Raw genomic sequence first — 83845 nt, forward strand, 5'->3', positions numbered from 1 at the left:
CATCTTTGCCATAATAAATCTCCTTTTCTTACCCACTAATCAAAGATAGGGCCAAATCTAATACTTTTTTCCCATCTAACATACCATAGTCCATCATCGGAATAACAGCTATCGGAACATCACACTTATCACAAATTTCTTTTGATTTATCTAATGTATAAGCAACTTGAGGCCCCAACAGTGCAACATCTAGATTTGGGGCATAATCCGCTAATTTAGACTGAGAAAACGCCTCTATTTCTGCCTCAACTCCACTAGCTTGCGCTGCAATTTTCATATTATTTACAAGCATACCAGTAGAAAATCCTGCTGCACAAAACAAACCAATCTTCACCATTATATTTTCCTCCTCTATGTTAATAACAACGATAATACTCTAGTATTATTTTTTATGAAGTTCTTTTCTCAAACTAATAATTTCTTTGATTAAATTAATCTCCGTCATACTAGTCATGAGATGATCTTGCGAATGGACAAAAAGTGCTGTAATCTCCGTTTTTGTACCAGACGCTTCTTGTGCCAAGAATTTTGTTTGTAGATTATGGGCTTCTAATAAGGCGGCATCAGCTAACTGTATTTCTTCTTCACACCGTTCACATGTACCGTTTTTTATGTAATCTAACGCTTTATAAATATGTTGTTTCGCATCACCAGCGTATAAAATTAAACCCATGATAATTTGATCTGGAACAATAATTTCCATAAATTCCTCCTCATTTCACTATGTAAAAAGCTTTTTTCATTTGAAATTTTAAAATTTTCTTTTGTAACTATAGAATACAACTACATAATAAAGTTGTCAATCCAAAAATCAACAAATAAACAATTTTTATTTATATAAGCACAAATGTGCAAATGATTAAAAATAAAAAACGATAAACTGAATCAGTCTATCATTTTCACTCACATAAAATATTTCGAAAAGAAAAATCACCATCTTCTTCCAAAACTTTTAAAATTGTATTTTTATCTGTAATCAAATGATTTACTAAATTAGCACGCAAGACAGAAAGAATCGAAGATACTTTCGTATCACCGTAAGCAACAGCTAAACTTTGAGGAATATTTTTTAAATCTTCCAAAGAGATGGCTATCGTTCTTTCCTGTAAGTTTTCATAGACTTCTTTACCTTTTGAATCAAAAAATCGACAACAAATTTCTCCTACAGTTTTAACTTTGGTCAATTCTTTAAAGTCATCCTCTGTAAGCATGTCTAACCATTGATGTTTTCCTTTATTGCTAAAATCACCAATTCCGACTACAGCTATATCTAAATCTTTCCAACTATTTTTCAAATCTTCAAAATATCTTGATTGCAAAATACCATCTGCTAACAATTTATTTTCTTGCACAATCGTTGCATTCATAAATGTACACTCTCCATGAAATTTTCTAGACATTTCATAAATCAGTGTATTCACATGGTATTTAGCGTGTATGTGACTAGGGCCACCTGCTAAAGGATAGAAGTGAACATTTCGGACACTTTTACTGTGAATTAAATCTACTAAATTACTTAAACTTTTCCCCCAAGAAAAGCCAATTTTCATATTATCATCAATTAGATTCCTAAGGACGCCTGCTGCAACTTGAGAAATTCTTTCAGATAAAATTGTTGGAGTATCATCAAATTCATTTGGAATAATTTCTAAACTTTCCAAACTGTATTTTTCTTTTACATAATTTTCCAACTTAAACATATTGCTATCAAAATTCTCTATTTCAATTTTAACAATTCCTGCATTCCTTGCTTCTGTTAACATTCTACTAATAGAGGTTCTATAAATTCCTAATTTTGCTGCTATTTGTGACTGATTTAAGTTTTCAATATAATACAGATAAGCAATTTTAGAGAGCAGTTTATTCCTATCTTGATTCATACACTTAACCTCTTACGAAACTACCTTAACCATTATCCCAGCATTTTCTAATGTAGCTATATTTTGTTTAGAAAGTTTTTCGTCTGTTATTACTTCATAGACTTGACTTAAAGCAAATCTTCTTACTGTACCCCTTTTATCAAATTTACTTGAGTCAGTTAGCACAATGACTTTATCCGACACTGCTGAAATATATTGAACTACCTCACTGCGCATTAAATCTTTTCCTGTAAAGCCCATCTCTTTATCGTAGCCATCTGTCCCAACAAAAGCTTGACGCACATGAAAAGTCTGTATCATTTCTTTTAATAAAGGTCCTACGGTAACCTGTGAATCTTTCTGAAACTCTCCACCAAGAACAATAACACGACATGAATCATAACCTCTTACAAAATTTGCTATAAAAAATGAATTTGTTACAATAGTGACATTTCTTTTTTGCTTGCAAATTTCCTCAGCAAGTAAAGCACAGGTTGAACCAGATTCTATCATTATTGTTTCATTATCTGATACCAATTTTACTGCTTCTTGAACAATTTTTCTCTTAATTTCATAATTAATTGACAAGCGTACATTTAAGTCATCTCCACTATTTAACACAGCATATCCATGCTCTCTGTGTAATAAGCCTTTTGACTCTAATTTATCTAAATCTTTTCTAATCGTTACTTTCGATACATTTAATTTTTCCGATAATGTATTAACATCAATCTTTTCAAATTCTGATACTAATTTAATAATTTGTTCCAATCTTTTCATTTTACACCTCCGTTTTATTCTACCAAAATAAAAAGCAAAAAACAACAAATTAAACTTTCGTTCGTAATTGTTTTTCTTTCGTTTTTGTGATAGGATAGACTTATGAAGAGGAGGAACTCTTATGGAAATATCTAAAGGAATTATTTTTAATATTCAACACTTTTCAATTCATGACGGTCCGGGTATTCGTACAACTGTTTTTTTAAAAGGATGTCCTCTGCGCTGTCCATGGTGTTCTAATCCTGAATCTCAAAGAATGAAACCTGAAAAAATGAAAGATGCTCAACGAGAAAAATTCACCTTAGTCGGTGAAGAAAAGACTGTTGAAGAAATTATTACAGAGGTATTAAAAGACAAAGAATTTTACGAAGAATCCGGTGGAGGTTTAACTTTATCAGGGGGTGAAATATTTGCTCAGTTTGAATTTGCTAAAGCCATCTTAAAGTCAGCTAAAGAACATCACATACACACTGCCATTGAAACTACTGCCTTTGTTGATCATGAAAAATTTGTTGATTTAATCCAATATGTGGATTTTATCTACACAGACCTAAAACATTATAATTCTATAAAACATAAAAAAGTGACTGGGGTTTTTAATCAAATGATTATTAAAAACATTCATTATGCTTTTTCTCAAAAGAAAACTATCGTTTTAAGAATCCCGGTTATTCCTGATTTTAACAATAGTTTAGAGGATGCAGAAGAATTCGCTACTCTATTTAACTCATTAAATATCGACCAAGTTCAACTACTCCCTTTTCATCAATTTGGTGAAAACAAATATCGTTTATTAAATCGGAAATATGAAATGGATGGAGTCAACGCACTTCATCCTGAAGATCTCATTGATTATCAAAAGGTATTTCTGAACCATCATATTAATTGCTATTTCTAGTTTATCTCCTTGAACTGCTCTAGCTATTTGCAGATAACAAGTATCTATAATATATACTTAACTTTTCAAAAGGTTTAGCTAAAAAATTTTGGTTAGACCTTTTCTATTTTACCTTGCTCTAGAATTTTTAAACTGCTATACTTATAACAGAAAACCCTTCCAAGGAGGTAGCAGATGTCTCATTCCTTTAAAAAATCTCTCCAAAAAGAAATTCTCCATAGAAGCTCTATCGCAGCCTTTGTGACCTCTCTTTTACTACTCATTTTACTTTTTGGTTTTTCCTATTTTTTACAAAAGCAACAACTCTCCAAAGACACGAGACAGATTGTCAAACAAGTTCAAGAGATGAAAGAAGCAAATAATGATCTCCTGACCACTATGAACCATAAAATGATTCCTGGATTTTTGGAGGGCAAACACACAGAACGAGAAGTCTTTAGCTTATTTTACGAGACAAAAGCTAAATTAAAACTTAGTTCTGACCTCATTATTCTAAACGATACAGGTGAATTACTATTTAGTACCAATCGAAATCATCAAGAAAGTATTTTATCACCCTACTATCTAAAACTACTCACTCAAAATCCTTCTCAAGATAAAGTGACAGAAAAAATTGCACTCTCTTCAGATAAGAGACATTATACACTCTTTATAAAGCCACTAGTCCAAAACCAACGAGTTAAGGCCTATACTATTGCTTTCGTAAATGAGAATGATTTCATCTCAAGTTTCCCAATGATCAATTCCAAATACATCATTACCGATAGCTTTGGAAATATGTTTTCCAACAACACAAATCAGTTTACTCGTTCCACTCTTGAAAAATTGGATGAAAAACTCCTACACTCTCGCACCCACTGGTATGCGAATGAACCGCTTATTGTTCAAAAAGAAAAAGTCGGTGCTATTTTTTCAATCTATACTTTTCAATCCTTTTTTCCCATTCCTAGCTTACTAGGTCTAGCCTCCATTCTCACCTTATGTATATTCTTCCTCTACTTCTGGCAAGCAAGACGAATTGCTCATAAGATTGCTACACACAATGCTGTTCCCATTGAAAGTTTAGTTTACCAACTTCAAGAAATTCCCAAACAAGCAGATAAAAGGCTTTCTCTACAAACAGGTGATGAGTTTGAGTTTATGGCAGAAAAAATCAACAATATGTTGTACGAATTAGATCAACTTCATCAAAAAATGTTGACCATCGAAAAAGAAAAGTGGATTTTTGAAAGAAAAATGCTGGAAGCTCAGTTCAATCCTCATTTTCTCTACAATACACTTGAAACGATTAAAATTACTTCTTTAATGGATGCAAATCTCACACAAGACCTGATTCAAAATCTCACGCGCATTCTTCGCTACAGTATCACCGATTTAGAAAAAGAAACAACCATTTGTCAGGATTTAAAGATTATAGAGGATTACCTGATGATTCATAAGATTCGTTTCGAGCACTTTTCCTATGATATTGTCTGCCCAGAAACTGTTGATAATCAGCCTATCCCTAAACTTTTCTTGCTTCCTCTCGTAGAAAATGCTATAAAATATGGGATGCAATACCGTATTGATCTTCATATTGATATCCAAATTACCTTGGAAGCAGATTCTCTGACTTTTTTAGTCAAGGATAATGCTGGAGGACTCACAAAACAAGAGCGAATCGCTATTTTAAACTCTTTAGATAGCCCTCATACCCAGCATGGCATCGTGAACAGCTACAAACGATTGAGCAATTTCTTTTCTGATGTCCAGCTAGATCTAGGAGTCAATCGCCAAGGAGAAACTTGGGTCAAATTTGTAACGAAAGGACTAACTCATGTTTAAGCTCATTATCGTAGAAGACGAACACCTCATCCGAAAATGGCTAGAGATTGCCGTAGACTACTCTGCCTTGGGTATCCAAGTCGTAGGAACTGCCAGTCACGGTCAAGAGGGAATGAAACTCATCCAAGAAAAAGAACCTCATATTGTCTTAACAGACATCACAATGCCAATTATGGATGCTTTTATGATGTTTGAAGCCACTCGTACCCTCTCCTATGAAAAAGTTATCTTATCAGGTTATAACGATTTTCAAAATGCCAAAAAAGCCATGCAATATGGAGCAGTTGATTTCTTATCCAAGCCAATTGATACCAAGGAATTGACAGAATGTCTTCAAAACATTGTTTTGCGATTACAAGGTAGCACCTATCAAGAAACTCCTTTTTTAGAAGAATATCAAACTTTACTCACCTCTATCCAACAGGTTGATACACAAAACCAAATCATTCAACAAATTATTTCCTTTGTCCACAAGCATTATGCAGAGCATTTTACGATTGCGACTATTGCTGAAGCTTTAAGCTATAGCGAAAGCTATCTATATAAAGTTATCAAAGAAGACTTCCCCATGACTCTAAATGAATATATCTTACAATATCGTCTGAAACAAGCTATAGATAAGATGGCTGAATCTCCCAACTCCCCTCTAAGCGACATTTCTGACCAAGTTGGATTTTCAGACTATAAATATTTTGCCAAAGTATTTAAAAAGTATCTCCATATTTCTCCAAAGGAATTGAAATCACTCGGAAGAATAGTAAAATAAGCTATTCTTCTTTTTGTAGAGAATTTTACTCTAATAGAATAGAATTGTCGGTTTTAAAAACGCTTACATTGTTTTAAAATAAACTTAAATAACACAACGGAGGTATCCATCATGAAAAAGAAATGGATGTATTATGCTGCTTGCGGACTAGCTCTTTTTGGTCTTGCTGCTTGTTCTTCTAATGAATCTGCCGATGGCGGTTCATCTGATAAAGGAGACGGCGGTTCGCTAGTCGTTTATTCACCAAACTCAGAGGGCTTAATTGGAGCAACTATTCCTGCCTTTGAAGAAAAATATGGTATCAAAGTAGAACTGATTCAAGCTGGTACTGGAGAACTTTTCAAAAAACTAGAGTCAGAAAAAGAAGCTCCTGTAGCTGATGTCATCTTTGGTGGTTCTTATACACAATATACTACCCACGGAGAACTCTTTGAAAACTATACATCAAAAGAAAATGATAATGTTATCAAAGAATATCAAAACACAACTGGCTACTCAACACCTTATACACTAGATGGTAGTGTTTTAATCGTCAATCCTGATTTAACAAAAGGCATGAACATCGAAGGATATAGCGACCTTCTCAAACCTGAACTAAAAGGAAAAATCGCAACTGCTGACCCAGCAAACTCTTCTAGCGCCTTTGCTCAATTAACAAATATGCTACAAGCTCAAGGTGGTTACAAAGACGATAAAGCCTGGTCTTATGTAAAAGATCTCTTCACACTTATTGATGGTAAAATCGGTTCAAGTTCATCTGGTGTCTATAAAGCAGTCGCTGACGGAGAAATGGCTGTTGGTCTCTCTTATGAAGATCCAGCAGTTAAACTCTTAAATGACGGTGCTAACATCAAGGTAGTCTATCCAAAAGAAGGAACCGTCTTCCTACCTGCTAGTGCTGCTATCGTTAAAAAGGCTAAAAACATGGAAAATGCCAAGAAATTTATCGATTTTATTATCTCTCAAGAAGTACAAGATACACTTGGTACAACCACTACTAACCGTCCTGTTCGTAAAAATGCTAAAACAAGCGAAAATATGAAACCAATTGACAAAATCAAAACACTCACTGAAGATTATGATTATGTCATCAAGAATAAATCAGATATCGTTAAAAAATACAACGAAGTCTTTACAGATATCCAATCTAAACAGTAAAAGAGGTTCACTATGAGTGAGATCAAAATTATTAACGCAAAAAAAATCTATCACGATGTCCCTGTTATTGAGAATTTGAACATTACAATTCCAAAAGGAAGTCTCTTTACCCTTCTTGGGCCTTCAGGGTGTGGGAAAACGACTCTTCTTCGTATGATTGCAGGTTTCAACAGTATCGAAGGCGGAGAATTTTACTTCGATGATACAAAAATCAATAATATGGAACCCAGCAAACGCAATATCGGCATGGTTTTTCAAAACTACGCTATTTTCCCACATTTGACTGTCCGAGACAATGTTGCTTTTGGTCTCAAGCAAAAGAAGGTTCCAAAAGAAGAATTAATTCAACAAACCAATAAATATCTTGAACTCATGCAAATTGCTCAATATGCGGATCGAAAACCTGATAAACTCAGTGGTGGACAACAACAACGTGTCGCCTTGGCACGTGCCTTAGCTGTTAATCCAAGTGTTCTCCTCATGGACGAGCCACTTAGTAACCTAGATGCCAAACTTCGCTTGGATATGCGTCAAGCCATTCGAGAAATCCAACACGAAGTGGGAATTACAACTGTTTATGTGACCCACGACCAAGAAGAAGCCATGGCTATTTCAGACCAAATTGCTGTTATGAAAGACGGAGTCATCCAACAAATCGGCCGACCAAAAGAACTCTATCATAAACCAGCTAATGAGTTTGTAGCAACCTTTATCGGACGCACAAATATTATCCCTGCCACTCTTGAAAAACGGAGCGACGGCGCTTATATCGTCTTTTCAGATGGCTATGCTCTTCGAATGCCAGCTCTTGATCAGGCTGAGGCACAAGCTATTCATGTAAGCATTCGTCCTGAAGAGTTTATCAAAGATGAATCTGGAGATATTGAAGGAACTATTAGCGATAGCGTCTATCTTGGACTAAATACTGAATATTTCATCGAGACAGGCTTTGCCTCAAAAATTCAAGTTAGCGAAGAATCAACTTTTGAAGAAGATCTACAAAAAGGCGATCGTATTCGCCTACGAATCAATACTCAAAAATTAAACGTCTTTTCTGCAGATGGTTCGCAAAACCTGATAAAAGGAGTCAACCATGGAACGTAAAAAACTAAATATTTGGACAGCCTCCTCTTTCTTCATCTTTCTTACCTATCTTGTCTTTCTGGTTTATCCTATCGTTACCGTGCTCAAGCAAGCACTCATACATGAGGGACAATTTTCACTAGCTAATTTTGTCACTTTCTTTAGCAAAGCCTACTACTCTGAGACACTCGTCAACAGTTTCAAGGTTTCCATTACCGCTACTGTCACTTCCTTAGTCGTAGGAACCTTATTAGCTTATCTCTTCTCTATGTATGATTTCAAAGGAAAGAAATTTCTACAAATATTGATTATCATTGCTTCCATGTCAGCTCCTTTCGTGGGAGCCTACTCCTGGATTCTCTTACTGGGACGAAACGGGGTCATTACTAAATTCCTGACAAATGCCCTTCATCTTCCAGCTATCGATATTTATGGATTCAAAGGAATTGTACTTGTCTTTACACTGCAACTATTCCCACTGGTATTTCTATACGTTGCTGGGACAATGAAAAGTATTGACAATTCTCTACTTGAAGCTGCTGAAAGCATGGGGTCCTTCGGATTTAAGCGTATCGTAACGGTTGTTTTACCTCTCCTCGTTCCAACCTTACTAGCTGCTGCCTTGCTTGTATTTATGAGAGCATTCTCAGACTTTGGAACGCCTATGTTAATTGGTGAAGGATATCGGACTTTCCCCGTCTTGATTTATACCCAATTCATTAGCGAGGTTGGAGGAAATTCTGCTTTTGCATCTGCTTTAGCCATTATGGCGATTATCATTGCCTTGGCAATTTTCCTTATCCAAAAATACATTGCAAATCGCTACAGTTTCAGCATGAATTCGCTCCATCCAATTGAGCCTAAAAAAACTACAAAAGGAAAAATGGCTGCCATTTATGCAACAGTCTACGGAATTATCTTTATCTCTGTTTTACCTCAAATTTACTTGATTTATACTTCTTTTCTAAAAACATCAGGTATGGTATTTGTCAAAGGTTATTCTCTAAACAGTTACAAGGTAGCTCTCAATCGTATGGGCTCTGCTATTTTCAATACCATTCGTATCCCTTTGATTGCCTTAGTTCTAGTTGTTCTATTTGCAACATTTATCTCCTACCTAGCCGTTAGAAAACGGAATTTGTTTACAAACTTAATTGACAGCCTCAGTATGGTTCCTTATATTGTACCAGGAACCGTTCTAGGGATTGCCTTCATTTCTTCCTTCAATACCGGTCTATTTGGAAGTGGATTTCTTATGATTACTGGGACAGCTTTCATCCTGATTATGTCCCTATCTGTCAGAAGATTGCCTTATACTATTCGCTCATCTGTTGCTAGCTTGCAACAAATAGCACCAAGTATTGAAGAAGCCGCTGAAAGCTTAGGAAGTAGCCGTCTCAATACCTTTGCCAAGATTACAACTCCAATGATGCTATCTGGTATTATTTCTGGAGCCATCTTATCTTGGGTCACAATGATTTCAGAACTCTCTACTTCTATCCTCCTCTACAATGTCAAAACAAGAACAATGACTGTAGCCATTTATACAGAAGTTCTCAGAGGAAATTACGGTGTAGCCGCAGCCTTGTCAACTATCCTCACTGTTCTAACAGTAGGTTCCTTGCTCTTGTTCATGAAAATCTCTAAAAGCAACAGCATTACACTTTAGTTTCCCCCATCAAAAACAGCCGAAAGGATTACCCTCGGCTGTTTTTTCTTATCTTGATATTCTTATCAAATCCCTAGTTCAGAGCAAGCAAGTCTAGACTGATTATACTCAATGAAAATCAAAGAGCAAACTAGGATACTAGCCGCAGGTTGCTCAAAGCACTGTTTTGGGGTTGTAGATAAGACTGACGNNTTTTGAGGTTGTGGATAGAATTGACGAAGTCAGTAACCATATCTACGGCAAGACGACGTTGACACAGTTTGAAGAGATTTTCGAAGAGTATTAAATAGAGGCTTCCTCCATCTTTTCACGTCCTAGTTCTCGGTAACTACGGTCACCAACAACCTCAACGCTAAACTGGCCATCCTCATATTCAAGTATCGTCACGCTACCATTATCGAGACCATGCGGATGCATACCATTAATTAGATAAACAATGGTTCCGATGGTCATTCCATGGCTGACGACAAGGGCGTTGCCCCCGCCTTGTTCTTCCATTTCTTTGGCAATCGCTTCAAAACCTTCTTTGATGCGGCCACTGAGTTTTTCCCATCCTTCAGCCCAACCAGCTGTATCAACCTCTACCAAGCCCTCAGCCAGTTCAGCATAAGACAATTGGTGAACGTGGTCCACATTAAAGATACGAGGAATAATGCCCATGAAAAGATCACCATCATAAGCTCCGTCAAAGCTACCAAAACACCATTCTCTGATCCGCTTGTCCATTCGATAAGGGATTTTTTCCTGCAAACCAAGTTCTTCAAGAATAATTCCCATAGTCTGAATGGTGCGACCAGAATCACTGGAATAAGCGCGCTCAAACTGTAGACCAGATTCTCGCAAACCGATTCCTAACTCTTGAATCCCTCTCTCACCTTCAGCCGTTAAGGGAGTATCGCTCCAACCTTGCGCTCGACCAATCGTGTTAAACATAGTCTTGCCATGACGTACCAAATACAATCGTACTTTTACCATTTTCCGTCCTCCATTTGTTTCTATTATATCATGGATGATAAAACAAAAGCCACCCAGACAGGTGACTTTTGCAGGAGATTATTATGAAAAAGTTTAGGAGTTCTATTAAATAAAGATATTAGATGAAAATCAAATTCAAACTAAATCAGTGTTATCTGTTTCAAATAATATTAGGAGGTCTTTATTTAATGATTATAGTATACACAGATAACCTTAAATAGAACTTAAAAAATTATACCCACTCACCTTTTTCATTTACTTTATAGCCATTAATGGTCATATTTTTTGCCAATTTCCCATCAGCTAACAAGTAATACCACTTATCTCCATCCTTAATCCATTGGTTACGAGCGTACTTACCATCTTGGTTCAGATAATACCAACTATCATACTGAGAATCAAATACCCACTCACTCTTAGCCATGTAACCGCCACGTTTTAGGTAGTATTCGCCCTGCCAAGCTTTCTCCACATAACTACCAGTTGAATCTACATAAAACCAGCTCTTATAATCTTCATCATAAATCCATTCACTAGCAGCCATTGAAGCATCTGCTTTTAGATAATAACGGCCTACCCAGCGGTTTCTTACAAGGTTACCCGAAAGGTCATTATAATACCATTTGCCAGACTCTTTAAACCACTTACTTGCTTGATGATTTTTCTTAGCCTCTCCATTAGAGGTAACGATAGACTGAGATGAAGATGAAACTGTGGCTGATGTAACAGTGGAAACTGCTTGAATAGCCTCTTCTTTTGTCACCTTAGGCTTAGCTTTTCCTTGGTAAACATCTTCGATACGCTTAGTAAATACAGATAACTCCTCAGGAGATAGCATGTGTACGAACTCAGGTTTCTCCTCATGTAAAAGACCAGCTTCTTTCCTTATTTTATGTATCCCTTCTTCAACTATATCATCAATCTTACTAAACATAGAAACCTTTTCTGCTTTAGAAAGTGTATCATCATTACTAATAGCTGTCTTCTCCATAAAGGCAACAGCATTAATTTCCCGTATATTTTTTTCCTTAGGTACTGTAGAAATCGGATAATGATTGTTAGATAAAAATAGAGAAACTTTCTTAAGATAAGTATTTAAATTATCTTGATTATTAAATAAAGTTAAATACTTATCACTATCAACATATAAACCAGATTGATGAAAACCAGGTGCGTAGTAGCTTGAAACTCTAGCTAACATTTCTTTTTTCTCTAATTCTGTATAGTGAGAATCATTATTTATTTGAGAAATTACCAGATTCATTTTCTTTAGTATAGCAAGTTCAGCAACAATATACTTCATTCTATGACCAAAAAAATTATCTTTTTCTCTATAACGATCAATGTAGTTTTTTTTAGATTTGTTCTTAAACTCTGATAAAATATTTGGTAACTCTTCCAAAGGAATTTTTCCTTCTAAACTATACTTCCTTATATATTCTAACTCTCCCATGAAATCTTGTAACCTATAATTAAGTTCTTCTCTTAATTTATCTCTAATAGAGCTTACATCACTCTTGGAAAAAGAAACTGTATCCCAGTCTCCTTGATCAACCTGTTCAAAGATATTTTGTTTAATCAAATCAATTAAAAATTGCTTCGTTTCCTCAATTTTTTTATTAACCTCTTCTGGACTCACACTAGTGGTAGTTTCATGGCTTTCTTCCTGCGCAGAAACTACTTGACTGGCAAAAGTTGGGACTAGTAAAGTTGACAGTCCTAAAGCTACTAAAGCATGTTTCATTTCTTTTTTCATCATTTTCTCCTATTTTCTTAATTTTTAAAACTATGAATTGGTGCCGGGATTTGTCCTCCGCGAGAGATGAAATCGAAAGACGAAGCCCCATTGACCTTCATAACAGGTGCAGTTCCTAATAGACCACCAAACTCAATCATATCACCTTCTTTTCCTTTTGGAATGATACGAACAGCTGTTGTTTTCATGTTAATGACACCAATTGCAGCTTCATCCGCAATCATAGCCGCAATGGTTTCAGCTGGTGTATCCTCTGGGATAGCAATCATATCCAAACCAACGGAACAGATAGCCGTCATAGCTTCTAGTTTTTCCAGATTAAGAGAGCCATTTTGCACTGCAGCAATCATTCCTTCATCCTCTGAAACAGGGATAAAGGCACCAGACAAACCACCGACTTGGTTGCAGGCCATAACTCCGCCCTTCTTAACTTGGTCATTCAAGAGAGCCAAGGCAGCCGTCGTTCCATGCGTACCAACTGTCTCTAGCCCCATTTCCTCAAGGACACGCGCCACAGAATCTCCAACCGCAGGAGTTGGCGCCAAACTCAAGTCCACAATACCAAACTCGACACCCAATCTCTCACTGGCCATTTGACCAACCAATTGACCGATACGAGTGATTTTAAAGGCAGTCTTCTTAACTGTTTCGGCTACTACGTCAAAGCTCTCTCCTCGAACTTTTTCCAAGGCACGTTTCACCACACCAGGACCAGAGACACCGACATTGATGATAACATCTGCTTCCCCAACACCATGGAAGGCACCTGCCATAAATGGATTGTCCTCAACAGCATTAGCAAATACAACCAGCTTAGCTGCCCCCATATCAGAAAGATTTGCCGTTTCCTTGATAATACGTCCCATATCTGCCACAGCCGTCATATTAATACCAGACTTGGTTGAGCCAATATTAACTGACGAACAGACCTTATCCGTTTCAGCCAAAGCGCGAGGAATAGAATTGATGAGAATCTCATCTCCCTTTTGATAACCTTTTTGTACCAAGGCAGAGAAACCACCAATAAAGTCCACTCCAATCTCTTTCGCAGCCTTATCAAGCGCTTTTGCCAGAACCACGTAGTCTGTTGCATCTGTCGCTGCCCCAATCAGAGAAATAGGAGTCACCGATACACGCTTATTAACGATAGGAATTCCCAACTCAGCTGCAATTTCGTCGCCAACAGCCACTAGATTAGCCGCCTTGGTCGTAATCTTTTGATAAATTTTCTCCGCAGCACGATTGATATCTGGATCAATACAGTCTAATAGGGAAATCCCCATGGTAATAGTTCTGATATCGAAGTTTTGCTCCTCAATCATAGCAATGGTTTCAGTAACTTGTCTAATATCCATGTGCACCTCCTAGATATTATACATAGCTTCGAAAATCGCTGCACTCTGAATATTGATTTTTACATTCAAAGTTTGCCCAAAAGCTTCAAATTCATTACGAAGATAGGTAAAATCTTGCTTTTCATCGCTAGAGACGACAGCCATCATCGTGAAATATTCATCCAAGACAGTTTGGGAGATATCGTCAATATTCAAACCCAATTCTGCAATTTTACCAGAAACACCTGCAACAATTCCAGATTTATCTTTACCAACAACAGTTATAATCGCTTTCATAAGCAAACTCCAATTCTTCTTTTAATAGGAAACCTGAACATTAAACAGGATTCTTTTCAAATAGTATAGCATAATTCCAACTAAAATACTCAAAAACGCCTGCTTACGAAGTTGTTCTTAAGAAAAAAACAATTTCGTAAACAAGCGTCTACTATCCCAACTTATGATGAGTGTTCCCGCTAGGACCGAAATCCTAGCGGTAGACCAGAGCTAGACTAAGAGCACAAGACTCCATCATCATAACACTCAACAAAATTGATGATTTTATACTAATTCGATGATCGCCATTGGCGCTGCATCACCACGACGTGGTTCAGTTTTAAGGATACGAGTGTATCCACCGTTACGTTCAGCATAACGAGGTGCGATTTCTGAGAACAATTTTTGAAGTGCTGTAGTAGAAGTGTACTTGTCAGTTGCTTCATCATAGTTTTCAGATGCGATTTCATTACGTACGAAAGCAGCTGCTTGACGACGTGCATGCAAATCACCACGTTTACCTAGAGTAATCATTTTTTCAACAGTTTTACGGATTTCTTTAGCACGAGCTTCAGTTGTCACGATTGATTCGTTGATCAAAAGGTCAGTTGTCAAATCGCGAAGCATTGCTTTACGTTGTGAGCTAGTGCGTCCTAGTTTACGGTAAGCCATGTATTCCTCCTTTATTTATCTTTTAATCCAAGACCCAAATCAATGAGTTTGAGTTTCACTTCTTCCAAACTCTTGCGTCCAAGATTTCGTACTTTCATCATCTCTGCTTCAGATTTTTCTGTCAAATCATGCACAGTATTGATACCGGCACGTTTCAAACAGTTGTATGAACGCACAGACAAGTCCAGTTCCTCAATCGTACGATCCAAAATACGATCGTCAGATTCAGTATCAGCTTCTTTCATCACTTCAGTTGACTTAGCAATCTCAGTAAGATTTGTAAACAAATCAAGATGTTCTGTCAAAATACGTGCTGAAAGCCCTAAAGCATCTTCTGGAATAATTGTTCCATTTGTCAAGATTTCAAGGGTTAATTTGTCAAATCCATCATTGCTACCTACACGAGCAGGCTCCACTTGATAGTTGACTTTTGTAACTGGTGTATAAATAGAATCTACAGCAAGTGTTCCAACTGGTGCATTATCCTTTTTATTTTCATCAGCAGGCACATATCCACGACCACTGTTAACAGTCATAGTCGCTTTTAGCGAAGAACCTTCACCGATTGTAAAGAGATAATGATCTGGATTTACAATTTCAATATCGCTATCTGTCAAAATGTCACCAGCTGTTACTTCAGCAGGACCTTCAACATCTAGTTCGATGATTTTTTCGTCTTCAACGTACGATTTCACTGCAATTCCTTTAATGTTCAGAATGATTTGCATCACGTCTTCACGAACACCTGGAACTGTGTCAAACTCATGTAACACACCATCAATGTTGATAGATGTCACAGCTACTCCTGGTAGAGAAGCTAGAAGTACACGACGAAGAGAGTTACCAAGAGTTGTACCGTAGCCACGTTCAAGTGGTTCGATTACAAACTTGCCATAATCTTTATTTTCATCAATTTTTGTTATATTTGGTTTTTCAAACTCGATCATTTAGTTACTCCCTCTTAAACGAAAAGCAGTGTAATGCGATGATTATACACGGCGACGTTTTGGAGGACGAGCACCATTGTGTGGCACTGGAGTCACATCACGAATTGCTGTTACTTCAAGACCAGCGGCAGCAAGCGCACGAATAGCTGACTCACGACCAGAACCTGGACCTTTTACAGTAACTTCAACTGATTTAAGACCGTGTTCTTGTGCAGATTTAGCAGCAGCTTCAGAAGCCATTTGAGCAGCGAATGGTGTAGATTTACGAGAACCTTTGAAACCAAGAGCACCAGCTGATGACCAAGCAATTGCATTACCATGCACATCAGTAATCATAACAATAGTGTTATTAAATGTAGCGTGAATATGAGCAATACCAGATTCGATATTCTTTTTCACACGACGTTTACGTGTTGGTTTAGCCAAGACTTTTACCTCCTATATTATTTTTTCTTACCAGCAATCGCAACAGCTTTACCTTTACGAGTGCGAGCGTTGTTTTTAGTGTTTTGTCCACGGACAGGAAGTCCACGACGGTGACGGATACCACGGTATGAACCGATTTCCATCAAACGTTTGATGTTCAAGTTTACTTCACGACGAAGGTCACCTTCAACTTTGATTGCATCCACTTCACGACGGATAGCATCTTCTTGATCTGATGTAAGATCACGTACACGAACATCTTCTGAGATTCCAGCAGCAGCCAAAATTTTCTTAGATGTTGCAAGTCCGATACCATAAACATAAGTCAATGAGATTACTACGCGTTTGTCATTTGGAATGTCAACTCCAGCAATACGAGCCATGTTTTCTCCTTTCTATCTTATCCTTGACGTTGTTTGTGTTTTGGATTTGCTGGGCAAATTACCATAACACGACCATTACGACGAATAACTTTACAGTATTCGCAAATTGGTTTGACCGATGGTCTTACTTTCATTTCTTATCCCTCCAAGTTTTTCGATTATTTAAAGCGGTAAGTGATACGTCCACGTGTCAAGTCATATGGACTCATTTCGACAGTAACACGATCTCCCGCTAAAATACGAATATAGTTTTTACGAATTTTACCAGAAACTGTTGCTAAAATCTGATGTCCATTTTCAAGTTCAACCGTAAACATTGCATTCGGCATTGTATCAACTACTTTGCCTTCAACTTCAATCACATCGTCTTTTGCCACGCAAAAGCACCTCCATAAATTTCGATTCGATGCCTCTAGACACAGAGACAACAATTATAAGTCAGACTATCTCAGTATAACATTTGTAGCGGATTTTTGCAAGTGTGAAAAACGCTTTATTTCAAATTTGTCAATACTTTTTCGATATCTAAGAAGACATCATTGATATCTTGATTACCTTTGATGTCATGAACCAAACCTTTGGCACGGTAGTGAGCAATGATTGGTTCCCCTTGAGCAATATTCACATCCAAACGACGTTTGACTGTCTCGGGTTTATCATCTTCACGTTGGTAGTAATCTTCTTCTTTATAGTCAACTGGTGGGTTAAAGACCTTGTGGAAAGTTTCTCCAGTTACGCGGTGGATGATACGGCCACTCAAACGTTCCAAGAGGCTGTCTGGATTCACTTCGATGTTGATAACACCTTCTAGTTCGATGCCAAGTTCAGCCAATGTTTTGTCCAAGGCATGAGCTTGTTCGATTGTTCGTGGGTAACCATCCAACAAGAATCCTGTTTCTTTAATATCATCTTGTGAAAGACGTTCTTTTACGATTCCATTTGTAACTTCATCAGGAACCAATTCACCCTTGTCAATATATGACTTAGCAAGAACACCCATTTCAGTTTGATTTGCCATTGCAGCGCGGAACATATCACCTGTTGAGATATGTGCAACATGGAATTGTTCTACGATTTTTGCTGCTTGAGTTCCCTTACCTGCACCAGGTAAGCCCATAATCAAAAGATTCATGATTTGATCTCCTTATTTTATTTTTAAATAGAAGCAAAAAGTCTTTTCACCCCTATTTAAAAACAAAATAGAAGAGGGGAGACCAAACTCTCACAAATGTCAGAGTTTAAACCTCCACTCCCTCAGCATTTACTGCTTCATACTCAATGAAAATCAAAGAGCAAACTAGGAAGCTAGCCGCAGGTTGCTCAAAGCACTGCTTTGAGGTTGCAGATAAAGCTGACGTGGTTTGAATTTGATTTTCGAAGAGTATCAGTAAATACTTTTATTCTGTTCTATCCATGAAACCAACATACTTACGTTTCAATAGGTAACCTTCCAATTGCTTGATTCCTTCAATACCTGTAGAGATAATGATCAAAAGACTTGTTCCCCCAAAGGCAACAACATCAGAAAGACCAAATACATCTTTAGCTGCAATCGGCAAAATGGAAATCACACCAAGGAAGAGGGAACCAACCGTTGCAAGACGACGAAGAAGTTTAGACATATATTCCTCTGTACCTTTACCAGGACGAACTCCATGGATATAGGCACCGCTCTTTTGTAGGTTCTCTGCCGCTTTTTCAGGATTAATCTGTACAAACGTATAGAAGAATGTAAAGAGAATAATCAATAAAGCATACATGGCAATACCAGTTGGTGAAGTGGTTGCCAACATCTCTTGTGCTACCCTTACCCAAGCCCAATCATGACCTGTAGCGCTCAAAAATTGAAGAATCGCCGCAGGCGCTGCAGTAATCGAACTGGCAAAGATAACAGGGATAACTCCAGCAGGGTTTACCTTCAAAGGAAGATAAGAGCTAGATGGAGCACCTTGTGCAACCTTAGTATATTGGATTGGAATTTTGTATTCTGCTTGTTGAACATAAGTTGTAAAGTAAATAATCAACAATACAGTAATAATCAAAATGATTACGAAAATGATAGATGAAGTGATACGGCTACTTGGCACGTTCACAAAGTAGTCCACATAGATGCCCTGAATCATCTCTGGAATTGAGGCAACAATCCCGGCAAAGATAATCATGGAAACACCGTTTCCGTATCCCTTATCTGTAATTTGCTCACCCAACCAAGTGACAATCATACTACCAGCTGTTAAGATGATACCAATCGTCAGAAAAACTTGTGGAGTTAAAGCAGTTTTAATCAATTGAGCTCCAGCCAAGGTATTAAAACCAGCTGTAATCCCGATAGATTGCACAAAAGCGAGAACTAGAGCAATATAACGAGTAGCTTGATTCAATTTTCTTCGGCCTACTTCCCCTTGTTTTCCCCACTCTACAAACTTGGGTAAAATATCCATTTGCAAGAGTTGGACAACGATAGAAGCAGTGATATAGGGACTCACTCCTAGGGCAAAAATCGAAAAGTTTTTTAGGGCATTCCCCGACACCAAGCTCAACATGTTTAAGAAGGATAATCCACTTAAAGCATTCAAGCTATTGGCATTCACACCAGGAACTGTAATGCTAGTCCCGATACGAAAGACCAAAACGATAAAAATTGTAAATAAAATTTTTGATCGAACTTGCTTGACTTTAAGAGCTTCTCTTAATAATTTAAAAAACATAGGTCACCTCTCTTAGATGACTTCTACTGAACCACCTTTAGCAGTGATAGCTTCTTCAGCTGATTTAGAGAATTTAGCTGCTTTCACAGTCAATTTCTTAGTCAACTCACCGTTACCAAGAATTTTAATACCTGATTTTTCAGCTTTAACAATTCCTGATTCGATAAGAACAACTGGAGTAACCTCAGCACCATCTTCAAAGACGTTCAATTGGTCAAGGTTCACAATTGCGTATTCTTTAGCGTTGATGTTAGTGAATCCACGTTTTGGAAGACGACGGAACAATGGAGTTTGTCCACCTTCAAAACCAAGGCGAACTCCGCCACCGCTACGAGCTTTTTGACCTTTTTGACCACGACCAGATGTTTTACCGTTACCTGATGAAGTACCACGACCAACGCGGTTACGTACTTTACGAGAACCTTCTGCAGGTTTCAATTCATGAAGTTTCATTTTTATTTTCTCCTCTTTTGTAAAATGCTAGCGCCGATAAGGGAGAAAAGGTTGTCTCCCCCATCAACTCGCCTATACGACGTCATCATAGATGACTATATCTAGTTTTAGGGGATGGTATAGTGCACATCCCCTAAAAATTCATTAGTTTACTTCTTCAACTGTTACCAAGTGAGATACTGCTGTGATCATACCACGGATAGCAGCGTTGTCTTCTTTAATAACAGAGCTGTTCAATTTGCCAAGTCCAAGTGCTACAACAGTTTTACGTTGTGATGGAATGCGTCCGATTGGAGACTTAGTCAAAGTAATTTTAATTTGAGCCATTTTATCCCCTTTCTTATGCCAAATCAGAAACTGAAATACCACGAAGGGCAGCAACTTCTTCAGCGCGTTTCAATTGTTTCAAACCTTCAACAGTTGCACGAACAATGTTGATTGGAGTGTTAGAACCAAGTGATTTAGATGTAATATCTGCCACACCTGCCAATTCCACAACGGCACGAACTGCACCACCAGCGGCAACTCCAGAACCTTCTACAGCAGGTTTCAACAATACTTTAGCTCCACCGAATTCTGAAAGAACTTCGTGTGGGATTGTTGTTCCAACCATAGGAACTTCGATCAAGTTTTTCTTAGCATCATCTACTGCTTTACGGATTGCTTCTGGAACTTCTTGAGCTTTACCAGTACCAAATCCTACGCGACCGTTGTGGTCACCAACAACAACAAGAGCTGCGAAACGAAGACGACGTCCACCTTTAACAACTTTTGTAACACGGTTGACAGCAACTACGCGTTCTTCTAATTCAACTGCATTGTCTTTAAATGCCATTTTCTAGTGTCCTCCTATTAGAATTTCAATCCGTTTTCACGAGCTGCATCAGCCAAAGCTTTCACACGTCCGTGATATAGATATCCACCGCGGTCGAACACCACTTCTGAAATACCTTTAGCGTTTGCACGTTCTGCAACGAGTTTACCGACAGCAACGGCTTGTTCAGTTTTAGTTCCTTTTGAAACTTCTTTGTCAAGAGTTGAAGCACTTGCGAGCGTTACACCCGCTACGTCATCAATCACTTGAGCGTAGATGCCTGTATTAGAACGGAATACGTTCAAACGTGGGCGATCAGCAGTTCCAGAGAGTTTTCCGCGAACGCGACGGTGGCGTTTTTGGCGGAGTTTGTTTTTATCTGGTTTTGAAATCACAGTTTTCACCTCTTTAGTTTTAAATCGTGTGCTATGCACAAAGTTGGAAAATAGGTTGGTGGTTGAAAATCAACCACTCAACATTATTTACCTGTTTTACCTTCTTTACGGCGAACGAATTCACCAACGTAACGGATACCTTTACCTTTATATGGTTCTGGTGAACGAAGGCTACGTACGTAAGCAGCTGTTTGACCAACTACTTCTTTTGAAATTCCGCTAACAACGATTGTTGTTGGGTTTGGAAGTTCAAAAGTAATTCCTTCTGGAGCTTCAACTTCGTCTGGATGAGATTTACCAACAGCCAAAACAAGTTTAGATCCTTGAAGTTGTGCACGGTAACCAACCCCGCGCATTTCAAGTTCTTTCTTGAATCCTTCTGATACACCAACAACCATGTTGTTCAAAAGGGCACGAGTAGTTCCGTGGATAGTTTTCATTTCTTTTGAATCGTTTGGACGGTGAAGAGTTACTTCAGTACCTTCCACACGGATTTCAATATCTTTTGAGAACTCACGAGTAAGTTCTCCTTTAGGTCCTTTTACAGTTACAACGTTGTCATTGTTAGTGATTTCAACACCAGCAGGCAACACGATAACTTTATTACCAATACGTGACATGTTTATTTTCTCCTGTTAGATTGTCAGGCCAGAACGGCCAGTTTTCACGGGGTTAAATCGATTTCTCGATTTAAAGGAACATTTAGGTTTCAATTTCAAAGTGAATCTAGGCATCGTCTCGCAGGCATAACTTTGGGTTAGACAAGAGACGATAACGAAGAGTCACAAAGAAATTGGGAGCTAAATATTACCAAACGTAAGCGATAACCTCACCACCAACATTCTTTTGGCGTGCTTCTTTATCAGTAAGCAAACCTTCAGAAGTTGAAAGGATAGCAATTCCAAGTCCATTAAGAACTTTTGGAAGGTCTTCACGTTTTTTGTAGACACGAAGTCCTGGTTTAGAAACACGTTTCAAGTTAGTGATAACTTTCTCACCGTTTGGTCCGTATTTAAGGAATACACGGATGATGCCTTGTTTGTCATCTTCGATGATTTCAACGTTTTTTACAAAACCTTCGCGTTTAAGGATTTCAGCAATCCCTTTTTTGATGTTTGATGCAGGTACTTCAAGTACTTCGTGTTTAGCTTGGTTAGCGTTACGAATACGAGTTAGGAAGTCTGCGATTGGGTCAGTCATAACCATTTTGTTTTTCTCCTCTTACTAGTAGTTTGCAAGTTGCACTTGCTAGTTAATGATTGAGCTAGGCTCAGAATATGTTTCTAGGTTTCAATTCCTAAGTGAGTCTAGGCATCTGCTTGCAGGCATAACTTGAGTTAGGCAAAAGCAGATAACGACGAATCACGACGGGATTGAAAGTTAGAATTACCAAGATGCTTTTGTTACACCAGGGATTTGTCCTTTGTAAGCTAATTCACGGAAGCAAACACGGCAAAGTTTAAATTTGCGGTAAACTGAATGTGGACGACCACATTTTTCACAACGAGTATAAGCTTGAGTAGAGAACTTCGCTGGACGTTTGTTCTTAGCAATCATTGATTTTTTAGCCATTAGATTTACCTCCTATATTATTTTGCAAAAGGCATTCCAAGGCCTGTAAGCAATGCACGTGACTCTTCGTCAGTGTTAGCAGTTGTTACGATAACGATGTCAAGACCACGAGTTTTGTCAACGTCATCGAAGTTGATTTCTGGGAAGATCAATTGTTCTTTCACACCAAGTGTGTAGTTTCCGCGTCCGTCAAATGATTTTGTTGGAACACCGTGGAAGTCACGTACACGTGGAAGTGAAACTGAAACCAATTTATCCAAGAATTCGTACATACGTTCACCACGTAGGGTAACTTTTGCACCGATCGCAACACCTTCACGAAGACGGAAGCCGGCGATTGATTTTTTAGCTTTAGTGATAAGTGGTTTTTGACCTGAGATAAGTGCCAATTCTTCAGCAGCTTTTTCAAGGCTTTTAGCGTTTGATACAGCTTCACCAACACCCATGTTCAAAACGATCTTATCTACTTTAGGCACAGCCATCACTGATGAGTAGTTGAATTGTTCTGTCAAAGCAGGAACTACTTCATTAAGATATTTTTCTTTTAAACGATTTGCCATTATACTTCTCCTTTCCTTCGTGATTAATCAAGCACTTCGCCTGATTTTTTGTTGTAGCGAACTTTTTTACCGTCTACAAATTTGTAACCAACACGACCAGCTACACCATTTTTGTCCAATACTTGAACGTTTGATACGTGGATAGCTGCTTCTTTCTCGATGATACCACCTTGAGGAAGTTCGTTAGTTGGACGTTGGTGTTTCTTAACGATGTTAACACCTTCAACGATAACTTTGTTTACTTTTGGAAGGGCAGTAAGGACAACAGCTTCTGTTCCCTTATCTTTACCAGCGATTACGCGAACTTTGTCGCCTTTTTTTACAAACATTAGGTTTCTCCTTGATTTTTCTTACGCCCATAAGGGCACCCTGGAGGTAAATCCAGGGGACTAGTTTGTTTCTAAAAATTAAAGTACTTCTGGAGCAAGTGACACGATCTTCATGAAGCCACCTTCACGCAATTCACGTGCAACTGGGCCAAAGATACGTGTTCCGCGAGGAGTTTTGTCTTCACGGATGATAACTGCTGCGTTTTCGTCAAATTTGATGTATGAACCATCAGCACGACGAGCACCTGATTTAGTACGAACGATAACTGCTTTAACAACGTCACCTTTTTTAACCGCACCACCAGGAGTAGCTTGTTTTACAGATGCCACGATAACATCACCGATGTTTGCAAATTTACGTCCTGAACCACCAAGAACTTTGATAGTCAAGATTTCGCGAGCACCGCTGTTGTCTGCGACTTTCAAACGAGTTTCTGTTTGAATCATTTCAGTTTTCTCCTTTCAGGTTTGATTAGATGATGACCGCTTCTTCAACAACTTCTACAAGACGGAAACGTTTTGTAGCTGAAAGCGGACGAGTTTCCATGATACGTACGATATCGCCTTCTTTGGCAACATTGTTTTCATCATGAGCTTTGTATTTTTTAGAGTAGTTAATACGTTTACCATAGACTGGGTGGTTACGTTTTGTTTCAACTACAACTGTGATTGTCTTGTCCATTTTGTCAGATACAACACGTCCAACAAGAACTTTACGATTATTGCGTTCCATTGAAATTTCTCCTTCCCTAGTCTATTATTTCGCTTCAGATTGAACTGTTTTGATACGAGCGATTTGTTTTTTAACTTCTTTCAAGCGAGCTGTTTGTTCCAATTGACCAGTAGCAGCTTGGAAACGAAGTTCAAACAATTCTTTTTTCAATTCGTTTTCGCGCTTCGCGAGTTCTTCTTGAGAAAGACCACGAAGTTCTTTAACAAATTCTTTTACTTCATTAAGTTTCATGCCTTCTCCTTATTCTGCTTCACGTTTTACGAATTTACATTTAACTGGCAATTTGTGGCTAGCAAGACGAAGCGCTTCGCGAGCGATCTCTTCAGATACACCAGCGATTTCGAACATCACTTTACCACGTTTAACTGGTGCTACCCAACCTTCAGGTGCCCCTTTACCAGATCCCATACGCACACCGATAGCTTTAGCAGTGTATGATTTGTGTGGGAAGATTTTAATCCAAACTTTACCACCACGTTTCATGTAACGAGTCATGGCGATACGAGCAGCTTCGATTTGGCGGTTAGTGATCCAGTGGCTAGTTGTAGCTTGAAGACCGTATTCACCGAATGCTACTTCTTTTCCACCTTTTGCTTCACCGCGCATTTTTCCACGGAATTCACGACGGTGTTTAACACGTTTAGGTACTAACATTGGTTATTTACCTCCTTTAGTGTTTTTGCGAGCTGGAAGAACTTCACCACGGTAGATCCATACTTTAACACCAAGTTTACCGTATGTAGTATCTGCTTCTTCCCAAGCGTAATCGATATCTGCACGAAGTGTGTGAAGCGGAACAGTTCCTTCAGAGTATCCTTCAGCACGGGCGATATCTGCACCGTTCAAACGACCTGATACTTGAGTTTTGATTCCTTTAGCTCCAGCACGCATTGCACGTTGGATTGCTTGTTTTTGTGCACGACGGAAAGCAACACGTTGCTCCAATTGACGAGCAATACCTTCACCTACAAGGTGAGCATCCAAATCAGGTTGTTTGATTTCGATGATATTGATGTGTACTTGTTTTCCAGTCAATTTGTTAAGTTTTGCACGGAGTGCATCAACGTTTGCACCACCTTTACCGATAACCATACCTGGTTTAGCAGTGTGAAGTGAAACGTTAACTTTGTTTACTGCGCGTTCGATTTCGATAGTTGAAACTGCTGCGTCAGCAAGTTCTTTTTGAACGAATTTACGGATTGCAAGATCTTCATGAAGGTAATCCGCGTATTCTTTTTCAGCATACCATTTGGCATCCCAATCACGGATGATGCCGACACGCATACCAATTGGATGTACTTTTTGACCCACGATTTTACCTCCTTATTTTTCTGCAACAGCTACAGTGATGTGAGCTGTACGTTTGTTGATTGGTGAAGCTGAACCTTTCGCACGTGGACGGAAACGTTTCATAGTTGGTCCTTCGTTTGCGAATGCTTCAGATACTACCAAGTTAGCTTTATCCAAACCAAAGTTGTTTTCAGCGTTAGCTACAGCTGAGTTCAAAACTTTCAAGATGATTTCAGCAGCTTTGTTTGGAGTGAATGTCAAGATTGCGATTGCATCGGCTACGCTTTTACCACGGATGTTATCAAGAACAAGACGTGATTTACGAGGTGAAACACGTACTGTACGAGCCATTGCTTTAGCTGAAGTAATTTCTGCCATTTATGTTCTCCTTATTTTCTACGTGTTTTCTTGTCGTCTGCAGCGTGACCTTTGTAAGTACGAGTTGGTGCAAATTCACCAAGTTTGTGACCTACCATGTCTTCTTGGATGTAAACAGGTACGTGTTTACGTCCGTCATAAACTGCAATAGTGTAACCAATGAAACTTGGGAAGATCGTTGAACGACGTGACCAAGTTTTAATAACTTTTTTCTTTTCGTCGTTAGCTTGAGCTTCAACTTTTTTCATCAAATGCTCATCGACGAAAGGTCCTTTTTTAAGACTGCGTCCCATTTTTATATTTTCTCCTTTAAATGTTGTACCACAGCGGCTTGCGCTCCTATGGAGCGCTACCGAGCTGGCGGATTTACTAGTTGCTTAAGCGACTAGTTTAATATTATTTCTCGTTGCGACGACGAACGATAAGTTTGTCAGATTTCGCTTTCTTGTTACGAGTTTTAAGACCAAGAGCAGGTTTGCCCCATGGAGTAGATGGTGCTTTACGACCAACTGGTGCTTTACCTTCACCACCACCGTGTGGGTGATCGTTAGGGTTCATTACAGAACCACGAACTGTTGGGCGGATACCTTTCCAACGGCTACGTCCTGCTTTACCAAGGTTTACAAGTCCATGTTGTTCGTTTCCGACAACACCAACTGTAGCACGGCAAGTTCCAAGAATCATACGAACTTCACCTGATTGAAGACGAACAAGAACGTATTTACCTTCTTGACCCAATACTTGAGCAGATGCTCCAGCAGCACGTACCAATTCACCACCACGACCTGGTTTCAATTCGATGTTGTGGATCAAAGTACCAACTGGGATGTTAGCAAGTGGAAGAGCGTTTCCGACTTTGATATCTGCTTCTGGACCTGAAACGATACGTTGACCTACTTCAAGACCTTTTGGAGCGATGATGTATGCTTTCACACCGTCAGTGTAGTGTACAAGAGCGATGTTTGCAGAACGGTTTGGATCGTACTCGATTGTTTTAACAACCGCTTCAACGTTGTCTTTGTTACGTTTGAAGTCAACCAAACGGTAGAAGCGTTTGTGTCCACCACCTTGGTGACGAACAGTGATACGACCGTTGTTGTTACGACCAGCCTTGCTCTTCAATGCAACAAGCAATGATTTTTCAGGAGTGCTTGTTGTGATTTCAGCGAAATCCAAAGAAGTCATATTACGGCGACCGTTTGTTGTTGGTTTATAAACACGAATTCCCACGATATTTCCTCCTTAGATTATTCAGCTTCAGCAGCAAACAACTCGATTGCTTTAGAATCAGCTGTAAGTGTGATGATAGCTTTTTTAGTTTTGTTAGTAAAACCAGTGTAACGTCCAACACGTTTAGCTTTTGGTTTTACGTTGATTGTGTTAACGTTGGCAACTTTAACACCTTCGAAAGCAGCTTCAACAGCTTGCTTGATCAAAAGTTTGTGTGCACGAGTGTCAACTTCAAATACATATTTTCCTGCTTCAAGTTGAGCCATTGAGCTTTCAGTGATGACAGGTTTTTTGATAACATCATACAAATTCATTATGCAAGAACCTCCTCGATTTTAGAGATAGCTGCTTGTGTGACAAGAAGTTTGTCGCTATTTGCGATGTCAAGAACACTTGCAGTTGTAGCAGTTGCAACTTTCACGTTTGGAAGGTTACGAGCTGAAAGAGCTGCGAATTCATTTCCTTCTTCAAGGATAACAAGAACTTTAGAATCGATGCTCAATGCTGCAAGAACTTTTGCAAATTCAGCAGTTTTTGGAGCTGTAAATTCAAGAGAATCAACGGCTACAAATTTGTTTTCAGCAACTTTTTCAGAGTAAACTGATTTAAGAGCTAGGCGACGCACTTTTTGTGGAAGTTTGTAGCCGTATGAACGTGGAGTTGGTCCGAAGACAACACCACCACCACGCCATTGTGGTGAGCGGATAGAACCTTGACGAGCACGTCCAGTTCCTTTTTGACGCCATGGTTTGCGTCCACCACCTGATACTGCAGAGCGGTTTTTAACAGCGTGTGTTCCTTGGCGAAGGCTTGCGCGTTGGCTGATGATCACATCAAACACAACTGATTCATTTGGTTCGATACCAAATACTGCATCGTTAAGAACAACTTGGCCAGCTTCTTTACCAGTTTGGTCAAATAATGTTACGTTTGCCATTGTGACTGATTTCCCCTTTCTTTATTATTTACCAGCTTTAACTGCTGATTTGATAGTGATAAGAGATTTCTTAGCACCTGGTACGTTACCTTTGATAAGGATAACGTTCTTTTCTGGAACAACTTGTACAACTTCAAGGTTTTGAATTGTTACGCGGTCGCCACCCATACGTCCTGCAAGGTTTTTACCTTTGAATACGCGGTTAGGTGCAACAGGTCCCATAGAACCTGGACGACGGTGGTAACGAGAACCGTGAGCCATTGGTCCACGTGATTGTCCGTGGCGTTTGATAACACCTTGGAAACCTTTACCTTTAGAAGTACCAGTTACGTCAACAACGTCTCCAGCTGCGAATGTTTCAACTGTGATTTCAGCACCAACTTCCAAGCCTTCAACGTTTTTGAATTCACGAATGAAGCGCTTAGGAGCCGTGTTAGCTTTCGCTACATGTCCTTTAGCAGGTTTGTTGCTCAATACTTCGCGTTTGTCATCGAAACCAACTTGGATAGCGTTGTATCCGTCTGTTTCAACAGTTTTAACTTGAAGAACAACGTTTGGAGTTGCTTCAATAACTGTTACAGGGATCAATTCGCCAGCTTCAGTGAAGATTTGAGTCATTCCCACTTTTTTCCCTAAGATTCCTTTTGTCATGAGAAAATAGTTCCTTTTCTATATTTTTTATTCAAAAAGTTTTTAACGAGCGTTTTTTATGCTCAAGGTATCAAGCTTTAGATTAAAGTTTGATTTCTACGTTTACACCACTTGGAAGATCCAATTTCATCAAAGCATCAACTGTTTTTTGAGTTGGATTAACGATATCGATCAAACGTTTGTGTGTACGCATTTCAAATTGTTCGCGAGAGTCTTTATATTTGTGAGTCGCACGAATGATTGTGTAGAGGCTACGTTCAGTTGGAAGTGGGATTGGACCCGCAACTTGTGCACCTGTACGAGTAGCTGATTCTACGATTTTTGCAGCCGCTGTGTCAAGCGTACGGTGTTCGTAAGCTTTCAAACGGATACGGATTTTTTTGTTTGCCATCTTTTTCTCCTTTTCGTCTATTTAAGATAATAGGCTAGCTCCACAAGAAAACCGACGCGGTGTTGCGTGGCAATGCAACCGAGCGTGTCGCAACCTCTTGCATCAAAGCTAAGGCTGTAATTTACAGCACCATAATAGAATAACACAAAGCCCCTGCGATTGCAAGGGATTTGTTGCTGTTTTTTCGTTTTTTTGCGATGAAACTGTTTTCCTATTTTTTCTTTTTAAAATTAGGGATTTTCTTCTATATAAACTGACTCCTCTTGACCTCAAATTTACCTTCTGATTGGTCCACTAGAATGTCCGCCCTTGACTCAGTTTCTTTATAGTATAGCAGATACTGCTCCCGTCTCATCTGATGGCTAGCCAATATAAAGGATGCATCGCGATTTCTCACAGTCGTATCTCTAGCAAGGCGCCGCTTTAATTCGGTCTCCTCATCCGTGTAGAAACAGATGGTTTTGTCAAAGAGTTCTTTGGGTAAAAAGCCAACAGACATCCCTTCGACAATCAAAATCGGTTTTGCTCCAGACAAGACCTCACTAGCCTTCCAAGGTTCTTCAATTGTTAAGACATCCATGTCAGCCTTTAAAGCGAGAATGTCTCTTTCTAAACTTGCCAATTCATGTGCCACAGGTAAACAAGCGGTCACTTTTTGGTCTGGAGTCTCCTTTGGCACCACTAAATGACGATTTGAAGCAATGTAAGGATCGGTTTCCAATAAGTTTACCTTTGCAGAATCTAGGGTTTGGTACAATTCCTGTGCAAAGGTTGATTTACCTGAAGCTCCATGACCGTATATTCCCAGTGTTTTGACTTTTCCAGCTTCTATCTCTGAAACCAGTTGTTTTATCAGGTCTTTTTTCTTCATTCTCTCTTCACCTGTTCATAGCTTTCTTTTCCATCATTAAGCTTGTCCCAAATCACTACTTGCCCACTTTGGAGCGATTTTTGCACATCTATGATGCGTTGATTGGACGAACCTCGAAACTGGAGCATAAGATTCCTCTTAGTTCGATCATATCGTCCATCGACAAGAATGTCAATCAGTGATAAGAGTTCCAATTTATCTGGAGTTTCCAACATCATTTCTTCCCAAGTATAGCCCGTCCAGGACCAGATGTCTTTATCTGGCAATTCCTTCCGGATACGTTTCACGAGTGGCAAGAGAATTCCCGTATTGAGAAAGGGTTCCCCTCCCAGTAAGGTTAACCCCTGAACATAAGGCTGGGCAAGATCTGCCATGATTTGCTCTTCTAATTCTGCTGTGTAGGGAATTCCTGCATTGAAAGACCAAGTCGCAACATTATAACACCCCTCGCAGTGAAACATGCAGCCTGATACATAGAGAGAGTTACGCACACCCTCTCCATCCACAAAGTTGAAGGCCTTGTAATCAATAATACGCCCTTGACTGAGTTCCTCACTTTTCCATTCTTGTGGTTTTGGATTATTCATTCGCTACCTCTATCCAATAACGCTCCACACCATTGCGAACATCCTCAATGAGACCTCCATTTGCTAGAATAACTACTCTGCTAGCAGGATTCTTCACGCTACAGGTCACTAGAGCTTTCTTGATGTTCTTTTCCTTAGCAACTTGCAAGCCCTGACGGAGAGTCTCTTTTGCATAACCCTTGCCTCTTTCAGATGGACGAATGGAGTAGCCAATGTGGCCAGCATAATTCAGTAAACCCTCATTCAGTCTCAATCGCAGATTCAAAAATCCTAGAGCATGACCTGCATCATCAAATAATACAAATTGAATAGAAGGAACACGATTTTCAGGCAAGTTTATTCCCATTTCTTTTTGCATATTTGTTTCCAACCACTCTTCATACACAAAGTTCTCTGTATCCCAAAATCCGCCATCATGGGCTGATTGGCTCTTTTCAAACTCTGCCATCATCTCTAAAACTGTTTCTTCATCTGCTAATCTTGGTCTGCGTAATTCCATCCTTACCTCCCACTATGAGAAAAGCGAGAGCTGACTCTCACTTTTATTTTTTCTTGTTCTTGTTTAAAAATTGTTCTCTGAGGCTGAGCAAGCGTTCTTTCTTATCAGCTCCACCTTTAGAGTGTTTCTCGTGATAACGAGTCACTTGTGCGCGACCCTTATCGTCTAATTGATATTTCCCCATTTTATTTCTTTCTAATTTGTTACTTGGTGGCCAGCTATTTTAATCGTTGAGCCATTCATATGTTTGACACGCGCAGCGATTTCCTTGTGACGGCCGTTGACCATAGGTCTTGCTTGAGGATTGCCTAAATAGCCACAAGTCCGTTTAACAACGTCTACTGTTTTAGGGTCGCTATTGCCACAGTTAGGACAAGCAAAGCCCCTCTCAGTTGGTTCAAAATCTCCTTCAAAATCACACTTATAGCAACGATCAATCGGAGTATTGGTTCCCAAATATCCCACACGATCATAAGCGTAATCCCAGACAGCTTCCAAGGCCTTTGGATTTTGCTGGAGGACTGGATACTCACAATAATGAATGAAACCACCTGACGCACCCGCTTCTGGATAGACTTTCTCAAAGTCTAATTTTTCAAACGGTGTTGGATTTTTACGAACATCGTAGTGGAAAGAGTTAGTGTAGTATTCCTTATCTGTAATATCAGGAATAGAACCAAACTTCTCTGTATCTAGTCGGCAGAAACGGTCTGTCAAACTTTCAGACGGTGTTGAGTAGATAGAAAAATGATATCCATATTGGTCAGACCACTCTTCTACACGGCGTTTCATATCTCGAATAATGTCTAGCGTGAATTCCTTAGCATCTGGATTGCTTTCCCAGCTGTTACCAAAGAAAACTGTCGCTACTTCATACAAGCCGATATAGCCCAGTGAAACTGTCGCACGACGATTCTTAAAGAGCTGGTCAACGCTTTCTTCTTTACCTAGACGATGACCAAAAGCACCGTATTGATACAGGATAGGAGCATTTGCTGGTGTTGCTTCCTTAGTTCGTTCGACACGGTAAACCAGAGCATCTTCAGCGATATTCATACGCTCGTTAAAGATTTCCCAGAACTTATTCATGTCACCCTCAGACTCGAGGGCAATACGAGGAAGGTTGACCGTCACAACACCTAAATTCATCCGACCTGAATTGACTTCTACGCCATTCTCGTCTTTCCATCCTTGAAGGAAAGAACGGCAACCCATAGGTACCTTAAAAGAACCTGTCAAGTCAACAATCTTATCATAGGACAAAACATCTGGGTACATCCGTTTGGTTGCGCACTCTAGAGCCAACTGCTTGATGTCGTAGTTGGGTGTCCCTTCCTCCAAGTTGAGTCCTCTTTTAAGCGTGAAGATAAGTTTAGGGAAGATAGCTGTGCGGTGTTCTGAACCGAGCCCCTTGATCCGAATGGTCAAGATAGCTTTTTGAATTTCCCTCTCAAAGCGACTAGTTCCTAGACCAAAGCCTAGAGAAGTAAAAGGCGTTTGTCCGTTTGAAGTGAAGAGAGTATTGATTTCATACTCGAGAGATTGCATAGCATCATAGATGTCTTTTTGAGTTTTCTCCCAAGCATAATCTTCCCGTTTTTCAGGCAAGACCCATTCTTCTGCATCTTTGAGATGTTTTTGATAATTCTTCTCTGCATAAGGCGCCAAAACTTCATCGATACGGTCAGCTGAACAGCCGCCATACTGGCTAGAAGCAACGTTTGCGATGATTTGCGAAATCTGAGCTGTCGCAGTCTGGATAGACTTGGGACTTTCTACCTCTGCATTTCCAATCTTAAAACCATTTTCCAACATCCCCTTGAAATCAATCAAACAGCAGTTGGTCATAGGTGTATAGGGGCTGTAGTCCAGATCGTGATAATGGATATCCCCTTTTTGGTGGGCATTGGCTACATGCTTAGGAAGCATTTGCAGTCCGATTGATTTCCCAACAATACCCGCTGTCAAATCACGCTGGGTATTAAAGACATCGCTGTCTTTATTGGCATTTTCATTGACAACTGCCTGGTCTTTGTTGAGTAGTTTATGGATACTAAAGTTGATATCCGTCGCTTTTGAACGCTCAAAATCCCTCTGCGTCCGATAAGTAATATACTCCTCAGCTAGCGCATATTCTTTGGCTTCAAGCAGTTCATGTTCTACAATATTTTGAATTTCGTAAATCTTAACCCCCTTTGGAAAGCGACTATGAATTTCTGTGACAATTCGCTCGGTCAGAGCATTTAGGCGTTTTTCGACCAAGGGTGTCACATCCATAACCTTGTCAGCCGCCTTGTGGAGAGCCTTGTCAATCTTATCCACATCAAATACAACACGTCTCCCATCTCGTTTCTCGACGAAGAGAGTTGGCAAAATTGTAATTTTTTCTTCTAGTGCAATCATATGCATGCTCTTTTCTAAAATGTTCTTTCTAAAAAGTATTATACCACTCTAAAAAGAAAAATCAATATCTTGTGTTAAAAATCCTAAAATTTTTAAAAATACACAAGATATTGATTTGGTTATTTAATTTTATAGACTTTAAACTCTGAGTAATCCGTCTTTACTGGTTGGTAATTTTCTTTTAAGAGTGTTTCCACTTCAGACCAGACTGGCACCTTGTCATTCACCACAATCACCTTAGGTTGTTTTTCTTTCAAGTCATTGAGTAGCTTATTCCGGTTTTCCTCAGTTGCTGTATAGTGCACGGGAGACAAAATCGCCGATGGCGACAAGCGCTCACTCTTACGATAAAGAGTCGCAGTATCATCCCATGCATAGATAGCATCTTCCGTATTTGTCTCCTCTTTTACCAAATCAGCAAGACGATTACGTTCTTGATAAGGTACCGGATAAAGGACAAACTTCATCAAAAAAGGAACAGTCAAAAGATAGACAAGCCCTAAAACTGGCAGATATAGATTTCCTTTAAAAAAACGACTCCATAGGCTAACTGGCGTTTCTCTTCGTCTTCTTCTAACACTACGCCCCCTCTGTTGACTCTTAATATTGGTTACCAATAAAAGTAGGAAAACAGGGAAGACGACCATCAAATAAGAAGCGTGCAGAGGCTCTTGTGAAAAGAAAAGCAAAATCAAACCTAAAATTGTCACAAGACTTGCAGGAACCGAAATGACGTATAGTTTAGAGGGCTTGGATTGAAAGAGACCTAAAAAGATACAAACCACAAATCCCAAACCAAGGGACAACAAGCCATAAAAAGCCATATTCTCTAAAATTTTAGAAGTGAAATCAAAGCTAATACTGTCAATAGGATAACGAATACCACTAATGGCATCCCCAAAACTTCCTGTTGCAACACTATAGTAGGCAGTTGGATAAAAGATAAGTGAAAAACCTAAAGCCACTGCAAGAAACTGATAAAACCCATGCGCAAAGCGTCTATGCCCAAGGTTAAAGACCAACAAGCCTAAACTCACTACAGCAATAAACAGGAGCGATGATAAGGGAGCAAAGAAAAATCCTCCTGCCAAAGCCAGCCCAATCCGTACAAATCCCTTATCATGGCTTGGATTGCTTAGATAAGTCGCAACTAAACTAAAGGCTGCTAATAAGAAAGGAAGCGCTAAAAGAGTCGCATAACCTCCACCAAAAGCAAGACCTGTAACTAGCATGTAAAAAATAGTCACCACTTGTCCAGCTTGGTCTCCTTGCTCTGTCAAGGTGTCTGCCGATCGAAAGAGGAAAAATCCTCCTGCTACCAAGGCTAACCACTCAAAGATGGCAAAGAAAAATCCGCCCTGAGTCACGTAAGTCAGCAAATAATAAAGCAAACCTTGACTTCCATAATAATCGCTGTAAATCTTCCCTGCCTGATGAAGGGCCCAACCTGTATAAAAATCCTGCACTTCCTGTGCACTCATTAAATCGAGTAATAGCGGTACTCCTAGAGTTATCCCCGTTACAAGCGTACTCCATAGTAAAATTTTCACCAAAGGAAGACGACTTGATTCACGATGATGCGATTCTTGTTTGATTTGGTATTCTAGAGGTTCACGATTCTCCTGATGAACTTCTTCTACTCTACCATACACACTCATATCGTTTCTCCTATTCAATTTATCTGTCTTAGTATATCAAAAAGTCCTAGGATTGTCAGCTTGCGATGGCTGTTTGAGTGATTTTTTGCATAGTTTCACAAAGGTTTCAATTTCCCGAAAACGGTGTAAATGTGTCTGTTTAAATGTTATGATATAATCCAATTCTTTCTGAGTCAGCATCGTTCCTCCTATATCTTTCTATTCGTAAAAGGCAAGAAAAATAGGACTGGTTTGTGTCCTCAGTCCTAGATTTCTTATAAGATTGGAGCGAATAACTGGGCGATTTCTTTTACAAGTTTTTGATACCAGCTTGTTTTGATAGAATGAGGATAGACTTCCTGAGAATCTGCAAATATATTTTGAAAATCTCGGGCTATTTCCATTATAGAAGGAGTTTTATAGAGTAAGACTGCATTTTCATAATGGTGTACCAAGCTTCGGTAGTCGAGATTGATTGTCCCCACCACCGCAAAATCTTCGTCTACCAACATCTGCTTACTATGAATAAAACCTGGACTATACTCATAAATCCGAACTCCAGCAGAAAGAAGGTCTGGATAAGCCCCTCTTGTGACTAACTGAATGAACTTCTTATCTGGTATGTAAGGGGTGATAATCCGAACATCGACCCCTCTCATAGCAGCATTTTTGATTGTCTCTGTTAAATCATAGTCTATGATCAAATAAGGTGTCGTAATATAGACCGATTCCGTTGCTTGATTGATCAAACTCTGATAAACTTTTTTTCCTACCTGCGTTCGAAAAATTGGCTTGGGTCCACTCCCGTATGGAATGGTTAAACCGTCACTTGGGATAGAATGATTTTCTAAATGATATTGATCAAAATCACTAATCTCTCCTCGATTGATGTACCAAGTGGTTAAAAACAAGCGTGTCAGGGCTTTTACTGCTAGTCCGTCCAAGCGAATTCCACTATCCTTCCAATAACCAAATCTCTCGACGTGGTTAATGTACTCATCGGCTAAGTTAATGCCTCCTGTATAAGCTATCTGACCATCAATAATCAATATTTTTCTATGATCTCTGTTATTATAGGCCACTGTCAAACGAGGAATAACTTTATTGAATTTATGGGCCTCGATGCCCAGCTGACGAAGTCGATGTGCATAATCTCCTGTTAAAGTAGCCATACAGCCAATATCATCATAGAGCAGTTTAACCTCAATGCCTTGAGCGACCTTTTGCTCCAAGATTTCTAGAATACGATTCCACATCAAACCTTCTTCTATAATGTAATATTCCAAGAAAATAAATTTCTCAGCCTTTTTAAGATCTTCTACCATCTTTTTCCACATGGCTTCTCCGCTAGGAAAATATGTAGAGGCAGTTTGATCATAGACATCGGCATTGGTATCCATACTCAATAAGGACTTGATGACGCCATATGCCGCCTTGTCACTTTCTTTTAATTCCTCTTTTAGTAGCTGGCTATTTGCTTCTTGGAAATGCATGGAGCCTAGCTTCTTCAGTTGTTTGATTTCTTTTTTGGACAATCTCCTCTCACCAAACATCAGATAGAGCAAGGGGCCAAATACTGGCACAAAGGCTACTAATAACCAGGTTACCTTATTCTCAGGAGTCGTATTACGGTTGACTATCGAAATGATTGTGATGATACTCAGTAGAATGAGGACAGTAATCCATAAAATGGGAGCCATGCGTCCTAAATAAAGAAAGAGACCAAAAACAAGACACAGTTCAAGTAGCATAATCGAAAGACTAAAGCCATACTTGGACATCAATAATTGAAATTTTCTATATTTCATATCCCCTCCTTGATATTTTGATACTCAATGAAAATCAAAGAGCAAACTAGGAAACTAGCCGCAGGCTGTACTTGAGTACGGCAAGGCGACGTTAACGCGGTTTGAATTTGATTTTCGAAGAGTATGAATGCTAAAAACAGGTAATTGATACTAGTATAACTCAGGTATTCGACAGAAGGCAAGTATTTATGATTATTTTCTAGGTAAAAGTAAAAAGGATGAAAAATCCAGCACTTTCTACTTGCATAGTCTTATTTAGCTAAAACGATTTGGTCCGATGGGTCTCTATCCATATCATCTACGACGATTTGATTACCGTTTACAGTGTAAATTTTGACATCATCGCCAATAATCATGCGTTGATTTGCTGCATCAAATGTGAGCTGTTTGACTTTCTGATTCCCGTCAGATTCGAACTCAGTCCATGTACCAGTTGTACCAGTCACTACCAAAGTGATACGGCCTCCTTCATCCTGACCAGTATAAGTTCCATCAATATCGGTCGGTTGAGCCTCGGGCGCATTTTGTGAAGAACTTGTTGCTACCTAGTTTGTATTTTCTGTAGACGATGAAGCAGCAGGTTGTGATTGCTGAGTTTGTTGTGTTTGCGCTTGAGCTGCTGGTTGTTGAATCTGTTGAGCTCTTTGTGAACAAGCTACTAAGAGACTAAGACTTGCTAGAGAAGCAAGAGAAAGTGTGAATCTTTTTAATTTCATGATGGATTTCCTTTCTGCTACCAATTTAGAGAAATTTTCTCTAACCAGCAATTCCCCTAGTATAACAAGTTCAAAAAAGGAGTTCAATTCATCTGCTCATGCCCCAGTAGGTAGCCCCGTACTTCTGAGATAAAATAGAGAGACCCTGTAATGAATAACAAGTCCTGCGTATCTGCTCTTTCTTCAAAACTGCTGATAAATTCTCGGTAAGAAGAAACTATATCGTAACCTGTCACATCCCTTTCGTCCAAAGCTCCCTGATAGTCAAAACCAGTCACCTTGAGTTCCACCTGAGGCAAATTCTCAGTCAGATAAGCCAACATCCCTTGATAATCCTTACGTTTCAAGGCTCCAAATAGGATTTGAGGACGATAGCCTTCCTGCTCTTTTTCTTTGATAAACTCCACCAGGCGAGTCAAGGCAGGAAGGTTATGAGCACCGTCCAAGTAAATCTGAGGACAAATACGCTCCAAACGGCCAGCCCAATGGGTCTTCTCCAAAGCCTTTCTTACAACCTGCTCATCAACAGATTCCTTTCTTTCTCCCATAAAAAGAAGAAAAGTTTGCAACGCCAAGGCTGCATTTTCCTGCTGATAAGCTCCTTCTAAGCCTATTTTCAACTGCGAAATATTTAGTAAAGAACTTGAAAAATCCCCATTCAGCATTGAAAAATCTTGGCTTGCCTGATAAAGGTCAACAGCTAAAGATTCGGCTTTTTTCTGACAGACAAGCCTAGCTTCTGGAGGCAATTTCGCAATCACTGCCTTTTTACCAGCCTTAAAAATACCTGCTTTCTGCTCTGCAATTGCTGCTACACTGTCACCCAGAGTCTCCTGATGGTCAAGTCCAATGGAAGTAATGACAGCAAGCTCTCCAGTTACCACATTAGTCGTGTCTAGTAAACCACCAATTCCCACTTCTAGTAAAACCAAATCCACCGCTTGCTCCCTAAAGTAGAGAAAAGCAATCAAGGTCAGCAATTCAAAAAAGGACAACTGATCATGGGTTTGCAGAAGCGTTTTTTCCATCTCCTTGACCTGCTCAGCTAAACGGATAAAGTCTGCGTCTGCTATAGGTTGTCCATTAATGCAGATTCGATCATTAATAGAGACGATATGAGGGGAGGTAAAGGTCGCAACTTTTTTGCCATGCCCCATAAATAACTCCCTCATAAAAGCAATGGTAGAACCTTTCCCATTAGTCCCAGTGACGTGGATAATAGGATAAGACTTCTCGGGATTCCCCAACAAATCCACCGCTTGTTGCATTCGGCCCAAACCTGATCGAAAATTCAAACCAATCCGACTATGGAGCCATTCTTCTACTTCAAACATATACATCTCCTTGACAAAAGTCTAATCAATTATCTAGCAAAATTCCGTAGATAACAAAAAATGAGGTCAGGATTTTCATCCCGACCTCTTACCTGGTTAGCTAATCACTAGCAACTATGGATATTAACGTGGGCTAAAAACGCCACCCAGATTCACCAGCTCTCTTATTTCAAGGAGCTAGGCTGATACAGTCTCCCAGACTTACTTACGGTCTTTATTTTTAGCGTCAGGCTAAAAACGTCCCCCGGACTTACCAGTTCTCTCTTATTTTAAGGAACTGGGGTAAAAATGTTCACTGGATATGCCTGCGTTTCTATTTTCTAGCGCAGGGCTAAACACGTCCACTGGATGTTTTTACTCCTCCATAAAGCTGTTGAAGACTTCTTCAATCATGTTCCATTCGTCTTCTGAGTCTTCTGGGATTGGTTGCAATTCGCCTTCTGTTCCATCTTCGTTTTCGATGAATGAGTAAGCTTGGATTTCAACTTGTCCGTCTTCGTCTTCTTCTGCGTTAACTGGTACTAGAAGAACATAGTTTTTACCAAATTCTTCTTTTCCATCAATCGTCAAAAGGATTTCAAACAAGGTTTCATTTCCTTGCTCATCTACTAGTGTAATTAGTTCACGTTCTTCGTGGTCGTGGTTATGATCGTGTGACATAGCCTCTCCTTTATATTATATTAAAATTTTCTATCTAAATAATTTTGTAAAATCAGCTGAGCTGCTAACTTATCAATGACTTTCTTGCGCTTATTGCGACTGATATCTGCTTGTTCAATCAACATACGCTCAGCGGCCACTGTTGTCAAGCGTTCATCTTGATAGTCTACTGGTAAACCAAAAAGCTCTTCTAGCTTTGCTCCGTATGCTTGACTAGCTTCTACGCGCGGTCCGCTTGTATTGTTCATGTTTTTAGGCAAGCCCACTACAAATCGTTCCACCTTATAAGTATCAACCAACTCCTTAACGCGGTCAAAACCAAATTGGCCTTGCTCCTCATTGATTTGGATGATTTCAAGTCCTTGAGCCGTAAAACCGAGCGGATCGCTAATCGCCACCCCTACCGTTTTTGAACCGACGTCCAATCCCATAATTCTCATAGGTTACAGATCGACTCCTTGTCCTTTAAGGTAGTAGCGGACCAATTCCTCAACGATTTCATCACGCTCATACTTACGGATTTGATTTCGTGCATTATTATAACGAGGAACGTAGGCAGGGTCTCCACTCAATACGTAACCTACGATTTGGTTGATTGGGTTGTAGCCCTTATCGTTCAACGAAGCATAGACATCAGTCAAAGTTTCGCTAATTTCTTTTTTATTGGAATCGTCCAATTTAAAACGTACTGTTTCTTCAGTAAATCCCATTCTAACACCCTCTTTCCTTAGAATAGTACCATTATAGCATAATTCCTTACGTTCTACAATTCAGGCAGTCTATTTATTTGGATTTTCTATTGTTCTGTCGCGCCATTTGCCAATCTGTCTGAAATATATTTGCTTGGTTCATTCTTCAAGAGATTTTCTAAGCCAATATTCTTCAAATATTCTAACTGAGAAGCCTTCTTGACATCCAGAACTTGAAAATCAAAACTAGTTGTTGTTTGAAGTTCTGTTGCACTCAATAATTTGGTTTCAAGCTTAAATCCTGCCAATTTACGAGCTTCTATGATGGACTCATCCTTCTCCTCCGCCTCAAGAAGAGCTTTTTGAGTTTCTTCCACTCCATGTTGGTCAATATAGGTCTTCAACTCATCTGAGACTGGACGTTTTTGTTGAATCGTTAAGCTCAAAAAAGTCTTGTCTTTGTAAGTAATGGTTTGTGTCTGCTGGCTACCATCATCTGACTTGGGCAAGACCAAAGTCTTGGTCACAACTGTATTCTTCTCAGCATTCTCAATAACTGGCAATGCCGACTGAAGCGTATCCTTTTCTGTTTTTGTAGCTGGTCCAGTTTCCTTTTTCTGTCCGCAACCAACCAGGACAAAAAGGAAAGCTAGACTAACAAGAACTATTTTTTTCATTTCTTTCTTCTTTCTTTTTGAAATTAAAATAGAATAAGACTGGGAATTGCTCCCAGCCTTGATGTTTATAGAGCTGCACGCAAACGTGCTTCTGCATTTTCTACATTACGGACAGAGCGTGGTAGGAAGGCACGAATATCGTCTTCCTTATAGCCAACTTGCAGGCGTTTTTCATCCACAAGGATTGGGCTCTTTAAAATTCTCGGTGTTTCCATAATCAGATTAAGGACTTCATTGACACTCAAATCTTCAATATCCACTCCAAGGGCTTTGGCATAGCGATTTTTAGACGAAACGATGCTGGCTATTCCGTTATCTGTTTTGGTTAGAATATCCAGTAATTCTTCTCTCGTAATTCCTTCTTTACCAAGGTTTTGTTCTTTATAACTTAACTGGTGGGCATTGAGCCAGGTTTTTGCTTTTTTACAGCTAGTACAACTTGAGACTGTATAAATTTTAATCATGTACCTACCCCTTTCGCTACATGTTACTATCAGTTTAGTCTATTATACCATAAAAAACATCCGACTTGCGACCTATTTTTAAATTTTTTTGACTTTTTTCGTCATTTTCGTACTTTTTTCTTGACAAAATAAAATTTACAGCCATTCTTGATATTTCTTGATATAAATTTTTTTCACAATTGTCACGCTAATCATATACAAAATAATGATGAAAAGTAAAAAGATGAAATAAATCGGTTTTAAAGGAGTTAGATGAAGTAGGATTGCGAGTGGACTGTAGGGAAGGAAGGTCACAAAGGCTGCAGCCAATAAGGTTGTCACAAGGACTAGCCAAGCCGGACGACTTTGTAAAAAGGGAATTTTAGCTGAACGCAGCATATGAATAACCATGGTCTGTGACCACATGGACTCGATAAACCAACCTGTCTGAAACAAGACAATAAATCCTACGGCAGACTCTGCCCCATGAACATAAGCTTGACCTGTCGTCATGGGTACAATGATAAAATAGAGCAAAATAAAGGTCAAAATATCAAAGGCAGAAGATATAGGCCCCATCCAAATCATGAAACGTGTGATGGACTTAGCTTCCCAGGTATGCGGATTTCTCAAAAAATCTTTATCCACCTTGTCAAAAGGCAAGGCAATACAAGACAAATCATAGACTAGATTTAGGATAATCAAATGGACTGGTGCCATTGGTAAAAATGGCAAAAAGATTCCAGAGACCAATAGGGATAAGATATTTCCAAAATTAGAACTCACTGTCATTTTGATATATTTGGTCATATTGGCATAGACCTTACGCCCTTCAACAAGTCCTTTTTCAAGCACCATGAGATCCTTATCAAGTAGGATAACATCAGCTGTTTCTTTGGCAATATCTACTGCTGTATCAACAGAAATTCCCACATCTGCAACTTTCATAGAAGGAGCATCATTGATCCCATCTCCCATATAGCCTACAGCATGACCATTAGCCTTAAATTGCAAAATAATCCTTGCTTTTTGGTCAGGTGAAAGCTTGGCAAAGACGGTTACCTCCTCCACGGCTTGAGCCAATTCTTGATCACTCATCTGATCGATTTCAGATCCTAACAGCATCTGATTGATATCCAAACCAACCTTTTCACAGACTGCTTGGGTAACTTTTTCGTTGTCTCCCGTCAAAATTTTTGTTTGAACTCCATGTTCTAATAGAGCCTTAATTGCTGGTGCTGCAGATGGTTTAGGAGGATCTAGGAAGGCTAAATAACCAGTTAGAATCATCTCCCCTTCATCATCAACTGTATAGGCATGGCCTTCCCTCAAACCTGACTTATAGGCCACTCCCAAGACACGCAAACCTTGTTGATTTAGTTGTCTGACTTCTGCTAAAATTTCTTCTCTAATAACATCTGTCAAGGGAGTAATCACTCCTTGGTATTCCGCATAACTGGAAATCGTCAACATTTCCTCTAGGGCACCCTTGGTTACCAAACTAACAACTTCGTGTTCATCCTTAACGATAACACTCATCCGTCTACGTTCAAAATCAAAGGGAAGCTCATCTATTTTTTGAAAAGTTTGATCCAGATTTTGTAAGAGGGTGTGTTCTTTGGCTTCCTTTTCAGTCCGTTTGATGATGGCTCTGTCCATCAAATTTTTCAAGCCCGTTTGAAAATAAGAATTGAGATAAGCTCGTCTCAAGACGGTCAAATCCAAGCGTCCGTGGATGTCCAAGGGATATTCAAGGACAATTTCGTCTTGGGTTAGAGTTCCTGTCTTATCTGTACACAAAATATCAATCGCCCCTAAGTCCTGTATGGCATTGAGTTTCTTGATAACCACTTTTTCCTTGGCCATAATGATGGAGCCCTTTGCTAGACTGGCCGTGATAATCATAGGAAGCATCTCAGGTGTCAATCCAACACCAACACTCAAAGCAAATACGCCAGCTTCTAACCAATCTCCATCTGTTAAACCATTGGACAAGAAAACGATAGGCACCATGACCAGCATCAAACGAATCAAGAGCCACGAAATACTATTCATCTCCCGTTCAAACGAAGTAGGCTCATCATAGGTGTTCAAAGTCTGCTCAATGGCCCCCATCATGGTATCATCACCAACTGCTAAAACCACGGCCTTGGCACTACCAGACAAGACATTGGTTCCCATAAAGGAGAGCGCTTCTGCTTCTAGCAGACTATCAGATTGTTGAACTGTTGCCTTGGTCAAGGCCAATTTTTCAACCGATTCACTTTCACCTGTCAAGCCCGACTGTTGTACAAAGAAATCGCGCGACTCAAATAAAAGAAGATCTGCTGGAATCATGTCTCCAGCGCTTAATTTAACCACGTCACCCACTACCAAATCATCGATAGGTACTTCTTGAATTTCTCCTTGACGAATGACAGTCGCTGTGTTGACAATCATTTTTGATAGATTGGTCGCAGCCTTATCACTACGGAGTTCTTGGACAAAGCGTATGCCACCAGAAATGAGGACTAGGACAACGATGATAATAGAAGTCGTCGGATCCTCTTGACCTGGTTTTGCCAACCAGACATTGGTCACCAAGGAAATCACGGCGATGACCAGTAAGATAATCGTAAAAGGATTGATAATGGATTCGTAAATCTTTTTGAGGATACTGTCTTCTTGACCCTTTGTGATGGTATTTTCGCCATATAGGTCACGATTTTTCTCCACCTGCTCCTCAGTCAAGCCTGTTAGACTTGTCTTATAAAAAGATAGAGTTTCGTTTAAAGATGTATGAATAGCTGTTGCTAATCTTTCTTTTGTAGTTTTCATTGGTTTCTCCTATCTGTATGAATGATGTGTTTCATACACAGAGACCAATCACTTTATAAGGACAGAACGACACAAATCAGCGATTGGCTGTGTATGTGCGGTTCCGGATGATCGTCAATTTGCATCGTTTATCTCCTTTCTTTGATTTAAACAGTAGAAAATCCCACCATAAAATGGCAGGATTAAAAAACTAATTATCTGTTTTTCGTTCAAGCTTTAACTCCATAGGGCAATGTAATGAGCTTAGTCTTGGCCTTCGCGACCAGGACTGTTGACCAACGAGTAGTGTCTCCACTGCTTTGCGGTAGTCATCCGTATCCCTATGGTAGCCTCACCTACCGTTTTCGTCTTTCAGTATAAACCTTTAAAATTTAAAAGTCAATCATTTGAGTTGTTTAACTCTTAAATAACTATCAACTCTTTTGGAGCAAGGGTCAATAATTCACAACCTGTCTCTGTAATCAGAATATCATCCTCGATACGAACGCCATATTTGCCTTCGATATAGATACCTGGCTCATCTGTCAATGCCATACCTGCCTTAATAGTTTCTGTAGAAGTTTGGCTAAAGTAAGGCTCTTCATGGATATCCAGTCCAATACCGTGTCCAATACCGTGGGTAAAGTAGTCGCCATAGCCTGCCTCGATGATAATATCACGAGGAATTTTGTCAAAGTCACGGAAACCTAAGCCAGCCTTAGCCTGGTCAATCAAGGCTTGGTTGGCTTTCAAAACCGTATTGTAAATCTCTGCCTGCTCGTCGCTAACATGCCCCAAGTAGATAGTTCGTGTCATATCACTGACATAGTGGTCATATAGGCAGCCGAAATCCATGGTAATGGCTTCTCCCAATTCCACTGGTTTGTGCATGGGATGGGCATGGGGTTTAGAAGAGTTGATACCGCTGGCTAGGATAGTGTCAAAAGACAAGCCAGATGCTCCCAACTCACGCATGCGGAAGTCAAGGAAGTTGGCAATCTCAATTTCAGTCTTTCCTGGCTTAATAAAGTCAAGCGCATCGCGGAAAGCTTGGTCTGAGATAGAACAAGCCTTGCGAATAGCTGCAATCTCCGCTTCATCCTTAATCATTCGAAGACCTTCAACAAACTGAGTCTGTGGAAGCAAGTCCAAACCTGCAAAAGCTGCCTGCATACGGTGATAATAAGAGACTGAAATCTCGTCCTCAAAACCGATTCGAGACAAGCCCATGTCCTTAACAATACCCGCAATGACAGCCAATTCATCACGGTCAGCCACAATCTCAAAACCACTGGTTTCTTGCTTGGCCGCAATGATATAGCGAGAGTCTGTCACCAAGACCTGACGATCACGGCTGATAAAGACTGTTCCGTTTGACCCCCAAAAACCAGTCAAGTAGTAGACGTTTTTAAGATTGTTGATGATGATACCATCTAGTTCTTTTTCTTGCATTTTAGCTAGAAATGCTTGTACGCGTTTATTCATGATGTAACTTTCCTTTCAAATAGTGTCCTGTGTAGCTTGCTTCGTTGGCCGCTACTTCTTCTGGAGTTCCTGTTGCGATGATGGTTCCACCACCGACACCGCCCTCAGGTCCCAAGTCAATAATATGGTCTGCCGTCTTGATAACATCCAGATTGTGCTCAATGACGAGGACTGTATTGCCATCGTCAACAAAGCGAGCCAAGACTTTAAGCAAGCGAGCGATATCCTCTGTATGGAGTCCTGTCGTCGGCTCATCCAGAATGTAGAAAGATTTTCCTGTCGATCGTTTGTGAAGTTCGCTAGCCAACTTCATACGCTGAGCTTCTCCCCCAGAAAGGGTGGTAGCTGGTTGACCTAGCGTCACATAGCCCAGTCCCACATCCTTGATGGTCTGAAGTTTACGTTGAATCTTTGGAATGTGTTGGAAGAACTCCACCGCATCGTTGACGGTCATATCCAAGACTTGCGAGATATTCTTTTCCTTATAGTGAACTTCTAGGGTTTCACTGTTGTAACGGGTCCCGTGGCAAACTTCACAAGCCACATAAACATCTGGCAAGAAGTGCATCTCAATCTTGATAATCCCGTCACCTGAGCAGGCTTCACAGCGACCACCCTTGACATTGAAACTGAAACGCCCCTTCTTGTAGCCTCGAATCTTGGCTTCATTTGTCTGGGCAAAAAGGTCACGTATATCGTCAAAAACTCCTGTATAGGTAGCAGGGTTAGACCTCGGCGTTCGTCCGATAGGACTTTGGTCAATATCAATCAAGCGGTCTACATGCTCAATCCCTGTAATCGTTTTAAACTTACCAGGTTTGTCTGAATTGCGGTTGAGTTTTTGAGCAATGGCTTTTTTGAGGATGCTGTTAATTAAGGTCGATTTCCCTGAACCTGACACACCTGTCACCGCGATGAATTTTCCTAGTGGAAAGCGAGCTGTGACATTTTGCAGGTTGTTCTCACGCGCACCTGTCACTTCGATAAAACGACCATTTCCGGTACGGCGCTCGTCTGGCACTGGAATGGCACGTTTGCCTGACAAGTACTGACCTGTGATAGACTTGCTGTTGCGAGCCACTTGCTTAGGGGTTCCTGCCGCAACAATCTCCCCACCAAAAACACCGGCACCGGGACCAACGTCAATCAGATAATCCGCCTCACGCATGGTATCTTCGTCATGTTCCACCACGATGAGGGTATTACCTAAATCGCGCATCTTTTTCAGACTGGCAATCAGGCGGTCATTGTCCCTCTGGTGGAGACCGATTGACGGCTCATCCAGGATATAAAGGACACCTGATAAGTTGGAACCAATCTGGGTCGCCAAGCGAATGCGCTGACTTTCCCCACCTGAAAGGGTTCCTGCTGAACGAGATAGGGTCAGATAGTTGAGACCCACGTTATTCAGGAAGGTCAAGCGGTCCTTGATTTCCTTGAGAATGGGACGGGCGATGATGGCTTCATTTTCAGACAAGGTTAACTGACTCACCAACTCCAAGTGGTCTGCGATAGACAGGTCTGAAATTTCTCCGATATGTGGCCCTTGCTCGCCGCCCACACGGACAGACAAGGCCTGGTCATTGAGACGATAACCGTGACAGGTTCCGCAGGTCAGCTCATTCATGTAGAGGCGCATCTGGGTGCGAGTGTAATCGCTGTTTGTCTCGTGATAACGACGCTTGATATTATTGACAACTCCTTCAAACGGAATGTCAATATCGCGCACGCCACCAAATTCATTTTCATAGTGGAAATGGAATTCCTTGCCATCTGAACCATAGAAAATCAAGTTCTTATCTTCTTCTGACAAGTCCTCAAAAGGCTTATCCATATCCACTCCAAAGGCTGTCATAGCCTGCTCTAGCATGTTTGGATAGTAGTTGGATGAGATAGGATTCCAAGGAGCCAAGGCTCCCTCGCGTAGCGTTTTGCTGGCATCTGGCACCACCAAATCAGTATCCACCTCCAGCTTGATGCCCAAGCCGTCACACTCACTACAAGAACCAAAAGGAGCATTGAAGGAGAAGAGACGTGGCTCTAACTCTGGGACAGTAAAACCGCAAACTGGACAGGCATAGTGCTCAGAGAACAATAACTCAGAGTCGTCCATAGTGTCGATAATGACATAACCTTCTGCGATACGAAGGGCAGCCTCAATGGAATCAAAGAGACGGCTACGAATGCCCTCCTTGATGACAATACGGTCAACTACGACATCAATATTGTGTTGCTTGCTCTTAGACAACTCTGGCACTTCGGTCACATCATAGACTTCCCCATCCACACGGACACGGACATAACCGTCTTTCTGAACCTTCTCAATAACACTCTTATGTTGACCTTTTTTCTTGCGGATGACAGGAGCTAAAATTTGCAGGCGCTGGCGTTCAGGTAACTCCAAAACCTTATCCACAATTTGCTCCACAGAAGAGGCCTTGATAGCTCCATGCCCGTTGATACAGTAAGGCGTCCCCACACGCGCGTAGAGGAGACGCAGATAGTCGTTGATTTCAGTCGTTGTTCCCACCGTCGAGCGAGGGTTTTTGCTAGTCGTTTTCTGGTCGATGGAAATAGCTGGGCTCAGACCATCAATGGCATCTACATCAGGCTTCTCCATATTTCCCAAGAATTGACGAGCATAGGCTGACAAACTCTCTACATAGCGCCGTTGTCCCTCGGCATAGAGGGTATCAAAGGCCAGACTGGATTTCCCTGAACCTGACAAGCCGGTCACGACAACCAACTTGTCTCGTGGAATCTCCACATCAATATTTTTTAAATTATGGGCACGCGCCCCATGAATGACAATTTTATCTTGCATCTTTGTTCTTTCTAGTCCATTATTGCTTACCATTATACCAAAAAAAGTGAGATTCTATTACCCAAAAGGATGAATTTATAGTATAATAAAAAACTTCTTATTTTATGTTTCCTTAGGGCTTCCTAACCCTTATATCACGCGCTTTTGAACAAAAAATACTAACATTACTTTTTACTACTTGCTCCCCCAAAGTACGCAAAAAGGGGAGCAAAAAAGCCCCACAAAAGGGCAATCAATCGATGAGTTCAGCAGGCAAGAAACTAGCACGGTCAAACGTGCTTTTTTATTGCTGATAAGTTCATTATACCACGTAGTATATAAAAGGCAAAAATAACTCATATCAAAAAGCACTTAGATTTCTCTAGGTGCTTAATTAAATTGATTCTAGTTTTAGACTCCTGACAAATTCATCCCATTCGTCATCTAACTCCTCAACAGTTTTGTTTTTATTTCGTTCATAGGCTTTTTTTAACAATTCATCCAGATTGTCGTCTTCGGCTTCTGGCCAATCATAAATATCTTTTTTAACCATATCATTCAATCCTTCCAAATTCAAATTTAAACACTTCACATAAAATTTTAAGTATTTTCTCTTACGCTATGACTTCATTATAAACTTTCCTATCCTAATATTCAATCAACAATACACCGTCTCGATAGCTTTTAGCAAAGTCTAGCAGTATCTCAGCTTTGAGACTTTCATACTCAGCCTTATCAATGCCCAATGCCTCGTATAACTGCCATATCTTTAACCTCTCTCCAGTTCGCCTTGTAAAGAGATTGGAGAATATATCACGCCTTACATCGTCCAGATTGTCCCTGAAGGCTTCAATCACGCGCACCAATTCCAGCGCTTTGGCTTCAAATGCTCCATCTTGACCGTATAGGCTCAATTTAACCAGTGAGTGATAGCTTTTCAGAAATCTGTAGGCCTGCTTTGTTGTCTCTTCTTTATCGATTGGCATTTTTAACCTTGGCCAAGTTCTCAATGGCTTTTTTCTTAATTCTGTAAATTTGTACTTTGCTAAAATTTAACTCCTTACAAACCTCAGCCATAGGTAGGTTATTCACATATATCATTGTCAATACCAAACATTCTTCAATTTCATCTAGCTGATCTATTAATTTCATTGTTGCTATCCGCTCGTCTATAAGGGCGCTCATTTGCTCCACTATCTCATCTTTTTGTTCCAAGATTTCAAGTATCTTATCCTCAGTAGTATTGGTTTTGCTAGTTTTTACCCTTGTAGTGAATTGATTGGATCCAGATAATAGTCCATTGTCTAAACTTTGGTACTTTAGTTGCAGTCTCTGGATAAGGTCGTTCCCTTTCTTTACTCTTTTTAGTTGTTCCTCTATTTCTTTAATGGTCAAGTTGACTCTCCTTTTTGGTGTAATATTTGCGTTTTCTCTATGTTCGCTCTAGCTTCAAATGCTTTCCCGTGAGAAAAAATGTACAGTGACGGTGTGAAGCTCATAGAAGCGCGTGGGGAGGGAGATAGCCCCCCATATCTCCTTGTGGTTTGATAAGCAATTAAGGGATGTTTTTATCTCTCTTATTTCCTTGTCATTCTGCAAGCAATTAAGGCAAGTTATTTCTTTGCTTATCTGCTTGTCATTTCTCAGGGAGTTAAGGAGGGTTTTTATTGCTCTTATCTGCTTGATAACTGATAAGCTCTATTCATTACAAAAACCTATATTGTCCCAGAATATCCGCAATCCTTTTGTATTTTTAATTTCTGAAATAGCTTTTTCTGCTTCTTCTTTTGTCGGATAGACTTCTATAATATCTTTGGGATTTTTTCCACCTATCCTATATCTTACCTCAAAATGTCCAGTATCAATCTGCGTCAAAAACACGGTATCAACTTCATCAACCACCGCTAACTTATTCAACTTATTTAAACGGTTTTTAATCGCCTTCATCTAGTATCTTCGCCTCTAATATTTCTAATTGCTCTACTACTTCAACCATTTCAACCGCCTTATAAGCCATGTTTAGAATGCTCTGGGCGCTTTGTTGTCTAGCGTAAGGGCTTACTGTCTCATCTAGCATAATTTCCCTCAATACGGTTACAGCCTCAACACTCGCATTCTGTAACAGCGTAGTAGACTCCTTGAGTTGTTCGCTACGTCTTTCACGGTAAACCCTCTTAAAAGTTACATCGTTCAAGTAATTGTAAGCCGTCCTTCTGGTTATTCCACTTAATTCACTAGCTTTTTTACATTCCCAGTCATGAGATAATTGGCCATAAATATTTCTTTTTTTCTGCTTAATTCTGTCAAATACTAGTCACCTCACTTTATTGGTCTAATTCTGGAAACTCACTTATCCCAGTCATTTCCCTAAGTTCATCCATACGTTTTTTTGATTTCTTATAGTCTGCTAGCTTAATATCTTTAAATGGTGTTTTAATAAAATCATCCATATCTATCTTTATTTCATCTTGCTGAAAAGCAAATCTTAAACAATCCACATATAAAGATATACATTCATCAGTTGTTGCATATTCCGTCTTTCCAGCATACTCTTCTAACTTTTCTAGTCTTGCTTTTAAACTTCTAACCATTCCCCTACCTCGTGTGTAATTCTGTCTGATTTATGTAAAAAAAGGGGATTGCTCCCCTCCACATCACAAACCTAATAAACCACGTCTTTCTTTGCCCAGTAGCTTATCATACAAGGCTTTATCTTTCTCATATAGTTCATGTCTACGCTTGTAGCCCATAGCCTTAAACTCTTCAAGGGTTACAGCTTCCTCTTCGTAAGATTTTGAAATACTTTCTACGTTCTTGGCAAGCCCCTGCAGTAAGTCAGCTTGTCTCTTCTCTTCTTCGATTTCTTGAAACAGTTGTTTATGTTCATCTTTCATTATTGTTCTCCCTCAAAATAGTTAATACGATTCACAAAATACGCCAAATCATCACTCGGATCTAAATAGCGGTGCTGGTTTCCCATATAACCAGCTACACCACTGTAAATGTAAGGCTTACTTACTCCACTATATTCTGGAGATGTATTCAGGCGGTCAAATAACTCTTCGATACCTGTTTCTCTTACCTCATCAGCCAATCTCTTAGCAGTGTTTTTGTAGTTTTCGTTATAATTTGCAATCAACTCTAAAAGCTCAATAGATTTCTGTTTGATTTCTTGACGCTGGCGTTTCACTGTTTCATCTTGTTCTAATGCTGTCTCTAAATAACCTTTCGCATTAATTTTTCTAGCGTCTGCCACTATTGAGTCAATTCGTTCTTTTTCGAGTTTTGTTCTTTGTGCTTTCATATCAGCAATATATTTCTCTTTAGAATTGACTGCCTTAAAATCTTCAAAAGTTTGTAACTCAGCTTTCTTAGATTTAATAGCCTCAACTTCTTTTTCGGTTTTCTTGATTTCCTCATCAAAGCGATCAAAAATCTCTAATTGAGTCCGTACTTTGTCCATCTGGTTTTTGACTTCTTGCAATGTTGGCATTTCTTTTTCCTCCAATCTTTCCAAAAACAAAAGAGGCATAGCCAAAATAGATTACTCTACTTTATGCTATACCTCTGATTTTTTCAGTCAGTATTCTTTTTAAATATTGTTGTTTTAGATTCCACGCTGGAGACAATCTCGCCGTCTTGTATTTTAAGCGTGATACTCCCAAACCTTGGAACCTCTAACAGTTTTATTATACCATAACTTTTGAAATAAATAAAGCCTTCTTGTATTTCCATGTTTAGCCTCTCATGCTATTTGTATAGAACCATCATACTGGTTAGTGTATCCATATCCTCACTATTCCCCACTGTTGCCTCTGTATATTTCACGTCAATAACTTCAACGCCTGCCATAAAACCATTTACCCGGCTTTCAAAATCCTCTAGGCTTTACTTGTATTTCTGATAAAATAGTTTAATTTTCATGTTGTTTTTCCTCCTTTTTTTATACTCCGATAGTCAATCCCCACAAGTTTTTTACGTTCATCGTGGATAATATATCCCTGTTGTATGGCTATAATTACAAAATGTTTTAGTAGTTGGTCTTCATGCTTCAAAGTCTGAATAAGCTCACTGTTTTTAAAAGTTTCCCAGTCAGAAATATAAGAAGCAGATTCTCCATCTTGTGGTGAAAGAAGATCCAACTTTCTTTCCTCCATCTTCTCGTATATCCTTTTTGTGCTATGCCTTAATCGTGGAGTTTTAGACAGCAATTCCCTAGATGGATTTCCAAAGTTCATACCTTGCCATGTACAGGTTAGCTTATCGAACACTAGATATTTTCTTGCTTTATCAAAAATATACCTCATCGGTTCGTTATCACCAGTCCACTTAATAACTTCTCCAATATTTTCCATGTAGGGCATTGTCTTGAATGCTAAAAAGTGCTTATCCTGGATAACTCGTTTTTTTAATCTCTTCTTTACCACTAGTTACCTACTCCATTTCTTTACAAGTTACACCCGCGCACCGTGGAAGTGTTGAAGGACAGGGTTACAGGGTTACAGGGGGCGTAGCTCAATCGCCCCTGTTCCTGTACCTGTTCTTACTTCCACAATTCACGGACACTTGGACAAACTAGAATTGACGCTAGGCTATTCTAGTCGTGTCCCTGATTTTGTCCCTGTTTACATTGTAAAATTTTACAACGCTTTACAAGTCTTTACATATTCCAACAAACCCCATAAAACCAATGGTTTAAAGGTATTATTTATTAGTTTACAAATGTAAAAAAACGCTATTTTACATCTTTTACACCGAGTTGTAAAGAGTTGTAAATTTTACGTTTGTAAAGGTGTAAAATCTTGTAAAATTTTTACACTTTTTTTACAACTTTTTACAAGTCTTTACATTGTAAAATTTACAAGTCTTTACACATTTTGAATTGTTAATAAGTTGGGTTTTCTTGTATCAATCCATCTATAACCACCACATTATTATCAGATTCCTCAATTAGTTTATCTAAGCTAGGTCTACTAATTTTTGCGAAACGTGAAAGCTCTGATTTTCTTGGTAATCTATTATTTACCTGTTCAAAGTCTGCTATCATAGATTTTAATTTATTCGTCGCTCTTTCTCTAATTTCTTCATTAGCCAACACCTTTTCTTTAATATCCTTTGGTAATGGTATTCCTGGTTCGTGGTAAGCTAATATTTTCTCCTTATCGTTTATCAACTGTGGATAGTAGAAAAGAAAATTTTTCTCCCCGTCATAATCAACTTCCGAGGTGACCGCTTCAAGTCTCCAATAAGTTCGTGTTTTTAATGGCAAATCTATGTTATCAAAATTTTGTAGAATTTCTCGCGTTTGTTCAGTAGGTAAATGTTCCAGCGCTACCTCTATATGGTTTCGTAAATCCTCGCTTGTTGCTCTCTTGTTTTTGAAATTGATATAGTCATTTGTTACATTTAGCTGAAAATATCTTTTATTGTGCGTAGTTATTACATTCTTGGCCAAATCCCAGACAGCTTCTAATCTCTCTAGGCGTAACAATTCGGGATCTAATTCCATCTTGAAAAATTCTAACAAGCTATCGCAATGAGCTAGGGACTCTGACCACTGGGCAAAGTCTGAACTTTCCGTAGTCCCTTTCGGTCTATCTCTATGACTTTGTGTATAGATCAGGCCACCGCCTACGTGTTGGTTAATCTGTTGCAAATAATCCCCTAAGGAGCCCCCGAACTGCAGTAGTTTCAAATTATCAATACTATCAATAATAACCACTTGAAAAGCGTTGTTTGGTACTTTATCTTTTACAACTTTGGCTAAATCTTCTAAGGCCGTTGACTTTGGAAGAGTTAAGATAGAAATATTGTCAAGATCTTTTTGCTCAACTTCTAAAAGTTGGGCAATCTGCATGAACTTACTAAAACAGTCGTTTTCTTTATGATTCGTATTGATATACAAGACGTTGAAAGCTCTTTTACTCTTCCACTCTAGCCAATTACTCCCCTGGGCTAAAGATAGAGCTAGGGAAATAACTACGCTAGTCTTTAAGGATCTTCTTGGCGCCGATATACCCAATACTTGCCCGCGTCTCAACAATCCTGTCAAAATGCTAGCAGATGGCCCTATTGTCTCGGCAGGAACTTGTCCTAGTTTTTTAATTTCTGTCATTGGTTATCCTTTCTGGTTTTTCAATCGTTTCTTTTTCAGTTTCTTTAATTGTTGTAACTCTTTTCGTTGCTCAAGCGTTAATTGTCTATTTTTCCAAGTGTAGCCGTTGGTAGTCCGGACAGATTTTCTCTGTCCGGGGAATCTTTCAAAGCTAGCCATTTTCCACCCCCATAAACTTCCAGATGTCAGATATTTTATAATAGATTTTCCTAGTGTCTTCTAGTGGGGGCTGGTATCGTCTTAGCCCAGCATCTTCCCACTTTTGGAGTGTCTTGTACTTTATATCTAACTCGTCCATAGCCTCCTGGGCTGAGATTAACCCTGTCAAACGTGGTTTGACTGTATCACGCGCCTCCAGGTAATTCTCCACAAGCTCCAGAACGCCATGAGTTAGCTCATATTCGCTCTCTTTACTAAGACTAAACATATTCATCAGCTCCCTTCAGTAGTTGCTTGTAGCTCTCTAAATCAGCATTTAAAAGGACGGTTAGGCGTTTCTGTTCTTCCTGTACTTGGTTATAGAATGCTTTTGCTCCGTCCAGTAACTCCTCTTTGTTAGCAGGGATAAAATATCCTCTAAATGTCCCATGACGTACCCCGATGATAGGAACACCGTAGCGCGTGATCAGACGGCTGATAATATCTTGCACGGTTCTTTCTGCCAGCTTAGTGATCAGGCTGATTTCTGCCCCTGTTATGGAGTTCTCAGCCCCTACCTTGATTAGTCTTAATACTCGTTTGTCATTCTCTGATAGACTCATTCAGTTCCTCCGTAAACTCTTACCCCTGCAAGCTGGATATATCGCCCATAATCAGGGTTTAAATCCTCGCTAGGTGTTTCTATCGTCTGTTGGTTTTCTCGCTCAAATTGGGCGCTTTTTTTGCGGTCTCGGTGGTTTAGATAAAGCAATATGCCAATCGATACCACCATAAAGATTACCGCTTGTGTGTTGGTCAAATCTAATTCATTCATGTTATGCCCTCGCTTTGTAATTCTTGATATAGTCCACTTGATCAGTTCGCTCCATCTTCAGGAACTCGTCCACCTCTTCGGTGCTTACCTTTCTATCTACAAAATCAGCAATAAACTGGAAGAGGTTTGGGCGTTTCGCTTTAATCTCAGCCATTACTTCATCAAATTCTGCCTGTGTCATGTTGTCTAGGTCTAGTGTCATTTTAACCCTCCTCATGAATCATCATTCCACGGGTGTACCCAATCGAACTTGTCCATAAGTCCAAGAGATTTTTTTTACCTCGTTTTTTCTTGGCAATATCAACTGCTAAAAGTTCCCATACATAATTTAATAATTGACTTTGATCCATAGGATAAACATTCTCTTTGGTCAATTCTGCTAGATAAGTGGTTAAGAAAAGAAATCCATCAAATCTAGAAACCAGTTTTATAAAATCAGTGTTACCCCAATAATTTCCATAAAATGAGCGTTCTTCCCACTCCAATTCTCCTATTACCTCAGAAACTACTCTCTGTTTCATCCTTTCCTTCTGTTCCTTAAGTGTTTGCTGTTTTTCACGATATTCTGTACTGTTTAGTTCATTGTAAACATCATCCAAGTCGTTCAATACCCTACTGATTTCTCTTTTAGCTAATGCAGTTTCAGCCCCTACAAGACTTTCTTGTATTTCTTCTAAATTTGTTGAAATAGCTTCTAATTTATCTGCTATCATATTTTCCTCCGTTGGCCTTTAATGTCGTTTCTTATACAGGATTGGCACCACTCCAAACGCTGGGCGATTGCCCCAAGTTGGCGAACGCTTGGAAGTGGTGTCCAGTTTAAAGAATTAGCGCTCTCCGTATGGTCAAAATGCCCTAGATATGCTATAATCTAGGTATAAATCTTTACTAAAACCTCTTTGATAATAGCTTGCCTGCTTTTTGTTAAATTCGTTTTAGTGTTAGTGTGAAAGGCTTTGCGGTGTGGTTATTGCTAAGCCTTTTTTGTTGCAATCACGCGCTTCTTTGGCGTGTTTTTTTATTTCTGAATGCCATAGCTTTGATTTCCTGATAACTCATATTCAAGCCAATCATGGCTATTACCATATCCTCAAATGCTTGGTATTGCTCCAGCTCGTCACTGGTCAAGCTATCAATGCCATTATAGCCCCCACGTTCTTCCCTTAACTGCTTAGCGTTCCTGTCGGTTACTGCTTTTAGTAGCAGGTTGTTCATGGTGCTATGCGGGTACTTTGGGGCTTGTTCCCAATTCTCAATACTGTCATGCAAGGTTTTTCTTTTTGGCTTTTCTAGCGCCCTCTGCATACGAAACTTAGAAAGTTCCTCACGCATTTCAAAGAATGCTTTGACTAGGTTGGTTTTGAAGTTGGCCACTTGCTCGGTATTCTTTAAGAATGTAACTAACAAGGTTGCTTGTTGCTCATTCAAAATATAGTCCTTGGTATTCTGGCCACTTTGTAAAGGTCGCATTTTAAATGACACCTTTCCAAATTGCTCCAGTCGTCCAATTTGTTTTCTAATGTGTTCCTGTATTGCGTGGTGTTTTATTCCAGCGCATTCAGCTATGATTGCACTCGTAGTATACGGCTCTTTTTTACCGTCCATATAGACTAGTTCCATCGGTTTGCTCCTTTCTAGCTATAAAATAGTTCATCTATGGTTATATCTGATTTGATTTCTGCAACCATTGACTTAATCGCTAGGCGTTCTTTGTCATTGAATGGCGTTTTACCTAATTCTTTGTTGTTGTACGACTGCAAAGAAATTTTTAGCTTGTCCGCCATTTGTTGCTGAGTTAGTCCTAACATAACCCGATAGCCTCGTAGTTTGCTCATAGATTTGCTCCTTTCTAAAAAAATCCCCCTCCATGAATAGATTGAAAGTGTGAAAGGTTGAAGGGAGTGGTATCCAATTTGGATAACTTTCGTTTTATTATATATCCATTTCGGTTAATTGTCAACTGTTTTTTAGAATTTTTTGTATCATTTCTTGATACTTTTATAAAAATCAGATATAATCATCTGTGAAAGGTGTGATAAATTATGAATAGATTGAAAGAACTGAGAAAACAAAAAGGGCTAACCCAACAAGGATTAGCTGATGAAATTTCTGTATCTAAAATCACCGTATTGCGATGGGAAAACGAGGAACGCCAAATTAAACCAGAAAAAGCCCAGCAACTAGCTGACTACTTCGGGGTAAGCGTTGGGTATCTGCTGGGGTATGAGGATGACTCTAGCTTAATAAAAGAATTAGGCCAAAAAATTTCTAAAATGTCCGGTACAGAGGCAATGAATTTTGCTTTTACAGAAGAAGGTGACTTACTCGCTGAATTAATGTATCAAGCTGAATTAAAAAAAGAAAAGCAAAACAACAAAAAATTTAGAAACTTTGTTAAGTTCTTAAAATCAAATATAATCGTTTTAAACGATGAAGAAATTGAAAATTTTTACAATATGCTTTTAACTGCTGATTTAAACAGTGGAAATAAAAAGAAATTATTTGAAAAAGTGGCAGATGAAGACTTTACTAAAGCTGTTGATTTCTTAGAAAATAACGGATACACTATCTTCTTCGATAAATCATATAACGATGACTAATATCACGCCATCAGCAAAGTCGTAAGTCTATATAGATAAAAATCCCCCATATTTGCCAATATCAACCATCTTTTCATGGTCTATTGTGCAAAAACGGGGGAAATTGAAGAATAGAAAGCCAATTTTACAGACTAAAGCGCAAAAATGAGCGAAATTGAAGAATAGCAACAAAAAAAGGTAAGTCAATACCCTTACCTTTAATCAAGACTAATATAATCAACCTAATTGAACCAGATGGTGCTAACTCTCTATACACTATAGAGGACGCTCCCGATAAGATGATTACAACATTATTATACCACTCTTGAATTTAAAATGCGACCTATAGCATGCCCACGCGCCACAATGTTCAACAATCCTGAAGCGCGTGGATTCTCGTGGTTCGTTCGTGCTTCAAGCCTATATAAGCCCCATATCTACTAATTTTATTGATGTCAACAAATATCAACCACTTACAATGTTTTAGAAAGGACTACCATGGTTAAAATCAACGCAAACGGTAAAGAAATCACTTTACTAGCCAATAATACTGATTATATCAGCTTGACCGATATAGCTAAATATAAAAATAGCGAAGATCCTAGAATAGTCATATCAAACTGGCTTAGTAGTTACGCTACTATAGATTTTTTAGCAACTTGGGAAAGTATTAATAACCCAAATTTTAACCGTATGGAATTCCATACGGTTAGAAATGAACCTGGTAGGCTTGTAATGACTTCTAAACAATGGATAGAAAGAATGAACGCCATCGGTATCACTTCAAAAGCTGGCCGTTACGGTGGAACATATGCCCACTCAGACATAGCCTTTGAGTTTGCTTCTTGGATTTCCCCAGAGTTCAAACTCTACATCATTCAAGACTATCAACGGCTTAAACAAGAAGAGGCCTATAGAAATCAGTTAGATTGGCAAGTGAACCGCTATATTTCAAAACTCAATTACACAATACAAACTGATGCAATTAAAGAAAATATTGTCCCAACACTCCAGCCGTCTCAAATATCATACGCTTACTCCTCTGAAGCTGACTTGGTTAATGTTGCCTTGTTCGGTATGACTGCCAAAGAATACAAGAAAGCTTTCCCAGAAAAAGACGGCAATCAGCGAGATAATGCCACTATTGAACAGTTATTAGTTCTTAATAATTTACAAAGTCTTAACGCTGAAATGATAAAACAAGGGCTATCACAAAGCAACCGCCTAACTGAACTCAATAGAATCGCCAAAGAACAGTTAGAGGTACTTTACAAAAACAATCAAAAAGCTCTGGACAATCTAAAACGCCTAGCCGATAAATAGCCCCATATCCGCCTTGTTTCCTACTCTGGTATTATTTACCGTCTGACTATTTAAAATTGAATACAGGGCAATCTGTGAAGCCCTAGCATGATATAAACCACAATCTAAAACCTTTTTGATAATAGCTTGCCTGCTGATGTATTTTAGAAAGGTTTAAATCATGAAAATAACTGAAGTTATAAAAAAAGACGGTAGTAAAGTCTATCGTGCTAATGTATATCTAGGAGTTGACCAGGTAACAGGAAAGAAAGTTAAAACTAAGGTAACGGGGCGGACACAAAAAGAAGTTAAGCAGAAAGCTACTCAAGAAAAAATAGCTTTTCAAAAAACAGGATCTACTAGACAAAAGGCTAGCACCATAAAAAACTATCAAGAATTAGCCAATCTCTGGTTAGAAAGTTATAAGAATACGGTTAAGCCAAACACTCAAGGCAATGTTAGAAAGTTAATCGATAATCATATATTGCCCATTTTCGGGGCTTACAAGCTCGATAAACTCACTACTCCACTTATCCAGTCAATTATCAACGAACTTGCTGACAAGACTAATAGAGGGGAAAAGGGGGCTTTTCTACACTATGACAAGATACACGCTTTAAATAAACGTATCTTACAGTATGGCGTAACCATGCAAGCTATACCGTCTAATCCTGCGCGTGATGTTGTTTTACCTCGCAACACTCAGAAAGCAAAGCGCCGAAAGGTAAAACACTTTGAAAATCAAGAACTAAAAAAGTTTCTTGGTTATCTCGATAATTTAGATAGCGATAGATATCGTTACTACTATGAGACAACGCTCTATAAGTTCCTATTGGCTACTGGTTGCCGTATCAATGAAGCTTTAGCTCTTTCCTGGTCTGATATAGATTTAGATAATGCCGTGGTACATGTTACCAAAACACTAAATCGGGATTTAGAAATCAATAGCCCAAAATCTAAGACTAGTTATCGGGATATAGATATAGATCAAGCGACTGTTAGCATGCTAAAACAGTACAAACTACGCCAAACTAAAGAGGCCTGGAAGATAGGGCAACGTGAAAGTGTAGTATTTTCTGATTTCATTCATGAGTATCCTAGCAGTTCAAGACTTAAAAGAAGATTGCAAACACATTTTAAGCGTGCTGATGTTCCTAACATTGGATTTCACGGATTCCGTCACACTCACGCTAGTCTCTTGCTTAACTCTGGAATACCATACAAGGAACTCCAGTACCGCCTAGGTCATTCCACTTTATCAATGACCATGGATATATATAGCCACCTCTCAAAAGAGAACGCAAAAAAAGCAGTCTCATTCTACGAAACTGCACTAAAAGCACTATAGGGGGAGCAAAAAGGGGAGCAAATTTTAAAATCAACATTTCAAGACAAAGTAAAAATCCAATAGCAACAGGATTTTTGTTAGATTTATTTTGAAAAAGGCCGATTTTATAGTATAATAGTACGGTGTGAAAAAATATGAAAAATGAGAAAGGATAAGGGATATGAAACAAGTTTTTCTCTCTACAACAACTGAATTTAAAGAGATCGATACGCTTGAACCGGGTACTTGGATCAATCTCGTCAATCCGACTCAAAATGAATCACTCGAAATCGCTAACGCCTTCGATATTGATATTGCCGACCTTCGAGCACCGCTCGATGCGGAAGAAATGTCTCGTATTACGATTGAAGACGAGTACACCCTGATTATCGTTGACGTGCCGGTCACAGAAGAAAGAAATAACCGCACCTACTACGTAACCATCCCGCTTGGTATTATCATCACCGAGGAAACCATTATCACTACGTGTTTGGAACCATTACCGGTCCTCGATGTCTTTATCAACCGTCGATTGCGTAATTTCTACACCTTCATGCGTTCGCGTTTCATCTTCCAGATTCTCTATCGCAATGCAGAACTTTACCTAACAGCCCTTCGTTCGATTGACCGCAAGAGTGAACAAATCGAAAGTCAACTGCATCAATCAACTCGTAATGAAGAATTGATTGAGCTCATGGAATTGGAAAAAACCATCGTCTATTTCAAGGCTTCCCTCAAAACAAATGAGCGTGTGATTAAAAAATTGACCAGCTCAACCAGCAATATCAAGAAATACCTTGAAGACGAAGACCTGCTTGAAGATACCCTGATTGAAACTCAACAGGCCATCGAGATGGCAGATATTTATGGAAACGTCTTGCATTCTATGACAGAGACCTTCGCCTCTATCATTTCTAACAACCAGAACAACATCATGAAAACCTTGGCCCTTGTGACCATCGTTATGTCCATCCCAACCATGGTCTTTTCTGCCTACGGGATGAACTTTAAGGATAATGAAATCCCCCTAAACGGAGAGCCAAATGCCTTCTGGTTAATCGTCTTTATCGCCTTTGCTATGAGTGTCTCGCTCACTCTCTATCTCATCCATAAAAAATGGTTCTAAGAGGAGTTCCTATGTCTCAGATTGATCTACAAAAATTAACTAAGAAAAACCAAGAATTTGTCCACATCGCTACCCAACAATTCATCAAAGATGGAAAAACAGATGCTGAAATTAAGGCTATTTTTGAGGAAGTTATTCCCCAAATCCTTGAAGAGCAAGCCAAAGGCACTACTGCTCGTTCCCTCTACGGTGCACCAACTCACTGGGTTCACAGCTTCACTGTCAAGGAGCAATATGAAAAAGAGCATCCAAAAGAAAATGATGATCCAAAACTCATGATTATGGACTCAGCCCTTTTCATCACTAGCCTCTTCGCCCTCGTCAGCGCCCTCACAACCTTCTTCTCAGCAGATCAGGCTATCGGTTACGGTTTGATTACCCTCCTGCTAGTTGGACTGGTTGGTGGATTTGCCTTCTACTTGATGTACTACTTCGTTTACCAATACTATGGACCAGATATGGACCGCAGTCAACGCCCACCTTTCTGGAAATCTGTACTGGTTATCCTAGCTTCTATGTTCCTTTGGTTGCTTGTCTTCTTTGCAACAAGCTTCCTACCAGCTAGCCTTAACCCAGTACTTGCTCCAGTGCCGCTGGCTATTATCGGAGTAGCCCTCCTAGCCCTTCGCTTCTATCTCAAGAAACGCTTGAACATCCGCAGCGCAAGTGCAGGACCAACACGTTATTAAGAAGAATCATAAAAGCAACTGCAGGTGCGGTTGCTTTTTCACTACTTTCTTGATTTAAAAGCATTCTTCTGAAATCCCACATAGCTCTATCTAATCTTTTGTGATAAAATAGGCTCATACTCAATGAAAATCAAAGAGCAAACTAGGAAGTTAGCCGCAGGTTGCTCAAAGNNATGAAACTGACGAAGTCAGTAACCATACATACGTCAAGGCAAAGCTGACGTGGTTTGAAGAGATTTTCGAAGAGTATCAATCTATTTCTAGGAGGATGAGATATGATTTCTACTATTGGTATTGTTAGTTTATCTAGTGGCATTATCGGAGAGGACTTTGTCAAACACGAAGTGGACTTGGGTGTCCAACGTCTCAAGGACCTGGGACTCAATCCTATCTTTTTGCCCCATTCGCTAAAAGGATTAGACTTTATCAAGAACCATCCTGAAGCTCGTGCAGAGGATTTGATTCATGCCTTTTCTGATGATAACATCGACATAATCCTATGTGCCATCGGTGGGGACGATACCTATCGCTTACTACCTTATCTTTTTGAAAATGACCAACTCCAAAAGGTTATCAAACAAAAAATTTTTCTTGGCTTCTCGGATACAACCATGAACCATCTCATGTTGCATAAACTAGGAATCAAGACTTTTTATGGTCAATCCTTCTTAGCAGACATTTGTGAATTAGACAAGGAGATGTTGCCCTATAGCTTTCACTACTTTAAAGAATTGATTGAGACTGGAAGAATTTCAGAAATCCGCCCTAGCAATGTTTGGTATGAGGAACGAACGGATTTTAGTCCCAAGGCTCTGGGGACACATCGTATCAGTCATGCAAATACTGGTTTGGAGTTGTTGCAAGGAAATGCCCAGTTCGAGGGAAAAATCCTCGGTGGGTGTCTTGAGTCCCTCTATGATATCTTTGACAACTCTCGATACACAGATAGCACGGAGCTCTGCCAAGAATACAAACTTTTCCCTGACTTGTCAGACTGGGAAGGAAAGATCCTCTTGCTAGAAACAAGCGAAGAAAAGCCTGATCCGGAATACTTCAAAAAGATGTTGCGGACTTTAAAGGACACTGGTATATTCGAGGTCATCAGTGGACTCCTGGTCGGAAAACCTATGGATGAAACTTTCTATGACGACTATAAAGAGGCACTATTGGATATTATTGACAGCAATATCCCGATTATCTATAATCTAAATGTCGGCCACGCAACTCCGAGAGCAATTGTCCCCTTTGGCGTCCATGCCCATGTAGATGCACAGGAGCAAGTCATTCGCTTTGACTATAACAAAAAATAAATAGTTTCTCTATTTTTGTGCTTTTGTATTCGTTTTCGTTACAATTTGTATCTGAATTTATTGCATTTCGCTAATTTCTATGTTATCCTTTTGAAGGAGGTGTATATGACAAAACAAAAAATTAATCGAATCGTAGGTTCTATTGGTGCCTTTATTGGAATTATAGTATTTATTGCCTACATACCTCAAATTATCGCTAATTTACAGGGAAATAAAGCTCAACCATTTCAACCTTTATCAGCTGCTATATCTTGCTTAATCTGGGTTATTTATGGATGGACAAAGGAACCTAAGAAGGATTGGATACTAATCATTCCAAATTCAGCTGGTGTTATTTTAGGTGGAATCACTTTTTTGACTTCACTCTAACAAATCTAATAGTATATATAAAAAGCTGGGAAGAGTTTCTCAGCTTTTTTCTATATTCTCAGATATTCTAATTACCTATACTCACTAATTGCCGCTTTTCCACTCACAATCATTCTCATGGTCATCAACTAGCCCTGCAGCCTGTAGAAAAGACAAGATAGCGACTGGGCCTGTGAACTTGAAACCTCTTTTTTTGAGATCTTTGGCTAATTTTTCAGACAAGGGTGTTTTAGCTGGGGCTTGGCGGTAGTCGGGAACATCATTAACGATCGTTTTCCCCTCAACAAAAGACCAAAGATAGGCATCAAAAGAGCCGTACTCTGCCTGTAGTCGTAGAAAGGCTTGAGCATTAGCGCGTGTAGAAAAAATCTTGGCTCTATTTCGGATGATGGCTGGATTGTCTAACAAGGCTTCCAATTCGGTGTCGGTCATCTCTGCAACTGCTTGAATTTGATAGCCATGAAAGGCTTCTCGGAAAGCTTGACGTTTGTTGAGCACCGTTTCCCAAGATAGGCCTGCCTGATAGGTTTCCATACACAATAACTCAAACAATGCTTGGTCATCATGGAGAGGCTGGCCCCACTCCTCATCATGATAGGCAATGTAGAGCGGATTGGTCATCTTGACCCACGAACAACGTTTTGTCATGCTCTACTCCTATTTGACCAACATTTTAAGGGCCGACTTGATATAGTTCTCAGCTGTATCTGTCGTTCCTTCAAAGAATTTCTTGATTTTCTTGAGTTCTGTTGCCTTGTAGCCCAGAGCCAGCATAGCTTCCATGGCTTCTTCCAGTTCTTGGTTTTCAGTGCTAGCTTGCACTGCCACCTTAGCAGGAAGGTCATCTCCTGCAACTACTACCTTGCCTTCCAAGTCCAGCACCATCTGCTGGGCTGTTTTCTTGCCAATTTTAGGGAATTTGGTCAAGTAGGTGATGTTCTTGGTTTCAATGGCTTGAACCAAGCCAGCATTGTCATCAGCAGCGATAATAGCAAGAGCTGATACAGGACCAATCCCAGAGACCGAAATCAGACTGAGAAAGAGTTTTTTCTCGTCTTCTGAGCGAAATCCATAAAGCAGATGAGCGTCCTCACGCACGACTTGATGCACATAAATCTGAGCCTCCTGATTGACCTGTCCCGAGTAAGCATAGGGATTGGCCACATGCAGGATATAACCGATACCGTTGGTTTCAAGAACAATGTATTTAGCAGTGATTTTGGTAATGATTCCTTTTAAATATTCGTACATAGTTTTCCTTTTAGTTTAATATTTCCCCAACTCACGGAGACTGGTGTGATTTTCCTGAATGCGTCGGAACATCTTTTCCATATCCGACTTAGTAAAATGCACCAAAACAGGACGTCCATGGGGACAGTTATAGGGATTGTCACATTGAGAAAGTTGATAAAGGAGCTGTCTGGCCGAATGGTCATCGATACGATGATTGGCCTTGATAGACCGCTTGCAGGACATCATGATAGCCAGCTCTGCCCGGTATTTCTTGATAGAAACTTCCTTGGTCAAGAGTAGCATATCACACATTTCATAGATGCCTGACTCAATCTCTTCTTCTGCCATCCAAATAGGATGTTCACGTAAGATAAATTGATTTTCTCCGTACTCTGCTAGAAAGACTCCAACTTCCTCTAAAAGTGCCATTCTTTCCTTAAGACGAAGGGCATCATCCGCAGGAAATTCAAAAATATAGGGCACTAGGAGTTGCTGCTGGCTCTGGTCAACATTGCCAATGCTTTCACGATACTCCTCGTACTTGACCCGTTCCTGAGCCGCGTGCTGGTCTATGATATAGAGCCCATCTCGCCCTTGGGCAAAGAGATAGGTTCCATGCATTTGCCCGAAAAATTCCAACTCTGGAAAGCTTGATGATTCTTCTCGCTCCAGCTTGTCATAGGCCTTATCAAGACTAGCAAGATCTAACTCTGGATGGTCTAGTTGATCGTAGTTAGCAGGTTTTCGCTCTGCAAAATGCAATTTTGCTGGCTTGGTCAATTGGTCCAAGGTTCCCTTGGCAAACAGGGTCAAATCCTGTCCTTCATCAGTCAATTCTACCTGATAATCAGCCACCTCAGCTTGGCTAGGTCTTGTCGGCTCTGTTTGCTCATAGTAGAGCGTATTTTCTTTGAGTGGGAGAATAGTTTGCTCCACCTTCTCACGATTGCGGACGGTCGATTTGGCAAGATTTTCCAAGGCATCTGGTATCAAGGTTTGTTCCTTGAGACTGTTGGAAATAGCTTCTGAGACCAGCGTCATCAATTCTTTTTCCTTGGAAATCCGCACCTCTTGCTTGGTTGGATGAACATTGACATCCGCTAGATAAGGGTCGATATGGATGTGAATGACAGCCAGTGGAAAACGCCCCACCATGAGCTTACTGCCATAGCCGTCAAGAATAGCACGATTGAGCAGGAAGTTCTTGATATAACGGCCATTGATGAAGAGGCTGATATAATTGCGATTGGCCCGAGTCAACTCAGGCAAGGACACAAAACCTGAAATTTCGAAATCAAGGTCAGAATTCTCAATTTCAATCATCTTCTTTGCACTCGCCAAACCGTAAATCCCTGCGATAGCTTGGCGCAATTGACCAGTCCCAGCTGTCCGCGTCATTTCCTTGCCATCACTAATCAAGCTGAAAGAAATCTCAGGATGGGCCAAGCCCAGACGGTTGACAATATCAATGATATGAGACAACTCCGCCTGCTGGCTCTTCATATACTTGAGACGGGCAGGCGTGTTGAAGAAGAGATCCTCTACACAAACCTTGGTTCCCACAGGACTAGTCGCTGGGATGACTTCCTCAACTTCACCCCCACGCGCGACTAACTTGGTTCCATGACTTGCACCATCCACCGCCGTCAAAAGGGTCAGAACACTAACAGACGCGATAGAAGGAAGGGCTTCACCACGAAAACCAAGCGTCCGAATCCGAAAGAGATCTGCTTGATTTTTTATCTTACTGGTCGCATGGCGACGCAGGGCCAATTCCACCTCATCGTGGACAATTCCATGACCATTATCTGTGATTTGGATCTTCTTGAGACCAGCTTCCTCAATCTCAATGATAATCTGACTAGAGCCCGCGTCAATAGCGTTTTCTACCAACTCCTTAACAACGCTAGCTGGACGCTCGATAACCTCTCCAGCTGCGATCTGGTTTGCCAACACCTCTGGCAATTCAATAATATGAGACATCTTTCAGCCCCTTTCCGTATCTATTTTCCTAGAAATTGATAATGCTATTATACCATATTTCAGAAAGGACAGAAAAGCAAGCGCCACATAGGAGTCAAATCCCTCCACATAGACAAAGTCCCTTGTCAGAGGGCGTAAAATAGTGTTTAATAAAGGTGTACAAGAAGTGATCACAATTTTGTATGAAAAACAAGGAGAGAAATTTATGAAAGTAGAACTACAGATTAGTGAGACTTACGAGGAGGAGAAACTGATTGTCCAAGCACCTCAAGAAACCGAGAAAGTCCAGAAAGTCATCGAGTTCGCAGAAAATCTGGATCTAACAGAAAAAATCAAAGGGAAAATCGATAATCAGGTCTATCTCGTTGAGATCGGCAAGATTCAACGCTTCTATATCGAGAATCGGAAGGTTCTAGCAGAAACCGCGAGTCAGACCTACAGCATTGATTTGCGACTCTATCAGGTCCTTGAAATTCTGCCAACCAATTTTATCCAAATTTCCCAATCAGAAATCATCAATATCGATTCCATCTCTCATCTCAATCTCACGCCCAACGGTCTGGTAGAAATTTTCTTGAAAAACAAAAGCTTCACCTACTCTTCACGCCGTTACCTAAAAACCATCAAGGAGAAATTAGAACTATGAAAAAACAAGTATTTCACGATGCAGCTACTGGTGTCCTTATCGGCCTCATCCTCTCTATCATCTTTTCACTCATTTATGCACCGAGTACTTATGCCCCACTAAATCCCTACTCTCTCATCGGCCAAGTGATGGCTCAGCATCAGGTTCACGGTGCCCTAATCTTGCTCTACTGTACTCTTATCTGGGCAGCTATCGGTATGCTCTTCAACTTTGGTAAACGATTATTCAGCCGTGACTGGAGCATGCTTCGTGCGACGCTTTCCCATTTCTTCCTCATGCTAGTAGGCTTTATCCCACTAGCAACTCTGGCAGGTTGGTTCCCTTTCCACTGGTTCTTCTATCTCCAGCTCATTATCGAGTTTGCGATTGTCTACCTTATCATCTGGGTTATTCTTTATAAAAAAGAAGCTAAAAAAGTAGACCATATCAATCAACTCTTGGAGCATAGAAAATAGGAACCTCATAATAAGCAAGTCCGAGAAAGAAACTTCTCGGTTTTTCTTTACCCTGCTGTACCTTGCTATCATAGCAGTTATTTTCAGATCTTCTTTGTAAATTTTCTGTAATTTTCTATCTTTTTTCAAAATATTCTTGCATTTTCCCAAAGTTTTTTGTAGAATATAGATTACATATCCAGATTATTCTGAAAATTCAAAAAGGAGTATTTATCATGTCGCAAGCTATTTCCTTAAATCAATCAACCTGGGCAAGTAAACTAAAAGCAATGGGACCTGGAATTCTAATGGCAACTGCCGCTGTTGGAGGTTCCCATATTGTATCCTCAACTCAAGCTGGCGGTTCTTACGGTTGGTCTCTACTTTTCTTGGTCATCTTAGCCAATGTCTTTAAATATCCATTTTTCCGTTTTGGTGCTGAATATACAGCTGATACCGGAAAGACTTTGGTTGAAGGTTACGCCGAAAAAGGAAAACTCTATCTCTGGATTTTCTTTATCCTCAATGTCTTTTCGGCTATGGTCAACACAGCTGGTGTCGCCATTCTGTGCTCAGCCATCATCGCCAGTGCTTTCCCAATGATTGGACTTAGCATCACTCAGTGGTCCCTCATTCTCGTTGCAATCATTTGGGCTATGCTACTCTTTGGAGGCTACAAACTTTTAGACGGCATGGTCAAATGGATTATGTCTGCTTTGACCATTGCGACTGTTCTTGCAGTTATCATTGCGGCGGTCAAGCATCCCGAATACAGCTCTGATTTTGTCGAGAAGACACCTTGGCAAATGGCAGCTCTGCCCTTCATCGTCTCCCTCCTAGGATGGATGCCGGCTCCTATTGAAATTTCAGCTATCAATTCACTTTGGTCAGCTGAAAAGAGAAAGACCGTCAACTTTAACACAGAAGACGCTCTGTTTGACTTTAACACTGGTTATATTGGAACAGCTATCCTAGCCGTCTTCTTTGTGGCACTGGGAGCACTGATTCAGTATCCTACAGGGCAGGCGGTTGAAGCTGCTTCAGCCAAATACATCTCTCAATTCGTGGGCATGTATGCCTCTGTTCTTGGCGAATGGTCCCGTTACTTGATTACCTTTATCGCCTTCCTCTGTATCTTTGGAACAGTTATCACTGTTATCGATGGCTATTCTCGTGTTAATCAGGAATCTCTCCGACTGCTAATCAGTCAAAAAGAAGACAGTAGTAAATCTTTGAACATTTGGATGACCATCACTGCTATCATCGGTATCGTCATTATCAAGTTCTTCGCTGGTCAGGTTTCAACCATGCTCCGCTTTGCTATGATTGGTTCTTTCCTGACAACACCATTCTTCGCTCTTTTAAACTACGCCTTGGTAACGCGTGAAAACAAAAATCTTCCTTCTTGGCTCAAACACCTTGCCATTGCAGGATTGCTTTTCCTCTTTGGTTTCGCCATCTTCTTTATCTACGCACTTGCAATCGGAAAAGCAGGTTAACTGACAAGCGCGAGATGAAGATAATACTCTTCGCAAATCAAATTCAAACCACGTCAACGTCGCCTTGCCGTACTCAAGTACAGCCTGCGGCTAGTTTCCTAGTTTGCTCTTTGATTTTCATTGAGTATAAGGTTTCCTTTCAAGAGAAAATGCAGCAAATATTTCTATGATAAAAAGCATAAGAACAAGGTTTTAAAGACCTGAACTTATGCTTTTTTACGTTCTTAAAGACTGTTTATACTCAAAAAAACAGTTAAAAAATCCCAAGTGCCTCTTATATTGACTTTAATTCTCCTTTTCCAACTCATACAAATCTGCGATAATGGCTGCGACACGTTTGATATCTTCCAGCATGCCTCGCATTTCAAAGTCAGCCAAGACAGGGAAACCAAAGCGTTGACTGTATTGCTTGGCTGTCAGGCAGTATTGGTTATTAAAGTTACGATTTCCTGAACCAACTACGCCAAAACACTTACTAGCATTGTCACCATAGGCGATAAAATCCCCAACGGGTGTCGTCAAAATCTCGACATCTCCATTATCCACGCCATTCCCACCTTCGAGATAGGTCGGCAAAAAAGCGACGTAAGGGTGGTCCATTTCATAGAAATCATGACCTTCCTTGACCAAATCCTTGATATGAATCTTTTGGACTTCAATCCCCTCGTACTGGGACAAGAGATAATCTTTCAAGCGCGTCACAAAACTTTCAGTGTTGCCACTCAAACTAATATAAACTAAAGAAATTGTCTTCATATGTACCTCCATGATTTTATTTTTAATCGAAAAAGAACTACCAAGATTGTATCTTGATAGTTCTTTTTTGTCAATACTTAGGCAAGATTTTCTGCTTCCTCTTCTTCTGCCAAGGCTTTCTGCTGACGCCACATCTTATAGAAGACAAGAGCTAGGAAGAGAATATTGATGACGATATAGAAAATGCTGACAGCTTTTGAACCAATACTCATTGTCAAACGCATGGTCTCATCTTGAACCAACTGCACAGCGTCCTGTAAACCAACATAGCCATAAATCGAACCGATAATAGCTAACAAAACATAGCCAACGTAAGTATAGTTTGCATATTGCAAATTCTTACGAATAAGGAAGACAATCGCTACGACCACTAAAATAGCAGATAGCACAATCAAGGCCATATTAAAAATAGAATGATACGCTTCTGCTACTCCATAGTTGTAATTAAGCTGGTCTTCTAATTGCTGAGCACTGACCCCTGCAACTTGTTTCTGAGCAGCACGAAGGGCTTCTTTGCTAGGTAAGGGACTCAACATTCCAAACAGAGACATAGCTGAAATAAGGGCAGACAAGATTAACAAGACCCATAGATAAATCGGTTTCTTTTTCATGATAGAACCTCCTAATAATATTATTTTTATTATAGCACATTTTGTAAAGGAATACAAATCTTATAGTATCGTTTCTACCTGTTTTCGGTAGGCTTTTGGCGATTTTCCGCACAATTTTCGGAACACTTTATAGAAATATCCAAGGTTACTGTAACCAACAGCATAACAAATATCTTCGATACTGTCACTGGTTGAAAGCAAGAGCTGCTGAGCAGCCTTAATACGTTGTTTGTTTAGTAATTCTGCAAAGGTCGAATCGGTTTCTCGCTTAATCAACTGACCTAGATAGACAGGATTGATAAAGAGGGCCTTACTGATATCCTTGAGGGAAAGCTCTTTTTGGTAATCACGACCAATGACTTCCAGCACACTGACCACATTTTCATTCATGCGGTATTGACCGAAAAAGCTGGTCAGAGTTTCCTTGATATAAGAAACCAATTCATCGAAGGATTGAATAGCATGAATGGTTTTGACAATGTCCGTCATATCATCAGCTTTGAGATGTTCAAACAAGTGAAAGACATCCATGACAAACTGGATAAAAAGCTGTTTGGTAATCGGAACACGAGGTGTATTTTCAAGAACCACCTTCTCCAAGAGGTTCAACTCTTCTACGATTTGATTGAGATTCCCCTGAATGATAACCCTATAAATCGGTTCGTAGTAGGCAAAGAGACTCTGAGACTGCTGTAGATTTACAGAGCCGTAAAAGAGGGCTTTCTCAGCATTCAGCTTCCAGCGTTCAAAGTGTTCTTGATAAGGAGCTTCAAAAGGTGTAACGACCAAACCATCTAGGGGTTGGTCAGAAATGAAAATCTGCCAATCTTGACCCAAGACATAGTAGGGAATGGTGAAGGAACCTTGTTTTTCCTTGGATAGACCTATCCACCAATTCTCCTTATCCCCTAAATAACTAACAAATCCAGTCTCGTCTAAATCTTGACTGAGGGTCTGGCTTTTCTTCCCTCTCTCGCCGAGCTGATCTGCAATCTTCTCCAGCAGATTTCCTAACTCTACCTTATCAACAGGCTTGACCAAATAGTCCACCACACTAAGATTCATGGCTCTTTTTACATACTCAAACTCCTGATAACCTGAAAGCAGGATATAGGCGGCATCTGGTAAGATCTCTTTCATTTCCCGAATCATATCAAGCCCTGTTTTGTCGGGCATATTGACATCTGAAATGATGACATCGAGGGGATTTTCCTGAACATATTCTAGGGCTTCATCGGCATGACTGGCTGTTGCGACGACCTCCATATCCCACTTATCAAAGGGAATCAAACGCTTCAGACCTTCTGTCACCATGTACTCATCATCTACTAATAATACTTTATACATTTTCTCCCTTTCTACTCATCTTGAATTGTAATACGATACTGAACACCTGCTTGCTCCGCAGACTCTATCGTAATGGCATAGCGGTCCCCAAAATAGAGCACAAACCGCTCATGGACATTGACAATCCCGATAGACTGCTTTTGATCACTGTAACTGGCTTGGTGTTCAAAATGTCTCTGACTTAATTTTTCTCGAATACTTGTCAATTTTTCAACCGACATTCCACGGCCATTATCTACCACTAAAATTTCCACAAAACCATCCTGTTTAAGCGCCTTGATGCTAATCACATTATCTGTCCGTCTGTGGTCAACACCATGCGCGAAATAATTTTCTACCAGCGGTTGCAAGGTAAACTTGGGAATCTTCATATTCTCTAACTCTGGGTCTATCTTGAAACCATAGGCAATGGACTTGGGATAGCGAACCATGCAGAGATAGCTGTATTTACGGCAAAATTCTAATTCCTGTTTGAGAAGAGTTTCTCTTTCGTCAGAAATATTGTTACGCAAGAGACTACTGAATTCATAAATGATATCTGCCAACTCATCTTGACTCTGCATAACTGCATACATGCGCAAGAACTCCAGCGTATTATACATAAAATGAGGATTGATTTGCGCCTGCAAGGCTCGCATATTGGCATCTTTTTGACTAAGTTCTAACTGGTAAATATCATGGATGTTCTTTTCCAATCGATCCAACATATCATTGGTCGTCTCCGCGATTAGGAGTAATTCCTGATCTTTCTCGGAAATGTCAATCCGACGACCCTCTTCGCCTTGAGCAATGACTTGAATGGATTCTACTAAATCCACCACCTGCTTTTGATAGTTGGCAAATGTCTGCCTCAAAGTCAGATAAAGAATGACAATAAAGAGAAGGCTCAAGCTCACAATCAAAGCAGAGCTAGTCACTGTTCCTTGTAAAACAAAGTTTTTGGGAACTGCCACCTGAACCTGATAACCATGAGACGTTAAGCCAACGAGCCAATTTTCACTCTCCTTATCAACTGTTTCACCAATATGAAAAATCTCCGTATCAAAAGGTGAGGTCACTGTTACTGCCATCGGAGTATGACCTCTAGTATTATCAATGGCATGGTATAAAACAGCAGGATCCAAGGAGATGTAAATCACTCCTAAATCTTGATCTGACACTGGATCTGACACCGGAATGGCAAAACTATTTCCTGCTGGTTTGAAATCCTCAGCCCTGATTTTTTCTCCACTACGTTTGTCTTTAGTAGAAACATAGACTTCCTTGTAATCTTGAAAAGCAATGGCCACTCCAGTTACAAAATCATTTCGAACATAGAGGTCATCAACATTTTCATGCAGAGAGACTGATACATAAGGCGAAGCTTTCCGCTCTAATTGCCAGTAAAAATAGTCTGGCATGCTAAGGCTAAAGTATTTATAGATTCCCTCAATACGAGCTTGATTTTCAACTAAAGCCTGAGCTATCTGGGTTGACTCTCTATGGTAATATTCAATTTCACTCACTGTTCTAGCAGTTACACGCTGGGCTACTCTCTGGGCTTCCTTTTCCCGTGAATCCCAGTCAGCATAGGAGAGTAAGATTGCAAAACTCGCAATAATAATGATCATCACTGAACTGTAGGTTCGCAGAAGCGTATGTAGCCAAAACTGCTTCATCCTACTTTGTCGCCAATTTTTCATGGATACTTTCATAGACCGGTTCCAACATATCACTGATAAAGAAATGCCACATCCCAATTCCTACAAAGAAAAGCAGAGCAGGCATATAGTAACCAATTGCTACAAGTAGCACGGTCCCAAGGAGAACCTTGGCCACAGCTGCTAGGCTCATAAAGATGCCAATCAAGGATAGTTTGAGGCTATTTCGATAGGACAAATCAAAATAAACTTGTAATTTCAAGGACACTGTATAGGCCAAAAAGAGCAGGGCAACTACTAGAACATTCAAAAATGTCGCAATCAAATGAATGATAGTCTGATGAGGCAATTGTACCAAGAGATACAAGCCATAGAGCAAAACTAAATCCACTCCTAAAAAGCTATAGAAAATCAGGTTGCTTGAGACAAAATTTTGCTTGTACAGAGACCAAGCCTCCTTCAAACTGTATTCCCGAAAGCTATAACCATGTTCTGCATACAAACTCATCAAGGTGGCACTAGCCGGCGCTAGACCAAGGATAATCCCTCCTGCTAAAGTTAATAGCCAAAAGAAGGCTGTCGCAATCATCCCTAAAAAGAAACGATTAAAGACAAAGTCTAAAAATCTCCCCATGATACCCTCCTAAAAATAACTATGAAACTATTATATCATATTTCAAGCGTTTTCAAAAACTTCTAGTATCCATTTACAATCCCACCAAACCGTGGTACAATGAGAATTGTGAAAAAATTATCAGGAGATGATTCATGAAAAAATCTATCTTAACTACACTGCTTTTTGCAGTTCTTTACTTCCTCTGCATGGGGATTGGTGTCCTTTTGGGCAATCTCTTTGACCAAACTGGAAACATGTTTTATGCGCCTGCTTTTACTGCCCTTGTCGGCGGTGGCGTCTATATGATTCTAATCGCAAAAGTTCCGCGTTTTGGAGCTATTACCACTATCGGCCTTGTCATTACTCTCTTTTTCTTGGGGACTAAACACGGTGCTGGTGCCTTCCTTCCTGGAATTATCTGTGGCCTCCTAGCAGATGGAATAGCTCATTTAGGAAAATACAAGGACCAAACTACGAATTTCCTTTCTTTCATACTCTTTGCCTTTAGCACTTCAGGACCAATCTTACTTATGTGGATTGCGCCCCAAGCCTATATGGCTACCCTACTAGCAAGAGGAAAATCCCAAGAATATATCGACCGTATCATGGTTGCGCCAAATCCTGGAACCATCCTTCTATTTGTTGCAAGTGTAGTCATCGGAGCCCTATTGGGTGCCTTGATTGGACAAGCCTTGAGTAAAAAATTGGCACAGAAAATCTGATTACTAAAAAAGAGCCAGGCGGCTCTTTTTTATTTATGGCTCAATTTTTTGGTCAGGAAATCTCCCAAGAATTGGATTGTAAAGATAATCAAGATGATAATGATGGTTGCCAAGATGGTCACATCGTGATTGTAGCGGTTAAATCCATAAGCGATGGCTACGTTACCGATACCACCAGCTCCAACCGCACCGGCCATGGCTGTTTCACCAACTAGTGAAATCAAGGTTACAGTCGTCACACGGATCAAATCTGGAAGGCCTTCTAGTAATCCTGAGCTTTCTAGGCTAAACTTTTTTACCTGAAAAACTTCTTTTTTCTAGTGATAAAATCAACCCTATCACACTCACTACCAAAAATACCCACCAACAAAGCCTGATGTCTTGCAAAGCTAAGAAGGAAAATACAGACATCCCCAAAGGTAATGTTAGGGAAAAAATCATACTCAAGAGATTATTACTTCTAGCTAATACATCCGCACTCAAATTAGACAATAACAGAGTATCTAATTTAGGCATTGATTTCGACATCAAATACATGACAAAAGCTAAGCAGGCAACACCTACTAGAGGAGAAAAATCTAAAATATTAGCAGTAGCAAGCAAGACAAACAGAATTGCATTGAGCGATAGCAAACTTGAAAAAGACCATTTCCCAAAATAATCATGGGGAGTTAGGCTACCAAGAATAGCTCCTCCCAAGCTAACACATTCAATTAAAAATAGGGCTTGAGCATAACTGAGATGATAGATAGTATGATCTAATAAGTAAAAGTGATAAATACCTCCAACAGCTCCTCCCAAAGTATTCATTACTAAAATAACAAGAATAATTTTAAACAAAGATTTACTTTCTCTCTGTCTAAATATATTATCCATGTCCTCATAGATTGCCTTAACTTGTTGAAGTAAACTAATCGACTTATCCTCTACACTTACAGACAAATGCGTCAATTCTCTTCTATTTTTGAACAAAATGAGAGAAGATAGTAAAAAGAAGCCAGCATTCACAATTGCAACAAAAGAAAAATTTTGACTACTGGTTGTGAGTAGCCACACTCCTAAGGCTTGACCTCCTAGATTTGATAAATAGGAGACAAACTGAGTAAAGGAATAAGCTTCATAGAGCTTATCTTCAGAAATATTATGCTGGATAATCGGCATACGAAGACCTGCTGTATAATCTGATAAAATATCTGAACAGATATTAACCATACAGATAACAGCAAACGTTACGAAGTTCTGGTCATGAATCACATTAGCAATCAAAAGAAATAGGAGACTTTGCACACAACCAACCCAGATAATTGTCCCTGCTTTATTCCGAGTATGATCAGCCTTAATCCCAACATAAAAAGTAAATAGGAAAGGTAAAATCGTAATCATATTCGCCATAAATACAGCTATATTTTTAAAGGGTAGACTCGCAGCATAAACGATAAATACCAGATTATAAATATAAGCTCCACTTGAGCTTAAAAACCTCGATAAGGTAAGTATCCTAAATAAATGATGTCTTAAGAATAGTTTCATAACAGGCCTTTCTCCATATTTCAAAGAGTATTCTATTGAAACCAGTCTAACAAAAAAAGCGGGATTCCCCACTTTTTTGTAATATATTTTTTCTGAAAATAGCAACTCTAGCGCCTAGAAACTGCTAATTATCAATCCATCTACAAGCCTATTTATTTTTCATCAATAGATGTAACGAGAATATATTACAAATCTTCATTTGAAAGCTGATTTGCAAAATAGTTTTCATAATATCTTGCACCATCTACATACTCTAAATCTTGTAAGATTGTAATGCCTCTCTGAATTTTTTCAAGACCCTTATTTTTTACATTAAAAATAGTATCATAATACCCTTTAGCAATCATATAAATGATTTTAAGATAAGCTTGAGGTTCTGGCAATTCTCGTTTTTCAATCTGAAAGATAAAATAATCTGCTTTTAATTTATCCTTTTCCTCTATCGCTTTAAAGAGTCCATTAATTAAAATGGTGTCAATACCAACTTTGTTACTAGGTAAAGAGCCTAATAAATCCGTCTTTTGTAACATCTCCCTAGAATATTTAAAATAGAGAGGCAGAGGAAACAAAGTAGAAATCGTTGAAAATAGTTCCAATTCATAATTTCCCCAGATATCAATATTAAAAAAATAGTCATAGAGAAAAGTCAGTTCTTCATCCGTTGCTCTTATTTCTGAATCAAAAAACACAAGAAGGCTTTTGATACGAATCATTTGTAAAAGATAGCTTGTTTCACCACTTGATCTATACTTTTGAGTCGTCTCTTCATACAAGGAATGGAGAGAATCAATCCCTTCTCTATCATATAAATCCCAAAGATTTTCTTGAAAAGCCAAAACCTTTTTCTGAGAAAAACCACGTACCAAGTACATAAATTCATTCAAATCAGAGTGGATATTATCTAAGGCAGTAATCAATTTCATAGATGATAGGTCTGCTTCTCCACGCTCAAATTTGCTCAGCATGGAATAAGTAAACTCTCCTCCCGTCGCCTCCTGTAGAGATACATTCCGACTCTTTCTCAATTCTTTAAAAACTTCTCCCAGATTTTGCATATTGACTCCCCACAATTCTTAACTCTCTAACTCATAAAAGTAACAGTTGATAGCAACCAGTACAGAGAATTTTAAGTCTTGACTATAACGACAACTCCTATGAATGATGTACAGATTGCCCAAATCTCTTTATTTATGGCTCAATTTCTTAGTCAAGAAGTCTCCCAAGAATTGGATTGCAAAGATAATCAAAATGATAATGATGGTTGCCAAGATGGTCACATCGTGATTGTAGCGGTTAAATCCATAAGCGATGGCTACGTTACCGATACCACCAGCTCCAACCGCACCCGCCATAGCTGTTTCCCCAACAAGGGAAATCAAGGTCACAGTCGTCACACGGATCAAATCTGGAAGACCTTCTGATAGGTAAACGCCCACGATGTCCCAAAAAGTCGCTCCGCTAGCTTGAGCCGCCTCAATGACACCGCCATCCAGTTCAGCCAAGACAACCTGCACCTGACGGGCAAAGAAGGCAAAGACTGCAAAAGATAGGGGTACGATAGCTGCATTTGGACCAATGCTTGTTCCTACGATTAGATGAGAGAAGGGTGACAAGACTGCCAAGAGAATGATAAATGGTACCGCACGGAAAATAGAGGTGATTTTATCCAAAATCCAGAAAACGACTTTATTTTCCAAGACACCACCTGGCGCTGTCAAGACAAGGAAGAGTCCTGCCACTAGCCCCAAGAAACCTCCGATGATAAAGGAAAGAACCGTCATATAAAGAGTCAAGTAGATAGCTGTCCCCCAGCCAGCTTGACCAGCCCAGCCCATCTTATAGACATTTGGCAAATAGGTTTGAATCAATGATTCCATCTTACTGTCCTCCCTTCAATACTTTTAGTTGCACACCAGCCTGACGGATGGCCTCTTGGGCGCTTGCCAAGGCTTCTTTTTCCCCTGACAAGACCACCACCAATTCTCCAACAGGAGTACCATCGAGAATTTCGATATTCCCATAGAGGATATTAGCCGTCACTTGATAATGCTTGTACAATTCATTCAAAAGTGGCTCATCTGTTGAAGCACCTGCATACTTGAGCTGTACCAAAATGCTATTTTCAGACAAGTATTCCACGATTTCTTGCTTCTCAATCTTGACCATGGCTTCATCAATACCTGTCGCTGTTGAGATAAAGTCTTGCGTCAAAGGTTGTTTAGGGTCTGAGAAGATTTCAAGGACACTGCCCTCTTCAATCAAATGCCCATCCTGCATGACTGCAACACGGTTGGCAATGTCTTTGACAATCTGCATTTCATGCGTAATCAAGACAACAGTCAAGCCTAATTTTTGGTTCAAATCTTGCAACAAGGCCAAAATCTGCTTGGTTGTCTTAGGGTCAAGGGCAGAAGTTGACTCGTCTGAAATCAAGATTTTCGGATCATTTGCCAAGGCACGCGCAATGGCCACACGCTGTTTTTGCCCTCCAGATAGTTGTGAAGGGTAGTTTTCAGCACGGTCTGCCAAGCCAACCAAGTCCAACAACTTAGCAACTTTAGCCTTCTTTTCTTCCTTGCTGAGTCCAGAGTGCTTAAGGGCAAAGGCTACATTCTCCTCTGCCGTCTTTTGACTCATCAGGTTAAAATGCTGGAAAATCATTCCAATATCCTGACGTTTACGACGCAACTGCTCTGCCGTCAAGGTCACCTTACCATCAAAAATCACATCGTCGTCAATGGTAATTTTGCCTGCAGATGGCTTTTGCAAGAGGTTAATCACCCGTACAAGGGTTGATTTCCCTGCTCCAGAATATCCAACGATTCCGTAGATATCCCCTTCTTGGATGTGAATGGTCACATCCTTGACCGCTGTGATAGTTCTCTTCTTTTGATGAAAAGTCACATCGATCTGATCTAACTTGATAATATCTCTACTCATAGCTTCTAATCAGCTCCTCTACTAATTCAATATGGGTGTAATAATCGGCGATTCGCACGTTCTCATCTCCACCGTGGTCTCGGCTATTGGCATTTCCTAGACCGAAGGCCACCATTGGCACCTCTAGGGCATCAAAGACCGTATGCATTGGCCCTGTTCCAGCTGTAGTCGGCAAGACAGAAACGCCCTGTGGATAGAATTTCTTGGCCAACTCGATCACATTGAGAATGGCTGGTGCGCTCATATCGCTTCGATAGCTCATCTCTCCCAAGGTATAGTATAATTCTACCTTATCAAAACCATTTTTGTCTAGCTGTTTCCGAATTTTTTCCAGAACATCATGCGGTTCTAAGCCCGGAACCAGACGAACTTCTAGCTTGGCACTGGCTTCTGCAGGCAAAATCGTTTTGACTCCTAGTCCTTGATAACCTGACTGAATCCCTTCGATATTAAGGGCTGGCTCGAAAAAGAAACGTTTTAGAAAGGCCATCCGCTCCTCCTGTAAGAGAGGCAACTCCAATCCATAAATCCGACTAACTTCCTCTGGGTTTCGTTGACCATAAGTTTCTAGCAAGGCCATTTCTCGTTCATTTGGCTCTTGCACTTCTTCGTACAAGCCTTCAACCAAGATACGGCCATCTGTAGCGCGAAGAGACTGTAAGGCTTGGAGGAGATACCAAGGAGCTGATTCCACAACCCCACCATAACTAGAGTGGATATCGACATCAGCACTTTTCACCTTGGCATCAAAGGTCACAATCCCCTTATTGCCACCAGAAATTTCTAGCTGTTCCAAGGCATTTTTGGTCCCTTGTTCCCAGACCAACAAATCCGCCCCACGGAGTTTATCCGCATGTTTTTCCAGATACTTATCTAGGTCTGTCGAAGCCGATTCCTCCGCTCCCTCCATGATAAAACTGATATTGACAGGCAGGTCATCGTGGTGCTGCATATATTTTCTCAAAGCACTCAAACGAGCTGTGATATGACCCTTATCATCGTCAACCCCACGCCCATACATGAAGCCATTGCGCACCGAAAGCGTAAAGGGATCCTCTGTCCAGACCTGATCCCCATCCGCTGGCACAGTGTCATAGTGGTTATAGAAAATCAAGGTCTTAGCATCTGGACGCGAACTCTTGAAGTGCGCCATGACAAAGGGCGCCGTATAAGTCTCATCAATCTCCACTTCAGCCCCAACACGCTTGAAAATCTCACCCAGATAGTTTGCGACTTCCTTAAGTCCAACCTGTTGGGCAAAGACCGACTTCTTAGAAATCAAGGTACGCAAAACCTCAAAATAATGCTGGGCTACATGATCCTTTTCAAATTTTTCGATCTGTTCTTGTTCGCTAGGAAAAACCATATTCTCTCTACCTTTCTATGAACTACTCTTCCTGACAATCCATGCTCTATACAAAAGCAAGAGGTGGAATTTTCTCTCCCACCTCCCTGTTTCTTATTACCAAACTGGTTGATCCAAACCGTCTGATGTTTCTTCGATAACTTTTTTCACGTCATCTGTGTGGTAAGCTGCGATCACTTTCTTGATAGCATCAGCCTTAGGTGATGTTTCCCAATCTTTTTTCGCAACGATGATGTTGTACCATTGTTTTGAATTTTCATCAGCTTGTTCTTTGAAAAGTGCTTTTTTGTAGTCCAATTTTGCTTCTGTAACGAAGGTATTGTTTACAACGGCAGCGTCAACTGATGACAATGAACGAGCTGTTTGGCTAGCGTCCAATTCAGTGATTTTCAAGTTCTTTGGATTTTCTTTGATGTTGGCAACTGTTGCAAGAGCAGTTCCAGAAACATCCAATTTAATCAAGCCAGCTGATTGAAGCAAGTAAAGCGCACGGCTTTCGTTTGTAGCGTCATTCGGTACAGCGATTTCTCCGTTTGCTGGGATGTCTTCTACTTTAGTGTACTTGTTGTCACTTCCATTCAAACCTGAGTAAAGGCGAATTGGAGAGATGTAAGTATCTGCAATCGCTACAAGGTCTTTTCCGTTTTCTTTGTTCCAGTTGTTCAAGAAGTTATAGTGTTGGAAAGCGTTCAAGTCTACTTCACCATCAGCAGTTGCCTTGTTTGGTTGTGAGTAGTCTGTGAACTCTGTAAATTCCAAAGTGATACCGTCTTTTTTAACCAATTCTTGAACTTTATCCCAACGAGCTTCTTCAGAACCGCTACGGTTAACAGTTGCGATTTTGATAGTTGTTGCATTGTCTGCTTTCTTTTCTGAGTTTCCGCAAGCTGCAAGAGCCAAACCTGCGACTGTAGCAAGGGCTGCTACACCAAGCCATTTTTTAATTTTCATGATTCTTTCTCCTTAAAAATAATACCGTACTAGTATCTCATACTTTCTTCAATTGCACAAATTGTTATTAGATAATCAGATATATAGTTTAAAACTATATCCCTAAGAACTGAGAAATCACCCATCTTATTCAGAATGGATGATTTCAAGAAATTATTTAATATCAGCTTCTGCCGGTAGGTAAGTGTCTCCGAAGAATTGTTTAGATAATTTTTCAAGAGTGCCATCTTTGTAAAGTTCTTTAATGCGTTTGTCTACAAATGATTTCAACTCATCTTGACCTTGAGCAAGAAGTGGGTAAACGTACGGTTGTTGGTCGCTTGGAAGTTCGATAACTTTCAAGTTATCCAAACCTTGGTTCTTGATCACTGTTTCAACACCGATTTTATCAAAAATCTTATAGTCAAATTGGCCATCGCTCAAACGTACCATGATTTGTTGGAAGTCTGCCTTAGTATAGTTAAGGATAGTTGGGTTGTCCGGGTGTTCAGCGTTGTATGCTTCTAACTGCTTAGCTGATGTAGTGGCTTGAACGACTTCCGTCGATTTTCCACCGATATCAGCGAGAGACTTGATGCTAGAGTCATCTTTCTTCACTACAAGGACATTAGGGTTTTGGGCAATTGGTGCGGCATAGAGGTATTTCTCCGCACGTTCTTTAGTGTAGCTAAGATTGTTGACAGCCATATTGTAACGGTCAGCGTCAAGACCAGCAAATACACCTGACCATTCTGTCTTTTCAAATTTGACATCATACTTGTCAGAGTCTTTAAAGATAGCGCGAACCACTTCAATTTCATAACCAGTCAATTCGCCATTTTCTTCATAGATAAATGGTTTTGGCGAGCCATTGGTTGCAACGATGATTTCTTTCTTGCTAGTTGCTTCTCCTTCTTTCTTAGCACCACCTGAGCAAGCTGCTAAAACACCTGCAGCAATAAGCCCTAGAGCAGCAAGAGATGAGTATTTAACGATTTTTTTCATGTCATTTCCTCCAAAATAGAATACCTTATAATCTTAACAGAAAAAGACCATTTACGCCATTATATGATATCTATCTCTGTGATAGGTTTTCTTTATGGCTAATTTATACTCAATGAAAATCAAAGAGCAAACTAGAAAGCTA

Annotated in this window: 104 protein-coding genes, 2 pseudogenes and 1 riboswitch (1 of these 107 running past the window's edge); of the genes and pseudogenes, 17 read left to right on the top strand and 89 right to left on the bottom strand. The window is 39.8% G+C overall.

Annotated features, from left to right (window positions below; genetic code table 11):
* From HT725_RS04190 to HT725_RS04210, 5 genes are all read right to left on the bottom strand, one after another.
* A protein-coding gene (locus HT725_RS04190; RefSeq protein ID WP_173253136.1) for a PTS sugar transporter subunit IIC crosses the window boundary here: on the bottom strand, nt 1-12 show its start. 1287 nt of this gene lie to the left of the window's left edge; 12 of the gene's 1299 nt are visible here — the first part of the coding sequence; it begins with the start codon at nt 10-12; its stop codon lies off the left edge, out of view.
* Between the two features lie 16 nt (nt 13-28).
* Entirely contained in the window at nt 29-337 is a 309-nt protein-coding gene (locus HT725_RS04195; protein WP_173219294.1) for a PTS sugar transporter subunit IIB, read from the bottom strand.
* 45 nt (nt 338-382) lie between these two features.
* Nucleotides 383-703 (bottom strand): PTS lactose/cellobiose transporter subunit IIA, encoded by a 321-nt coding sequence (locus HT725_RS04200; RefSeq protein WP_000402908.1) that lies wholly within the window; start codon nt 701-703, stop codon nt 383-385.
* Nucleotides 704-899: 196 nt separating this feature from the next.
* Nucleotides 900-1880: a sugar-binding transcriptional regulator gene (locus tag HT725_RS04205; RefSeq protein WP_173219291.1), complete on the bottom strand. Its 981-nt coding sequence runs from the start codon at nt 1878-1880 to the stop codon at nt 900-902.
* A gap of 12 nt (nt 1881-1892) precedes the next feature.
* Nucleotides 1893-2639, bottom strand: a complete 747-nt coding sequence (locus tag HT725_RS04210; RefSeq protein WP_173253137.1) for a DeoR/GlpR family DNA-binding transcription regulator — start codon at nt 2637-2639, stop codon at nt 1893-1895.
* A gap of 121 nt (nt 2640-2760) precedes the next feature.
* Here HT725_RS04210 and HT725_RS04215 point away from each other — a divergent pair, with 121 nt between their 5' ends.
* From HT725_RS04215 to HT725_RS04240, 6 genes are all read left to right on the top strand, one after another.
* A complete protein-coding gene (locus HT725_RS04215) occupies nt 2761-3537 on the top strand; it encodes a glycyl-radical enzyme activating protein (protein ID WP_173253138.1) in 777 nt (258 codons plus the stop codon).
* Between the two features lie 174 nt (nt 3538-3711).
* Entirely contained in the window at nt 3712-5361 is a 1650-nt protein-coding gene (locus tag HT725_RS04220) for a histidine kinase (protein ID WP_173253139.1), read from the top strand.
* Nucleotides 5354-6127 carry a response regulator gene (locus tag HT725_RS04225; protein ID WP_173253140.1) on the top strand — a complete coding sequence of 258 codons (774 nt, stop codon included), beginning with the start codon at nt 5354-5356 and terminating at the stop codon, nt 6125-6127. The genes HT725_RS04220 and HT725_RS04225 overlap by 8 nt, the downstream gene beginning before the upstream one ends.
* Nucleotides 6128-6238: 111 nt before the next feature.
* Nucleotides 6239-7285, top strand: a complete 1047-nt coding sequence (locus HT725_RS04230) for an ABC transporter substrate-binding protein (protein ID WP_173253141.1) — start codon at nt 6239-6241, stop codon at nt 7283-7285.
* Nucleotides 7286-7297: 12 nt separating this feature from the next.
* On the top strand, nt 7298-8389 hold the full coding sequence (locus HT725_RS04235; RefSeq protein WP_023939666.1) for an ABC transporter ATP-binding protein: 1092 nt from the start codon (nt 7298-7300) through the stop codon (nt 8387-8389).
* Nucleotides 8379-10037 carry an iron ABC transporter permease gene (locus HT725_RS04240; protein ID WP_173219278.1) on the top strand — a complete coding sequence of 553 codons (1659 nt, stop codon included), beginning with the start codon at nt 8379-8381 and terminating at the stop codon, nt 10035-10037. Before HT725_RS04235 ends, HT725_RS04240 begins: the two co-directional genes overlap by 11 nt.
* 282 nt (nt 10038-10319) lie before the next feature.
* Here the strand turns inward: HT725_RS04240 and HT725_RS04245 are convergent, their stop codons facing one another.
* The 68 genes and pseudogenes from HT725_RS04245 to HT725_RS04585 form a co-directional block, all read right to left on the bottom strand.
* Nucleotides 10320-11012, bottom strand: coding sequence for a histidine phosphatase family protein (locus HT725_RS04245; RefSeq protein ID WP_173219275.1), 693 nt, complete (start codon nt 11010-11012; stop codon nt 10320-10322).
* Nucleotides 11013-11244: 232 nt separating this feature from the next.
* A complete protein-coding gene (locus HT725_RS04250) occupies nt 11245-12768 on the bottom strand; it encodes an N-acetylmuramoyl-L-alanine amidase family protein (RefSeq protein WP_173219272.1) in 1524 nt (507 codons plus the stop codon).
* A 17-nt stretch (nt 12769-12785) separates the two neighbouring features.
* Nucleotides 12786-14123 carry a PFL family protein gene (locus tag HT725_RS04255; RefSeq protein WP_173219269.1) on the bottom strand — a complete coding sequence of 446 codons (1338 nt, stop codon included), beginning with the start codon at nt 14121-14123 and terminating at the stop codon, nt 12786-12788.
* Between the two features lie 9 nt (nt 14124-14132).
* Nucleotides 14133-14399 carry an ACT domain-containing protein gene (locus tag HT725_RS04260; RefSeq protein ID WP_000644124.1) on the bottom strand — a complete coding sequence of 89 codons (267 nt, stop codon included), beginning with the start codon at nt 14397-14399 and terminating at the stop codon, nt 14133-14135.
* Nucleotides 14400-14663: 264 nt separating this feature from the next.
* On the bottom strand, nt 14664-15050 hold the full coding sequence (gene rplQ, locus HT725_RS04265; RefSeq protein ID WP_000331493.1) for a 50S ribosomal protein L17: 387 nt from the start codon (nt 15048-15050) through the stop codon (nt 14664-14666).
* 11 nt (nt 15051-15061) lie between these two features.
* Nucleotides 15062-15997, bottom strand: coding sequence for a DNA-directed RNA polymerase subunit alpha (locus HT725_RS04270; protein ID WP_061746340.1), 936 nt, complete (start codon nt 15995-15997; stop codon nt 15062-15064).
* Between the two features lie 42 nt (nt 15998-16039).
* The gene (gene rpsK, locus HT725_RS04275) at nt 16040-16423 is read right to left on the bottom strand and encodes a 30S ribosomal protein S11 (protein ID WP_001118385.1); all 384 of its coding nucleotides are present in this window, start codon (nt 16421-16423) and stop codon (nt 16040-16042) included.
* Nucleotides 16424-16440: 17 nt separating this feature from the next.
* Nucleotides 16441-16806 (bottom strand): 30S ribosomal protein S13, encoded by a 366-nt coding sequence (rpsM, locus tag HT725_RS04280; protein ID WP_000090781.1) that lies wholly within the window; start codon nt 16804-16806, stop codon nt 16441-16443.
* Nucleotides 16807-16823: 17 nt separating this feature from the next.
* The gene (gene rpmJ / locus HT725_RS04285) at nt 16824-16940 is read right to left on the bottom strand and encodes a 50S ribosomal protein L36 (RefSeq protein ID WP_001808836.1); all 117 of its coding nucleotides are present in this window, start codon (nt 16938-16940) and stop codon (nt 16824-16826) included.
* A 24-nt stretch (nt 16941-16964) separates the two neighbouring features.
* Entirely contained in the window at nt 16965-17183 is a 219-nt protein-coding gene (infA, locus tag HT725_RS04290; RefSeq protein WP_001029883.1) for a translation initiation factor IF-1, read from the bottom strand.
* A 116-nt stretch (nt 17184-17299) separates the two neighbouring features.
* Nucleotides 17300-17938, bottom strand: coding sequence for an adenylate kinase (locus HT725_RS04295; RefSeq protein ID WP_173219266.1), 639 nt, complete (start codon nt 17936-17938; stop codon nt 17300-17302).
* Between the two features lie 265 nt (nt 17939-18203).
* Nucleotides 18204-19514, bottom strand: a complete 1311-nt coding sequence (gene secY / locus HT725_RS04300) for a preprotein translocase subunit SecY (protein ID WP_049511466.1) — start codon at nt 19512-19514, stop codon at nt 18204-18206.
* A gap of 12 nt (nt 19515-19526) precedes the next feature.
* Nucleotides 19527-19967, bottom strand: coding sequence for a 50S ribosomal protein L15 (gene rplO, locus HT725_RS04305; RefSeq protein ID WP_000766090.1), 441 nt, complete (start codon nt 19965-19967; stop codon nt 19527-19529).
* Nucleotides 19968-20111: 144 nt separating this feature from the next.
* Entirely contained in the window at nt 20112-20294 is a 183-nt protein-coding gene (gene rpmD, locus HT725_RS04310; RefSeq protein ID WP_000057241.1) for a 50S ribosomal protein L30, read from the bottom strand.
* A 13-nt stretch (nt 20295-20307) separates the two neighbouring features.
* Nucleotides 20308-20802 (bottom strand): 30S ribosomal protein S5, encoded by a 495-nt coding sequence (gene rpsE, locus HT725_RS04315; RefSeq protein ID WP_000874202.1) that lies wholly within the window; start codon nt 20800-20802, stop codon nt 20308-20310.
* Between the two features lie 17 nt (nt 20803-20819).
* Nucleotides 20820-21176, bottom strand: coding sequence for a 50S ribosomal protein L18 (gene rplR / locus HT725_RS04320; RefSeq protein WP_000624044.1), 357 nt, complete (start codon nt 21174-21176; stop codon nt 20820-20822).
* A gap of 83 nt (nt 21177-21259) precedes the next feature.
* Nucleotides 21260-21796 (bottom strand): 50S ribosomal protein L6, encoded by a 537-nt coding sequence (gene rplF, locus HT725_RS04325; protein ID WP_000086626.1) that lies wholly within the window; start codon nt 21794-21796, stop codon nt 21260-21262.
* A gap of 187 nt (nt 21797-21983) precedes the next feature.
* Nucleotides 21984-22382, bottom strand: a complete 399-nt coding sequence (gene rpsH, locus HT725_RS04330) for a 30S ribosomal protein S8 (protein ID WP_000245504.1) — start codon at nt 22380-22382, stop codon at nt 21984-21986.
* Nucleotides 22383-22562: 180 nt separating this feature from the next.
* A complete protein-coding gene (locus HT725_RS04335) occupies nt 22563-22748 on the bottom strand; it encodes a type Z 30S ribosomal protein S14 (RefSeq protein ID WP_001085697.1) in 186 nt (61 codons plus the stop codon).
* Between the two features lie 17 nt (nt 22749-22765).
* Entirely contained in the window at nt 22766-23308 is a 543-nt protein-coding gene (gene rplE, locus HT725_RS04340; RefSeq protein ID WP_000013542.1) for a 50S ribosomal protein L5, read from the bottom strand.
* 23 nt (nt 23309-23331) lie between these two features.
* Nucleotides 23332-23637 carry a 50S ribosomal protein L24 gene (gene rplX, locus HT725_RS04345; RefSeq protein ID WP_000497691.1) on the bottom strand — a complete coding sequence of 102 codons (306 nt, stop codon included), beginning with the start codon at nt 23635-23637 and terminating at the stop codon, nt 23332-23334.
* A 78-nt stretch (nt 23638-23715) separates the two neighbouring features.
* A complete protein-coding gene (gene rplN / locus HT725_RS04350) occupies nt 23716-24084 on the bottom strand; it encodes a 50S ribosomal protein L14 (protein WP_000616545.1) in 369 nt (122 codons plus the stop codon).
* A gap of 25 nt (nt 24085-24109) precedes the next feature.
* On the bottom strand, nt 24110-24370 hold the full coding sequence (gene rpsQ / locus HT725_RS04355) for a 30S ribosomal protein S17 (RefSeq protein WP_000440801.1): 261 nt from the start codon (nt 24368-24370) through the stop codon (nt 24110-24112).
* 24 nt (nt 24371-24394) lie between these two features.
* Complete coding sequence (rpmC, locus tag HT725_RS04360; protein ID WP_000772918.1) at nt 24395-24601, bottom strand: 50S ribosomal protein L29; 207 nt, start codon at nt 24599-24601, stop codon at nt 24395-24397.
* A 9-nt stretch (nt 24602-24610) separates the two neighbouring features.
* Nucleotides 24611-25024 carry a 50S ribosomal protein L16 gene (gene rplP / locus HT725_RS04365; RefSeq protein WP_000960946.1) on the bottom strand — a complete coding sequence of 138 codons (414 nt, stop codon included), beginning with the start codon at nt 25022-25024 and terminating at the stop codon, nt 24611-24613.
* Nucleotides 25025-25027: 3 nt separating this feature from the next.
* Entirely contained in the window at nt 25028-25681 is a 654-nt protein-coding gene (rpsC, locus tag HT725_RS04370; RefSeq protein WP_000529936.1) for a 30S ribosomal protein S3, read from the bottom strand.
* Nucleotides 25682-25693: 12 nt separating this feature from the next.
* Entirely contained in the window at nt 25694-26038 is a 345-nt protein-coding gene (rplV, locus tag HT725_RS04375) for a 50S ribosomal protein L22 (protein ID WP_000818137.1), read from the bottom strand.
* Between the two features lie 11 nt (nt 26039-26049).
* Nucleotides 26050-26331 carry a 30S ribosomal protein S19 gene (gene rpsS, locus HT725_RS04380; RefSeq protein WP_000533766.1) on the bottom strand — a complete coding sequence of 94 codons (282 nt, stop codon included), beginning with the start codon at nt 26329-26331 and terminating at the stop codon, nt 26050-26052.
* Between the two features lie 103 nt (nt 26332-26434).
* Complete coding sequence (gene rplB / locus HT725_RS04385; RefSeq protein ID WP_000512910.1) at nt 26435-27268, bottom strand: 50S ribosomal protein L2; 834 nt, start codon at nt 27266-27268, stop codon at nt 26435-26437.
* A 17-nt stretch (nt 27269-27285) separates the two neighbouring features.
* The gene (locus HT725_RS04390; RefSeq protein ID WP_001055347.1) at nt 27286-27582 is read right to left on the bottom strand and encodes a 50S ribosomal protein L23; all 297 of its coding nucleotides are present in this window, start codon (nt 27580-27582) and stop codon (nt 27286-27288) included.
* Nucleotides 27582-28205 carry a 50S ribosomal protein L4 gene (gene rplD / locus HT725_RS04395; RefSeq protein WP_000024539.1) on the bottom strand — a complete coding sequence of 208 codons (624 nt, stop codon included), beginning with the start codon at nt 28203-28205 and terminating at the stop codon, nt 27582-27584. The genes HT725_RS04390 and rplD overlap by 1 nt, the downstream gene beginning before the upstream one ends.
* 24 nt (nt 28206-28229) lie before the next feature.
* Nucleotides 28230-28856 (bottom strand): 50S ribosomal protein L3, encoded by a 627-nt coding sequence (rplC, locus tag HT725_RS04400; protein ID WP_000160197.1) that lies wholly within the window; start codon nt 28854-28856, stop codon nt 28230-28232.
* Nucleotides 28857-28938: 82 nt separating this feature from the next.
* Entirely contained in the window at nt 28939-29247 is a 309-nt protein-coding gene (gene rpsJ / locus HT725_RS04405; RefSeq protein ID WP_001284513.1) for a 30S ribosomal protein S10, read from the bottom strand.
* Between the two features lie 244 nt (nt 29248-29491).
* A complete protein-coding gene (locus HT725_RS04410; protein WP_173219261.1) occupies nt 29492-30118 on the bottom strand; it encodes a phosphoribulokinase in 627 nt (208 codons plus the stop codon).
* Nucleotides 30115-30705, bottom strand: coding sequence for an anaerobic ribonucleoside-triphosphate reductase activating protein (nrdG, locus tag HT725_RS04415; RefSeq protein WP_033678521.1), 591 nt, complete (start codon nt 30703-30705; stop codon nt 30115-30117). The genes HT725_RS04410 and nrdG overlap by 4 nt, the downstream gene beginning before the upstream one ends.
* A complete protein-coding gene (locus HT725_RS04420) occupies nt 30698-31204 on the bottom strand; it encodes a GNAT family N-acetyltransferase (protein WP_173253142.1) in 507 nt (168 codons plus the stop codon). The genes nrdG and HT725_RS04420 overlap by 8 nt, the downstream gene beginning before the upstream one ends.
* A 43-nt stretch (nt 31205-31247) precedes the next feature.
* On the bottom strand, nt 31248-31388 hold the full coding sequence (locus HT725_RS04425) for a hypothetical protein (RefSeq protein ID WP_000521614.1): 141 nt from the start codon (nt 31386-31388) through the stop codon (nt 31248-31250).
* A gap of 11 nt (nt 31389-31399) precedes the next feature.
* Nucleotides 31400-33607 (bottom strand): anaerobic ribonucleoside-triphosphate reductase, encoded by a 2208-nt coding sequence (gene nrdD, locus HT725_RS04430; RefSeq protein ID WP_173253143.1) that lies wholly within the window; start codon nt 33605-33607, stop codon nt 31400-31402.
* A 119-nt stretch (nt 33608-33726) separates the two neighbouring features.
* Nucleotides 33727-35265, bottom strand: coding sequence for a damage-inducible protein CinA (locus HT725_RS04435; protein ID WP_173253144.1), 1539 nt, complete (start codon nt 35263-35265; stop codon nt 33727-33729).
* 254 nt (nt 35266-35519) lie between these two features.
* Nucleotides 35520-37052 (bottom strand): cardiolipin synthase, encoded by a 1533-nt coding sequence (cls, locus tag HT725_RS04440; protein ID WP_173219252.1) that lies wholly within the window; start codon nt 37050-37052, stop codon nt 35520-35522.
* A 251-nt stretch (nt 37053-37303) separates the two neighbouring features.
* Nucleotides 37304-37768: pseudogene (locus HT725_RS04445) on the bottom strand (SP_0198 family lipoprotein).
* An 83-nt stretch (nt 37769-37851) separates the two neighbouring features.
* Nucleotides 37852-39102 (bottom strand): folylpolyglutamate synthase/dihydrofolate synthase family protein, encoded by a 1251-nt coding sequence (locus HT725_RS04450; protein WP_173253145.1) that lies wholly within the window; start codon nt 39100-39102, stop codon nt 37852-37854.
* Between the two features lie 354 nt (nt 39103-39456).
* Nucleotides 39457-39762 carry a DUF1292 domain-containing protein gene (locus HT725_RS04455; protein WP_000017620.1) on the bottom strand — a complete coding sequence of 102 codons (306 nt, stop codon included), beginning with the start codon at nt 39760-39762 and terminating at the stop codon, nt 39457-39459.
* 20 nt (nt 39763-39782) lie between these two features.
* Nucleotides 39783-40202: a Holliday junction resolvase RuvX gene (ruvX, locus tag HT725_RS04460; RefSeq protein ID WP_004239076.1), complete on the bottom strand. Its 420-nt coding sequence runs from the start codon at nt 40200-40202 to the stop codon at nt 39783-39785.
* A 3-nt stretch (nt 40203-40205) separates the two neighbouring features.
* Entirely contained in the window at nt 40206-40472 is a 267-nt protein-coding gene (locus HT725_RS04465; RefSeq protein WP_000507059.1) for an IreB family regulatory phosphoprotein, read from the bottom strand.
* Between the two features lie 86 nt (nt 40473-40558).
* Entirely contained in the window at nt 40559-41128 is a 570-nt protein-coding gene (locus HT725_RS04470; protein ID WP_004269739.1) for an SP0191 family lipoprotein, read from the bottom strand.
* A gap of 65 nt (nt 41129-41193) precedes the next feature.
* Entirely contained in the window at nt 41194-41592 is a 399-nt protein-coding gene (spx, locus tag HT725_RS04475) for a transcriptional regulator Spx (RefSeq protein ID WP_000591165.1), read from the bottom strand.
* A 135-nt stretch (nt 41593-41727) separates the two neighbouring features.
* Nucleotides 41728-44388, bottom strand: a complete 2661-nt coding sequence (gene mgtA, locus HT725_RS04480) for a magnesium-translocating P-type ATPase (RefSeq protein ID WP_173253146.1) — start codon at nt 44386-44388, stop codon at nt 41728-41730.
* Between the two features lie 194 nt (nt 44389-44582).
* A riboswitch (M-box (ykoK) riboswitch) is annotated at nt 44583-44733 on the bottom strand.
* 57 nt (nt 44734-44790) lie between these two features.
* Nucleotides 44791-45852 carry a Xaa-Pro peptidase family protein gene (locus HT725_RS04485; RefSeq protein ID WP_049493919.1) on the bottom strand — a complete coding sequence of 354 codons (1062 nt, stop codon included), beginning with the start codon at nt 45850-45852 and terminating at the stop codon, nt 44791-44793.
* Nucleotides 45845-48676, bottom strand: a complete 2832-nt coding sequence (uvrA, locus tag HT725_RS04490; protein ID WP_173219243.1) for an excinuclease ABC subunit UvrA — start codon at nt 48674-48676, stop codon at nt 45845-45847. The genes HT725_RS04485 and uvrA overlap by 8 nt, the downstream gene beginning before the upstream one ends.
* A 373-nt stretch (nt 48677-49049) precedes the next feature.
* Nucleotides 49050-49208, bottom strand: a complete 159-nt coding sequence (locus tag HT725_RS04495; protein ID WP_173219240.1) for a hypothetical protein — start codon at nt 49206-49208, stop codon at nt 49050-49052.
* Nucleotides 49209-49302: 94 nt separating this feature from the next.
* Nucleotides 49303-49641 (bottom strand): hypothetical protein, encoded by a 339-nt coding sequence (locus tag HT725_RS04500; RefSeq protein WP_173219237.1) that lies wholly within the window; start codon nt 49639-49641, stop codon nt 49303-49305.
* The gene (locus HT725_RS04505) at nt 49628-50050 is read right to left on the bottom strand and encodes a DUF1492 domain-containing protein (RefSeq protein ID WP_173219234.1); all 423 of its coding nucleotides are present in this window, start codon (nt 50048-50050) and stop codon (nt 49628-49630) included. The genes HT725_RS04500 and HT725_RS04505 overlap by 14 nt, the downstream gene beginning before the upstream one ends.
* Before the next feature lie 303 nt (nt 50051-50353).
* Nucleotides 50354-50602, bottom strand: a complete 249-nt coding sequence (locus HT725_RS04510; protein WP_173219231.1) for a hypothetical protein — start codon at nt 50600-50602, stop codon at nt 50354-50356.
* The gene (locus HT725_RS04515; protein WP_240147155.1) at nt 50589-50849 is read right to left on the bottom strand and encodes a replication protein; all 261 of its coding nucleotides are present in this window, start codon (nt 50847-50849) and stop codon (nt 50589-50591) included. The genes HT725_RS04510 and HT725_RS04515 overlap by 14 nt, the downstream gene beginning before the upstream one ends.
* A 130-nt stretch (nt 50850-50979) precedes the next feature.
* The gene (locus HT725_RS04520) at nt 50980-51246 is read right to left on the bottom strand and encodes a hypothetical protein (RefSeq protein WP_023935896.1); all 267 of its coding nucleotides are present in this window, start codon (nt 51244-51246) and stop codon (nt 50980-50982) included.
* Nucleotides 51247-51309: 63 nt separating this feature from the next.
* Entirely contained in the window at nt 51310-51549 is a 240-nt protein-coding gene (locus HT725_RS04525) for a hypothetical protein (protein ID WP_023935898.1), read from the bottom strand.
* Complete coding sequence (locus tag HT725_RS04530; protein WP_240147154.1) at nt 51549-52148, bottom strand: hypothetical protein; 600 nt, start codon at nt 52146-52148, stop codon at nt 51549-51551. Before HT725_RS04530 ends, HT725_RS04525 begins: the two co-directional genes overlap by 1 nt.
* A 427-nt stretch (nt 52149-52575) precedes the next feature.
* Entirely contained in the window at nt 52576-53082 is a 507-nt protein-coding gene (locus HT725_RS04540; protein WP_173219225.1) for a hypothetical protein, read from the bottom strand.
* 458 nt (nt 53083-53540) lie between these two features.
* Nucleotides 53541-54770 carry an AAA family ATPase gene (locus HT725_RS04545; protein WP_173219222.1) on the bottom strand — a complete coding sequence of 410 codons (1230 nt, stop codon included), beginning with the start codon at nt 54768-54770 and terminating at the stop codon, nt 53541-53543.
* A 3-nt stretch (nt 54771-54773) separates the two neighbouring features.
* Entirely contained in the window at nt 54774-54929 is a 156-nt protein-coding gene (locus HT725_RS04550) for a hypothetical protein (RefSeq protein WP_173219219.1), read from the bottom strand.
* Entirely contained in the window at nt 54922-55197 is a 276-nt protein-coding gene (locus HT725_RS04555) for an XRE family transcriptional regulator (RefSeq protein ID WP_173219216.1), read from the bottom strand. Before HT725_RS04555 ends, HT725_RS04550 begins: the two co-directional genes overlap by 8 nt.
* Nucleotides 55190-55531, bottom strand: coding sequence for a DNA-binding protein (locus HT725_RS04560; protein ID WP_173219213.1), 342 nt, complete (start codon nt 55529-55531; stop codon nt 55190-55192). The genes HT725_RS04555 and HT725_RS04560 overlap by 8 nt, the downstream gene beginning before the upstream one ends.
* A complete protein-coding gene (locus tag HT725_RS04565) occupies nt 55528-55743 on the bottom strand; it encodes a hypothetical protein (protein ID WP_173219211.1) in 216 nt (71 codons plus the stop codon). Before HT725_RS04565 ends, HT725_RS04560 begins: the two co-directional genes overlap by 4 nt.
* A gap of 1 nt (nt 55744) precedes the next feature.
* Complete coding sequence (locus HT725_RS04570; protein WP_173219208.1) at nt 55745-55945, bottom strand: hypothetical protein; 201 nt, start codon at nt 55943-55945, stop codon at nt 55745-55747.
* Nucleotide 55946: 1 nt separating this feature from the next.
* Nucleotides 55947-56456: a hypothetical protein gene (locus HT725_RS04575; RefSeq protein ID WP_173219205.1), complete on the bottom strand. Its 510-nt coding sequence runs from the start codon at nt 56454-56456 to the stop codon at nt 55947-55949.
* 280 nt (nt 56457-56736) lie between these two features.
* A complete protein-coding gene (locus HT725_RS04580) occupies nt 56737-57363 on the bottom strand; it encodes a Rha family transcriptional regulator (RefSeq protein ID WP_173219203.1) in 627 nt (208 codons plus the stop codon).
* Nucleotides 57364-57377: 14 nt separating this feature from the next.
* Nucleotides 57378-57578, bottom strand: a complete 201-nt coding sequence (locus HT725_RS04585) for a helix-turn-helix domain-containing protein (protein WP_000040966.1) — start codon at nt 57576-57578, stop codon at nt 57378-57380.
* A 207-nt stretch (nt 57579-57785) separates the two neighbouring features.
* Between HT725_RS04585 and HT725_RS10215 the strand changes: the two genes are divergently transcribed.
* From HT725_RS10215 to HT725_RS04620, 7 genes are all read left to right on the top strand, one after another.
* Nucleotides 57786-58343 (top strand): helix-turn-helix domain-containing protein, encoded by a 558-nt coding sequence (locus HT725_RS10215; RefSeq protein WP_240147153.1) that lies wholly within the window; start codon nt 57786-57788, stop codon nt 58341-58343.
* Nucleotides 58344-58820: 477 nt separating this feature from the next.
* The gene (locus HT725_RS04595; protein WP_078748291.1) at nt 58821-59645 is read left to right on the top strand and encodes a KilA-N domain-containing protein; all 825 of its coding nucleotides are present in this window, start codon (nt 58821-58823) and stop codon (nt 59643-59645) included.
* Nucleotides 59646-59805: 160 nt separating this feature from the next.
* The gene (locus HT725_RS04600) at nt 59806-60972 is read left to right on the top strand and encodes a site-specific integrase (protein WP_173219200.1); all 1167 of its coding nucleotides are present in this window, start codon (nt 59806-59808) and stop codon (nt 60970-60972) included.
* Between the two features lie 160 nt (nt 60973-61132).
* On the top strand, nt 61133-62077 hold the full coding sequence (locus HT725_RS04605; RefSeq protein ID WP_000815623.1) for a magnesium transporter CorA family protein: 945 nt from the start codon (nt 61133-61135) through the stop codon (nt 62075-62077).
* Between the two features lie 11 nt (nt 62078-62088).
* Nucleotides 62089-62766 (top strand): DUF1129 domain-containing protein, encoded by a 678-nt coding sequence (locus tag HT725_RS04610; protein ID WP_173219197.1) that lies wholly within the window; start codon nt 62089-62091, stop codon nt 62764-62766.
* A gap of 275 nt (nt 62767-63041) precedes the next feature.
* A complete protein-coding gene (locus tag HT725_RS04615; protein WP_173219194.1) occupies nt 63042-64076 on the top strand; it encodes a S66 peptidase family protein in 1035 nt (344 codons plus the stop codon).
* Nucleotides 64077-64181: 105 nt separating this feature from the next.
* Nucleotides 64182-64445 (top strand): SemiSWEET family transporter, encoded by a 264-nt coding sequence (locus HT725_RS04620; protein WP_000166114.1) that lies wholly within the window; start codon nt 64182-64184, stop codon nt 64443-64445.
* A gap of 84 nt (nt 64446-64529) precedes the next feature.
* Here HT725_RS04620 and HT725_RS04625 read toward each other — a convergent pair whose 3' ends face one another.
* From HT725_RS04625 to mutL, 3 genes are read right to left on the bottom strand one after another with little or no spacing between them, the layout of a single operon-like run.
* A complete protein-coding gene (locus HT725_RS04625) occupies nt 64530-65093 on the bottom strand; it encodes a DNA-3-methyladenine glycosylase I (protein WP_173219191.1) in 564 nt (187 codons plus the stop codon).
* Between the two features lie 9 nt (nt 65094-65102).
* Nucleotides 65103-65696 carry a Holliday junction branch migration protein RuvA gene (ruvA, locus tag HT725_RS04630; protein WP_173219189.1) on the bottom strand — a complete coding sequence of 198 codons (594 nt, stop codon included), beginning with the start codon at nt 65694-65696 and terminating at the stop codon, nt 65103-65105.
* A 15-nt stretch (nt 65697-65711) separates the two neighbouring features.
* Complete coding sequence (mutL, locus tag HT725_RS04635; protein ID WP_173219186.1) at nt 65712-67661, bottom strand: DNA mismatch repair endonuclease MutL; 1950 nt, start codon at nt 67659-67661, stop codon at nt 65712-65714.
* Nucleotides 67662-67866: 205 nt separating this feature from the next.
* On the opposite strand from mutL, the gene HT725_RS04640 reads away from it, so the two are divergent.
* From HT725_RS04640 to HT725_RS04650, 3 genes are all read left to right on the top strand, one after another.
* On the top strand, nt 67867-68307 hold the full coding sequence (locus HT725_RS04640) for a LytTR family DNA-binding domain-containing protein (RefSeq protein WP_173219183.1): 441 nt from the start codon (nt 67867-67869) through the stop codon (nt 68305-68307).
* Nucleotides 68304-68762 (top strand): DUF3021 domain-containing protein, encoded by a 459-nt coding sequence (locus tag HT725_RS04645; protein ID WP_173219180.1) that lies wholly within the window; start codon nt 68304-68306, stop codon nt 68760-68762. The genes HT725_RS04640 and HT725_RS04645 overlap by 4 nt, the downstream gene beginning before the upstream one ends.
* A gap of 215 nt (nt 68763-68977) precedes the next feature.
* Complete coding sequence (locus tag HT725_RS04650) at nt 68978-70240, top strand: NRAMP family divalent metal transporter (RefSeq protein ID WP_173219177.1); 1263 nt, start codon at nt 68978-68980, stop codon at nt 70238-70240.
* Between the two features lie 285 nt (nt 70241-70525).
* On the opposite strand, the gene nrdI is transcribed toward HT725_RS04650, so the two are convergent.
* The 5 genes from nrdI to HT725_RS04675 all read right to left on the bottom strand — a co-directional run bounded on the left by nrdI (nt 70526) and on the right by HT725_RS04675 (nt 75228).
* Nucleotides 70526-70996 carry a class Ib ribonucleoside-diphosphate reductase assembly flavoprotein NrdI gene (nrdI, locus tag HT725_RS04655; protein WP_049539619.1) on the bottom strand — a complete coding sequence of 157 codons (471 nt, stop codon included), beginning with the start codon at nt 70994-70996 and terminating at the stop codon, nt 70526-70528.
* 77 nt (nt 70997-71073) lie between these two features.
* Nucleotides 71074-71607, bottom strand: a complete 534-nt coding sequence (locus HT725_RS04660) for a hypothetical protein (RefSeq protein ID WP_000729017.1) — start codon at nt 71605-71607, stop codon at nt 71074-71076.
* Nucleotides 71608-71667: 60 nt separating this feature from the next.
* Nucleotides 71668-72954: a response regulator transcription factor gene (locus HT725_RS04665; RefSeq protein WP_173219471.1), complete on the bottom strand. Its 1287-nt coding sequence runs from the start codon at nt 72952-72954 to the stop codon at nt 71668-71670.
* An 11-nt stretch (nt 72955-72965) separates the two neighbouring features.
* Nucleotides 72966-74636, bottom strand: coding sequence for a sensor histidine kinase (locus HT725_RS04670; protein ID WP_345890540.1), 1671 nt, complete (start codon nt 74634-74636; stop codon nt 72966-72968).
* Nucleotides 74614-75228, bottom strand: coding sequence for a DUF624 domain-containing protein (locus tag HT725_RS04675; RefSeq protein WP_173253147.1), 615 nt, complete (start codon nt 75226-75228; stop codon nt 74614-74616). The genes HT725_RS04670 and HT725_RS04675 overlap by 23 nt, the downstream gene beginning before the upstream one ends.
* A 134-nt stretch (nt 75229-75362) precedes the next feature.
* On the opposite strand from HT725_RS04675, the gene HT725_RS04680 reads away from it, so the two are divergent.
* On the top strand, nt 75363-75932 hold the full coding sequence (locus HT725_RS04680) for an MptD family putative ECF transporter S component (protein WP_173253148.1): 570 nt from the start codon (nt 75363-75365) through the stop codon (nt 75930-75932).
* 29 nt (nt 75933-75961) lie between these two features.
* On the opposite strand, the pseudogene HT725_RS04685 reads toward HT725_RS04680, so the two are convergent.
* From HT725_RS04685 to HT725_RS04720, 8 genes and pseudogenes are all read right to left on the bottom strand, one after another.
* A pseudogene (locus HT725_RS04685) lies at nt 75962-76195 on the bottom strand (ABC transporter permease); the annotation flags it as partial.
* Between the two features lie 22 nt (nt 76196-76217).
* On the bottom strand, nt 76218-77462 hold the full coding sequence (locus HT725_RS04690; RefSeq protein ID WP_173253149.1) for a transporter: 1245 nt from the start codon (nt 77460-77462) through the stop codon (nt 76218-76220).
* 185 nt (nt 77463-77647) lie between these two features.
* Nucleotides 77648-78385 carry an Rgg/GadR/MutR family transcriptional regulator gene (locus tag HT725_RS04695; RefSeq protein ID WP_240149606.1) on the bottom strand — a complete coding sequence of 246 codons (738 nt, stop codon included), beginning with the start codon at nt 78383-78385 and terminating at the stop codon, nt 77648-77650.
* A 261-nt stretch (nt 78386-78646) separates the two neighbouring features.
* A complete protein-coding gene (locus HT725_RS04700; protein WP_000444647.1) occupies nt 78647-79339 on the bottom strand; it encodes a methionine ABC transporter permease in 693 nt (230 codons plus the stop codon).
* Nucleotide 79340: 1 nt separating this feature from the next.
* Complete coding sequence (locus HT725_RS04705) at nt 79341-80402, bottom strand: methionine ABC transporter ATP-binding protein (protein ID WP_173253151.1); 1062 nt, start codon at nt 80400-80402, stop codon at nt 79341-79343.
* Nucleotides 80395-81768 (bottom strand): M20/M25/M40 family metallo-hydrolase, encoded by a 1374-nt coding sequence (locus HT725_RS04710; protein ID WP_173253152.1) that lies wholly within the window; start codon nt 81766-81768, stop codon nt 80395-80397. The genes HT725_RS04705 and HT725_RS04710 overlap by 8 nt, the downstream gene beginning before the upstream one ends.
* Before the next feature lie 96 nt (nt 81769-81864).
* A complete protein-coding gene (locus HT725_RS04715) occupies nt 81865-82719 on the bottom strand; it encodes a MetQ/NlpA family ABC transporter substrate-binding protein (protein WP_023948487.1) in 855 nt (284 codons plus the stop codon).
* A 153-nt stretch (nt 82720-82872) separates the two neighbouring features.
* Complete coding sequence (locus tag HT725_RS04720; protein ID WP_173253153.1) at nt 82873-83703, bottom strand: amino acid ABC transporter substrate-binding protein; 831 nt, start codon at nt 83701-83703, stop codon at nt 82873-82875.
* Between the last annotated feature and the right edge of the window lie 142 nt (nt 83704-83845).

Origin of the sequence: Streptococcus sp. 2579, assembly GCF_013277195.1 — a bacterium.
GTDB lineage: Bacteria > Bacillota > Bacilli > Lactobacillales > Streptococcaceae > Streptococcus.

Excerpts from the sequence above, each read along its gene's own strand:
- HT725_RS04645 (WP_173219180.1), top strand. The coding sequence starts at position 68,304 with ATGAAAAAACAAGTATTTCACGATGCAGCTACTGGTGTCCTTATCGGC.
- HT725_RS04570 (WP_173219208.1), bottom strand. The coding sequence starts at position 55,945 with ATGACACTAGACCTAGACAACATGACACAGGCAGAATTTGATGAAGTA.
- HT725_RS04200 (WP_000402908.1), bottom strand. The coding sequence starts at position 703 with ATGGAAATTATTGTTCCAGATCAAATTATCATGGGTTTAATTTTATAC.
- HT725_RS10215 (WP_240147153.1), top strand. The coding sequence starts at position 57,786 with ATGAATAGATTGAAAGAACTGAGAAAACAAAAAGGGCTAACCCAACAA.
- ruvA (WP_173219189.1), bottom strand. The coding sequence starts at position 65,696 with ATGTACGAATATTTAAAAGGAATCATTACCAAAATCACTGCTAAATAC.
- rplO (WP_000766090.1), bottom strand. The coding sequence starts at position 19,967 with ATGAAACTTCATGAATTGAAACCTGCAGAAGGTTCTCGTAAAGTACGT.
- HT725_RS04435 (WP_173253144.1), bottom strand. The coding sequence starts at position 35,265 with ATGAGTGTGTATGGTAGAGTAGAAGAAGTTCATCAGGAGAATCGTGAA.
- rplX (WP_000497691.1), bottom strand. The coding sequence starts at position 23,637 with ATGTTTGTAAAAAAAGGCGACAAAGTTCGCGTAATCGCTGGTAAAGAT.
- ruvX (WP_004239076.1), bottom strand. The coding sequence starts at position 40,202 with ATGAGAATTATGGGATTGGACGTCGGTTCAAAAACGGTAGGGGTGGCG.
- HT725_RS04260 (WP_000644124.1), bottom strand. The coding sequence starts at position 14,399 with ATGAAAGCGATTATAACTGTTGTTGGTAAAGATAAATCTGGAATTGTT.
- HT725_RS04695 (WP_240149606.1), bottom strand. The coding sequence starts at position 78,385 with ATGAAATTGATTACTGCCTTAGATAATATCCACTCTGATTTGAATGAA.
- rpmD (WP_000057241.1), bottom strand. The coding sequence starts at position 20,294 with ATGGCTCAAATTAAAATTACTTTGACTAAGTCTCCAATCGGACGCATT.
- HT725_RS04220 (WP_173253139.1), top strand. The coding sequence starts at position 3,712 with ATGTCTCATTCCTTTAAAAAATCTCTCCAAAAAGAAATTCTCCATAGA.
- HT725_RS04665 (WP_173219471.1), bottom strand. The coding sequence starts at position 72,954 with ATGTATAAAGTATTATTAGTAGATGATGAGTACATGGTGACAGAAGGT.
- HT725_RS04510 (WP_173219231.1), bottom strand. The coding sequence starts at position 50,602 with ATGAAGGCGATTAAAAACCGTTTAAATAAGTTGAATAAGTTAGCGGTG.
- HT725_RS04680 (WP_173253148.1), top strand. The coding sequence starts at position 75,363 with ATGAAAAAATCTATCTTAACTACACTGCTTTTTGCAGTTCTTTACTTC.
- HT725_RS04225 (WP_173253140.1), top strand. The coding sequence starts at position 5,354 with ATGTTTAAGCTCATTATCGTAGAAGACGAACACCTCATCCGAAAATGG.
- rpsM (WP_000090781.1), bottom strand. The coding sequence starts at position 16,806 with ATGGCTCGTATTGCTGGAGTTGACATTCCAAATGACAAACGCGTAGTA.
- mutL (WP_173219186.1), bottom strand. The coding sequence starts at position 67,661 with ATGTCTCATATTATTGAATTGCCAGAGGTGTTGGCAAACCAGATCGCA.
- HT725_RS04465 (WP_000507059.1), bottom strand. The coding sequence starts at position 40,472 with ATGGGATTTACTGAAGAAACAGTACGTTTTAAATTGGACGATTCCAAT.
- HT725_RS04700 (WP_000444647.1), bottom strand. The coding sequence starts at position 79,339 with ATGGAATCATTGATTCAAACCTATTTGCCAAATGTCTATAAGATGGGC.
- rplF (WP_000086626.1), bottom strand. The coding sequence starts at position 21,796 with ATGTCACGTATTGGTAATAAAGTTATCGTGTTGCCTGCTGGTGTTGAA.
- rpmC (WP_000772918.1), bottom strand. The coding sequence starts at position 24,601 with ATGAAACTTAATGAAGTAAAAGAATTTGTTAAAGAACTTCGTGGTCTT.
- HT725_RS04230 (WP_173253141.1), top strand. The coding sequence starts at position 6,239 with ATGAAAAAGAAATGGATGTATTATGCTGCTTGCGGACTAGCTCTTTTT.
- nrdI (WP_049539619.1), bottom strand. The coding sequence starts at position 70,996 with ATGAAGACAATTTCTTTAGTTTATATTAGTTTGAGTGGCAACACTGAA.
- rpsS (WP_000533766.1), bottom strand. The coding sequence starts at position 26,331 with ATGGGACGCAGTCTTAAAAAAGGACCTTTCGTCGATGAGCATTTGATG.
- HT725_RS04270 (WP_061746340.1), bottom strand. The coding sequence starts at position 15,997 with ATGATCGAGTTTGAAAAACCAAATATAACAAAAATTGATGAAAATAAA.
- rpsJ (WP_001284513.1), bottom strand. The coding sequence starts at position 29,247 with ATGGCAAACAAAAAAATCCGTATCCGTTTGAAAGCTTACGAACACCGT.
- nrdG (WP_033678521.1), bottom strand. The coding sequence starts at position 30,705 with ATGAATAATCCAAAACCACAAGAATGGAAAAGTGAGGAACTCAGTCAA.
- rplP (WP_000960946.1), bottom strand. The coding sequence starts at position 25,024 with ATGTTAGTACCTAAACGTGTTAAACACCGTCGTGAATTCCGTGGAAAA.
- HT725_RS04615 (WP_173219194.1), top strand. The coding sequence starts at position 63,042 with ATGATTTCTACTATTGGTATTGTTAGTTTATCTAGTGGCATTATCGGA.
- HT725_RS04605 (WP_000815623.1), top strand. The coding sequence starts at position 61,133 with ATGAAACAAGTTTTTCTCTCTACAACAACTGAATTTAAAGAGATCGAT.
- rpmJ (WP_001808836.1), bottom strand. The coding sequence starts at position 16,940 with ATGAAAGTAAGACCATCGGTCAAACCAATTTGCGAATACTGTAAAGTT.
- HT725_RS04410 (WP_173219261.1), bottom strand. The coding sequence starts at position 30,118 with ATGAAGAAAAAAGACCTGATAAAACAACTGGTTTCAGAGATAGAAGCT.
- spx (WP_000591165.1), bottom strand. The coding sequence starts at position 41,592 with ATGATTAAAATTTATACAGTCTCAAGTTGTACTAGCTGTAAAAAAGCA.
- HT725_RS04690 (WP_173253149.1), bottom strand. The coding sequence starts at position 77,462 with ATGAAACTATTCTTAAGACATCATTTATTTAGGATACTTACCTTATCG.
- nrdD (WP_173253143.1), bottom strand. The coding sequence starts at position 33,607 with ATGATTGCACTAGAAGAAAAAATTACAATTTTGCCAACTCTCTTCGTC.
- HT725_RS04660 (WP_000729017.1), bottom strand. The coding sequence starts at position 71,607 with ATGAAAAAGAAACCGATTTATCTATGGGTCTTGTTAATCTTGTCTGCC.
- HT725_RS04595 (WP_078748291.1), top strand. The coding sequence starts at position 58,821 with ATGGTTAAAATCAACGCAAACGGTAAAGAAATCACTTTACTAGCCAAT.
- rpsE (WP_000874202.1), bottom strand. The coding sequence starts at position 20,802 with ATGGCATTTAAAGACAATGCAGTTGAATTAGAAGAACGCGTAGTTGCT.
- HT725_RS04450 (WP_173253145.1), bottom strand. The coding sequence starts at position 39,102 with ATGTTTGAAGTAGAAGAATGGCTCCATAGTCGGATTGGTTTGAATTTT.
- HT725_RS04295 (WP_173219266.1), bottom strand. The coding sequence starts at position 17,938 with ATGAATCTTTTGATTATGGGCTTACCTGGTGCAGGTAAGGGAACTCAA.
- HT725_RS04255 (WP_173219269.1), bottom strand. The coding sequence starts at position 14,123 with ATGGATATTAGACAAGTTACTGAAACCATTGCTATGATTGAGGAGCAA.
- rplD (WP_000024539.1), bottom strand. The coding sequence starts at position 28,205 with ATGGCAAACGTAACATTATTTGACCAAACTGGTAAAGAAGCTGGCCAA.
- HT725_RS04585 (WP_000040966.1), bottom strand. The coding sequence starts at position 57,578 with ATGAGCAAACTACGAGGCTATCGGGTTATGTTAGGACTAACTCAGCAA.
- rplE (WP_000013542.1), bottom strand. The coding sequence starts at position 23,308 with ATGGCAAATCGTTTAAAAGAAAAATATCTTAATGAAGTAGTTCCTGCT.
- uvrA (WP_173219243.1), bottom strand. The coding sequence starts at position 48,676 with ATGCAAGATAAAATTGTCATTCATGGGGCGCGTGCCCATAATTTAAAA.
- HT725_RS04520 (WP_023935896.1), bottom strand. The coding sequence starts at position 51,246 with ATGGTTAGAAGTTTAAAAGCAAGACTAGAAAAGTTAGAAGAGTATGCT.
- HT725_RS04335 (WP_001085697.1), bottom strand. The coding sequence starts at position 22,748 with ATGGCTAAAAAATCAATGATTGCTAAGAACAAACGTCCAGCGAAGTTC.
- HT725_RS04500 (WP_173219237.1), bottom strand. The coding sequence starts at position 49,641 with ATGCCAATCGATAAAGAAGAGACAACAAAGCAGGCCTACAGATTTCTG.
- HT725_RS04210 (WP_173253137.1), bottom strand. The coding sequence starts at position 2,639 with ATGAAAAGATTGGAACAAATTATTAAATTAGTATCAGAATTTGAAAAG.
- HT725_RS04650 (WP_173219177.1), top strand. The coding sequence starts at position 68,978 with ATGTCGCAAGCTATTTCCTTAAATCAATCAACCTGGGCAAGTAAACTA.
- HT725_RS04485 (WP_049493919.1), bottom strand. The coding sequence starts at position 45,852 with ATGAATAAACGCGTACAAGCATTTCTAGCTAAAATGCAAGAAAAAGAA.
- HT725_RS04565 (WP_173219211.1), bottom strand. The coding sequence starts at position 55,743 with ATGAATGAATTAGATTTGACCAACACACAAGCGGTAATCTTTATGGTG.
- rpsQ (WP_000440801.1), bottom strand. The coding sequence starts at position 24,370 with ATGGAACGCAATAATCGTAAAGTTCTTGTTGGACGTGTTGTATCTGAC.
- rplV (WP_000818137.1), bottom strand. The coding sequence starts at position 26,038 with ATGGCAGAAATTACTTCAGCTAAAGCAATGGCTCGTACAGTACGTGTT.
- HT725_RS04705 (WP_173253151.1), bottom strand. The coding sequence starts at position 80,402 with ATGAGTAGAGATATTATCAAGTTAGATCAGATCGATGTGACTTTTCAT.
- mgtA (WP_173253146.1), bottom strand. The coding sequence starts at position 44,388 with ATGAAAACTACAAAAGAAAGATTAGCAACAGCTATTCATACATCTTTA.
- HT725_RS04470 (WP_004269739.1), bottom strand. The coding sequence starts at position 41,128 with ATGAAAAAAATAGTTCTTGTTAGTCTAGCTTTCCTTTTTGTCCTGGTT.
- HT725_RS04205 (WP_173219291.1), bottom strand. The coding sequence starts at position 1,880 with ATGAATCAAGATAGGAATAAACTGCTCTCTAAAATTGCTTATCTGTAT.
- HT725_RS04420 (WP_173253142.1), bottom strand. The coding sequence starts at position 31,204 with ATGGAATTACGCAGACCAAGATTAGCAGATGAAGAAACAGTTTTAGAG.
- HT725_RS04600 (WP_173219200.1), top strand. The coding sequence starts at position 59,806 with ATGAAAATAACTGAAGTTATAAAAAAAGACGGTAGTAAAGTCTATCGT.
- HT725_RS04670 (WP_345890540.1), bottom strand. The coding sequence starts at position 74,636 with ATGAAAAATTGGCGACAAAGTAGGATGAAGCAGTTTTGGCTACATACG.
- HT725_RS04195 (WP_173219294.1), bottom strand. The coding sequence starts at position 337 with ATGGTGAAGATTGGTTTGTTTTGTGCAGCAGGATTTTCTACTGGTATG.
- HT725_RS04575 (WP_173219205.1), bottom strand. The coding sequence starts at position 56,456 with ATGATAGCAGATAAATTAGAAGCTATTTCAACAAATTTAGAAGAAATA.
- HT725_RS04580 (WP_173219203.1), bottom strand. The coding sequence starts at position 57,363 with ATGGAACTAGTCTATATGGACGGTAAAAAAGAGCCGTATACTACGAGT.
- rplC (WP_000160197.1), bottom strand. The coding sequence starts at position 28,856 with ATGACAAAAGGAATCTTAGGGAAAAAAGTGGGAATGACTCAAATCTTC.
- HT725_RS04455 (WP_000017620.1), bottom strand. The coding sequence starts at position 39,762 with ATGTCACACGATCATAACCACGACCACGAAGAACGTGAACTAATTACA.
- HT725_RS04560 (WP_173219213.1), bottom strand. The coding sequence starts at position 55,531 with ATGAGTCTATCAGAGAATGACAAACGAGTATTAAGACTAATCAAGGTA.
- HT725_RS04625 (WP_173219191.1), bottom strand. The coding sequence starts at position 65,093 with ATGACAAAACGTTGTTCGTGGGTCAAGATGACCAATCCGCTCTACATT.
- HT725_RS04250 (WP_173219272.1), bottom strand. The coding sequence starts at position 12,768 with ATGAAAAAAGAAATGAAACATGCTTTAGTAGCTTTAGGACTGTCAACT.
- HT725_RS04720 (WP_173253153.1), bottom strand. The coding sequence starts at position 83,703 with ATGAAAAAAATCGTTAAATACTCATCTCTTGCTGCTCTAGGGCTTATT.
- HT725_RS04550 (WP_173219219.1), bottom strand. The coding sequence starts at position 54,929 with ATGGCTAGCTTTGAAAGATTCCCCGGACAGAGAAAATCTGTCCGGACT.
- HT725_RS04245 (WP_173219275.1), bottom strand. The coding sequence starts at position 11,012 with ATGGTAAAAGTACGATTGTATTTGGTACGTCATGGCAAGACTATGTTT.
- HT725_RS04235 (WP_023939666.1), top strand. The coding sequence starts at position 7,298 with ATGAGTGAGATCAAAATTATTAACGCAAAAAAAATCTATCACGATGTC.
- rplN (WP_000616545.1), bottom strand. The coding sequence starts at position 24,084 with ATGATTCAAACAGAAACTCGTTTGAAAGTCGCAGACAACAGCGGTGCT.
- HT725_RS04715 (WP_023948487.1), bottom strand. The coding sequence starts at position 82,719 with ATGAAAATTAAAAAATGGCTTGGTGTAGCAGCCCTTGCTACAGTCGCA.
- HT725_RS04675 (WP_173253147.1), bottom strand. The coding sequence starts at position 75,228 with ATGGGGAGATTTTTAGACTTTGTCTTTAATCGTTTCTTTTTAGGGATG.
- HT725_RS04620 (WP_000166114.1), top strand. The coding sequence starts at position 64,182 with ATGACAAAACAAAAAATTAATCGAATCGTAGGTTCTATTGGTGCCTTT.
- HT725_RS04240 (WP_173219278.1), top strand. The coding sequence starts at position 8,379 with ATGGAACGTAAAAAACTAAATATTTGGACAGCCTCCTCTTTCTTCATC.
- rplQ (WP_000331493.1), bottom strand. The coding sequence starts at position 15,050 with ATGGCTTACCGTAAACTAGGACGCACTAGCTCACAACGTAAAGCAATG.
- cls (WP_173219252.1), bottom strand. The coding sequence starts at position 37,052 with ATGAAATATAGAAAATTTCAATTATTGATGTCCAAGTATGGCTTTAGT.
- secY (WP_049511466.1), bottom strand. The coding sequence starts at position 19,514 with ATGTTTTTTAAATTATTAAGAGAAGCTCTTAAAGTCAAGCAAGTTCGA.
- HT725_RS04610 (WP_173219197.1), top strand. The coding sequence starts at position 62,089 with ATGTCTCAGATTGATCTACAAAAATTAACTAAGAAAAACCAAGAATTT.
- HT725_RS04640 (WP_173219183.1), top strand. The coding sequence starts at position 67,867 with ATGAAAGTAGAACTACAGATTAGTGAGACTTACGAGGAGGAGAAACTG.
- HT725_RS04215 (WP_173253138.1), top strand. The coding sequence starts at position 2,761 with ATGGAAATATCTAAAGGAATTATTTTTAATATTCAACACTTTTCAATT.
- HT725_RS04530 (WP_240147154.1), bottom strand. The coding sequence starts at position 52,148 with ATGCCAACATTGCAAGAAGTCAAAAACCAGATGGACAAAGTACGGACT.
- HT725_RS04525 (WP_023935898.1), bottom strand. The coding sequence starts at position 51,549 with ATGAAAGATGAACATAAACAACTGTTTCAAGAAATCGAAGAAGAGAAG.
- HT725_RS04555 (WP_173219216.1), bottom strand. The coding sequence starts at position 55,197 with ATGTTTAGTCTTAGTAAAGAGAGCGAATATGAGCTAACTCATGGCGTT.
- HT725_RS04390 (WP_001055347.1), bottom strand. The coding sequence starts at position 27,582 with ATGAATTTGTATGATGTTATCAAAAAACCTGTCATCACTGAAAGCTCA.
- HT725_RS04710 (WP_173253152.1), bottom strand. The coding sequence starts at position 81,768 with ATGGTTTTTCCTAGCGAACAAGAACAGATCGAAAAATTTGAAAAGGAT.
- HT725_RS04545 (WP_173219222.1), bottom strand. The coding sequence starts at position 54,770 with ATGACAGAAATTAAAAAACTAGGACAAGTTCCTGCCGAGACAATAGGG.
- HT725_RS04495 (WP_173219240.1), bottom strand. The coding sequence starts at position 49,208 with ATGGTTAAAAAAGATATTTATGATTGGCCAGAAGCCGAAGACGACAAT.
- rpsH (WP_000245504.1), bottom strand. The coding sequence starts at position 22,382 with ATGGTTATGACTGACCCAATCGCAGACTTCCTAACTCGTATTCGTAAC.
- HT725_RS04425 (WP_000521614.1), bottom strand. The coding sequence starts at position 31,388 with ATGGGGAAATATCAATTAGACGATAAGGGTCGCGCACAAGTGACTCGT.